The sequence below is a fragment of the Acidobacteriota bacterium genome (assembly GCA_029861955.1).
In the GTDB taxonomy this organism is placed as follows: Bacteria; Acidobacteriota; Polarisedimenticolia; order Polarisedimenticolales; family Polarisedimenticolaceae; genus JAOTYK01.
The window spans coordinates 1-115,343 of the sequence record JAOTYK010000011.1 but is presented as its reverse complement, the minus strand read 5'-3'; the positions used below and the strand labels follow the sequence as shown (position 1 = coordinate 115,343).

85 protein-coding genes, 1 tRNA gene, 1 pseudogene and 1 riboswitch (1 of these 88 running past the window's edge) are annotated in these 115,343 nt (G+C 63.1%); of the genes and pseudogenes, 48 read left to right on the top strand and 39 right to left on the bottom strand.

Features of this window, described 5'->3' with window-relative positions; genetic code table 11:
• A protein-coding gene (locus tag OES25_07385) for a sigma-54 dependent transcriptional regulator (GenBank protein ID MDH3627465.1) crosses the window boundary here: on the bottom strand, positions 1 to 189 show its start. 1,188 nt of this gene lie to the left of the window's left edge; only the first 189 of its 1,377 coding nucleotides appear in the window; it begins with the start codon at positions 187 to 189; its stop codon lies off the left edge, out of view.
• Positions 190 to 483: 294 nt separating this feature from the next.
• Here OES25_07385 and OES25_07380 point away from each other — a divergent pair, with 294 nt between their 5' ends.
• Together OES25_07380 and OES25_07375 are read left to right on the top strand one after the other, a co-directional pair.
• Positions 484 to 660 (top strand): hypothetical protein, encoded by a 177-nt coding sequence (locus OES25_07380; GenBank protein MDH3627464.1) that lies wholly within the window; start codon positions 484 to 486, stop codon positions 658 to 660.
• A gap of 61 nt (positions 661 to 721) precedes the next feature.
• Entirely contained in the window at positions 722 to 2,602 is a 1,881-nt protein-coding gene (locus OES25_07375; GenBank protein ID MDH3627463.1) for a TlpA family protein disulfide reductase, read from the top strand.
• Here the strand turns inward: OES25_07375 and OES25_07370 are convergent.
• A complete protein-coding gene (locus tag OES25_07370) occupies positions 2,599 to 3,300 on the bottom strand; it encodes an HAD family hydrolase (GenBank protein ID MDH3627462.1) in 702 nt (233 codons plus the stop codon). The two genes, OES25_07375 and OES25_07370, sit on opposite strands and share 4 nt — an antisense overlap.
• A gap of 38 nt (positions 3,301 to 3,338) precedes the next feature.
• Here OES25_07370 and OES25_07365 point away from each other — a divergent pair, with 38 nt between their 5' ends.
• Positions 3,339 to 4,436, top strand: coding sequence for a glycosyltransferase family 9 protein (locus OES25_07365; protein MDH3627461.1), 1,098 nt, complete (start codon positions 3,339 to 3,341; stop codon positions 4,434 to 4,436).
• Here the strand turns inward: OES25_07365 and OES25_07360 are convergent.
• Together OES25_07360 and OES25_07355 are read right to left on the bottom strand one after the other, a co-directional pair.
• Positions 4,433 to 5,050, bottom strand: a complete 618-nt coding sequence (locus OES25_07360) for a UbiX family flavin prenyltransferase (GenBank protein ID MDH3627460.1) — start codon at positions 5,048 to 5,050, stop codon at positions 4,433 to 4,435. The genes OES25_07365 and OES25_07360 overlap by 4 nt on opposite strands.
• 21 nt (positions 5,051 to 5,071) lie before the next feature.
• A complete protein-coding gene (locus tag OES25_07355; GenBank protein MDH3627459.1) occupies positions 5,072 to 6,295 on the bottom strand; it encodes an amidohydrolase family protein in 1,224 nt (407 codons plus the stop codon).
• Positions 6,296 to 6,373: 78 nt separating this feature from the next.
• Between OES25_07355 and OES25_07350 the strand changes: the two genes are divergently transcribed.
• The 9 genes from OES25_07350 to OES25_07310 all read left to right on the top strand — a co-directional run bounded on the left by OES25_07350 (position 6,374) and on the right by OES25_07310 (position 17,925).
• Positions 6,374 to 7,069, top strand: a complete 696-nt coding sequence (locus OES25_07350; GenBank protein ID MDH3627458.1) for a hypothetical protein — start codon at positions 6,374 to 6,376, stop codon at positions 7,067 to 7,069.
• Entirely contained in the window at positions 7,069 to 7,815 is a 747-nt protein-coding gene (locus tag OES25_07345) for an RNA methyltransferase (GenBank protein ID MDH3627457.1), read from the top strand. Before OES25_07350 ends, OES25_07345 begins: the two co-directional genes overlap by 1 nt.
• On the top strand, positions 7,808 to 8,851 hold the full coding sequence (queG, locus tag OES25_07340) for a tRNA epoxyqueuosine(34) reductase QueG (protein ID MDH3627456.1): 1,044 nt from the start codon (positions 7,808 to 7,810) through the stop codon (positions 8,849 to 8,851). The genes OES25_07345 and queG overlap by 8 nt, the downstream gene beginning before the upstream one ends.
• Positions 8,852 to 8,881: 30 nt before the next feature.
• Complete coding sequence (locus tag OES25_07335) at positions 8,882 to 9,211, top strand: PilZ domain-containing protein (GenBank protein MDH3627455.1); 330 nt, start codon at positions 8,882 to 8,884, stop codon at positions 9,209 to 9,211.
• A gap of 236 nt (positions 9,212 to 9,447) precedes the next feature.
• Complete coding sequence (locus tag OES25_07330) at positions 9,448 to 12,222, top strand: vitamin B12-dependent ribonucleotide reductase (protein ID MDH3627454.1); 2,775 nt, start codon at positions 9,448 to 9,450, stop codon at positions 12,220 to 12,222.
• A 20-nt stretch (positions 12,223 to 12,242) separates the two neighbouring features.
• Complete coding sequence (locus OES25_07325) at positions 12,243 to 13,271, top strand: putative zinc-binding metallopeptidase (protein ID MDH3627453.1); 1,029 nt, start codon at positions 12,243 to 12,245, stop codon at positions 13,269 to 13,271.
• Positions 13,268 to 14,308 (top strand): ATP-grasp domain-containing protein, encoded by a 1,041-nt coding sequence (locus OES25_07320; GenBank protein MDH3627452.1) that lies wholly within the window; start codon positions 13,268 to 13,270, stop codon positions 14,306 to 14,308. Before OES25_07325 ends, OES25_07320 begins: the two co-directional genes overlap by 4 nt.
• A gap of 147 nt (positions 14,309 to 14,455) precedes the next feature.
• Positions 14,456 to 17,185 (top strand): protein kinase, encoded by a 2,730-nt coding sequence (locus OES25_07315; GenBank protein ID MDH3627451.1) that lies wholly within the window; start codon positions 14,456 to 14,458, stop codon positions 17,183 to 17,185.
• Between the two features lie 101 nt (positions 17,186 to 17,286).
• On the top strand, positions 17,287 to 17,925 hold the full coding sequence (locus OES25_07310) for a hypothetical protein (GenBank protein ID MDH3627450.1): 639 nt from the start codon (positions 17,287 to 17,289) through the stop codon (positions 17,923 to 17,925).
• Positions 17,926 to 17,999: 74 nt separating this feature from the next.
• On the opposite strand, the gene OES25_07305 is transcribed toward OES25_07310, so the two are convergent.
• The 8 genes from OES25_07305 to OES25_07270 all read right to left on the bottom strand — a co-directional run bounded on the left by OES25_07305 (position 18,000) and on the right by OES25_07270 (position 26,742).
• A complete protein-coding gene (locus OES25_07305) occupies positions 18,000 to 19,379 on the bottom strand; it encodes a serine/threonine protein kinase (GenBank protein MDH3627449.1) in 1,380 nt (459 codons plus the stop codon).
• 80 nt (positions 19,380 to 19,459) lie between these two features.
• Positions 19,460 to 20,506, bottom strand: a complete 1,047-nt coding sequence (locus OES25_07300; protein MDH3627448.1) for a M28 family peptidase — start codon at positions 20,504 to 20,506, stop codon at positions 19,460 to 19,462.
• Positions 20,496 to 20,939 carry a hypothetical protein gene (locus OES25_07295; protein ID MDH3627447.1) on the bottom strand — a complete coding sequence of 148 codons (444 nt, stop codon included), beginning with the start codon at positions 20,937 to 20,939 and terminating at the stop codon, positions 20,496 to 20,498. Before OES25_07295 ends, OES25_07300 begins: the two co-directional genes overlap by 11 nt.
• Before the next feature lie 248 nt (positions 20,940 to 21,187).
• On the bottom strand, positions 21,188 to 22,216 hold the full coding sequence (locus tag OES25_07290) for a tRNA-dihydrouridine synthase family protein (GenBank protein ID MDH3627446.1): 1,029 nt from the start codon (positions 22,214 to 22,216) through the stop codon (positions 21,188 to 21,190).
• Positions 22,217 to 22,257: 41 nt separating this feature from the next.
• Entirely contained in the window at positions 22,258 to 22,500 is a 243-nt protein-coding gene (gene xseB, locus OES25_07285) for an exodeoxyribonuclease VII small subunit (GenBank protein ID MDH3627445.1), read from the bottom strand.
• Positions 22,501 to 22,505: 5 nt separating this feature from the next.
• Positions 22,506 to 24,185, bottom strand: a complete 1,680-nt coding sequence (xseA, locus tag OES25_07280; protein MDH3627444.1) for an exodeoxyribonuclease VII large subunit — start codon at positions 24,183 to 24,185, stop codon at positions 22,506 to 22,508.
• Positions 24,182 to 25,327 (bottom strand): cysteine desulfurase, encoded by a 1,146-nt coding sequence (locus OES25_07275; protein ID MDH3627443.1) that lies wholly within the window; start codon positions 25,325 to 25,327, stop codon positions 24,182 to 24,184. Before OES25_07275 ends, xseA begins: the two co-directional genes overlap by 4 nt.
• Before the next feature lie 956 nt (positions 25,328 to 26,283).
• Positions 26,284 to 26,742 (bottom strand): hypothetical protein, encoded by a 459-nt coding sequence (locus OES25_07270; GenBank protein MDH3627442.1) that lies wholly within the window; start codon positions 26,740 to 26,742, stop codon positions 26,284 to 26,286.
• A 353-nt stretch (positions 26,743 to 27,095) separates the two neighbouring features.
• Between OES25_07270 and thiC the strand changes: the two genes are divergently transcribed.
• Positions 27,096 to 28,814 (top strand): phosphomethylpyrimidine synthase ThiC, encoded by a 1,719-nt coding sequence (gene thiC / locus OES25_07265; GenBank protein MDH3627441.1) that lies wholly within the window; start codon positions 27,096 to 27,098, stop codon positions 28,812 to 28,814.
• A 9-nt stretch (positions 28,815 to 28,823) separates the two neighbouring features.
• Here the strand turns inward: thiC and OES25_07260 are convergent, their stop codons facing one another.
• Genes OES25_07260 through OES25_07240 form a run of 5 tightly spaced genes read right to left on the bottom strand, consistent with a single transcriptional unit; the run spans position 28,824 to position 34,999 of the window.
• Positions 28,824 to 30,203, bottom strand: coding sequence for a PQQ-like beta-propeller repeat protein (locus OES25_07260; protein MDH3627440.1), 1,380 nt, complete (start codon positions 30,201 to 30,203; stop codon positions 28,824 to 28,826).
• A 34-nt stretch (positions 30,204 to 30,237) separates the two neighbouring features.
• Positions 30,238 to 31,206: a DUF4340 domain-containing protein gene (locus OES25_07255; protein ID MDH3627439.1), complete on the bottom strand. Its 969-nt coding sequence runs from the start codon at positions 31,204 to 31,206 to the stop codon at positions 30,238 to 30,240.
• Complete coding sequence (locus OES25_07250; GenBank protein ID MDH3627438.1) at positions 31,203 to 33,323, bottom strand: GldG family protein; 2,121 nt, start codon at positions 33,321 to 33,323, stop codon at positions 31,203 to 31,205. Before OES25_07250 ends, OES25_07255 begins: the two co-directional genes overlap by 4 nt.
• Before the next feature lie 9 nt (positions 33,324 to 33,332).
• Positions 33,333 to 34,061 carry an ABC transporter permease gene (locus tag OES25_07245; GenBank protein MDH3627437.1) on the bottom strand — a complete coding sequence of 243 codons (729 nt, stop codon included), beginning with the start codon at positions 34,059 to 34,061 and terminating at the stop codon, positions 33,333 to 33,335.
• A complete protein-coding gene (locus tag OES25_07240) occupies positions 34,058 to 34,999 on the bottom strand; it encodes an ATP-binding cassette domain-containing protein (protein MDH3627436.1) in 942 nt (313 codons plus the stop codon). Before OES25_07240 ends, OES25_07245 begins: the two co-directional genes overlap by 4 nt.
• A 204-nt stretch (positions 35,000 to 35,203) precedes the next feature.
• On the opposite strand from OES25_07240, the gene OES25_07235 reads away from it, so the two are divergent.
• The 3 genes from OES25_07235 to OES25_07225 are packed head-to-tail and all read left to right on the top strand — an operon-like array spanning position 35,204 to position 40,191.
• On the top strand, positions 35,204 to 36,646 hold the full coding sequence (locus OES25_07235) for an NAD-binding protein (GenBank protein ID MDH3627435.1): 1,443 nt from the start codon (positions 35,204 to 35,206) through the stop codon (positions 36,644 to 36,646).
• A 3-nt stretch (positions 36,647 to 36,649) separates the two neighbouring features.
• Positions 36,650 to 37,804, top strand: coding sequence for a cation:proton antiporter (locus OES25_07230; GenBank protein ID MDH3627434.1), 1,155 nt, complete (start codon positions 36,650 to 36,652; stop codon positions 37,802 to 37,804).
• A complete protein-coding gene (locus tag OES25_07225; protein ID MDH3627433.1) occupies positions 37,792 to 40,191 on the top strand; it encodes a prolyl oligopeptidase family serine peptidase in 2,400 nt (799 codons plus the stop codon). Before OES25_07230 ends, OES25_07225 begins: the two co-directional genes overlap by 13 nt.
• Here OES25_07225 and OES25_07220 read toward each other — a convergent pair.
• Entirely contained in the window at positions 40,188 to 41,003 is an 816-nt protein-coding gene (locus OES25_07220) for an FKBP-type peptidyl-prolyl cis-trans isomerase (GenBank protein MDH3627432.1), read from the bottom strand. The two genes, OES25_07225 and OES25_07220, sit on opposite strands and share 4 nt — an antisense overlap.
• Positions 41,004 to 41,100: 97 nt before the next feature.
• Positions 41,101 to 41,247, bottom strand: coding sequence for a hypothetical protein (locus OES25_07215; GenBank protein ID MDH3627431.1), 147 nt, complete (start codon positions 41,245 to 41,247; stop codon positions 41,101 to 41,103).
• Positions 41,248 to 41,404: 157 nt separating this feature from the next.
• On the opposite strand from OES25_07215, the gene OES25_07210 reads away from it, so the two are divergent.
• The 7 genes from OES25_07210 to OES25_07180 all read left to right on the top strand — a co-directional run bounded on the left by OES25_07210 (position 41,405) and on the right by OES25_07180 (position 49,344).
• Positions 41,405 to 41,743 (top strand): DUF1820 family protein, encoded by a 339-nt coding sequence (locus tag OES25_07210; protein ID MDH3627430.1) that lies wholly within the window; start codon positions 41,405 to 41,407, stop codon positions 41,741 to 41,743.
• Between the two features lie 10 nt (positions 41,744 to 41,753).
• Positions 41,754 to 42,185, top strand: coding sequence for a GNAT family N-acetyltransferase (locus OES25_07205; GenBank protein ID MDH3627429.1), 432 nt, complete (start codon positions 41,754 to 41,756; stop codon positions 42,183 to 42,185).
• Positions 42,186 to 42,287: 102 nt separating this feature from the next.
• On the top strand, positions 42,288 to 42,917 hold the full coding sequence (gene lexA, locus OES25_07200; GenBank protein MDH3627428.1) for a transcriptional repressor LexA: 630 nt from the start codon (positions 42,288 to 42,290) through the stop codon (positions 42,915 to 42,917).
• Positions 42,907 to 43,551, top strand: a complete 645-nt coding sequence (locus tag OES25_07195) for a recombinase A (protein MDH3627427.1) — start codon at positions 42,907 to 42,909, stop codon at positions 43,549 to 43,551. The genes lexA and OES25_07195 overlap by 11 nt, the downstream gene beginning before the upstream one ends.
• Positions 43,529 to 45,052 (top strand): DNA polymerase Y family protein, encoded by a 1,524-nt coding sequence (locus tag OES25_07190; protein ID MDH3627426.1) that lies wholly within the window; start codon positions 43,529 to 43,531, stop codon positions 45,050 to 45,052. The genes OES25_07195 and OES25_07190 overlap by 23 nt, the downstream gene beginning before the upstream one ends.
• Complete coding sequence (locus tag OES25_07185) at positions 45,053 to 48,139, top strand: error-prone DNA polymerase (GenBank protein ID MDH3627425.1); 3,087 nt, start codon at positions 45,053 to 45,055, stop codon at positions 48,137 to 48,139.
• A 29-nt stretch (positions 48,140 to 48,168) separates the two neighbouring features.
• The gene (locus OES25_07180) at positions 48,169 to 49,344 is read left to right on the top strand and encodes an AI-2E family transporter (GenBank protein MDH3627424.1); all 1,176 of its coding nucleotides are present in this window, start codon (positions 48,169 to 48,171) and stop codon (positions 49,342 to 49,344) included.
• Here the strand turns inward: OES25_07180 and dxs are convergent.
• Positions 49,341 to 51,284, bottom strand: a complete 1,944-nt coding sequence (gene dxs / locus OES25_07175) for a 1-deoxy-D-xylulose-5-phosphate synthase (protein ID MDH3627423.1) — start codon at positions 51,282 to 51,284, stop codon at positions 49,341 to 49,343. The genes OES25_07180 and dxs overlap by 4 nt on opposite strands.
• A gap of 8 nt (positions 51,285 to 51,292) precedes the next feature.
• A complete protein-coding gene (locus tag OES25_07170; GenBank protein MDH3627422.1) occupies positions 51,293 to 52,264 on the bottom strand; it encodes a squalene/phytoene synthase family protein in 972 nt (323 codons plus the stop codon).
• Positions 52,265 to 52,359: 95 nt separating this feature from the next.
• On the opposite strand from OES25_07170, the gene OES25_07165 reads away from it, so the two are divergent.
• The 3 genes and pseudogenes from OES25_07165 to selD all read left to right on the top strand — a co-directional run bounded on the left by OES25_07165 (position 52,360) and on the right by selD (position 54,862).
• Positions 52,360 to 52,944 carry a TetR/AcrR family transcriptional regulator gene (locus OES25_07165; GenBank protein ID MDH3627421.1) on the top strand — a complete coding sequence of 195 codons (585 nt, stop codon included), beginning with the start codon at positions 52,360 to 52,362 and terminating at the stop codon, positions 52,942 to 52,944.
• Positions 52,945 to 52,947: 3 nt separating this feature from the next.
• On the top strand, positions 52,948 to 53,781 hold the full coding sequence (locus OES25_07160) for a tetratricopeptide repeat protein (GenBank protein ID MDH3627420.1): 834 nt from the start codon (positions 52,948 to 52,950) through the stop codon (positions 53,779 to 53,781).
• Between the two features lie 103 nt (positions 53,782 to 53,884).
• Positions 53,885 to 54,862 (top strand): annotated as a pseudogene (gene selD, locus OES25_07155) (selenide, water dikinase SelD).
• A gap of 3 nt (positions 54,863 to 54,865) precedes the next feature.
• On the opposite strand, the gene OES25_07150 reads toward selD, so the two are convergent.
• From OES25_07150 to OES25_07140, 3 genes are all read right to left on the bottom strand, one after another.
• Positions 54,866 to 55,924, bottom strand: a complete 1,059-nt coding sequence (locus OES25_07150; protein ID MDH3627419.1) for a PA0069 family radical SAM protein — start codon at positions 55,922 to 55,924, stop codon at positions 54,866 to 54,868.
• On the bottom strand, positions 55,812 to 56,171 hold the full coding sequence (locus tag OES25_07145) for a hypothetical protein (protein ID MDH3627418.1): 360 nt from the start codon (positions 56,169 to 56,171) through the stop codon (positions 55,812 to 55,814). The genes OES25_07150 and OES25_07145 overlap by 113 nt, the downstream gene beginning before the upstream one ends.
• Positions 56,172 to 56,219: 48 nt before the next feature.
• A riboswitch (SAM-I-IV-variant riboswitch) is annotated at positions 56,220 to 56,363 on the bottom strand.
• 69 nt (positions 56,364 to 56,432) lie between these two features.
• A complete protein-coding gene (locus OES25_07140; GenBank protein MDH3627417.1) occupies positions 56,433 to 57,572 on the bottom strand; it encodes a fatty acid desaturase in 1,140 nt (379 codons plus the stop codon).
• A 135-nt stretch (positions 57,573 to 57,707) separates the two neighbouring features.
• Between OES25_07140 and OES25_07135 the strand changes: the two genes are divergently transcribed.
• The 3 genes from OES25_07135 to OES25_07125 all read left to right on the top strand — a co-directional run bounded on the left by OES25_07135 (position 57,708) and on the right by OES25_07125 (position 64,904).
• Positions 57,708 to 58,646, top strand: coding sequence for a hypothetical protein (locus OES25_07135; protein ID MDH3627416.1), 939 nt, complete (start codon positions 57,708 to 57,710; stop codon positions 58,644 to 58,646).
• 228 nt (positions 58,647 to 58,874) lie between these two features.
• Positions 58,875 to 59,297, top strand: a complete 423-nt coding sequence (locus tag OES25_07130) for a hypothetical protein (protein ID MDH3627415.1) — start codon at positions 58,875 to 58,877, stop codon at positions 59,295 to 59,297.
• A gap of 132 nt (positions 59,298 to 59,429) precedes the next feature.
• On the top strand, positions 59,430 to 64,904 hold the full coding sequence (locus tag OES25_07125; GenBank protein MDH3627414.1) for a DUF6531 domain-containing protein: 5,475 nt from the start codon (positions 59,430 to 59,432) through the stop codon (positions 64,902 to 64,904).
• A gap of 62 nt (positions 64,905 to 64,966) precedes the next feature.
• Here OES25_07125 and ubiA read toward each other — a convergent pair whose 3' ends face one another.
• Together ubiA and OES25_07115 are read right to left on the bottom strand one after the other, a co-directional pair.
• Entirely contained in the window at positions 64,967 to 65,800 is an 834-nt protein-coding gene (gene ubiA, locus OES25_07120) for a putative 4-hydroxybenzoate polyprenyltransferase (protein MDH3627413.1), read from the bottom strand.
• A gap of 49 nt (positions 65,801 to 65,849) precedes the next feature.
• On the bottom strand, positions 65,850 to 66,200 hold the full coding sequence (locus OES25_07115; protein ID MDH3627412.1) for a hypothetical protein: 351 nt from the start codon (positions 66,198 to 66,200) through the stop codon (positions 65,850 to 65,852).
• Between the two features lie 81 nt (positions 66,201 to 66,281).
• Between OES25_07115 and OES25_07110 the strand changes: the two genes are divergently transcribed.
• Complete coding sequence (locus OES25_07110; protein ID MDH3627411.1) at positions 66,282 to 67,127, top strand: tetratricopeptide repeat protein; 846 nt, start codon at positions 66,282 to 66,284, stop codon at positions 67,125 to 67,127.
• A gap of 75 nt (positions 67,128 to 67,202) precedes the next feature.
• Positions 67,203 to 68,357: an aminotransferase class I/II-fold pyridoxal phosphate-dependent enzyme gene (locus OES25_07105; GenBank protein ID MDH3627410.1), complete on the top strand. Its 1,155-nt coding sequence runs from the start codon at positions 67,203 to 67,205 to the stop codon at positions 68,355 to 68,357.
• Positions 68,358 to 68,363: 6 nt separating this feature from the next.
• On the opposite strand, the gene OES25_07100 is transcribed toward OES25_07105, so the two are convergent.
• On the bottom strand, positions 68,364 to 69,188 hold the full coding sequence (locus OES25_07100; GenBank protein ID MDH3627409.1) for a hypothetical protein: 825 nt from the start codon (positions 69,186 to 69,188) through the stop codon (positions 68,364 to 68,366).
• 95 nt (positions 69,189 to 69,283) lie between these two features.
• Between OES25_07100 and OES25_07095 the strand changes: the two genes are divergently transcribed.
• The 6 genes from OES25_07095 to OES25_07070 are packed head-to-tail and all read left to right on the top strand — an operon-like array spanning position 69,284 to position 74,454.
• Entirely contained in the window at positions 69,284 to 70,297 is a 1,014-nt protein-coding gene (locus tag OES25_07095; GenBank protein ID MDH3627408.1) for an amidohydrolase, read from the top strand.
• A complete protein-coding gene (locus OES25_07090; protein ID MDH3627407.1) occupies positions 70,294 to 70,494 on the top strand; it encodes a hypothetical protein in 201 nt (66 codons plus the stop codon). Before OES25_07095 ends, OES25_07090 begins: the two co-directional genes overlap by 4 nt.
• A gap of 32 nt (positions 70,495 to 70,526) precedes the next feature.
• On the top strand, positions 70,527 to 71,432 hold the full coding sequence (locus OES25_07085) for a PhzF family phenazine biosynthesis protein (GenBank protein ID MDH3627406.1): 906 nt from the start codon (positions 70,527 to 70,529) through the stop codon (positions 71,430 to 71,432).
• Positions 71,432 to 71,917 carry a hypothetical protein gene (locus OES25_07080; protein MDH3627405.1) on the top strand — a complete coding sequence of 162 codons (486 nt, stop codon included), beginning with the start codon at positions 71,432 to 71,434 and terminating at the stop codon, positions 71,915 to 71,917. The genes OES25_07085 and OES25_07080 overlap by 1 nt, the downstream gene beginning before the upstream one ends.
• A 41-nt stretch (positions 71,918 to 71,958) precedes the next feature.
• Positions 71,959 to 72,243, top strand: coding sequence for a hypothetical protein (locus OES25_07075; protein MDH3627404.1), 285 nt, complete (start codon positions 71,959 to 71,961; stop codon positions 72,241 to 72,243).
• A gap of 60 nt (positions 72,244 to 72,303) precedes the next feature.
• Positions 72,304 to 74,454, top strand: a complete 2,151-nt coding sequence (locus OES25_07070; GenBank protein MDH3627403.1) for a TonB-dependent receptor — start codon at positions 72,304 to 72,306, stop codon at positions 74,452 to 74,454.
• Between the two features lie 16 nt (positions 74,455 to 74,470).
• Here OES25_07070 and argF read toward each other — a convergent pair whose 3' ends face one another.
• Entirely contained in the window at positions 74,471 to 75,469 is a 999-nt protein-coding gene (gene argF / locus OES25_07065; protein MDH3627402.1) for an ornithine carbamoyltransferase, read from the bottom strand.
• Between the two features lie 152 nt (positions 75,470 to 75,621).
• On the opposite strand from argF, the gene OES25_07060 reads away from it, so the two are divergent.
• From OES25_07060 to OES25_07050, 3 genes are all read left to right on the top strand, one after another.
• A complete protein-coding gene (locus tag OES25_07060) occupies positions 75,622 to 76,017 on the top strand; it encodes a hypothetical protein (protein MDH3627401.1) in 396 nt (131 codons plus the stop codon).
• Positions 76,018 to 76,120: 103 nt separating this feature from the next.
• The gene (locus OES25_07055) at positions 76,121 to 77,692 is read left to right on the top strand and encodes an efflux RND transporter periplasmic adaptor subunit (GenBank protein ID MDH3627400.1); all 1,572 of its coding nucleotides are present in this window, start codon (positions 76,121 to 76,123) and stop codon (positions 77,690 to 77,692) included.
• Between the two features lie 23 nt (positions 77,693 to 77,715).
• On the top strand, positions 77,716 to 80,781 hold the full coding sequence (locus OES25_07050) for a CusA/CzcA family heavy metal efflux RND transporter (protein MDH3627399.1): 3,066 nt from the start codon (positions 77,716 to 77,718) through the stop codon (positions 80,779 to 80,781).
• Here OES25_07050 and OES25_07045 read toward each other — a convergent pair.
• The gene (locus OES25_07045; GenBank protein ID MDH3627398.1) at positions 80,778 to 81,611 is read right to left on the bottom strand and encodes a MurR/RpiR family transcriptional regulator; all 834 of its coding nucleotides are present in this window, start codon (positions 81,609 to 81,611) and stop codon (positions 80,778 to 80,780) included. The genes OES25_07050 and OES25_07045 overlap by 4 nt on opposite strands.
• Positions 81,612 to 81,691: 80 nt before the next feature.
• Between OES25_07045 and OES25_07040 the strand changes: the two genes are divergently transcribed.
• From OES25_07040 to OES25_07015, 6 genes are all read left to right on the top strand, one after another.
• Entirely contained in the window at positions 81,692 to 83,113 is a 1,422-nt protein-coding gene (locus OES25_07040) for a hypothetical protein (protein ID MDH3627397.1), read from the top strand.
• Between the two features lie 3 nt (positions 83,114 to 83,116).
• The gene (locus OES25_07035) at positions 83,117 to 83,827 is read left to right on the top strand and encodes a 3-oxoacid CoA-transferase subunit A (GenBank protein MDH3627396.1); all 711 of its coding nucleotides are present in this window, start codon (positions 83,117 to 83,119) and stop codon (positions 83,825 to 83,827) included.
• On the top strand, positions 83,824 to 84,504 hold the full coding sequence (locus tag OES25_07030) for a 3-oxoacid CoA-transferase subunit B (GenBank protein MDH3627395.1): 681 nt from the start codon (positions 83,824 to 83,826) through the stop codon (positions 84,502 to 84,504). Before OES25_07035 ends, OES25_07030 begins: the two co-directional genes overlap by 4 nt.
• On the top strand, positions 84,504 to 85,829 hold the full coding sequence (locus tag OES25_07025; GenBank protein ID MDH3627394.1) for an aspartate aminotransferase family protein: 1,326 nt from the start codon (positions 84,504 to 84,506) through the stop codon (positions 85,827 to 85,829). Before OES25_07030 ends, OES25_07025 begins: the two co-directional genes overlap by 1 nt.
• A 154-nt stretch (positions 85,830 to 85,983) precedes the next feature.
• Positions 85,984 to 87,180, top strand: a complete 1,197-nt coding sequence (locus OES25_07020; GenBank protein ID MDH3627393.1) for a peptidoglycan-binding protein — start codon at positions 85,984 to 85,986, stop codon at positions 87,178 to 87,180.
• A 108-nt stretch (positions 87,181 to 87,288) separates the two neighbouring features.
• Complete coding sequence (locus OES25_07015) at positions 87,289 to 87,492, top strand: hypothetical protein (protein ID MDH3627392.1); 204 nt, start codon at positions 87,289 to 87,291, stop codon at positions 87,490 to 87,492.
• 8 nt (positions 87,493 to 87,500) lie between these two features.
• On the opposite strand, the gene OES25_07010 is transcribed toward OES25_07015, so the two are convergent.
• The 8 genes from OES25_07010 to OES25_06975 form a co-directional block, all read right to left on the bottom strand.
• Positions 87,501 to 88,859 (bottom strand): FAD-binding oxidoreductase, encoded by a 1,359-nt coding sequence (locus OES25_07010; protein ID MDH3627391.1) that lies wholly within the window; start codon positions 88,857 to 88,859, stop codon positions 87,501 to 87,503.
• A gap of 97 nt (positions 88,860 to 88,956) precedes the next feature.
• Entirely contained in the window at positions 88,957 to 90,585 is a 1,629-nt protein-coding gene (locus tag OES25_07005) for an FAD-dependent oxidoreductase (GenBank protein MDH3627390.1), read from the bottom strand.
• 4 nt (positions 90,586 to 90,589) lie between these two features.
• Positions 90,590 to 90,961 (bottom strand): cyclic nucleotide-binding domain-containing protein, encoded by a 372-nt coding sequence (locus tag OES25_07000; protein MDH3627389.1) that lies wholly within the window; start codon positions 90,959 to 90,961, stop codon positions 90,590 to 90,592.
• Complete coding sequence (locus OES25_06995; protein ID MDH3627388.1) at positions 90,939 to 92,378, bottom strand: hypothetical protein; 1,440 nt, start codon at positions 92,376 to 92,378, stop codon at positions 90,939 to 90,941. The genes OES25_07000 and OES25_06995 overlap by 23 nt, the downstream gene beginning before the upstream one ends.
• Before the next feature lie 160 nt (positions 92,379 to 92,538).
• On the bottom strand, positions 92,539 to 93,195 hold the full coding sequence (locus tag OES25_06990) for a CDGSH iron-sulfur domain-containing protein (protein ID MDH3627387.1): 657 nt from the start codon (positions 93,193 to 93,195) through the stop codon (positions 92,539 to 92,541).
• Positions 93,196 to 93,274: 79 nt separating this feature from the next.
• The gene (locus OES25_06985) at positions 93,275 to 97,255 is read right to left on the bottom strand and encodes a hypothetical protein (protein ID MDH3627386.1); all 3,981 of its coding nucleotides are present in this window, start codon (positions 97,253 to 97,255) and stop codon (positions 93,275 to 93,277) included.
• 113 nt (positions 97,256 to 97,368) lie between these two features.
• Positions 97,369 to 101,205, bottom strand: a complete 3,837-nt coding sequence (locus OES25_06980) for a S8 family serine peptidase (GenBank protein ID MDH3627385.1) — start codon at positions 101,203 to 101,205, stop codon at positions 97,369 to 97,371.
• 3 nt (positions 101,206 to 101,208) lie between these two features.
• A complete protein-coding gene (locus OES25_06975; GenBank protein MDH3627384.1) occupies positions 101,209 to 105,909 on the bottom strand; it encodes a hypothetical protein in 4,701 nt (1,566 codons plus the stop codon).
• A gap of 213 nt (positions 105,910 to 106,122) precedes the next feature.
• On the opposite strand from OES25_06975, the gene OES25_06970 reads away from it, so the two are divergent.
• The gene (locus OES25_06970; GenBank protein MDH3627383.1) at positions 106,123 to 112,623 is read left to right on the top strand and encodes a hypothetical protein; all 6,501 of its coding nucleotides are present in this window, start codon (positions 106,123 to 106,125) and stop codon (positions 112,621 to 112,623) included.
• Here the strand turns inward: OES25_06970 and OES25_06965 are convergent.
• Positions 112,564 to 113,523, bottom strand: coding sequence for a hypothetical protein (locus tag OES25_06965; protein MDH3627382.1), 960 nt, complete (start codon positions 113,521 to 113,523; stop codon positions 112,564 to 112,566). The two genes, OES25_06970 and OES25_06965, sit on opposite strands and share 60 nt — an antisense overlap.
• Before the next feature lie 109 nt (positions 113,524 to 113,632).
• Between OES25_06965 and OES25_06960 the strand changes: the two genes are divergently transcribed.
• A tRNA-Leu gene (locus OES25_06960) sits at positions 113,633 to 113,719 on the top strand.
• 66 nt (positions 113,720 to 113,785) lie between these two features.
• On the opposite strand, the gene OES25_06955 is transcribed toward OES25_06960, so the two are convergent.
• Positions 113,786 to 114,793 (bottom strand): hypothetical protein, encoded by a 1,008-nt coding sequence (locus OES25_06955; protein ID MDH3627381.1) that lies wholly within the window; start codon positions 114,791 to 114,793, stop codon positions 113,786 to 113,788.
• Positions 114,794 to 115,343 lie beyond the last annotated feature (550 nt).

Here is a 115,343-nt window from a genome sequence, read left to right as displayed (position 1 = left end):
CAGTTTCAGCGAACGCATCCGGTCCGCGCCGCGCGCGCTTTGCAGGTCGGTATGGAACAGGACCGCATCGTAGCGGTGTTCGGCGGCCAGTCGGACGGCCGCGGCAGGGTCGGACTCGGTTCGCACGGTGTACCCCGCATCTTCGAGCATCTGCCGACTCTGGGCCCGGGCGGTCCCCGGAGAAGCCACCAGGAGTAACGACGGTTGGGGTGGGGAAGTTGCCACGGGTTCGTCTGCCCTTCGCGTTATGAAAAGTGCCGGCCATTATGACCGCCCTTCTCGTTAAATCTGTCAGAGTGACGGAGTCAATGCAAGGAAGGATCTGGAATTCCACGGATAGTTTATCTTTTTTATCAATAATACTTTGAATAACAGAATATGAATGGCGGTAATTTTAGCCTTAAACTCCTATTGTGAAGTTGGTACGCAAATTGGAAGGGTAAGAAGATGGTGTCTGCGGTGTCTCGTCAGGAGGGTGCGTTGATGGCAAGAAGGAAGCTCCAGAAGCCGGGTCTGATCGTTAACTACGATTTCAAGGATCGGACCTACCAGATCGACCCCGACCTGAAAAAGGTCTATCGTCGATTTGTTGAGATCGAGACTTCAAAAGCTTCCGAGATCCTTGCGAGTTGGCGGGCAACCGCCGTCGTCACCGCGTAGCCGACAACTTTTCAGGTCGTCTACCGGCACGGACCCGCATCGTGGGGGCACGAGACGGACCATGCCGCGTTTCCTGCAGATTGCTGCACTCTTCTTGATCCTGCCGGCGCCGGTATTCGGCGCGGAATCCTGCCTCGAAGGTCCTCCTCGAAGTTGGCAGGCTTGCTTCCAGCGGAACGCGACCCCCGTCGGCGACATCCTCACTGCCATCGGTCAGCGACCGGACCTACCCCACCAGCCGGTGATCGAACTCCTCGTCTCTCTTGAGAAGAAGACCGCCGACACACCGACCTACGACATTGCCAGGATCGACGCACTGGCCGGCCGTCAGCTGGAGCTCGGGGATCCCCGTGCCACGGCAGCGACCCTCCGCGAGGGGCTGGCCGCTCGCCCGGTCAGGACTCAGCCCATCTTGAAGCGAGGCGCGTCCGCCTGGAAGCCGAGCCAGGCGACCGGAGGCGACAGTGCCCGAGCCGTGCGTTGGGCTCGATGGCTGGCGTCGGCCGGCCAGCGGGAGATCGCCGTCGATCTTCTTCAATTCGCCACCGATCTCGGCGAGAACCAGTGGCAGACGGAAGACTGGGCCGCCGACTATCGCGGAACGGTCAAGTCGAACGCTCACCCTCTGCTGGCCGATCGTTGGTACCTGCCTCCGGCAAACGCGACGCTGAACGTGTTGGGTCAGCCGGACCCCATCGAACTGGCAGATCTCCGCGGCAGCGTCGTGATCCTCGACTTCTGGGCAACCTGGTGTCCTCCTTGCGTCGAGGGGCTTCCGAAGTTGGACACGATTCAGGACCGCTACCGGGACGAGAACGTTCGGGTGTTCGCGGTCAACTCCGGCGAGCCTCCTCACGTGGCGGTGGCCTTCGTCGAGGATCATGATTTGAGCCTCCCGGTCGTGACCTACGACGAGACGCTCGAACGCGAATTCTCCGTCTCAAGCTTGCCGACGTTGATCATCCTCGATCGGACGGGTCGTGTCCGCCGACGATGGGACAGCTACCTCGAAGGATCCCAGGAACTCCTGCCGAAGATCATCGACAATCTTCGGAAACCGGATGTGCCGGTCGAGATCGGGACCGTGCTGACCGATCGAGTAGGCCTGAGGGTGCGGTGGATGCGAGATTTCCCCTCGCGGGTCTCCGCTCTCGCGTTCGCTCGGCGCGGCGGGCACGATTTCTGGCTTGCCAGCGTCGGCACTCGGCTGGCGACGATCGATCGCACGGGAAAGATCATCCATCAGTGGAAGGACCACCCGTCGTTCCGTCGATTGGTCCCACTGACGGCGTCCGACGGCCCCGACTCCCGGGTGCTCGGGTTCCGACCGGGGGCCCGACAGATCGCGATCATCGATCTCAAGGGGCCTGAACTCCGCGAGATGACCCTCGATGCCGCCGTCTTCGATGCCGCGGGCAGCGGCGACGGGAATCTGTGGGTCGCGACGCAGACGGGTCTGCACCGACAGGAGTTGCAGCCCGAGGGCGGGTTCGGGGACCGAACCGCGGTGGGGCCGGCGGGTCTCGCGACCGCCGTCGATCAGGATCCCGGTCAGAGCCTGTTGGCCTTGGTCCGGACCGATGATGGCGCGAAGCTGGTCGAGGTGGATGGATCTCGTAACGTAGTCGACCTCGACACGCCACCGGGACGGCAGCCATGGGCCGTCGAGAGAATCGGTTCGTCCATCGCGATCCTGCCGGCCGACGTCCTTGCACAGTCGACGGCTCGGTTCGATCCCGACGGAAACGAGAAGCTGGTGCTGGCCCTCAAGTCGAATCACCTGGTCGTGATCGACGTGGAGAGCCGCGAGGTCGATGTCCGCATGAAGGTGGACGACATTCAGGCCCTGGCCGTGGCCGATACCGACGGTGACGGACGGGACGAGATCGCGGTCTCTGCCGGTCGTCGACTGTTCATCCTGGAGCGGACGGCAAGCCGCTAGCGGACGCCTAACGCCGTCAGGGCGCGAGGGAGGTCCGAGAGATCGTCGAAGACATGATCGGCAGCGGCCTGGTCGATCTCGCCTGCCGCCGCCCATCCCGTTCGAACCGCGACGGCGCGGAACCCGTTCTCTCTGGCGCAGTGGACATCCATCGCGGTGTCTCCGACGACCGTCACCTCCCGAGGAGAGAAGACGGTGTCGTGCTGACGGGAAGCACGCTCGTAGGAGATCTGAGCGATTCGGGCCCGTTGTCGGTCGTCGGAACCAAATCCGCCGGTCGGGAAGTAGTCGTTGATTCCAAACGGCGTCAGTTTCAACCGAGCGCTCTGTTCGAAGTTGCCGGTGACCAGACCCAGGGCGACCGCCTCCGACTGCAGACGTTCCAACAGCGGCAGGACGCCGTCGTAGAGTCGACGCCTGGAGTTGGACCGCTGCATCTCGACGGAGAGTCGCCGAAAGTACTCCAGCCGAAACTCGGCGTCGTGAGATCGCAGCGTCTCCGGGGCGACACCCGACGCGATCGCCAAATCCTCCACGATGTCGGGGTCGGTGCGACCGCCGAATCTGACGTGTCGGGTCTTGTCCGCGAACTGCGTCACGCCGAAAAGAGTCTCGAATGCCTGCTGCAGCGCGATCCGACCCGCACGGTCGGTGTCCACCAGAGTGCCGTCGATATCGAATAGGACCAGCAGTGCCATGCCCCATCTTTCCACAACGGCGTTAGACTCGCGGTTCCATGACGTCGATCCGTCTCCAGCAGGTCCATCGCCGTACCGCGGTCCTACCCGGTGCGGGTCCGCGTCTGCCGGGCGTTCGACGACTGCTGGCGATCCGCCACGATCGCCTGGGCGATCTCGTCCTCACCCTACCGGCGCTGGCGAGTCTCCGGTCCGCGTACCCCGACTGTCAGCTGGCCTGCATGGTGGCACCCGAGTGGATCCCGATCGCCCAACAGTTCGACCCCGTGGATGCGGTCTTGCCCTTCCGTCCGTCGTCCCGCGAGAACATCCGCACGATCCGTGAGTTCCGGCCGGATCTTGCGATCTGTATGACCCGCAGCGCCGGAAGCGCGTGGCAGACGCTCCGCGGCGGGGTCCCGCAAAGGGTCGGCACATCCCATCGGCTCTACAGCCCGTTGTTCCATCATCGTGTCGACCGACGACGTCGCCACGGTGGCCTGCATGAGGTGGACTACGCACGGGACTTCGCCATGCAGGTCGGCGGCGAGCCCGACGCCCCGCGATTCCCGTGGACGTTGCCGGAATCTCAGCGTGAGCGTGGGGCGCTTCTCGGCCGGGATCTCCGGGCCGGTCTAGGTTTGACGGACGAGGCGCCGTTGGTCGTCCTTCACGCCGGTAGCGGCGGTTCGTGTCCAACCTGGCCCGTGGCCCATCACCGCTTGTTGGGGCAACGGCTGACGAAGCTCGGGTTCGCCGTGGTTCATTCGATGGGGCCCGCGGAAGCAACGTGGGAGGCCGAGGGTCTCTTCGGCGACGATTCGGGCGCGATCTTTCGCGGAGGGCTTCAGGAACTTTGTGGACTCGTGCTCCACGCGGATGCGGTGGTCGGCTCCAGCACGGGTCCTATCCACGTCGCGGCTGCGTTGGGGAGACCCGTCCTGGCCATTCATGGTCCGTGGCCGACGTGCGGGGCGACGCGTTGGGGTCCCTACTCTGTGGGCGGTTGGGCGGTCATCGTCGGCGACGAGCGAGACGGGGACTGGAGCCGTCGTCGTCGACGACGGGATGGCCAGAGACTCCTGGGGTCCTTGACGCCGGAGGACGTGGTTCCGATGGTAGAGGCGTTGATCGCCGGGAGGCCGCTGGCGGGCTAGCCGTCCCAGGCCCGCGTCAGTTCGTGTGGGATGCCGAGGAGTGCCAGGAGGCGGCCGGCGATGAAGTCGGCCAGATCCTCGAAGGTGGTCGGGCCGTAGTAGAACGCGGGCATGGCCGGAACCACTGTGGCACCGACGCGACCGACGTCGGCGAGATTCTCCAGATGGATCTGATTGAGCGGAGACTCACGAGGAACCAGCAGGAGTGGACGACGTTCCTTGAGGGTGACATCCGCCGCCCGCTCGATCAGGTTTGTCGACGAGCCGTGACGGATTCCCGACAGGGTCTTCATCGAGCAGGGGACGACCACCATCGCATCCCATTTCCGGGACCCCGACGCCAGTGGGGCACCCAGGTCATGCACCGAGTACTCGGTCAACGTGCCCGTTCGCTCGGCAGGCCCGTAACGACGATCCAACCAGTCGACCAGCGGTTCGGTCTTGAGGTTGAGCTCACACTCCTCGATGAGGAGACGCTTTCCATAGTCGCTGACGACGCAGTCCACGTCGAGGCCGTGCTCCAGCGCGGCCTTGACGAACCGCACCGCGTAGATGGCACCGCTGGCACCGGTGATCGCGACGACCACCCGCATCCGATCCGATTTGCCTGTCATCTCGACCCTCGTTGGATCCAACTAGCCGATCCATTTCCGTGCCGAGGGATTGTTGCACACCGCGTCGTGGGGATCCTGATTGGATCCATCGAGGTCGATCGCCAGCACCCTGTCTCGCTTCCCCGGTGCCAGGCTACCGAGCCGATCGGCGAGCCCGAGGGCCCGCGCACCATTCAGGGTGGCGATCCTCACTGCGTCGATCGTCGAGAGTCCAGGGGCGGCTTCGCACAACGCGGCAAGTTCTACGAACGGGTCCAGATCCTCGACCGACGCCAACGAATCCGTCCCCAACGCGACCGGGATGCCGGCGGCGACGAATTCCGTGACCGGTGCCGTGCCCACGCCGAGCCAGCGATTGCTCCGCGGGCAGGTGACCACCGTGACGCCGCGCGATCGGAGTAATGGGAAGCAGTGCCGAGACAGCTGGACGCCGTGGACCAACAACGTCCCGGAGTAGAGAAGGCCACAGCGTTCCGCGTACTCGACGGGGCCTTGCGCCGGTGGGACGTAGTTCTCCGTGGTGAACCCGTATCGGTCGAAGAGAGGTCGGAGACTCCCGCGACCGGTGGTCAAGAGCTCGACCTCGGCAGGACTCTCCGCCAGGTGGATGCTCAACGGGGCCGCATCCCGTCGCCCCTGCTCCGCCAACGCCTGAAGCAACGGCTGCGAGACACTGTGCGACGCGTGGGGCGTCGGGCGCACCGTCCAACGATCGTTGGGCCAATCGGGTCGTTGCCCGATGGTCCTTACCTGCCGGTGCCCGTGCTCGAGCGTCGTCGCAGCGTTCTCGGGGTTCATACCCAGGAGCTCATGAAACAGAACCCCGTCGACCTCCGGCCGTGCACTCACGACCTCGGCGACCCAGGTGTCGTTGCAGATATCGCCGAACGCCGCGGTGCCGTGGTCGATGGCGAACGCCAGCGCATCGGCGGCGGCGTTCTTTGCGGACGAGAGGTCGATCCGGGTCCGTGTCTCGAGCAGTCTCTCCAGCCAGAGAGCGTAGTCGCCCCGTGGCAACGGCTCGGCCCCCATCCACGAGAGCTCCAGATGGGTGTGGGCGTTGATCAGTCCGGGCAGAAGGACGCGGTCGCCGTGATCGGTGGCGGAAGCGTCGGGGTAATGCCGTTTGAGTTCCGACGCCACGCCCACGGCGACGATCCGATGGTCGTCCACAACGATCCCGCCCCACTCGATGGGCGGGGTGTCGATCGGCAAGAGCCAGCGAGCCTGATGCAACGCCACCACGGCCGGATGCTACCAGAGCGCCTTTGCATCCCACCGGCAGTCAGCCTAAGATCGCCGTGTTAGCTGAGAGGAGAGACCATGCGTGTTTCGATCCCGAGAGTCCTGTCTGTCGCGTTGCTGCTGTTGCCGGTAATCGTCCTGGCGGGGCCGAAGAAGTCCGAAGCCGGCGTCGGCGCGTACGAGGCGCTCGGGATCAAGACCGGAAAGGTCCTGACGGGAACGGTGCTCCGCGCCCGTGTGGTCCCCAATGCGACGGACAAGCAGGTCGTCTCGATCGTGACCTATCTCACCGGCCGCAATTCAAAATCTGACGCGGTCAACGTCCGCTTTGGAGTCTTCCAGGCGGCGGGTGAACGCCTGGTAGCGATTCATACCGCCGACCTCGGCGAAATCGCCGGTGGCCACGTCGGTGCCGGCGACCTGCAGCTGTTGGATCTCGACCAGGACGGCACCAACGAGGTCATCGTGTTCTACGACGACTTCAGCGACGAATTGATCACGCAGCGACAGGCCGTCGTCTATTTCCACGAGGACGGCGCGTTCGTCCCCAGATGGCAAGGACCGGTAGAGTACGACGCGACGCGCAAGGTCCGGGACCTGGCCGACGAGCGGCGGGATCGTTTCGTCCGCGAGATCGACCTCGCCAATACCATGCGAACGCGGGGAGTCACGCTGTTCTTCGACAAGCGGGTAACCGCCATCGCCGGAGAGACCCTGGCGCAGCCGAAGACGGTGCAAGAGACCTTCCCGCTTCGACCCAAGCCGCAGCGCTAGTGGCGTCGGCCTCTGTCGAACAGGTTCGTTTCGTCCTGGCCCGACCACAGACGGCGGGCAATATCGGCTCCGTCGCCCGTGTCCTGAAGAATTTCGGATTCGGGAATCTGGTGATCGCCGACCCCGGATGTGATCCGCACGGTGGCGACGCCTATCGGATGGCGGTCGACGCGGCCGATCTGCTGCGGGGCGCCACCGTTCATGACACCCTCGACGACGCCCTGGAGGGCGCACAGACCGTCGTGGGTGCGACGGCGCGGACCGGTAAGTATCGTCATCCCCACTGGCGTCTGGACCAACTGGCCGTCGGTCTCGCGCCCCATCGGGATCAGTCGATGGCGTTGATGTTCGGTCGCGAGGACCACGGACTGTCGGACGTCGAACTCGATCGTTGCACCCATCTGGTCTATCTGCCTTCGGTCCCGGCCTACCCGTCACTCAACCTCAGTCAGGCGTTGGGCCTGGTGGCGTACGAGCTTCGTCTCTCGACCCTCGACGGCCCGCGGACGCCTCTCGCAGAATCGGTCCCGGCATCCCACGAGCAACGGGAGGCCTTCTACCGTCAGTTCGAGGAGGGGCTGCTTGGAATTGGCTTCATCGACGAGCGAACCTCGGCGACGATTCTCCGTCGGTTTCGCCGGTTGATCGGTCGGGCGGGTGCCACCGACGACGAGGTTCAGATGCTTCGTGGGCTGGCCCGGCAGATCTCGTGGGCCGCAGGGCAAATACGGGGCGACGATGGCTGACACGCTGACCGATGCGTTGAAGCGGCGGGCCGTCGACGAGGGGTTCGATGACATCGCCATCGCGGATGCTGCGCCGTTGCCGCGTGACGGTGCCGCGCTGGCGGCCTGGCTGGGCCACGGATTCCACGGGACCATGGCGTGGATGGACCGCCACCCTGAACGCCGGAAAGACCCGAGCGCCGTCGTGCCGGACTGTCGCAGCGTCGTGACGGTGACGATGAACTACTGGAGGGAGACACCGAAGCCTCCGCCGGATCGATTCGGTCGTGTCGCCCGCTACGCTCAGAGCCGCGACTATCACAAGGTGATGGGGAAACGACTGAAACATCTGGCGCAGTGGCTCGAGGACGAGAGTGGGCAGGCGACGAGAGCGTTCGTGGATACCGCACCGATCCTCGAACGGGGCTGGGCTCAGCAGTCGGGGATCGGGTGGATCGGGAAGAACGCCAACCTGCTGACCCAGGGTCGAGGATCGTGGCTGCTGCTAGGAGAGCTCCTGACCTGCGCGTCGTTGCAGGCGGACGCCGATGGCCCTCACGCCGATCATTGTGGGACCTGCACGGCCTGTCTCGATGCGTGTCCCACCGACGCCATCGTCGCCGATGGGGTCGTTGATGCGACTCGCTGCATCTCGTACTGGACGATCGAGCATCGAGGGTCGATCCCGGAGTCGATTCGATCGGGTCTTGACGGCTGGGTCTTCGGTTGCGACGTCTGTCAGGACGTCTGCCCATGGAACGAGCGGTTCGCCGAGGAGGCAGACCCCGCGTCCATCGAATCGCGAGACGATCTCCGAGGACTCGATCCGGCGGACTTGTTGGATCTTGACGAGGTGACGTTTCGGGTGCGGTATTCGGGCACGCCGCTGATGCGCGCGCGCTGGGATGGCATGCGTCGCAACGCGGCCATTGTCCTCGGCAATCAAGGCGATCGGCGGCATCTGGAGCTTTTGCGGAAGCATCGAGAGGATCCGCAACCCCACATTCGTGAGAGCGTGACCTGGGCGATCGCACAGATCGAAGGCCGTTCTCGGTGATAGGATGAGGGCCGCGGGGGGATCATCGCGATGGCGCTAGGCGAGAAACGCGATACGGATCGAGCCAGGAAGCGTGTGCGTGTGCGCTACGGCGTGGACGCACTGAACCGTACCGGCTTTACCCGCAATGTCTCACCCACCGGACTCTACATCGGGACCAATTCGGTCTTCGCCCCCGGCACCACGCTGCAGGTCGAGCTGAAGATTGACGAGCAGACGTTTACGATGTGGGCGCGGGTCGTCTGGGCCAAGAAAGTGCCGCCGCAGCTGGCCCATGTCCTGGATTGCGGGATGGGGGTCTGCTTCATCGATCCGGACCCCGATTGGCTCAGTTTTTTCGAGTCGACGGACGGCCCCTAGATCCTCAATCTGAGGAGTCGAAATCCCTCGCCCGATGATGTAAAATGTCGCAACCAGACTGGGGTTGCGCCGGATCGGTCGTCTCGGGTAGAACCACTACATCTTGGGGTCGAGCCCGTCGTCGGTGACAAATATTGTGGCCGTTCCTCGGTTTTTGCTTGACGCGTTTTAGAGGTGACTGCTACATTCCAGCTCGTTTCGTCTGACGCCTGAACATCCCCCCTGGAGGACCGTAAATGCTCCGTTCCGACCGCGAAACTTCCAAGAAAAACCCTAGCCCCCAGGTCGTCGGCGAGCATGCTGCGGAACGCACCGACGGGAGCCATGATCCGCGTCGTGGCCTCCGGGTCCCGCGTCGATTCACCCAGGCCGGCGTCCATCCCTACGATGCGCTGGAATGGGAGCTGAGGGACGCGGTCATCACCAACGAGAAGGGCGAGATCGCGTTCGAGCAGCGGAACGTCGAGGTCCCGAAGTTCTGGTCCCAGCTGGCGACCAACGTGGTCGCCCAGAAGTACTTTCGCGGGCTCATGGGAACCCCGGAGCGGGAGACCAGCGTTCGGCAACTGATCGATCGGGTGGCCAAGACGGCGGCCAGCTGGGGTCGAGACGGCGACTACTTTGCCAGCCCAGAAGACGCGGAGAGTTTCGAGCACGAGTTGACCCACCTCCTGGTCAATCAGATGGTCTCGTTCAACTCGCCGGTCTGGTTCAACTGTGGGGTCGAGGAGCATCCGCAGGTCTCGGCCTGTTTCATCAACGCGGTGGAAGACACGATGGGTTCGATCCTCGATCTGGCCAAGACCGAGGGGATGCTGTTCAAATTCGGTTCCGGCACCGGTTCGAATCTCTCCACGATCCGCTCCAGCAAGGAGACGCTTGGCGGGGGCGGAACGGCCTCCGGTCCGGTCTCGTTCATGAAGGGCTACGACGCGTTCGCCGGTGTCATCAAGTCCGGTGGCAAGACTCGTCGCGCCGCCAAGATGGTCATCCTCGACGCGGAGCATCCGGATATCGAGGAGTTCATCACCTCCAAGGCCAACGAAGAGAAGAAGGCCTGGACGCTCATCGACGCCGGCTACTCCGGCGAGTTCAACGTCGTCGGTGGAGCCTACGATTCGGTCTTCTTCCAGAACGCCAATCACTCGGTTCGTGTCAATGACGACTTCATGCGGGCCGTCCTCAACGATGGCGAGTTCTCGACGCGTGCCGTCACCGACAAACGCCCGATCGAGACCTACCGCGCCCGCAAGCTGATGCGTGAAATGGCCGACGCCGCCTGGATCTGCGGCGATCCCGGCATCCAGTACGACACGACGATCAACGCGTGGCACACCTGTCCCAACACCGATCGCATCAACGCCTCCAATCCGTGCAGCGAGTACATGTTCCTCGACAACTCGGCCTGCAATCTGGCCTCGTTGAATCTCATGCGATTCCGTCGCCCCGACGGCGAGTTCGACATCGCGTCGTTCAAGCATGCCGTCGAGGTCACGATCTCCGCGATGGAGATCTGGGTCGATAACGCGTCGTACCCGACACCGCCGATCGGCGAGAACTCCCACAAGTTCCGTCCGCTGGGTCTTGGCTATGCCAACCTGGGCGCGTTGTTGATGTCTCGGGGCAACGCCTATAACTCCGACGAGGGGCGCGCCTACGCCGCCGCCATCACCGCACTGATGTGTGGTCACGCCTACACGACCTCCGCCAACATCGCCGCCCACAACGGCGCGTTCGACGGCTACGAGCGGAATCGCGAGCCGTTCATCAAGGTGATGCGGAAGCATCAGTCTCACGCCGACGGGATCGACGACACGTCCGTGCCGTCGGACCTCCTCGCCGCTGCTCGTGGAGCCTGGGCCGATGCCGTCACGACGGGCACGGAGCACGGCTATCGCAATTCCCAGACCACCGTCCTGGCACCGACCGGCACCATCGCCTTCATGATGGATTGCGACACCACCGGGATCGAGCCGGATCTGGCACTGGTCAAGTACAAGAAGCTTGTCGGTGGCGGCCTGTTCAAGATCATCAACAACAGCGTGCCGCTCTCGCTCAAGAAGCTGGGCTACGAGATGGCCGACATCCAGAAGATCGTCGACTACATCGACGAGAACGACACCATCGAGGATTGCCCCCAGCTGAAGGACGAGCATCTGCCGATCTTCGACTGTGCCTTCAAGCCTGCCAACGGCAGTCGTTCGATCGAGCCGATGGGTCACATCAAGATGATGGCCGCCGTTCAGCCGTACCTGTCGGGCGCCATCTCGAAGACCGTCAACATGCCGTCAACGGTCACCATCGAGGACATCGAAGAGGCCTACATCGAAGCCTGGCGTCTGGGCCTCAAGTCGATCGCGATCTATCGTGACGGCTGCAAGCGTACCCAGCCGCTCTCCACCGGCAAGAGTAAGACGGACGCGATCGCCGTCGACGCCGCGCCGCTTCCCCCCGGTGCAGCTCGCCGCAAGCTGACTGACACCCGCGACTCGAAGACCCACAAATTCAGCGTGGGCGGTTTCGAGGGTTACATGACCGTCGGCCTGTACGCCGACGGCATGCCCGGTGAGATCTTCATTACGCTGGGTAAGGCCGGTTCGACGTTGGCCGGATTCGCAGACTCCTTCGCCACCGCTATCTCGTTCTCGCTCCAACATGGTGTCGAGTTGCGATTCCTGGTGGACAAGTTCACCCACGTTCGCTTCGAGCCGTCGGGCTTCACCGGAAACCCGGATATCCCGATCGCCAAGTCGATCGTCGACTACGTCTTCCGTTGGTTGGCCCAGGAGTTCCTGCCGACGGAGAACCAGCCGGAGATCTCTATCGACGAAGGCAGTGGGGACGCTCAGGAGACCGCCGACGGCAACGGCGAGACTCGATCCGCCCGCGAGCGAGAGGTGTTCGTGGCCCAGGCCGACGCGCCGCCGTGTCACGAGTGTGGGGCGATCATGATCCGTAACGCCGCCTGCTACGCCTGCGTCAACTGCGGGGCCACCAGCGGTTGTTCCTGATCCCCGGCGAGTGAGGCGACGTGGCGCGACGTAGACGGGACTGGACCCACTACGACGACGAGTCGCTCCTCGACGAGCGGCTCTGTGACCTGGACCTGACCCTCGAGGGAACGCCCCTCGAGCGTCGGGTGCAGCGACTCTACGCTGAGTTGGATCGTCGTGGCATCGGCTTCCGTCCTCATGCGTGGCTCTCCAGCGAGTGGTTCTCACCCGACGGCGTCCCCGGCGTGGCGATCCCGTTCTTCCTGGCTCACCCACGGCTGATGAAGCTGGAACTCCGGCAGATGCTGGAGGTGGAAGGGGGCAGCTCGACGGCCTGCATGCGTCTGCTCCGTCACGAGACCGGGCATGCCATCGACACGGCCTATCGTCTGCACCGACGCAAACGCTGGCGCGACGTGTTCGGCCTTTACTCCCAGCCCTATCCACGGATCTATCGTCCTCGTCCATCGAGCCGCGCGTTTGTTCTGCACCTGGACGCCTGGTACGCCCAGGCCCACCCGGCGGAAGACTTTGCCGAGACGTTTGCGGTCTGGCTGACCCCACGACTGAACTGGCGCAAGCAGTACGCCGACTGGCCCAAGGCGCTGGCCAAGCTGCAGTTCGTCGATGAATTGATGAAGGAGGAGGTCCTCGGGAAACCGGCGCCGGTGCGCTCGAAGGCCCATCTCGAACCGGTGTCGAAGTTGCGGATGACGCTGAAGAATTACTACCGCAGCAAACGCAGTCGCTATGGGTTGGCGTGGCCCGATGTCTACGACCGCGACCTCAAGCGGTTGTTCTCCGACGACCCACGACACGCCAGACGGCCACCGGCATCGACCTTTCTCCGTCGTCTTCGTCCAAAGATCCGCGGCATCATCGCCGAGTACACCAACTCCAACGTCTACACCGTGGACCAGGTGCTGCAGGACATGATCGAGAGGTGTCGCGTGTTGAAACTGCGGCTGACCATGGTGCCGTCTCGGACCGAGACTCAGGCGATCGTGCTGGTGACGGTCCACACGATGAGTTGTCTTCACGCCCGTCGGTTCGAGATCCCGGTATGAAAAAGAAACCGCGCAAGCTCAGGGTCATGCAGTTGATGCACGCGGATCTCGTACCTCCGGACTCGATCGAAGGGCTGGACGAGAAGCAGATGCAGCCGTTCAAGACGGAGTTCGACGTCCTCGAGACGTTGCGTGCCGAGCTGGGGCACGAGGTGCTGCCGTTAGGGGTGGACAGCGATCTCGGTGTCCTGCGACGGGCGATCATGGACTTCAAGCCCCACGTCACCTTCAATCTGTTGGAGGAGTTTCACGGCGTCGCGGTCTACGACCAGCATGTGGTCAGCTATCTTGAGTTGATGAGGAGCCGTTACACCGGATGCAATCCGCGTGGGTTGATGCTGGCCCATGACAAGGCACTTTCGAAAAAGGTGTTGGCCTTTCATCGGGTGCCGGTGCCGGATTTTGCGGTCTACCCGCTTGGGCAGGGGATCCGGCCATCGAAAAAACTGCGTTACCCGATGCTGGTCAAGTCGTTGACCGAGGAGGCGTCGCTGGGTATCGCCCAGGCGTCGCTGGTTCAAGACGCGGCGCAGTTGAAGGAGCGAGCCGAGTTCATCCATCGCCAGCTGGGGACCGACGCCATCGCCGAACGTTTCATCGACGGCCGCGAGTTCTACGTTGGGGTGCTGGGGAACTACCGGTTGAAGGTCTTGCCGGTCTGGGAGCTGGTCTTCAAGAACGTGTCGGACGAGACCCCGTTGATCGCCACCGCCAAGGTGAAATGGGATCCCAAATATCAAGAGAAGCTTGGCGTCGATTACCGTCAGGCGACGGGAATCGATAAGGAGTTGGAGCGGCGAATCCATCACATCTGCAAGCGAACCTATCGGTTGCTCAATCTGTCCGGCTATGCACGGATCGACTTGCGGATGGAAGAGGATGGGAAGCTGTACGTCCTGGAGGCCAACCCGAATCCGGAGCTGCAGTACGGCGGCGAGTTTGCGGATAGTGCCGAGGTCAGCGGGACGCCGTATAGCGTCCTGTTACAAAAGATCCTACAACTGGGGCTGAGTTATCGCGCCCAGTGGCAGGAGTGAGGGCAAAAAGGGGACAGATTTATTTTTCTGATCGTCGATCAGAAAAATAAATCTGTCCCCTTTTCTCATAGTCAATAGCCTCATCTCTCGACTGAGGTAGACTCCGCACTGAGAAGCGCGCGGTAATCTTCTCCGAAGGATCTACCCATGCTGCGATGCCCGACTTGCGCCAGCGAAGTTCCGGACGGAAGTCGTTTCTGCAGCCACTGCGCCACCGAGATCTCTTCCGTCTCCTCGGCCCCGACGGCGACCAGTTTCGGCGACACGCCGTCGCGACACGCTAGCCATCCCTCCCTCGACGGGTCGCGCTTCGTCCCCGGCACGATGGTGGCCGAGCGCTACCGCATCGTCGGAATGATCGGCAAGGGTGGCATGGGTGAGGTCTACCGGGCCGACGACCTCGTGCTGGGCCAACCGGTGGCGTTGAAGTTCTTGCCGGAAAAGTTGGAGCACGACCAGGCGCGACTCCATCGGTTTCTCGGGGAGATCCGCATCGCGCGTCAGGTGGCTCACTCGAACGTCTGTCGCGTGTACGACGTCGGCGAGATCGAAGGCCGTCACTTTCTCTCCATGGAATTCGTCGACGGCGACGACCTGTCCACATTGCTGCGCCGGGTCGGACGACTTCCGGAGGAGCGGGGAACGGAGATCGCCCGGCAACTCTGCGCCGGACTTGCAGCCGCCCACGACCAGGGCATCCTGCATCGCGACCTCAAGCCGGCCAACGTGATGATCGATGGACGGGGACGGGTCAAGATCACGGACTTCGGCCTGGCCGGTTACGCCGACACCATCGAGGGAACAGAAATTCGCGCCGGCACGCCGACCTACATGGCTCCCGAGCAGCTGTCGGGGAAGCAGGTCTCGGTCCGTAGCGACCTCTACTCTCTGGGTCTCGTGCTCTACGAAGTCTTCACCGGTCGGAAGGCGTTCGAGGGCAAGAGCCCTGCGGAGATCCTCAAACTACAGGAAGAAACGACGCCGACCGCGCCGTCCTCGCTGGTCGACCACATGAACCCTGTGGTGGAGCAGGTGGTCCAGCGTTGCCTGGAACGCGACCCGACCCGACGGCCTGCGTCGGCGCTCTCGGTAGCGGCGGCGCTTCCCGGTGGGGATCCATTGGCCGCCGCGCTGGCCGCCGGTGAGACGCCGTCGCCGGACATGGTCGCCGCCGCCGGACCCGCCGGTGGCCTTCGGTCGGGAATCGCTGTGGGGCTCCTGGCCGCGACCTTCGTTGGCGTCGTGATCGCGGCGGTCCTGGCCGGGCGCCAGGCCATCTACTCCCGCGTGACGATGGAGAAGTCCATGGAGGCGCTGAAAGAGAACGCGCGCGCGCGGGTCGTCTCGTTCGGCTACGACGATCCTCCGGTGGACTCGGCGACCTGGCTCAACCTCGACCAGGGCAAGATCATCCGGGTGGCACGGGAGAAGGGAGTCGAGGCCGCCTGGGATGAACTGTCGCTCGCCGGCCAGCAGGTCCTGTCCGTGGTCTATCGCCAGGACGATGGAACCCTGATGCCCACCAGTCCACGGGGTGTCGTCAACTGGAACGATCCGCTTCCCAGCTTTGGTGCCGTCACTGTTCAACTCGATCTGCGTGGGAAGCTCGTCTACTTCAAGGCCGTACCGTCGTACTACGGCGACGAGACAGAACCGGCACCAAGTCCGGACTGGACCTCGCTGTTTGACGCCGCCGGACTCGACATCACGCAGTTCGATTCGACGACGCCGACGGTGCGACCGAAGCTCTTCTCCGACGCCAGAATGGCCTGGTCCGGCGTGCTTCCGGATCAACAGGACCTCCCCGTCCGCATCGAGGCGGCCGCCGTTCGTGGCAGGCCCGTCTACTTCAACATGGTCACACCGGACGAATGGGCGTGGACGGGAGAGACACAGACGGCACAACAGGCGTCGAACAAGGCGCAGCTTGTCTTGTGGATCACCGTAATCTCAATCCTCGCCACACTGGCGATCGGTGCGGTCTTTCTGGCGGTGCGAAATATCCGTCTTGGGCGTGGCGACCGAAGGGGCGCCTTCCGGCTCGCCGGGGCGATCCTGGGTTTACGTATTCTGTCGTGGGTATTTGGCGGGCACCACGTCGCCGACCTCGGTGAGGTGAATATCTTCGCCATCGTGCTGGGCGGAGGGCTCTCGCTGGCGTTGATCAGCTGGGTCGCCTACATGGCGCTCGAGCCCTATGTGCGCAAGCTGTGGCCTCAGGTGGTCGTCGGATGGAGCCGGTTACTGGTCGGGGGTTTCCGCGATCCGCTGGTCGGGAGAGATCTGCTGATCGGCTCCGCCGCCGGAGTCGGCATGACGGTCTATTTCGGGCTGGTCGGGTGGATCGGCGAGATCCTTGCGCTGATCCCCCCGTTGCCGGACAACAATTTCTTGCTCGCGTTGCAGGGGGGCCGTCACGCTCTCGGCACGCTGTTCACGATTGGTCTGGTCTCGCTGGCGGTTCCGATGTTCCACCTCGTCCTGCTGTTGCTGGCGCGGATCGTCCTGCGTCGGCAGTGGATCGCTTTCGTTGCCTACATGCTGGTCAACGGGTTTCTCGTGGCCGCCCAGTTCGCTGCATTCGCCCCCTCCAGGGCCGGATGGCTCATCGGCGCGCTGCTCGGTTGCATCAACGCGGCGATCTTCTTGTTCGTGCTTCAACGATTCGGGCTGCTGGCGCTGGTCGCGGCTCTTTTCGTCGCAAATCTGGTGGTTGTTTACCCGTTGACGACGGACTTCTCGGCGCCCTATTTCCCGGCGGCACTGTTCGGCGTGCTGCTCGCCCTGGCCGTCACCGTGTACGGATTCCGCACCGCGACCGCCGGCCAGCAGCTGATCAAGGACTCGATCCTCGAGGAGCCCCCGTCCCGGGCGTAGGCCGACAGCGGCGAAACCAGAATCTTGCGATGGCCCTGCAACCATGCTCGGCGTTCAGGCATTTAGGTGGGGGAACGGCCTAGTTACCCCAGGAGATCGCCATGAAACTTCGCTACCTCGCCCTTTTCGCCCTCCTCCTCTTCTTCCTGACCCTGCCCGTCGTGGCAGGCGACATCAACTCCTCCGTCCGTGTCGGTGCCGGCGAGACCGTCACCGACGACCTCTCCACGCTCAACGGCGGCATCCGCATCGGTGACGGCGCCACCGTCGATGGCGATGCCGAGTCGGTCAACGGCGGTGTCGAGATCGGCCGCAACGCGCGTGTCAAAACGGTCAGCAGTGTCAACGGCGGCATCGAGATCGGCGACGGCACGATGATCGATGGCGACGTCGAAAGCGTCAACGGTTCGATCTCGATGGGCATGCGTTCCAGCGCCGATTCGGTGGGTACGGTGAACGGCTCGTTGGATTTGACCGGTGTCGAAGTCGCCCATGACGTCAGCACCTACAACGGCGACGTGACGCTGAGCGACGGCACCAGCGTCGGCGGCGACCTCATCATCAAGGACACCAACTCCCGCAGCTCCGATCGTCGCCGCGCCGTGCGAATCTATGTCGAGAGCGGATCCACCGTCATGGGCGACGTGATCGTCGAGGACAAGGATCGCGAAGTCGAGGTCTACCTTCGCGGTGGCACCATCGCCGGCGAGATCCTCGGCGCCAAGGTCGTCGAGAAGTAAAAGGGGACAGATTTATTTTTCTTCCGACGCGGAACTCCGAAGGGGGTTCCGCGCTTTTCTTGGACCGGCGGCGATCAGTGGGTCGCTTCCGTAGCTTCGTGAACCAGCAGAAGCCCCCCGGAACGCCGAGGCCCGCGCTCTCGTTGGCAACCCCGATAGAGATTCTCCAGCACCGACCGCGAGTACGCGTCGTCGAATCCTACCTGAACGTACCAGGCAACCGGAACGACGCCGGCCGATGTGAGGATGGCCTTCGCCACGGACGACGGAGAGGATCGATCGGCAGATCCCATCCGATCCACGATCCAACGGCTGCCCACACGCATCAGCGGTAGTGAATCGGATTTCCTGGACTGTGCCCGCCGCGCTCGTTGGTTCAGTTCGAGCTCGTCGCGAAGCTGGGCCACACCCTCCAGCCACGCTTCTGCGGGCGATCGTTCGGACGCATTCATCTCGACAAACGGCACCCCGAACCCGGGGCACCAGCGCCGCAGTCGTCTCTGGATGGTGTCTCTGACGTCCGGAAGAACCCGGATGGCGTGTCTTCGCCCGAGTCGGGTGCGGTCCAGATGAAGACGTAGGTTCATGATCGAGGGACGAATCCTCGAACGCTCCTCAATCGACGCCTGATCGTTCAACATCCTCAGCGCCGAGTCGGCGTCCACCGGACGTCTGGCCTTATCCAGCGACACCAGCCGTGTGACCACCGTCGCCAGCGTTTCGTCTCCGAGGTGTCGAATCGCGTCAATCACCCCCGGAAACGGTCGCCCGGTGATGTAGTGCGCCAGGGTCTGCTCCGGCGAGGGCTCCTGCCAGCGACGCCCCGCCGCCAGACGACACAACAGCACGCCCAGCGCGTAAAGATCGGTGCGACCGTCGAGGGTGCGGCCCAGGACACACTCCGGTGCCGCGTAGGGGAAGGATCCACTCAGCTCGCCGGGAACGTCCTTATGACCACACGGCGTCGCAAGACCGAAGTCCGTCAAGCGAGCCCGTTCAATTCCCCGAGTCGACTGCAACACGTTCGCCGGTTTGACATCCCGATGCACCCAGCCACGCCGATGGATATGCGCCAGCGCAGAGAGCATTTCAACGGCCAGCCGACGCAGCGTCTTCCCATCCCAGCCCGCCACCGGACGCGTGCGGTCCAGGTTGTCGCCGACGACCTCTTCCAGCACCAGGTACGGCATGCCCGCGGGCAACGGCCCATCCGCCGCCACCCGCAACTCATGCGCGCGAACGATCCCGGGATGATCCAGGTCACTCCACGCCTCAAACTCCTGAACGACTGGATGATCCGGTCGCCACGGACCGGCCTCCTCGATGGCCTTCAGCACAACCCGCCGCTGCTGACGACAGTCGTAGGCCCGAAACGCCGACGCCATCCCCCCGCGTCCGAGCCTGCAGAGGATCGCGAATCGTCCGTCGACAAGTTGGGTTCGGGTGTTGCCCATCGAGGCGCATTCTCGGGGGCGCGCACCGAAGCGCACAACATCCTGGACCGTGACGCGTTGCCGAAAAGCAACGAACGGGTCTACTCGTTGCGAACCCGAATGTCGGGATGAAGAACGCCGTGGAGACCGGTCACCACCTGAGTCATCCGGCGATAGTCCAACTTGTCCGGTGTGTCGGTGGCGCTGTGATAGTCGCCGTGTCGTGCGAACAGCGTGTCGGTGAGAAGCACGCCGGGCATGCCGTACTCCCAGAACGACGCGTGGTCCGACCAGTCGACACCGTCGACGGCGGCGGGTCCACGGAAGGAGTTGACCGGAATCGAACGGGTCGACATGATCCCCGACTTGACGCGCCGGATTGAGGTGCCGGAGTTCAAGTTGCCGACCACCGCCACGAAGTTCCCTGCGCTCGGGTAGAGGAACCCAATACCGGGTACGGGAAAGTTCTGGCTGTTCTTCTCGTCGGAGAAACGACCGACGCCGTCCAGGGCGATCATCAGATCGACCTTGACGTCACGTTCGCGAAGGCTGTGGGCGTAGTGGGCGCTCCCCATGTGGTCGGTGCCGAAGTAGGGCGGCTCCTCGGTGCTGAACGCGACGAAGTGCCAATCCCTGCGGGGGGTCGCATCGGGCAGCGTCCGGACAAGTTCCAGGAGAACGGCCACGCCGCTGGCATTGTCGTCGGCGCCGGGGTGCTCCATGAACGCGTCATAGTGCGCGCCGATGACAAGGGCCCCCCGCGACGGATCGTTCCCCGACACCGTCCCGATGACGTTGTGGAAGACACGCCCCTCGACGGCATAGGTTTGCATCACAGTTCTCAGTTCGGCGTCGTGGAATTCGGAGAAGATCCACGAGGCCGTCTTGCTCAGGTTCTCGGGGTGCTGGTAGTCACGGGGTGACAGCGGTCCGCAAAGGTGAGCGACGTCGGATCGCAAACGCTCGACCGACGGTTCGGCCTCGATCTTGACGGACGGCACGCGGACGACCACCGGTCCGCTTATGAAAAGGCCCAGCAGCGAGGTCGCGAACACCAGGATGACGACCGTTGCGAATGTGATTCGCAAGATCGAGACCCGTCGGGACGGTGCCTCCGGTGTCGGTGTCGGTGCCGACTTAGTCGCCAAAGCGACCGCTCTCGAGCATGGCGATGAACGCGTCTCGCTGGGCGCGGACCGTGGTCTCGGGGCCGGTGAACTTGAAGAACCACGGGGCATCCGGCCCCTCGATGATGCCGCCAAGCAGCATGGCTTTCTCGATGGGTTCGGCCGGGGCGACACCCGTCGTCATGCTACCGGTGTACCTGCCGGTCAGTTCCACCAGATGGGTTCTTGGGGTGCTTTCGCGGATCGTCGTGAGTTGCATGACCTCTTGCGAATCGCGACCGTCCGGTTGGGTGAACATTCCCGCCCAGCGGCGGGCGTTGGCCAGGGGGTCACCGCCCTGACCCGGGCCGAAGTAGAAGACGACACACTCCGCGTCCGACACCTCGTACTGGGCGAAACGCATGTTGTTAGCCGGTGGGACCACCGTCCAGTCGGCAGGCACGTCCCAGGTCACGGGGCCGAAATCTGATGGAGACGGAGGAGGAACTTGGTTGTCGCCGACGCCGGGGATCGGCAGTGTCTGAGCCGGGCGGCTGTCTCCGCCCACGTCAGTCGACGTGGATGCCGGCGGATCCGCGGGAGGGGGCGACGAGCAATGCACCGACGCGAATACGACTATCAAAAGCAGGGGAACCCACGTCTGCAACTTCATCTTCATCCTCCGAGTATCGGTCTACGTCCGCCATTCTAGCGGATGATCGGCTATCCGTAGGCCGGTGTCTTGACTGCCCGCCGGGAGTCCTGATCCAGGGGTGGGGGAGTGCGCTCCTCGCCGTCCACGAGCCAGTCGCAGAGCGCCTCGACCCCGGGGAGATCCACCCGACAGAGCCACTCCTCGAGCGGGTCCGCCGGGGCGTCGCCCCAGTTTCGCTGGTCGTCGGCGTTGACGGCGTCGGCACTCGCGTTACGACGATAGCGTGCGAAGAAATCCTGGTGAAAGCCCAGGAAGCGTCGTGTTTGTCGTCGTCCCTTCTCGTCGTCCCGAAACAATTCGCGGCAGAGGTCGACGTATCGACGCAGGACTGCCAGGCGCTCCTCGGGGTAGAACTCGATCTCGCGCTGTTCTTGTAGTTCGCGGAAAATCCACGGTCGCGCCAGCCCCCAGCGACCGATCATGACCGACGCACATCCCGTCTGTTCGATCCGGCGCGAGACGTCGGTCCAATGGAAGATGTCGCCGTTGCCGATGACCGGTACCGATACGCTGGCGGCCAACTCACCCACCGCGTCCCAGTCAGCGGCTCGTCGATAACGCTGCGCGCGGCTACGCCCATGGAGCGCGATGGCGTCCACGCCGGCGTCTTCCGCCGCCTTCGCGATCTTCAGGAAGGTCGGCTTCTCGGCGGACCAGCCGAGACGCATCTTGATACTGATCGGGATCGAGACGGCGGCCTTCATCGCCGCGACGATCTCCGCCACGCGCTTCTGCCGTTTCATCAGCGCGGCGCCGAAACCGCGTCGTGTTGCGTCATCGATGGGACAGCCGAGGTTGACGTCCACGAAGTCGGCGCCCTGTTCCTCGGCGATGATCGCCGCCTCCGCCATGACGTGCGGGAGCTTGCCGGCGAGTTGGGCGCCGAACACCTTTTCGTCGGGATGACGTCGCAACAGCACCCGTTCCGAGCTGCCGTTGCGGGCGACCTTGTGGGCGTAGGCCATCTCGCCGAGGGAGACGGTGGCGCCGTACTCGGTCAGCAGTCGACGAAACGGTAGGTCGGTGCCACGGCTCATGGGCGCCATGATCAAGGGCTGACGAAAGATCGAGTCGGCGCTCAAGCGTCGTCCCCGTCTTCGGCGTCGCGTTCCAGTTGCTCGGTGATCGAGGCGACCTTGACCTCGGCGGCCTGGATCTTCTTGCGGCAGAGCGCGACCAGCTGGGCCGCCTCCTCCACGAGCCCCGACAGTTCGTCGATATCGACGTCGCCGTCCTCGATCAAGGTCAGGATCTCATCCAGCCGACTCGACGCGGCGGAATAACCCGGCTCGGTCGTCTTCTTCGTCGTCCTCTTGGCCATCGTCCCTACTCCTCCGGATCCTGTTCCGCCGCTCCCTCGCTGCGGAGCCTCATCGTGCCATCCTTCAGCTCTGCCGTCATCCGTGTGCCCCGTGGGGCGGCTGCGACCCGACTAACGACGTTGCCGTTCCCGGCCCGGAGGATCGCAAAACCCCGTTCCACGACCCGACGGGGGTCGATGGTGTGTAGGCGTCGCGCGCCGGCGTCCAGGGTCTCGGTCGAACGGGCCAGCAGGCGCCGGCCGAGGGGGCCCAGGCTGGATTCCCGCTCCCTCAGGGCCTGGCCTGCGTCGCGCATCTGCCGGTTCGATTCCCGTGCGATTCGACGGCTGCGGTCCACCACCGTCAGCGACTGTTGACGAAGCCGCAGGCCGACGGCGCCCGGGATACGAGTGGCGTAATGACGAAGGTTCTGTTGCCCGCGACGTAACTGGACCCGTCCACTCGTACGGAGGCGTTGTCGGATCGACCGCAGACGTTCGCGGTCGCCCTCGATCCGGGTCCGCGCCAACTCCAGGATTCGTGTGGACGATTGCTCGATCCCGGCCAGTGTGTCGGCGACCCGCTCGACCAACCAGGCGGCGGTCGCCGTCGGCGTCTTGAAGCTGCGGGCCACGGAATCCAGCACCGAGCGATCTTGCTCGTGACCGATTCCGATCAGCACCGGTCGCGGGAACGTCGCGACGGCCTCGCCCAGCCCCTCGCTATCGAACCAGACCAGATCGGTTCGCGAGCCGCCGCCACGGCAGATCAGGACCGTATCGAACGCGTCGATCCGTTCACGAAACCAGTCCAGTGCGTTCAGCACGCTCGGCTCCGTCGCCCGTCCCTGGACCCGGGCGCCATGGACCGTCACCTCGAATGCGAACCCCGACTCCCGGAGCGTTCGCAGGACGTCGTTGTAGGCGTCGGAACCAATGCTGGTGATCAGGCCGACGCGAAGCGGCAGGCGATCGATCGGGAGTCGATCGTTCAGTTCCAGCAGACCCCGTTCGCCGAGACGACGGATCGTCTCCTCGCGCCGCCGAGCCGCCTCTCCCAGGGTGTACTGGACATCCAGCCCCTCGACGGTGACACGGTACTGACCCCAGGGGACGTAGAGCTCCAACCGAATCTGCACGCGGACGACGATCTCATCTTCCAGGACAAATGGATTGCCGGCGGCTTTCAGCGCCCGTTCGATCTCCTTGCGACTCCGCTCGAAGAGCGTCGCCTGAACCTTCGAGCGGATCTCGCCGTCGTCGGAACGTTCGACCAGTTCGAAGCCGACGTGTCGCCTGTGACGGCTCTTGTTGAAGCCCGAGATCTCACCCACGAGCCAGACCGATGTAGGGAACGCGTTCTTCAGCGCACCACGAACGGCCTCGTTGAGGCCGCTGACCGTCCAGCCATCGGAGACGACGGCCTCCTCACCCGGCGGCTCGGCATCGAACAGACCGGGAAGTCGTGTGGCGGCAGGCAGGCTGTCGTCGCCCAGTAGGGACCGGGTGGCTTCGTCGTAGGAGAAGCCCGCGCCGTCGAGACACTCGGCGAGCAACGCGGCATCGCTCTCAGGCACCAGCCAGATCCGCGCGGCCCCATCCCAGCGACGGTTCGGGAGGGTCTTGATCCGATCGACCAGCTGACGGTCGAAGTCGAACCGGATGTGGAGCTGGCCGTCGCCGCCGTGACGTATTTCGCGGCTCATCCGCGGGTGATCGCCTGGGCATGCCGGGTGAGTTCGTCCACGACGGATCGAATCTGATCGGCCGTCGTGCCACAGCCGACGGTCAGTCGCATCGTCGCCATCGCCAGCTCGTCCGTCACCCCCATGCCGCGAAGCGTCCGCGAGACGTGGGGTTTGCCGGCGTGGCAGGCCGCGCCGGCAGAACCTGCGACACCGTTCGCAAGCGACAGCAGCGCGTTGGCGTCGCAGCCGGGGATCGCCAGGGAACTGGTATTCGGCAGGCGTGGAACACGACCGCCGTGGACCACGACCTGGGGCAGGGATTCTCGGAGACCGTTTTCCAGCCGATCACGCATGTCGGTCAGATGGGCGGTGCGGTTCGGCAACTCCATGCGCGCCAGCCGGCACGCCACACCAAGACCGACGATCGCCGCGGTGTTCTCCGTGCCGGCTCGTTGACCCGACTCGTGACCGGCACCGCGAAGGAACGGTTCGAAGGGCGTGCCGGCCCTCAGGTACAGCGCGCCGACACCCTTGGGTCCGTAAAACTTGTGCCCGGCGATGGTCAGGAGGTCCGCGTGAAAGGCCTCGACATGGACGGGGAGCTTGCCCACGGACTGAGCCGCGTCGGTGTGAAACGGGATACCACGCTCTCTGGCAAGGCCACCGATCTCCGCCACCGGTTGCAAGACACCGGTCTCGTTGTTGGCGTGCATGACGGAGACCAGCGTCGTGTCGTCACGCAGGGCATCCCGGGCATCCGCGACCGAAACCCTACCGTCGGAATCGACGCCGAGCCGCGTGATCTCCCAGCCACGTCCTTCAAGGTAGGCGCAAGGTTCCTCGACGGCGGCGTGTTCGATCCGGGTGGTCACGATATGTTTGCCACGATCCCTGAGCGCCTCCGCGACGCCGATTACGGCGGCATTATCCGACTCGGTCCCACCGCTGGTGAAGAGGATTTCCGACGGGTCGGCACCCAGGAGCGCGGCGACCTCTCGACGGGCCGTCTCCACGTGCTCACGCGCCCCGAACCCGTAGGCATGTTGTGAGGAGGGGTTACCCCAGTCCTCTCGGAGGACAGGCAACATCGCGTCGTAGACCTCGGTGGCCATCGGTGTGGTTGAGTTGTGATCCAGATAGACTGGCCCGGAGTTCGACATCCCGCTCTCCCGTGACAATCCTGTGAGTGTCTCACAGGGGACGTTTCCCAGATGCGGGTTTCGGGGACAGCCGTGAGAATACCCTTCGCCCTACGGTTTCCGCTTCCTCGATTGAAGCTGCCGCCCGAGGCGAGTTTCGAGCGTCGCAATGAAATCATCACTTCCCGTAGGTCGCCCTGTCGAAGTGTTTGATCTCAGTCGTTTGGCAGTCTGATCCTCCAGCCCGGTCCGGAGCCACGCCGCCCAGTCACCGATGGGTCCTGGAAACGGGCGCTCAGGGTCCAGCAACGGATCTAATCGCGACCCAGCATGGGCTCGAGCACTCGACCATCGATAGTCCGTCGCCGTTTCGACGAGCCGAGCGCGCACGGGATTCAACTCAACGTATCGCACCGCTGCCCACAGGTGCGGCTGATCTAGCGGTGTCGAAAAGAAGCGATTGGCCCACTGATGACCGGTGACGTCGGATCTCTGGTTGGCCCTTCGGGAGTAGGATCGATGGGCGTTCCCCAGAGCCTTCGAAACGGAATCTCGTCGCGTCCCCACTGCAATCAGGTGGACGTGATTGTCCATAAGACAGTAGGCCCAAATCGACATGTCGAATTGTCGGGAGTAACGACTGAGCAATTCGAGATAAACGTGACGATCTTCGTCCGATCGAAAGACGATCTTTCGATGGTTTCCACGGTGAGTGATGTGAAACGGCCAGCCCTCGAGCATGACCCTTGCGATTCGCGCCATCTTGGTCGTTTGCCGGTGGAGGCAACGGGATTCTCTACAACTGTAGACGATCACGACCGAGGGCGGGCCGCACGCCAGTTACCACGTTGTGCCGCGGCAATCGGAGCCAATGCGTCCCCGAAACTCCGTGATGGAAAACGTCCCCCCAAAAAAAAGGAGCGCCGTCCAGGGGAAGACGACGCTCGAGAGGGGGGAGGGGGGAGGAGACTAGGGGGTCAGCGGGACGCCATCACGATCGGCGTGTCGCTCTTCTGCGGGCCCGGCGGCAGCCACTCGCCACCTGCGGCGGCAAAGCGGAACTTGTAGATCGCCTGTCGTGACTCGCCGCGGAATTGGAATCCGACCAGGACCACGTGGCCGTCGGCCTGTCGATCGAAGAGGAACCGGTCTCGGGCACCGAGCTCTCCGTCCTGGCTCTTACTCAGCAGGTAGCCGACACACGTGTTGTCGACCCAGAGTTCGTTCATCTCGGTTCCGGGGGTGTAGCTGGAGATCGTCTGAATGGAGAGGCGTCCGGTATCGAACAGCTGCCCGTTAATCACGAACGGCTGATCCATGTCGGCGACGACGCGTCGACCGGCTGCCTGGGCCTCGGGAGCCGTCACTCCTACGACGACGGCGAGGGAGAGGGCGGCGACGGTCAGCGCCATCCATTGGGTCTGTTTTTGCCTCATGACGACCTCCTGGTCTCGTTGCGCCTGCCCCCAATAGAGGCAATTGCCGTGCCAGTTCGTGAAATTCGCCACTCCCGGGAGGCTTCGCCGGCGCCCCTGGACGAAACAGGGAACTTCTCGGGGATCGTCGGGATCGCTGTCGGCAGGCTCGGGATAAGCTGGATCGTTCCCCTCGTTTCACGAGAAGGATGCGGGTCCGGAAAGCCCAGACAGGTCCCGACGGAGCGTCGACACCCACTGTCAATCCCAGGGACCAGGAATGACAATCTCGGTCGCCTCGTTTACGATCAAAGGTGTCTCCGTCGTCATTCCGCCGACCGAGCGAAGGAGTGCTCCCCGTGAAGAACGTGCGCATGAGCCGTCCCGCCGGACGACGTATCTACCTACCCCACGCCGATGGCTCGGAGCAGCGACGGGTTCCCATGCGAGAAATCGCTCTGGAGTCGCCTCACGAACCGGTCCGTCTCTACGACACCAGCGGTCCGTATGGTGATCCGGACTACGAAGTCGATGTCAATCGAGGGCTCCCACGACGCCGCGAGGCCTGGATCGAGACCCGCAGCGACGTCGAATCCATGGACGGCCCGACGTCGGACTACCGGCGTCAGCGCGAGGCCGATCCGTCGCTGGCGGATCTCCGCTTCCCGGATCGGGCGGCCCCCAGGCGCGCGCGACCGGGATCCCGGCCGACCCAGATGCACTACGCCCGTCGTGGCGAGATCACGACGGAGATGGAGTTCGTCGCCCGGCGCGAGTCGTTGGAGCCCGAATTCGTCCGCGACGAGGTGGCCCGGGGTCGTGCCATCATCCCCGCCAACATCAACCACCCCGAGTCGGAGCCGATGGCCATCGGTCGTCGTTTCCTGGTCAAGATCAACGCCAACATCGGCAACTCCGCCGTGGGTTCGTCGATCGAGGACGAGGTCGAGAAGATGGTGTGGGCGGTTCACTGGGGCGCCGATACCGTCATGGACCTCTCCACCGGCAAGAACATCCACGAGACTCGCGAGTGGATCCTTCGCAATTCACCGGTGCCCATCGGCACCGTTCCGCTCTACCAGGCGCTCGAGAAGGTCGGAGGTGCCGCCGAAGACCTGACCTGGGACCTGTTCCGCGACACCCTGATCGAACAGGCCGAGCAGGGCGTGGACTACTTCACGATCCACGCAGGTGTGAGGCTACGTTACGTGCCTCTCACCGCCAAGCGACTCACGGGGATCGTCTCCCGCGGTGGGTCGATCATGGCGAAGTGGTGTCTTGCCCATCACCAGGAGAGTTTCCTGTACACCCACTTCCAGGAGATCTGCGAGATCATGGCGGCCTACGACGTCAGCTTCTCTCTGGGGGACGGCCTTCGACCGGGCTCCATCGCCGACGCCAACGATGACGCGCAGTTCGGTGAACTGGAGACCCTCGGAGAATTGACCAAGGTCGCCTGGCAGAACGACTGCCAGGTGATGGTCGAGGGTCCCGGTCATGTTCCGATGCACCAGATCAAGGAGAACATGGATCGGCAACTGGAGGTCTGTCAGGAGGCACCGTTCTACACGCTGGGGCCCCTGACGACGGACATCGCGCCGGGCTACGACCACATCACGTCGGCGATCGGTGCGGCGATGATCGGTTGGTTCGGCACCGCGATGCTCTGCTACGTCACTCCCAAGGAACATCTGGGTCTTCCCGACAAGCAGGACGTCAAGGAGGGGCTGATCGCCTACAAGATCGCGGCCCACGCGGCCGATCTTGCCAAGGGGCATCCCGGAGCCCAGACCTGGGACGACGCCCTCAGTCGGGCACGATTCGATTTTCGTTGGCAGGATCAGTTCAACCTATCGCTGGATCCGGTGACGGCTCGGGAGTACCACGACGAGACGCTTCCGGCCGACGGCGCGAAGACGGCGCACTTCTGTTCGATGTGTGGCCCCAAGTTCTGCTCGATGGAGATCACCCAGCAGATCCGCGAGTACGCCGCCGCGAAAGAGTTGGACGAGACGGCCGCCAGAGAGACCGGAATGCAGGAGAAAGCGGAAGAGTTTCGGAAGGCCGGTGGCGACGTCTACGTTCGCCCATGAGTCGCGTCTCTAGTTCAGGCCCAGAGCCAGAAGGTAGCGCTCTCCCCGGATGTACAGTACGCCTTCCGAGATGGCGGGAGTGGCCATCAGCAGGTCGTCGACCGGGAGGGTCGCCACCAACTCGAAGGCCTCGCCCGGACGCACGATGAAGACGTCGCCGTCCTCGCCCGGAAGATAGAGCAGTCCGCCACCGAGTACCGGTGAGGCGCTGAAACCACCACCGACGTGGGGAATCCTCTCTCGGTAGATCTCTTCACCGGTGGCCATACGGTAGGCGTCGAGGACACCGTTGTTGTTCAGGGAGTAGAGGATGCCGTCGTACGCGATCGGAGTCGGCATGTACGGACCCCGTGCGTAGAGGCTCCAGGCCAGATGTTCGCTTCGCCCGTCTTCCGCCGGCGTGATGTCCCCGCGCGACCCCGCTCGGATCGCAAAGATCGGAGCTTCCGGGCGACGACCACTCGCCACAACGATCAGGCCGTCGGCCTCAAACGGAGTCGGCGCGGTGATGTTCGAGCTTCCGCCGAGACGCCAGAGTTCCGTCCCGTCCTCGGGATTGTATCCGATCACGCTGGGTGAGCCGTTGGTGACCAGTTCCTGCCCGGCCTCGGTTTCGACGATGGTGGGCGTGCCCCACGACGGCAGCGCGTCCCGTTCTGTCCGCCACAGGAGCCGGCCGTCGGTCGTCGAGTAGGCCGCGATGAAGCTCGTTCCCTGGGTGTCACACTGAACGATGACCCGATCGCCGTCGATGATCGGGGAGCTGGCGGAGCCCCACTCGTAGTCCGGAGCATCGTAGGCGCCGACATCCAGCCGACCGAGGTCCGCTTGCCACAGTCGGTTCCCATCGATGTCGTAGGCGAATAGACCCTCGGAGCCGAATAGCGCGACGACGATCTTGCCGTCGGTCACCGGTGTCGAGTTCGCATAGGTCGCCTTGATATGTCGCTTGTCGGTCGGTGTTCCTCGGTGGACCTCCGCATCCCAGAGCGTCGAGCCATCACGCTTGTTCAGGGCGATGAGGTGCCACGCGTGTTCCCAGCGATCCTCGGCGGCATCGCCCGAACCGTAGAGACCGTGTTTGAATCCCACGTCGTCCTTCTCGCTGACCGCCGTAGCGATGAAGATCCTGTCTTCCCAGACGACAGGGCTTGCGTGGGCCAGTCCTGGAATCGGGACACGGAACAGCACATTCGTCCCGGAGGCAAGATCCCAGGACTCCGGGAGCGGCACATCGCCGCCATCGCCGCGCGCGTCGATTCCGCGAAACGAGGGCCAGTCGACACCCAGTCGGGGGGCGGTCACCGCGCTGTCGGGGGCCGGACAACCGGTCAGGATCAGCGATGCGAGAGCGCAGAGGACAACGGAGATCGAGAGCCATCGGTGCATGAAGCGGACTCCAGCTTCACCTACAGCCGGATAGTCAGCTGGGCGGGCTAGCCCCCATCATGGCACGAAGATCCAGGTCGAGGATGCTCTGCAGCGACGATTCCAGGGCGATCCCGGCGAAGCCCTCTCCGTCGCGTCCCACGAAACGTCGGTCGTTCCCGTCGCCGACCGCCAATCCGATTTCCAGCAGCGTGAATCGGTGGTCGGTGGAATCGCGCCGTCGTACGTCCACCTGGACGCCGACGGTTGCGAACCCGTGGAGGGTCTCGTCGCGACGACCGGCAACATCGGAGATGCGCAGACCGCTGATATCCGATAGCAGGCCGGCGAGTTGGTCGTCGCCGAGTGGTTGCCCCGCGAATTCCGCCGGTTCCTCGACGGCCCAGCCCTCGTCGCCTCGAACCACCGTGAAACTGCCCGAGACATTGCGGACGGTCAGCCCGTCGATGTCGGACGAATCGATCTTCAGCCAGTCCTTGTCGATCCAGTTACCGGCGGGTCCGGAGACATCGTAGGCCGCGAGATCGCGGACCTCGTAGACGGCGTCCTCATCGGCCTGCCGCAGATGGATCGATCCGAAATTGGGCGGGTTGCCGAACAACAGATCGACCGCGGGATCGTCGTTGCCATCGCCCCAGATCCGCAGTCTCGCTTCCGCATCCTGTTCTCGTACGCCGAAGGACTCGTGGTATCGAGCGCTGCGGACCAGCGGGCGACGTACCTCGAGAGCGCCGATCTTGGTCAGGAGCGACTCGAGCTTCGCGCCGTCGGCCGGGAAACCGTCCAGTGCCTCGACCTGCCACCCGTCGCCGGCTCGCAGCAGCTGGACAGCGTCGTCGTCGCCCCCGAACATCACCCGCGTCGGGACCAGCTCGTCCCACCCGGCGATGAGGGGTGTGGGTCCGGCGGAAACGCCGCGCTCGCCCATCGGCATGCGTACAACGACGATCAAGAGAATCTGAACCGCCAACACGACCAGCAGGATCCGTTGGTTCCGTGTCATCGCTTCCCTCCGAGACGACGCCACGTCGCAAGTCCGACGAGGGCCAGCAACGGGAGGAGGTAGTTGATCGCCTCCAGGGTCTTTCGCCGCCCGTCGTCGATGGGTTCCAGTCGCCGACTGACCGAACCCTTTGCGCGGATGTCGATCATGTCGTTGTCCAGCGTGGCCCAATCGATGATGTTCTTGGTGAACCGGAGGTTCTCCGCGAAGAACCCGCCGTCGACCTGCCCAAGAACACCGGCCACGAAATCGCTGAGGAACTCCGAGTTGCCGACCACGACCAGCCGCGTCTCGGGAGACTGTTTCAGTGGGATCTCCGGCGGTGCAGGCAGGCTTCCGTCGTCTCCAGGGGTAGGAAGGTCGATCTCTTCCGTTATCGCCGGTTCGTCGTCACCTTCGCGGACGGGCCGCTCGGCGAAATAGCTGGTGAATCGACCGTTGAGTGCGACAGAGAGGAGGTGTGGTTGGGTTCCTTCCTCCGGCACCGTGTATTCCAACAGCGCAACCTTCGTCAGGTCATCGTCGATCCACGACGCATCCGACGACTGAAGGATCGGCAGGACGTCAACGTCCTCACGATCCAGATCCACCTCGATCGGACTTCCCCAGTAGATGCCGACCGAATCCAGGGTCGCGGTGATGTCACGGTTCAGGAAGCCGTCTTCACGCACCTGAACCAGATAGGGGTAGGGGGCCAGTCCCCAGGTCCGGATGGCACCCAGCGACGTGTACTGCACCTCGGGAATTGGGAGCGACTGGTTGCGGTCATCCAGCACCAGGGTCGGCGTCAGAGTCACGCCGTGATGCTGAAGCCAGTCCTCTAGACCGGTCTCAACGGGTTGGACTCGCAGTCCGCTCTGGTCGAAATCCGCCTCGTAGGTTCCGGCGCAGAGCACCACGCGCCCACCCCGCATCAAATACTGATCGAGATTGTAGAGCGCCCCGCGGGTCAGCCCGTTCGGCTTCAGGACGAGCAGCAGATCCACGTTCCTCGGTACCGGGTCGGCCAGTGCGACCTCGGCGACTTCGTAGTCCTGACCGAGGTATCGCGTGACCTGTTCGAACTCCGGCGGTGGCTGCTGCATCTGCATCTGCATCTGAAGTTGCGGAGGGATGTCCAGGGGCTTTGGCGCGACGACGCCGACGGTCGTGAGGAAGCCCGGGAGACTTCGTTGGATCGCCTCTTCGATCTGTTCGCGTACGGTGGCTACCGTCAAATCGGGTTCCGTCAACATCAATTGCTCGATTCGACCGTCGATTTCGAGCAGACCGTAGAGGTAAAAACTGCCTTCGCTGAACAGTCCCATCGACATGGGCGCCATGCCATAACGATCGGCCAACTCTTGTCCCAGCGCCGGGTCTTGCGAGGGGTCCAGCTCTTCATAGACGAACATCTGGCCGGCCCGCGGCGCGATCTCCGCAACGGCGGCACGGACCGTCTCCGGAGTCTCCGCCAGAACCTCGGGGAGATCGCTCGGGGTCATCACGGCCGTGAAGCGCACGGGCTGGTCTAACCGATCGAACAGGTCGGCCGTCGCGTGAAAGCCATAGACGACCTTCTTGATCGCGCGTGTCACGTCGTATTCGAGGTTGCGAAGGGAGATGTCGATGTCTCCGTCGGCCGTTGGCTCGACGGTGATCAGATCCTGGAAGCCATACCGCTCGTACTGGTCGCCGTACTGAATGACGATGGCGAAGTACGCGTTGACGATTCCGGTCTCGTACTTGGAGGCCAGTTGAAACGGCGTCGATCGAACCCCGAACCGATCGGCCGCCATCGCCTCGACGTCGGAGTCGCCGCTGGGGTCGACGACCTCGAGAGTCAGTCGACCATCCGCCATCGCGCGGTACTCCTCAAGGAGATCCACGATCTGTGGCACGAGGGGGGCAAGTTTCGGATGTGTGCGTTCGGAGAAGTAGCCGTAGATCGTGAGGTCTTCTTCCAGCGAGCCCAGCACGTTGCGTGTCGCGCCGGAGATCGAGAACAGCCGATCCTGGGTCAGGTCGAGTCGTGCCGCCGACCACCCGGAGATCAGGTAGTTGAACGCCACGAGGTTGACGACGGTCAGCAGGACCGTGAGTCCCAGGGAGGCCATGCGCTTCTTGCGAGTCTTCACCGGTGCCTCCTAGGCCCAACGTTTGGCGCGGAGCGCGCAGACGTTGAGGAGCAGGAAGGTCGCCGTCAGCGACGCGTAGTAGACCAGGTCACGCAAGTCGATCACTCCGCGGGCAATGCTCGAGAATCGACTGCCGGTCCCGAGAGCACGAAGGAGGCCTGCCGTCTGATCGGAGAACAGACGTGTGAACGGGTCCGTGCCGAGGCCGAACAGCGCGAGGCAGACGACGAAGGCAAGGATGAACGCGAGGATCTGGTTCTCGGTTAGCGCGGAGATGAACTGTCCCAACGACAGGTAGGCACCGCCGAGCAACAGCGCACCGAGATAGCCGCCGAGGATCGGTCCCCAATCGAAGTTGCCGACACCCGCCACGGAGAGAGAAAGCGGAAGCATCATCGTCAGCGCGAGGCCGGCCGCCAGCAATCCGAGTCCCGCGAGGAACTTCCCGGCCACCAGTTCATGATCCCGCGCCGGGAGGGTCAGCAGCACTTCGAGCGTTCCCTGTTTCTGTTCTTCTGCCCAGAGACGCATGGTCAGCGCCGGTACCAGCAGCAGCGTGAGAAACGGAATCGCTTCGAAAAGCCCACGCATGTCTGCCCGACCACGGGCGAAGAACGCCTCTATGTTGAAGAACGTGAACAGAGCCGCACCGGCGAAGACCAGCAAAAACACGTAGGCGATCGGCGAATTGAAGTACGCCGAGAGTTCCTTCCGCGCGACGGTTCGCATGCGGCTCATGCCGAAACCTCCCCTCGACTGGCGGAGGTCAACTCGCGGAAGACATCCTCGAGGGTCTTGTCGTCCCGACTCAGCTCTCGCAGACGCCACTCATGACGCCGTGCGAGGTCGAAGATGGCCTCGCCCGGGCCGTCAGATCCGTCGAGTATCAGTCGGTACCGCTGGAAGCCGTCGCCGAGCGAGTCGCAGGTGACCCCGCGGACACCGTGAAGCGCAGACAGCGCCGAGCGCGTCCCGTCAGGATCCTGACTCTTCAACTCGACCGACTGGGTGCGTGTTCGCGTCAGGTCGGCCAGCTTGCCGTCGGCGCGGATGGTGCCGTCGATCAGGATGACCGCCCGATCGCAGGAGGCCTCCACCTCCGGGAGAATATGGGTCGAGAGGATGACGGTCTTGGTCTCTCCCATTCGGCGGATCAGGTCGCGGATCTCGACAATCTGATTGGGGTCGAGCCCCGAGGTGGGCTCGTCGAGGATCAGCAGATCCGGGTCGTGGAGCATGGCCCCCGCGAGGCCAACCCTCTGGCGGAAGCCCTTTGACAGATGACCGATGTGCCGCTTCAGGACCTGTTCAATGCCACAGTCGTCTGCAACGTGGGCGATGCGCCTGCGCAATGTTTCCCGATCCAATTCCCGCATCTGTCCCATGAACTGCAGGAAGTCATGGACCTGCATGTCCACGTAGAGTGGCGCATTCTCGGGCAGGTAGCCGATCCGTTTCTGTACTTCCAGCGGCTGCTCGACGACATCGTATCCGTCGATCCGCGCGGTGCCGGAATTTGGTAGCAGGTAACCGACGAGGATCTTCATCGTCGTCGTCTTGCCGGCGCCGTTGGGTCCCAGAAGACCCACGATCTCTCCACGCTCGATGGTGGTGGAGACACCCCGCAGGGCCTCCAGCGAACCGTAGCTCTTTCCGAGCTTTTCTATCTCTATCACGCCGGACCCTCCCGCCCGACGGCCCCGGGGACCGTGACGGAATCCATCAGTCACTCGCGGTTGTATTTGCGGCGAAGCCTGTCGCGCGATCCCATTATCCGGGGCTTCCGGGGATTGTCAAATCGGCGAGAATCCCGAAGATCCGCCCGCCAACGACGGAAAGATTCCTGTTAGCATGGCCGCGTTGGCTTGTTTGGGGGATCGATGAAAGCGATCGTCGTCGGAGGCGGTGGCGTAGCTCGCCAGCTGCTACGCCGACTGGGTGAGCGCTGGGTCGTGACGGTCGTGGACGAGTCATCGTCCAGGCTCGTGGCCTGTGGCAAGATCCGCGAGGTGCGGACCATCGAGGGCGACGGTTCCAGTCGCGTGGTCCTGAAGCGCGCCGGGCTGGAACAGGCCGACGCAGTCGTCGCCGCAAGCACCGACGACGACCTCAATCTTGAGGTCTGCCGACTGGCCGCCGACGCCTCGATCCGTCGTGTCGCGGCCATCGTCAACGAGGTCGAACACGAGGATCGATTCCGCGATCTCGGCGTGCATTTCGTTACGCCCGAGGCCCTCGCCGCTCGCCGACTGGAGCTGGGGCTCGAGACACGACGGTTGTCTTCGACCGCGTTTGCGGATGGTCGAGCCGAGGCGATCGAATTTCGCATCGCGGCGGACTCGCCGGTGCGTGGACGACAGTTGAAGGATCTCCGCGCCGCCAGTTGGATCGTCGGTGCGATCCTACGTCACGATCAGTTGATCATCCCCCACGGCGAAACGGTGATGGAGGCGGGGGACTCGGTCACCGTCGTCGGTGCCGGCTCAGACTTCGCCGAGATCGTCCGCACATTCTCCGCGGGGCGTAGTCGCTTCCCCCTCGATTTCGGCAAGCGAATCGCCGTGGCCGTCGACCGGGAAGACGATCTCAACGGCGCATTCGCCGAGGCCGTGCAGTTTGTTCGATCGACACGGGCATCATCCCTCTTGATGGTCCACCAGGACGCGATGGCTGTTCGCGAGGAACAGCGAGCGGCCGAGATCCGTCGGATCGTCGATCGAGCACCCCGGGTCGCGGAGGGTGTCGAGTTGCGGACACGGGTCGTGCACGGCGTCGCATCGTCGTCCCTGGCCTCGATCCCCGGCGGCGAGAGTGTAGGCGTGCTGGTCATTCCAGACGCCACCCAATCCATCACGGGCCGGATGCTGCAGGTTCGTCACGCTCTGCAGTTGATTCGACGCACGGGAAAACCGGTGCTCATCTCCCGTGGCACGCAGCCGTATCGAAAATTGCTGGTGCCTGCCCGCCGTACCGAGGCCGGTCGGGCGGCCATGCGTGTCGCCATCGACATCGCGCGGTTCTCAAAGGCCGAGCTGCACGGTCTGGTCGCCGTCGATCCGGTCTTTATCGCCGGTCCCGCGGCTCCGCGAGAGGCACGGGCGGCGGTCGGTTGGATGGAAGAAGAGGCCGGCGTCCACGGAATCGGAGCGCAACACACCATTCGCCGCGGCAATCCGGTGAAGCTTCTGGCGGCGGCCGCCGATGAGTCCGACCTGGTGGTTCTCGGGATCCGAAGCCGACGTCGCCTGTTCGTCCTCCCCGTGGGGATCGGTGGCTGGGTCGCCGGTCGGACCCGGACATCCGCACTCCTTGTTCCGGCCTGATTGATGGACGGCGCGCTTTCGATCAGCGTCGTCGCTCTGGCGGGATTCGTCCTCCCGTTATTGGCCAGCCGTCTTCGGCTGCCGGCGGTGGTTCTGGAGATCCTGTTCGGCATCGCCATCGGGCCGTCGATCCTGGGTTGGATCCACGCAACACCGGAGATGGCGTTTCTCGCGGAGCTTGGGTTCCTGTTGCTGATGTTCCTATCGGGATTCGAGATCGACTTCAACGAACTCCGGCGGCAGGGTGGCTCACAGATCGGCATCGGCCTGCTGGTCTTCGTCTTGACACTCTTCTTTGCCTACAAGGGTGCCCGTCTCCTCGGGCACGGGCCCTTCGTGACGTTACTCCTGGCGACCACGTCCGTTGGGCTGGTCGTACCCACGCTGCGCGAGGGGCGACATACCGCCACGGCACTGGGTCAGACGATCCTGATCGCCGCGATCCTCAGCGATTTCCTGACCCTCATCGGGACCACGCTGCTTGCGATGGTTCACGAGAACGGACTCGGATGGAATCTCCTTCGATTCCCCGCGTTGTTCGCGACGATGGCGGTGTTGCTGTTGTCCCTGCGGCGTCTGGCGTGGTGGTTCCCGGATCGGTTCGAACGGTTGTTCTCCGAGGAGGACAATTCGGAGATCGGCATCCGCGCCAGCCTGGCCTTGATGTTCGTCTTCGTGGGTCTCTCGCACATGCTGGGTGTGGAGTCGATTCTCGGAGCGTTCCTGGCCGGCACCGCGTTCGCGATGATCTTCCGACATCGCGGCGCGCTCGATCGGAAGCTGTCCGGTTTCTCCTACGGCTTCTTTATTCCGATCTTCTTCATCCACGTCGGTCTCGAGTTCGATCTGCAAGCGCTGATGACACCGGGGGTCTTCCGTGGGGCTCTGTCGCTGATCGGGGTCGCCATCGCGGTAAAGCTACTGGCATCGTGCGCGCTGTTCCTGAAGGGACTATCCCCGAGAGAGGTGCTCGCCGCCGGGATTCTCCTGTCCGCCCGTCTCAGTCTTGTGATCGCCGTGGCCAAGCTTGGCTCCCGGCTGAACCTTCTGGATCCGGCACTGGAAACACAGGTCGTCCTGTTGGCGGTCGTGACCGCGACCCTGACACCGACGCTCTTCGGGCTCATCGCCCCACGAAAGGCTTCATGCGAATCGTAATCTGCAGTCTTGTTCTTGCGTTGGGTTGGGGTGCGGTTTCCGCCGACGGGTATCGATTGCCACCGGACGAGGTCGTCAGGGTCGTGGACGCGGCTCCGTCGCCGACGCAGAAGATCAGCCCCGACGGCAAGACGATGCTACTGATCCATCGCGACGCGTTGCCTTCCGTTGCCGAGTTGGCTCGCCCGATGTTGCGACTGGCGGGGACGAGGATCGATCCGATGGTCGGCGGAGCGTATCGGAGTCGGTTCGATCGTGCGATCGAGGTTGTCTCATTGCCGGCGGGTGAGGGGTGGGACGTGTCGCTGCCATCCAACCCGCGCATCGGCTCGGTCGTCTGGGCTCCCGACTCCCGGCACTTCGCATTCACGCAGGTGACGGAATCGGGAACTGAGTTGTGGATCTCGAGATCCAGCCGCGGAGCGACGCCGTTCCGTCTGAGCGATCGTCTGAACACGGTCTTCTTCGATTTCGCCTGGGCCCCCGATAGCCGTTCGCTGTGGTGTGTCTTGATTCCGACCGAACGTGGGGCCACACCCGTGGCGGGCAAGGGCCTTACGGGTCCGGTGATACAGGAGAGTCGTGGGGAATCGTCACCCCTCCGGACCTATCAGGATCTGCTGACGGGTCCCGACGATGTCGCACTCTTCGAGCATCACGCCCGTGGTGTGAGTGCGCGGTTGCGATTCTCCTCGGACGAACGGACCGCCGAGGTCGATCTCTACGGCGAGCCGGCGATTCATGTCGATCTCGACCCCTCGCCCGACGGTCGCTGGTTGATGCTCAACACGTTGAAGGCCCCTTACTCGTATCTGATGCCCTGGTGGAAGTTCGCGAGAGACGTGAAGGCGCTTCGGGTCGAGGATCGGAAGCTCGCGACGATCGAATCGCTCCCGCTCCAGGAGAGCGTGCCGATTGGCGGCGTCCATACCGGGCGACGAAATGTCCGCTGGCTCCCCGCCGCACCGGCAACCCTCCTCTGGGCACAGGCACTCGACGGCGGGGATCCGAAGGCCGAGAGCGATTTCCGCGATGCCTGGTATCGACTGGACGCGCCCTTCGAGGGGGAACCCCGTGCGCTGTTCCGATTGCCTCAGCGGGCGACGCGGCTGGATTTTTTCGTCACGGCCGATCGGGTGGTCGCGACCGAATACGACCGAGATCGTCGCTGGACTCGTGTCACCGTCCGTCACCTCGACGATCCCGACGCCTCGCCGGTGGTCATCGAGGATCGTAGCGTTCGCGATCGCTACGGAGATCCCGGGCGGTTGATGAAGATGCATGGGCCGGGTGGCAAGCGGGTCATTCGGGAGCGTGCCGGATGGATCTATCGCTCCGGTGCCGGGGCATCATCTTCGGGTGACCGACCGTTTCTCGACCGGCAACATCTTCAGACGCTCAAGAGTGAACGGTTGTGGCAGAGCGCCGAGGATAGCTACGAGGCGGTGATCGAGATCGTCGGCGACGGGAAGCGGCCACGCTTCATCACTCGGCACGAAGATCCGAAGTCGCCCCCGAACTTCCGAATGCGCACCGTTCGGGGAAAACGCTGGAACGCGTTGACCGCGATTCCACATCCCGCACCGGAGCTTCTCGGCGTCCGAAAACAGCTGGTGACGTACGAACGTGCGGACGGGGTGCCCCTGTCGGCGACGCTCTATCTGCCCGCCGGTTACAAGGATGGCACTCGACTGCCGCTTCTGGTGTGGGCCTATCCGCGAGAGTTTAACGATGCCCGCACCGCGGGGCAGGTGACCGGTAGTCCATCCCGCTTTACGCGTATCGAAGGCTCCTCGCATCTCCATCTCCTCAGCCAGGGGTACGCGATCATGGACGGCGCGACGATGCCGATCATTGGCAATGCCGAGACCATGAACGACACGTTCATCGAGCAGTTGGTCCAGGCCGCCGAGGCTGCCATCGAGACCGCCGTCGCCATGGGTGTGGCCGATCGTGAGCGGGTGGCGGTTGCCGGCCACAGCTACGGTGCATTCATGACGGCAAACCTGCTGGCCCACTCCGATCTTTTCGCCGCGGGGATCGCGCGGAGCGGGGCCTACAACCGGACGCTGACGCCGTTCGGGTTTCAGTCCGAGCGTCGGACACTCTGGGAGGCACCCGAGACGTACTTCGCCGTCTCGCCATTCATGCACGCCGACAAGATCGACGCACCGCTATTGCTGATTCACGGCGAGGCCGACAACAACGCCGGGACCTATCCCATGCAGTCCCGACGTCTATTCCAGGCGATCAAGGGACACGGCGGATCGGCGAGGCTGGTGATGCTCCCCCACGAGAGTCACGGCTATCGTGGGCGGGAGTCCATCCTGCATGTTCTTGCGGAGATGATCGACTGGTTGGACGAGCACGCGAAGAAGCGAGACTAGCGTGGGCCCTGGCCGGGAGTGGTCCGTTTCGCCGGCGTGCGGAACGTGACCAGCTCGACATCGAACACCATCGGGCCCCTCGGCTTTCCGCTGTAACTGAAGTAGGCGAGTCCTGCGGGTAGCCAGAGTCGGCGTTGTTCCCCCGGACTCATGTCCGGAACGATCTCTTGCAAGCCGAGATAGGCGCTGCCGAGGACGCGACGATAGGGCTTGCCGACGAAGTAGGTACTCTCGACCAGCTTGCCGCTGGTCGTCCAGCTGGTGAGTTGCAGGGTGACGACCGACTCCCGGCCGGGTCCCTCCTCGCCGGTGCCGTCCCGCAGGCGAAGCCAGCTGAGACCGCTTGGCGTCGTCGTCGCCTCCGGCGGCGCGCGATGAGGTGAGGGTGGGGGATTGGAGATCACATGAAGCAACTCGATGTCGTAGATCACGGTCCCGGTGGGTTTCCCCGTCAGTCCGGCAAAGGCCAACTCCTGGGGGATCCAGAGCCGTCGCGTCTCGCCCTCTTGCATCTGCGCGACCCCTTCCTGCCAGCCGACGAGGCCGCTGGTCAGGGGCAACCCGAGAGGTCGGTCCCAGCCGGCCTCCTCGAACATCACGCCCTTCTCGGTCCAGGCGCGATAGCGGATGACGACGATGTCGGTGGGCTGTTCGGGGCTCGCGCCGTCTCCGGGGCTCAGGGTCTGGCTGACCAGCCCGCTTTCAAGTCGGGCGGCGTCGGCGGGTGGCGAGCCGGGAGGGGCGTCGGCGATGGCCAGGGAACTGGCCAGCAAGAGCAGCAGCGCTTGGATCGTCTGGGTCGTCTTGGTCATCGAACCAAACTACGCCGGACCTGCAGAACCCGCAAGCGATTGGACCCGTCAGACTGAATTGGATTAGATTTGGAGGTCGAGGCGCGGACGAGAGACTCTAGCGAGTCATCTTCCCTTCACGGAGGCCAGGGCTCTGGAGATCGATGTCGATCACCTGCATGTAACCCTGTGCCGGGCCCATGATTTCCAGAACCTGACTGCTGGTCAGGGTGCGGATCGACGGTGTCTCATAACTCTTGATCATCACGACTCCCTTAGCGATAGACCTAATATATCGTCTAATCGGGATCGCGCCAAACTTTTTTAGCAGGAAACGAAGATATTTAAACCGACGGACCGGAAGAGTTAAAGAACCTCTGTCTGGGTTTTCCGGGTTTCGGCCGGTGGTATCCTGAGAGTCTATGAGCGAGCCGATTTACCGGGCCATTTTCCACAACCGTGGGGAGACCTACGAGGTGTTCGCCGAGAGTGTTCACCAGGGCGATCTGTTCGGGTTCGTCTGCATCGAGGGGCTGATCTTCGGCGAGCGGACCCAGGTGGTGGTCGATCCGGCGGAAGAACGACTCAAGACCGAGTTCGAGGGAGTGCAGCGGTTCTTCGTGCCGATGCACGCCATCGTTCGTATTGACCAGGTCCCCAAACGGGGGACGGCTCGCATCTCAAAGAAGGAGACGGGCGACGACAACGTGACCTCCTTCCCTTCGTCCCTTTACACCCCCCAGGACCCCACCAAGAGCTGAGGATTAATCGATGAAACTTCAGTGGATTCATGAAGAGCCGGCCCAGTGGGACGCGGACAAGCAGCGACTGATCGGCGACGCCGCCGAGGGTATCTTCGCCATGGCACCCCAGAGTCCCGGCGAGTTGGTGGCCGGCGAGTGGTGGCGTGTCGAGGCCGACGGCAAGACGGTCGGTTTCGGCTGGCTCGACACGGTCTGGGGAGATGCGGAGGTCCTGCTGGCCGTGGATCCGGAGAGCCGTCGGGGGGGAGTCGGTTCGTTCATCATGGAACAGCTGGCCCTGGAGGCCCACGGTCGGCAGTTGAACTATCTCTATAACGTGGTTCGCCCGACCCATCCGGATCGCGAATCTCTGAGGAACTGGTTGATCCAACGAGGCTTCAAGCCTTCCTCGGAGGACGATCAGACCCTGCGCCGGCTCGTCGCCCACAGCGACCGGTAGCCCACGAAAGAGTGCGACATTTTGGGCTCTTGACTTGTCTTGCGTCTTACCATACATTTGTATGGTATCGGGTCGAAACAAGATCACAGGAGCGACGCCGTCATGGGACGTACTCCAGCAGGGCAGACGCGGGAGCGGATCTACCGTTTTCTGCAAGAGCGGCTGCTGACCGGACAGCCACCGACGATCCGTGAGGTGCAACAGGCTTTCAAGTTCCGTTCGGTACAGACGGCGCGGGAACATCTTGAGGGGCTGGTGGCAGACGGTCGGTTGACCAAGCAAGCCGGCAAGTCCCGTGGTTATCGACTCCCTGCCGACCGGGAACCGTCGCCTTTGCAGTGGGTACCGCTACTGGGTCGTGTACAGGCCGGTGCACTGACCGAGGCCATCGAAGATCCCGATGGGTTTGTGCCGCTCTCTTCGTCTTACACCAAGACCTACACCACGCCCCTCTCTGGAGAGGACTACTTCGCGTTGCGTGTGGAAGGAGAAAGCATGATCGACGCCGGCATCCTTCCCGACGATATCGCCATCGTGCGTCGCCAGTCGACGGCTCGGTCCGGCGAGATCGTCGTCGCCATGGTGGGGGAAGAGGCGACGGTCAAGCGTCTTCGGTTGCGGGGACGACGTGTCGAGCTTCATCCGGAGAATCCAAGATTCAAGCCGATCGTTCCCGGCCCAGAGCCGGTGGTCGTGCTGGGCAAGGTGATGGAGATCCGACGTGAGTATTAGCCCCTCCGTCTTGGCGTCCACCTTGCCGTCTACCGTCCACCGAGGTCTGGAAGCGATCCAGGTTCCTGCCGAGTGGAAGCTGGCGGCCCTGACCGGTCGTTTTGCGGAGATCTCCGGTGGGCAGGCGACGGCGTCGCTGACCCTTGTCTTCCAACTGGTGTTGGAGGCCCAGCGGCAGGCAGAGCCGGTGGTCTGGATCGGTCATCGGCAGAGCGTCTTCTTTCCGCCGGACGCGGCACGCGCCGGTGTCGATCTTGAAGGGCTGCCTGTGGTCTGGGCGCCGGACGATCGTGCGGCAGCCCGGGCGACGGACTACGTCCTGCGTAGCGGGGCCTTCGGGCTGGTGCTTCTGGATCTGGGCGCTCGTCCCCGTCTACCGATTTCCGTGCAGACCCGTCTGGCGGGTCTGGCCAAACATCACGGGACGGCGCTGTTGTGCATCACGGAGAAGGAGGATCGCCAGCCCTCGGTCGGTTCCCTGATCTCGTTACGTGCCCATAGCGTTCGATCCCGTCGTCCCAGGCCGGAAGCTGCCGATCGTTTCCTGTGTGAACTACAAGTGCTAAAGGACAAGCGCCGAGGTCCGGGGTGGCATCACGAGGAGGTCTGCCGTGGACCGGAAGGCCTACTCTAGGATCGCCTGCGTCGACGTTCCGGAACTGCCATTGCAATGGCTGTTGCTGCAAAACCCCGACTGGCGTCAGCGACCGGTCGCCGTCGTCGATAGTGACCGTCCTCAGGGCGAGATCCTGTGGGTCAACGAACGGGCGCGGACACGACGGATCTTGCCGGGCATGCGTTACGCCGCGGCCCTCTCCCTGGCCGGTGATCTCCATGCATCGGTGGTGCCGGAACAAGAGATCCACACTACGATCCGTCGTCTGTCCGACAGGCTGCGCCGTTTTACGCCAAACGTAGAGCCGGCCGATCTTACCGAGTCTGCTGCCGCCGGCCTGTTCTGGTTGGATGCGTCGGGGTTGGAACGTCTCTACGACTCCCTGCATCGCTGGGGGAGCGAGGTGGAAGAGGCGTTGAAGGAAGAGGGGTATCAGGCTGCGGTGGTGGTCGGTTGGACCCGTTTCGGGAGCTATGCCCTGGCTCGTGTCCGACGGGATGTCAGCGTGTTGAAGGATGCGGAAGAAGAACGAGAGGCGGCCTGCCAGGTTCCCCTAGAACGGCTGTCGCTTCCGCCGGCATCGCGGGATGCGTTGGCTCGCCTGGGGATCACCACCGTCGGTGGCTTTCGTGACCTCCCGGGAGAGGGGGTCCAGAGTCGTTTCGACAAGACGACTCACCAGTTCCATCGGTTGGCCAGCGGCGATCTCCAGGTGCCGCTGCAGCCGGAACATCCTCGGCCACCGGCCGTCGAGAAGCTGATTCTGGAGCATCCCGAGAGTCACGTTGGACGTCTGATGGTTGGCATCCAACAGATGTTGCCATCGTTACTGGCCACGTTGGCCGGGCGGGCCCACGCGTTGACAGAGCTGCAGCTGGGGTTGCGTTTCGAACGACTGGGAGATCATCTGGAATCGATCCGCCCCGCGGCCCCGACCCTGGACGCACCCCAACTTCTGGAACTGATCCGCTTGCGGCTCCAGGCTCTGCGGAAACTCCCGGATGTCGTCGTGGAGCTGGTGTTACTGGCCGGGGAGACCGAGGCCGCTCCACGGCAGTTACGTTTGTTTGCGGAGAACCCGAAGCGCGGCCTCGATGCGGTCAATCGAGCTCTGGCTCGTGTCCGTGCCGACCTGGGTGACAGGTCCGTGGTCCATGCACAGTTGCGAGAGGGTCACCTGCCGGAAGGTAGTTTTGGTTGGCAGCCGATCCAGCAGTTGAAACCGGCGAAGCCGGCAACCGCTCGCGGTGTCGACCTCCAACAGCTGGTCCGCCGGATTCAGGCTCGCCCGCTTCCTTTGCCTCTGCGGCCTCGTCACGAACCGGACGGTTGGATGCTGAAGGGACTCCAGCAAGGACCGGTGACCAAGGTGTCGGGCCCCTATGTGGTGTCTGGGGGGTGGTGGCAACGTGCGGTGCATCGCGAATACCACTTCGCGGAGACCCTCAAGGGAGAGTTGTTGTGGGTCTTCTTCGATCGTTACCGACGACGTTGGTTCCTGCAGGGTCGTGTGGAGTAGATGCAGGATTACATCCCGCTGTGGTGCAAGAGTCACTTCTCGTTTCTCGAAGGTGCCAGTCGTCCCGAAGAACTCGTCGATAGTTGTGGATCGCTGGGGTTGGAGGCGATGGCGCTGACCGACCGGGATGGTGTCTACGGCATCGTCGAGGCCCATATCAAGGCTCGAGAGCTGGGTGTCAAGTTGATCATCGGCTCGGAGGTCACCCTTGACGATGGCTCGACCCTGGTCTTGCTTGCGATGGACCGCGACGGGTACGCCAACCTTTGCAAGCTGATCACCGTCGGGCGACGTCGATGCGAGAAGGGACGAAGCGAGGTCGGCTGGCGAGAGGTCTGTTCCCATGCGGCGGGTTTAATCGCGTTGTGGGGTGGATCCCGCAGCCTGCTGGTCGGCCGTGCCGATCCGTTCTTCGTGATTCATGACCTGGTCGAGGCATTCGGGGATCGACTCTACGCCATGCTCGCCCGTCATCGTGACGCGCAGGAGGTAACCCACGAGGCACGACTCCGACAGCGTGCCGACAAGTTCAACATTCAGACCGTTGCGACTCATGAGGTGCTCTACCACAAGACCGCCCGACGGGATCTTCAGGATGTGATGACCTGTATCCGTCATGGGGTCAAGTTGACCGAGGCCGGCCGCCGAATCCAACCCAATGCGGAACATGCGCTCAAGTCGCCCCACAGTTTTTCCCGTCTGTTTCGTGACGTACCCGGTGCAGTGTTGCGTGCGCGGGAGGTGGCTCAGCGATGTCGGTTTTCTTTAGAGCGATTGCGTTATCGCTACCCATCCGAGCGACTCCCCGATGGTCAGACCTCCTCACAGTGGTTTCACACGTTGACCTGGCAGGGGGCACGGGAACGCTATGGTCAGGACCCCTCCTCCCGGGTGCGAGAGCAGGTTCAAAAGGAACTGGACCTGATCGACGAGCTGGACTACTGCGGTTACTTCCTGACGATGTGGGAGATCGTACGGTTTTGTCGTGAGCAGGGGATCCTCTGTCAGGGGCGAGGCTCGGCGGCCAACTCGGCGGTCTGCTATTGCCTGCGGATCACCGCCGTCGACCCGGTGCGGATGGGGCTGTTATTCGAGCGGTTCCTCTCTCGGGAAAGAGCCGAGCCACCGGATATCGACCTGGATATCGAGCATGAGCGGCGTGAAGAGGTGATCCAGCATGTCTACGAGAAGTACGGTCGTAGCCACGCAGCCATGGTGGCCAACTTCATCCGTTATCGGCCACGCTCCGCCGTCCGCGATGTGGGAAAGGTCCTGGGGGTCGCCGAGACGGCCCTGGATCGACTCTCGAAACTGCTACCCCACCATGGGGACGTTCCTCCGGAGACGTTGACCGAGGCCGGCCTGGATCCGGAGCTGCCACGTCATCGGCATCTGTTACGCCTGGCCACGGAGATCCAGGACTTTCCGCGCCATCTATCGATCCATCCCGGTGGTTTCTTGCTGGGTCACGAGCCGGTCTGCCACATCGTGCCGATCGAGAACGCCAGCATGGAGGACCGCACGGTTATCCAGTGGGACAAGGAGTGTCTTGAAGAGCTTGGGCTGTTCAAGGTCGACCTGCTGGGGCTCGGCGCCTTGCATCAGCTTCATCTTGGTTTCGATCTTCTGCGGCAGCATCACGATGAACATTACGAGATGGCGACGATCCCCGCCGACGACACACCGACCTTCGACATGATCTGTCGTGGCGAGACCGTCGGTGTGTTTCAGATCGAGAGTCGTGCGCAGATGGCGATGTTGCCACGCCTGAAACCACGGACCTACTACGACCTGGTCATCGAGGTCAGCATCGTACGTCCCGGCCCGATCACCGGCGGCATGGTCCATCCCTATCTGCGTCGTCGTTCGGGAGAAGAACCGGTGATCTATCCCCACGCATGCCTCGAACCGGTCCTGAAGAAAACATTGGGAGTGCCGTTGTTTCAGGAGCAGGTGATCCGACTGGCGATGGTCGCCGCCGACTACACCCCCGGCGAGGCCGATCAGTTGCGTCGTGACATGGCGGCGTGGAGAAAGTCCGGTCGTATCGAGCGACACAGAGAACGTCTCGTGCAGCGGATGACGTCCCGGGGGATCGAGCGAGAGTTCGCCGAGCGGGTCTTCGAGCAGATCCGTGGCTTCGGCGAGTACGGATTCCCGGAGAGCCATGCCGCCAGCTTCGCATTGATCGCCTATGCGACTGCCTGGATGCGTTGTCACTATCCGGATGCCTTTGCCTGCTCGTTGTTGAACGCCCAGCCGATGGGCTTCTACTCGCCTTCCACGATCCTCGAGGATGCGCGTCGCCAGGGAGTCGAGCTGCGCCCCATCGACGTGCTGCACAGCGATTGGGATTGCACGCTGGAATGGGTGCGGAAGGGACGGTTCGCCGTGCGTGTCGGATTGCGGTACGTCAAGGGACTGGCCCGCCCACAGGGAGAACGGATCCTACAGGCCCGTCATCGTCGACGCTGGTCGTCGGTGGCCATGTTTGTCGAGGACACCCGATTAGATCGTGGCACGCTGGGGCGATTGGCGGAATCCGGTGCGTTGCAACGACTGGAGGACAATCGACGCACGGTGTTGTGGGAGGTCCAGCGAACTCGAGACCCGGCTCGTGCGACGTCACTGCATCTACGTGAGCGGGCACCGGAACTTATCGAGCTGGATGCGTTGGAGACGATCCGTTGGGACTACCGCACCAGTCGTCATAGCACCCGCGGGCATCCACTGGAGCCTCTGCGGCCACGTTTTGAAGAGCAGGGACTTCCCGATGCGGGCACGGTCTCCTCGATGCCCGACGGACGACGGGTGCGCTATGCCGGGTTGGTGATCTGCCGTCAGCGACCGGGGACGGCATCCGGAGTCCTGTTCATGACCCTCGAGGACGAGACCGGTTTCGTCAATCTCGTGGTCTGGAGCAAGGTCTACGAGACGTTCCGTCTCCAGATCCGGACCGCAAGTTTCATCGGTGTCACCGGAAAACTGCAGGTGAAGGACGGTGTCACCCACCTGATCGCCGATACGTTCTGGACTCCGAAGATCGGCGCGGCACCGGCAGTGGTCGGCAGTCACGATTTTCACTGACGAGCGTCGCTTGCGGTAGACTTGCCGCCATGACCGAACCAACCGAGAAACGTCCCGAAGGGATGCGACCGATCGCCGGGCTCCATCTGGGTACCCGGCAGCGGGCGGCCCTCGCCGCGGCGATCACCATCGTCAGCGGCATCGTGATCCTCGGTGCACTGTTTGCAATCGGCTGGGTCCTCACCCAGTTCCTGCACCGCTTCTCAAACGTCTTCCTGCCGCTGGCGGTGGCCGGTGTGATCGCGATGTTACTGGCGCCTTACTACCACTGGCTGCGTCGCCGACTGAAGTTCCCGGCGGCTCTTGCGGTCGCGACGGTATTTCTGTCGATCTCGTTGCCCATCGCCGGGTTCGGCTGGTTCTTTGGCGCGGTGATGGTCGAGCAGATCTCCGACATGGTGATCCGTTTCCCCGCATGGCGTGAATCGATGGCCGAAGACCTCCAGGCACGCTGGCCGCAGATGAAACATTTCCTGGACGAGAACCCGTGGGGTCAACGGGCGCGAGAGGTATTAGAGGCGCAGCAGGAGACCGTCATCAACGGCCTGAGAGAGCTGAGCACCCGCGCGCTGACCGCTGGTATGGGGGTCTTCGGGTTCCTGGGTACGTTGGCGGCGTGGGCCGTCATGCCGGTCTACCTGGCGTACTTCCTCATCGCCGGAGCGCGGGTTCCGCGGGATCTCGAGAAGCTCTTTCCGTTCCTGAAGCCAACGACACGAAAGGACCTCGTCTACCTGATCAACGAATTCGTCGCGATCCTTGTCGCCTTCTTCCGGGGGCAATTCGTTATCGCGTTTCTGCAAGGGTTGCTCTACGCGATCGGATTCAGCGTCGTGGGGCTGCGGTACGGATTCATCCTCGGCATGATGCTGGGGCTCCTGAATATCATCCCTTATCTCGGCAACATCGTTGGACTGGCGATCTGTCTCCCGTTGGCCTACTTCCAGGCGGACGGTGGCGTGCTGCTGCTTGGACTGATCGCGATCATCTTCGTGATCGTTCAGTTGATCGAGGGCTATGTCTTGACGCCCAGGATCATGGGAAGCCAGACGGGGCTTCACCCGGTGGCGATCATCGTGGCGTTGTTCTTCTGGGGGACCGCTCTTCAGGGAATCCTGGGGATGATCCTGGCGATCCCGTTGACGGCATTTCTCGTGGTGTTCTGGCGGCTGGCCCGAAGACGCTACATCAAAGAGTTGATCTAGCGGGCTCCGAAACCAAGCGAGCGCTTGAGGCCGGCAAACGAACCGGAGGTCTGCTCCTTCTGACGACCGTCCAGGAGTCGTCGGACCCCGATTGCGATGCCGTCGGCGTCGATGCCGGCTTCGGCCAGCTGCTCGGACCGTGAACCCTGATAGATGAACTCATCGGGGAGTCCGCATCGATGGATGCGGTCCGCCGACAATCCGTGGCGGTTACATTCCTCGAGAACCGCAGCACCGAAGCCACCGGTCACGGCATGATCCTCCACCGTGAGGATGGGCGTTTCCGATTCGACCAGGGCGCGGATCAGCGCGACGTCGAGGGGTTTGGCAAAGCGTGCGTCATAGACCGCCGCAGAGATCCCTTCTCGCGCCAGCGTCTCGCGGGCTGCGAGAGCATCGTTGGCGGGGAATCCATAGGCCAGGATCGCGACGTCGTCGCCGGCCTCCAGAAGTTGGGCCTTCCCCAGCTCGAACGGAGAGACCGAGGCCTGGTGGGGCGACGAAGCCACGTTGTCGCGGGGGTAGCGCAGTGCCGACGGGCCACTATCGTGTCCCCGCAGAAACTCCATGGCAGCCGTCAATGTCGGTTCGTCCATCGCAGCGGTCAGAACCATATTCGGGAAGCTGCGAAGGAACGCCACGTCCAGGAATCCGTGATGGACGGCACCATCGCCGCCGACCAGCCCCGCGCGATCCATGCAGAGCCGAACCGGCAAGCCCTGGAGGGCCACCTCCTGAAAGACCTGGTCGAAGCCGCGCTGCATGAAGGTCGAATAGATCGTGACGAACGGCTTCAGGCCGGTCTTGGCCATCCCCGCGCACATGTCGATGGCGTGTTCCTCGGAGATGCCGACGTCCCAGGCTCGGTCGGGGAAGCGGGGGATGACGTGATTCAGTCCCGTTCCGTCGGGCATCCCGGACGTGACGGCGACCACCTTCTCGTCGCGTTCCATCAGTTCGATCAGTCTGTCGGCGTAGGCCGTTGTGAACGAACGACCGCTGGACTTCAGCTCTACGCGGCATCCACTGCGGGTGAACGGTTTCGGCGAGTGGAACGTGGTCGGATCCTCGGAGCTGAAATCGAAGCCTTTGCCCTTGACCGTCTTGACGTGAAGTAAGACGGGTCGGTCGATCTCCTTGACCTCACGGAGCATGTCGATCATCCCCGACAGGTCGTGGCCATCGATGGGTCCGACGCAAACCAATCCAAAGTGATCGAAGATGTGCGTGTGATCGAGGGCGGCCTTGGTGACCTCGCCCAGCCGATGGTAGATCTCCTCGACACTGTGACCGGCCGGCAGCTTCTTCAGCACCTGACGGGCCCGCTCCTTGAGGGTCGTGAATCGATGATCGACACGGATTCGATCGAAGTGGCTGGCAAGTGCACCCTGTGGTTTGCCGATTGACATGCCGTTGTCGTTGAGGACCACCAGGAACTGTCGCTTCAGGGTCCCGGCGTTGTTCAGTCCCTCCATCGCAACGCCATTGACGATGGAGGAATCTCCGACGAGGACCACACTCTTCCGATCGACCTCGCCGTTGATCTGATCGCCGCGGGCCATACCGAGCGCGGTCGAGACACCGGTTCCCGCATGGCCGACGCTGAAGAGATCGAAATCGCTCTCGCGGGGTTCGGGGAAACCCGCCATCCCATCTCTCTGTCGCAATCGATCCAGAAGCTCGACGCGCCCGGTCACAAGCTTGTGGGCGTAGCACTGATGGCCGACGTCGAACAGAAGTCGGTCATGGGAGAAATCGAAGACGTAGTGCAGGGCCAGGGTCAGTTCGACGACCCCCAGGTTGGGCGCCAGGTGGCCGCCACTCCGGGAGACCTGATTGCAGATGGCGTCCCGAATCTCCTGGGCTAGTTCGGTGAGTTGCTCGAGGGAGAGCCCCTTGAGCATCTCGGGCGTCAACTCTGGGGAAAGATGGTGGCTCATGGTTATCCTTATGTACGCTTAGCGTACAACATCCGTTCCAGCAAAGCAGGAATCGTTCCAAGACCCCGGGCCACCTGCAGGCGACCCACGAGGGCCATCACGGCCGCCCGTCCAATTTTCGATCCCGGGCCCTGTTCCTGGACACGTTTCAGTGTCGCGTGGGCAAGCAGGACCGGTAGGGCGTTGAATGCGAGTACCCCGGGCGCGGCACCCGCGTCGGACAGGACCTTCACGTAACGCGCGGCAGTCACGAGGTCGTCATGGGCCCGAGAAAAAATCTCGTCCCGCGGGATGCCGGCGGGGAGGTAGCGCCGCCCCTCGGCCGCGTCGCCATCGCTGTCCTTCAAGATGTTGACCAGTTGAAGCGCCTCGCCGAAGGTCGCCGCATCATCTCGCAGTTCTCCGGCCGCCGCGGCAAGCCCGGGGTTGCCGAGAATGAACAGTTCCGTGAGGAGCTCTCCGACGATTCCCGCAACGGCGTAACAGTAATCCTTGAGGTCCTGAAGCGATGTCAACTCCAGGTCGCCGTCCCGCTCGCGTTCCACGAACGACTGCATGCCCTTGATGGTTCGCTGGGTGTGGTCGATCACCGCCGACCGGGAGTTCTTGCGGAGCCCGACCAGCGTCTCGATCACCTCCGGGAGTCTCTCGAGAAGTTCCTGGTACCCCGCGTGGGGGTGAGGGGAGTCGTCATGCCAGCGGGTCGCCAGTTGAGCGGCACCGTCGGTGGTCGGGGCGTCGAGAAAGTCGGAAAACCGCGTCAGCTCGTCGAGTTTCTGCGGGCGGTCCCAGCGGTTCGAGTCCTCGAGGGTGTCGGCCACCCGGAACAGCAGATAGGCGACCGTGACCTCGCAGCGTGTGGGCTCGGGAAGCAACGGGATCGTGAGGGCGAAGGTTCGACTGCTGGCCGTCAGGAGGTGGTCGAGGGAGGGCGGCGTGGTCGGCCCGGTAGCAAAGTCTTCATCGGACACGAGATGCATCGTTCCTTTGTAGCATTGATCGTGAATAAATAGCCATTTCACACGAAAAACGTCGGCGATTAAAGTAAGCTAACCACACCCCGACAGCCCAACCGATGAACGAACTCAAGGAACGAATCGCCGCCGCCGCTCACGAGCTCTTTACCGAGCACGGACCGGAAGGTGTGTCGATGCGCAAAATCGCCCAGCAGGTCGGGGTGACCGCGCCTGCGATCTACCGTCACTACAAGGACAAGGGCGAGCTCCTCGACGGGATCATCAACGATGGCCTCGAGAAGCTGCAGTCTCGTCTGGCGCCGGCGCTGGAGGCGGCGACGCCGCTCGAACGGCTCCGTCGCATGGGCGACGCCTACCTCGATTTCGCGATTGAGCAGCCGACCTTCTTCGATTACGCATTCATGACTCCGAAACGGAGCAGTGGCTCGATCTCGGAAGAACTCCAACGCCACGATCGGCGGATCTTCCGACACGCCATCGAGCAGGTAACCCACTGCATCCATGACGGCACGTTCGGCCCCTCCGATCCCATCGAGGTCGCGATCCGGGTATGGTCGACCGTGCATGGTCTGATTACGCTGTTCCGCACGGGGCGTCTTGGTCTAGGCGATGACCAATTTCGCGAGACCTACCGCCGGACGGTCGATCAGATGCTTGCGGATCTTCGACCCCGCAACGATTGAGGGATGAGCGGATACACGGCAAGGGACGCGGCGCGTCTACTCGGTCTGGCTGAGCGCGAGGTTCGTTCGTACATCCGTGCCGGACTGCTCGATGCCGCGTCGGGAACTCAGCAGGACGATCGGCTGTCGTTCCAGGATCTCGTCTTGCTGCGAACCGCCAGGGATCTCCGTCTTCAATGCGTCTCGGCGGCGGTCGTCCGTCGTGCCCTTCGGCGATTGCGTGAGACCCTCCCGGCCGAGAAACCGCTGACCGCCCTACCGATGAGCGTGCGGGGGAAGCGAGTGGTCGTCAGGGACGGTGGGCATGCCTGGGACGCCGAGACCGGCCAGACCGTATTCGACTTCGACCTACCGACCGTAGACAAACCCGTAGAACCATCGACGACGCCGTTCCACGTCCCGCTGCCGGAGGAGTTGACCGCCGAAGACTGGTACGAGATCGGTTGCGAACTGGAAGATCAGGCCGTGGACGAGGCGCAGCAGGCCTATCTTCGCGCCATCGAGCTCGAGCCTGACCACTTCGACTCCCGGATCAATCTCGGCCGCCTCTTCGTCATCGGCGCGAGACTGGAAGAGGCGGAGCAGCAGTTCCGGGCCGCCCTGAGTCGTGGGCCTCACGCCATCGCGTTCTTCAATCTCGGCGTCATTCTCGAGGAGCGGGGCCTCGGCGAGGAGGCCTGCGACGCCTACCGCAAGGCGATCTCGACCGACCCCCACTGTGCAGAGGCCTACATCAATCTTGCCCGCATTCTCCGGATCGTCGCGGAAGCGGAGAAGGTGATGCAAAACGCCCGCGAGCGGTCCTCGCCGCGGGATCCGTCCCCCGACGATCGCTGATCCCTCGCCACGGGGTAAGATGCCATCCATGGGTTGGTTTCGAAGAACTGGCATCCGCCTGACCGAGTGCGCCGCCTCCGGCGGCTGAGCGGCCAAGACCGGTCCGGGGGACCTGGCGGAGATTGTGGGCACGCTAAAAGCCGTGCTCGGTGACGATCGTCGCGTCATCGTCGGTCCGGAGACCGGCGACGATGCAGGAGTGTTTCTGCACGACGGCCAGTCGTGGGTGGCGACCACCGATTTCATCACCCCGGTCTGCGATGACCCCCGACGGTTCGGACGTGTCGCGGCCGCCAACTCGATCTCGGATATCTACGCCATGGGTGGACGCCCGCTGTTCGCCCTGAATATCTGCTGTTTCCCCTCGCGGGTCCCGACCGAGATGCTTGGCGAGATCATCGCGGGTGGGGCGGAGACGGTTCGCGACGAAGGCGCCGCGATTATCGGGGGCCACACGGTGGCCGATGACGACCTCAAGTACGGGTTGGCCGTGACCGGCGTCATCGACAAGGGTCGAGTCCTGACGTTGGCCGATGCGAAACCCGGGGACTCTCTGCTCTTGACGAAGCCGTTGGGAACCGGGGTTCTGATCAACGCCTACCGCAAGCAGCGGATCGACGACGATGCGCTGGAGCCGGCGTTGCATCTGATGGAGCAGACCAACCGAGTCGCATCGCGACTGGCGCTGGCGAACGAAGGTCGTGCGTGCACGGATGTCACCGGCTTCGGTCTTGCGCGCCACCTGTTGGGGATCTGTCGCAGTTCCGGTGTGGGTGCCAGGCTTAACCTGGGGTCGTTGCCACTCCACGATGGATTCCTGCAACTGGTGGCGGATGGCGTCACCACGGCGTCGACCGAACCCAACGAGGAGAGTGTCGGCGACTCGCTGACGATCGACGCGTCGATCGACGCGGCCCGTCGTGCGGCACTGTTCGACCCCCAGACCTCCGGTGGTCTGTTGATCAGCCTGCCCGAGAAGAACGTGCCGGTCTTCATCGCTGCGATCGAGGCGGAAGGTGGCTCCGCGGCCCGCATCGGCGAATGCGTCGCCGGCCCGCCGCGTATCGACGTGACGCCGTAGCAGTCAGAGTTCGAAGAGACGTCCGGAATCGCCCGGTCGTCTAAACGACGCGGTCGAGAGTTTGAGCGCAGATTTGTCCAGCCCGTGTCGACGGCGCGCAATATCGAATAGACGTCGGATCTGATCGGCCACGACACCGGTTCCCCGCATCCGATGCCCGAAGCGGCTGTCCTGCAGCTTGCCGCCACGCATCGAGGCGAGTCGATGTAACACCTTGCTCTCCTGCGTGGGAACATGCTGACGTAGCCATTCCGTGAAGAGCCCCTCGACGGCCCCCGGCAAACGCAGAAGGATGTAACCGGCCGTGTCGGCACCCGCTTCGGCGGCGGCCTGCAGGATCTTCGGGATCTCGTGGTCGTTGAGACCGGGGATGACCGGCGCGACCATCACGCCACACGGGACTCCCGCGGCGGTCAACTCGCGAATCGCCTGCAGCCGTCGCTGCGGGCGCGAGCAGCGTGGTTCCAACTTGCCGGCCAGTTCGTCGTCGAGGGTTGTGATGGAGAGGAACACGCGGGCGGCGTCGAATCCCGCCAGTGTCCGCAGATGATCCGTATCGCGCGTGACCATTTCGTTCTTGGTGATGATGCCGACGGGGTTCCGGAAACGAACCAACACCTCCAGGCAGCGACGTGTGATCTCCAATTTTCGTTCGATCGGCTGATACGGGTCGGTGACACCGCTCAGGGCCAGAAGCTGGGGCTGCCAGCTGCTTCCCCCGAGCTTCTGCTCCAGGAGTTCCGCAGCTCGACTCTTGACGAAGATCTTCGTCTCGAAGTCGAGCCCGGCGGACATCTCCAGGAACTCGTGGGTCGGCCGTGCATAACAATAGGCGCAACCGTGTTCGCATCCTCGATAGGGGTTCAGCGACGCACAGAACGGGAGGTCCGGGCTGTCGTTGAACGACACGATGGACCGCGACGCATCCTCCAGGAAGGTGGTCTTGACCCTATCCGGCGACTCGTCGAGACGAATCTCCTGCGTCGTAAACCGATTCGCGGGGTTGTCGCCGCTGCCCCGTCCCCGGATCGGAAGTCTTGGATCCCCGCCGTCTTCGATCATTCGAGAAGTGTACACGGCCGTCGTCGGTCGCCGGTGCGACGAATCGCAGCGACAGCTCGCAGTCGGTGCACTCGGCGATCCGTGCCAACACACGGTCCCGTCGGCGGCGGGCTTCCTCGACCTCGGCCGTGCCCAGGGAGCAGCGAATCCGTTCCTTGGTCCAGTTCTGCCTATGAATCGTGAACGCGATCCACCACAGACGGCCGTTCCGCCAGAGATGGTGATTGGGGTGGTTGGGGGTACTCATATGTCTTCTCCTCCATGGAAGAAGACACCCGGTTGCCGCGCTCCCGCGCGTTGGACAGTTTGTTGCCTCGACCCACGAGAGGTCCAGGCCACATCTCCCGAATCGATCCCCATGATCGACCGGGAAGGCACCTCGGGTTGTCCGTCCCAGGTTGCCGGGTCCGCTATTCGCAGACCACTCCGGATGTCACGGAGAGTCTACGACGGATTTGCCCGTTGGCAACGTCGGACTGTGTCATAGCCTGTCGAGTCGGGAGGCGGATCAGGCAGGCGCGTCGGCCAGGACCGAGTCGCAGAGCCGATACCAGTCCTTCCAATCCCGCCGCATACTCTGCTTGAGTTCGCGGAGCTGGGCCTGTATTTGCCGCCGCCGGTCCTGGTAGGCCTTCTTCCGATCCAACGATTCCAGCTGTTTCATCAGCTGAGCCAGCTGGGCCAGCTTCTCGTGGATTCGGGCGGCCAGTTCATCGGCGCGCTGCCCGAGCTCTTCGCGGGTCCGTTGGGCCGAGGCCTTCAGCTGCTCGATGACCCGTCGATGATCCTCGTCCAGCAGTCGGTTCTTGATCCGATGCTCGTCGTAGCGCTTGAGTCCAGAGGCCAGCCCGACCTTCGAGAGAAGGAAGATCGTCCATTTAGTGGGGTCGAAGTGGAACCACTTCACACCGTTGCGATAGTCCGAGGGGAAGGTGTGATGGTAGTTGTGGTAGCCCTCGCCGACGGTGAGCATGGCGACGACGAAATTATCGACGGCCGTGTGCTCCCGCGAGTAGGTCTTGCTGCCCCAGGTATGCGCCAGGGAGTTGATGAACCACGTCAGATGATGGGAGAGCGCCAATCGGGTCCACCAGAGGAGGACGAAGGCACCGAGGAAGTCGTTGAACAGCCAGCCGAAGAGGAGCCACAGCCCGGCGTTGCTGCCGATGCTGAGGGCGTTCGCATGGCGATGCTGAAAGCGCACCAACGGGTTCTTCATCAGATCCTGAACGATCCGTTCGTCAATCGGCTTGCTCTTCTCGAACAGCCAGCCCATGTGAGCGAAGAAGAAGCCCTTATTGATCGAGTACGGATCCAGGTCCGTATCGACGTGGGCGTGATGATTCCGATGGTCGCAGGACCAGCGAAGCACGCTGCCCTGGGTCGCGACGGTCCCGAGAAAGAGTAGGGCCGCCTCGGCGACGCGGTTCAGCTTGAAGCAGCGATGGGAATAGAAACGGTGGTACGCCGCGCCGATGCCGATCTCGGAAAGGATGAGAATGACGATCGAAGAGACGACGACACCGAGCGCGGGTCGATGACTGGCGAAATAGAGTGGTAGCCCGATGGCCAGTCCGACGTGGTATCCGATGATGAAGAGGCCGGGTCCCCAGTTAAACCCTTCCCGCGCCCACTTGTTGCTTGCCACGATTCTACCCCCACGGAGGTTCACAAGTCGGCACGCCCATTGCGGCGACTCGCATACGTATCAACAACAATAGGGTATCCTGACGGGGCCGCAACCTGGGCAAAAAAGACCGGAATTCCTGGCTGGAGGCAACCGATGGCCGAGCGATCACCGTGGGCGAAATTCTTCATGTGGGGCTGCGGAGGCTGTGCCGGGCTGCTCCTGATCGCCGCCATCGTCGCCGTCGTGTTGGTCATGGTCGGCAAGAGCCAGGCCGGCAACGAACAGTCGGTTAGCGAGACGTTCGGGGAGCGGCCCCCGGCGCCATCTGCACCGGCAACGCCGGAGACCCGTTCCGATGCCGTGGCCGTTCCGGCCGGAGCCCCGGCACGGGTCATCGTCGAATTTCAGAGCGGGGAATTTCATCTGTCACCGGGTCGCGCCGGAGAACCCATCGGTGTCGATGCCGAGTACGACAGCCGACGCTATACCCTCGAGCAAACCGCGACGACCGATGAGGACGGCGTCTGGACCTATCGGATCGCCCTCAGTCCCGGCGGTACGGCCGGCGGGCCATCGATCCTCGCACGTCTATTCGGTGCCAGTTCGCCGAGCTTGCGAGTGACTCTTCCGCCGGACGTGTTGATCCAACTCGATACCAGCCTGACCGCCTGTGGTGGCGAAGTGGATGTGGGCGGGTTGTGGTTACGGGATAGCCGCTTTGCCTTCAACAAGGCGGGCGTCTCTTTAAGAGTGAGTGAGCCCTTGAAGGAGCCGATTGGCTCGCTGGACCTCGATCTCTCCATGGCCGGTGGCGAGTTCAGTCGGATCGGCAACGCCAGCCCGTCCCGGCTGAATTTTAACATTCGGATGGCCGGCGGAGTCCTCGACCTCCGTGGTGACTGGAAACAGGACTCCGACATCGTGATCAGTGCGCCGATGGCCGGCGCCGAGGTGATCCTCCCTGCCGACGTGCTGGTGGAAGGGATCGATTCCCAGCCTCTCATTGCGCCGTCGACCGATGGGGGACAGCCGCTGACCCTGCGGATCCAGTCCGACGCCAGCAGCGACGATGTCCGGTTCCGGCGGATGTAATCTGCGGGGCAGGTGGGTGCCATCTATCTGGCAGGGCAAACCTGCCCTCGATGATTATGCGGCATCGCGACACGGAGTCTCACGGCGGGCCCAACGTCGCCGGGGACGTCATGGAGAGGGTCCGGCGACCTTCGCCGCCTGGACCGTTCTGAGCGGGCCGGGCTCCCATCGCTGCGGAGAGTTCGAACGGAGCAACGGCAGAATGCCAACGATGACCGTTGGTATTCGGTGGACAACGTCGAGTTCCGTTCCGACGTCCTCAATCCCTGCTCCACCAGCAGTGGGCCCGCGCCGGCCGCCGATGGCGCCGGAGGGACCGCCGCGTTGCTTGGCGAGCGTGAGACCGTCGGCGGTGATCAGATCGGCATCAGTTGGGATGCCGGCTGTGGTGCCACCCAGTACAACCTGATCTACGGAGATCTGGCCAACCTGACGACGTTGGCACTCTCCGGAAACCAGTGCGACATCGGCAACGGCAGCTACACCTGGAACGGTGTGCCCTCCGGCAACCTGTTCTATCTGGTCATCGGGAGCGACGGCTCCGGCACGGAGAGTCCGTGGGGTCTGGCCACCGCCGGGGAGCGGAATGGGATCGACCCGTCGGGAGCCTGTGGCGCCACGACGAAGGACCTCAGCGGCAGCTGCCCCTGAGCCGGTTTAGAGAAAAACGACGGATGGGGTGGGCGATCCAGCCCACCCCTTTTTTTTGCCCGCAGGCCGTGAAACGACCTCCCGGCCGGGTCTAGACCCGGTGGAGCCCCGAGAACGGGCGAGGAGGAACGAATGTCACGACGTATCTATTTGCCGGCTCTTCTGGTCGGTCTGCTTCTATTCGCGGGTGCCACCGTGGCCCAGACGCCCCAGCTCCAGGAGCCGGGTTGCAAGCCCTGTGAGGATCCGGTCGCTGGCTCACCAGAGACCGACGACCTGACCTGCGGCTCTCAGCCACCGACCTGTGGCGGGGGAGTCTCCGGGGGTGGCTCGACCTACCTGTTCTCCGGAGAGTTCCATCACTCCGAAACCGATCTGACGATCGAGGGTCGAGGCCTGGACTTCACCTGGGCGCGCAAGTACCGCTCGCGCATCGGACCCGATAGCCCCAACGGCATCAACTGGGACCACTCGTACAACATCTATATCGAGGCGCCGAACGTCGGTCCGTCCGAAGTGCTGGACCTGATGTTCGACGACCCCGACACCATGCACTGGCAGCAGCCGACCAATCCCGGTGGCGCGATTCCGGATCTTCGTTACTGCACGTTGCGAGCGCCTCTCAGCAGCGACTTCGTGACTGGAACCGTCTTCGCCGAGGTCGACAGCATCGACCAGATGACGATCGACGGTGTCGTTCCTGCGGTCGGCGATTTCAACGCCTACCTGATCTCTGCCAAGAACCTCAATCGCGAGGGCACCCTGGGAATCAACACCGCCGGCATGACGCGCGACGGCATCCAGTGCGGAATTCCCGGATTCGATCTCGTGCTCCATGACGGCAACACGCGGGTCGACACCTACACTCCGACCGGTGGCGGCACGTGGGAGACCCGCGAGTACTTCCGCACCTTCGTGGAGAACAACGACGGCACGTACACGCTGACGTTTCCGGACCTCGGTACCTGGAACTTCAACGCGTTCGACAATAGCCCCGAGCAGGGCAAGATCGACACGATCGTCGATCGCAATGGCAATTCGCTGGCCTTCGTGTACGACGGGCTGGGTCGGTTGGACACGATCACCGACACGCTCGGTCGCAATATTTTCATTGCCTACAACATCAACGGCTTCATCGACTCCGTGACGGATTTCGCCGGCCGTCAGGTGGTCTACGATTACTACGACGGTTTGACGCCCGAGGGGTCCTTCGGCGACCTGAAATCGGTGACGACCCCGAAGGTGCTCGGCACGCCAAATGGCAACGACTTTCCTGCCGGAAAGACCACGACCTACACGTACTCCAAGGGCCTACCCGATCCCCAGTTGAATCACAATCTACTGACGATCACCGACCCCAAGGGGCAGATATTCATCGAGAACACCTATGCACCCACGGTCAACCCCCTCGACGTCGAGTTCGATCACGTCGTTAGCCAGCGTCTCGGCAATCCGGGTGAGCGTTTCGAGTACTTCTACCTACCCGTGGTTCCGAATCCGGCGAATAACTTCGCCGTCCTGCGGACGATTGAGAACGACCGCAACGGAAACGTCATCGAGTCGTTCTTCGACGTGCAGAGTCGGATGGTGATGTTGCACGAGTACACCGGGCAGGCGATCCCCTTCGCGCAGACCACCGATATTCTGAACCGACCGGGTCCCCAGATTCGCCCCGCGGACCCGCCCATCTTCGAGACACGCTGGGACTACGACAACGAATCGCAGGTGGTCAAGGTCACCTACCCGAATCAGAACGACGTGCAGTATCTCTACGACGCCGCCAACCCCGATCGTCGCTCACAGGGCAACCTGTTGAATCGAATCGAGAACCCGGGGCCGCTCGGTGGCGCGCAGCCGCTGATCAGCGAGAACTGGCTGTATGACGATTTCGCCGGTGGCGGCAACGGAACGGACTTCGTCACGGAGCACATGGATGGTCGCGGTAACGTCATGACCCATGGGTACGATCCCAACGGCAATCGTCTCTTCACCCAGGACCGCATTCTGTCCGTCCAGCACAGCTTCAGCTATAACGGCTTCGGGCAGAGGACCGGGCACCTGTGGCCGGACAACGGGAGCGGATTCACCCGTCAGGATGTGTTCACCTACTACCCCGTCGGCCCGCAAGAGGGCTATCGGGAAAGTGAGATCATCGACGACGGTGGTTTCAACCTGACCACGACCTACGAATACGACATCCTGGGTCGAATGATCCGCAAGATCGATCCCCGTGGGAACGATTCGCTCTATGTCTACAACGAGCTGGATCAGCAGGTTCTCGAACAGTCCCGCGAACCGCAGCCGGCGGGGACCCGCTACGACACCTTCACGTACTACGACCCCAACGACAACGTCGTCCGTATCGACCGACTGAACGTCGACGAGACGGGGGCGGTTCGCCCCAACGCGTTCGACACCACGGTCTACGAGTACGACATCCTCAACTACATGACCCGTACGTGCGACGAGTACTTCTTCAACGCACCAATCCCCGGTCTGCCGCATCAGCCGTTCTGTCCTGCGCCGGCGCCGGGCAACGGCTTCGTGACCGAGGACTATCAGTACGACGGGAATCGCAATGTCGTGATGCGTCTCTCCGGTGAGGCAACCACCGGCAACCAGCCGGGCAACGTGACCCAGGATCTCTACGACGAACGGGATCTTCTATTCCACGAGGTCCGATCGCCGGGTCTGCCGGACCAGTCGACGACCGAGTTCAACTATGACCCCAATCGAAACCTCACCGAGCGTGTCCAGGGTCTCGAAGGCGTGAACCCACGGGTCACCCGGATGACGTACGACGGCTACGACCGGCTGACGCAGGAAAGCGATCCGATGAACAACATCACGTTCCGGATCTATGATCCTAACGACAATCTGGATCGAATCGTCGTCGAGGGAGAAGAGTTCGATATCCCGGGCGATATCGGAAACGTCCGGCTCTCGGATGTGACTTACGTCTACGACAACATGGATCGACGCACGCTGACAATCACGGAGTGGTTCGATACGCCGACGCAGCTGCCGATCGGGCCCGGACAGGCGATCGAGGAGACGATCTATTCGGATACGTCTCAGGTCACCCAGGTCATCAACGGCAACGGCAACAGTCGCTACGTGACCTATGACAGCGCCAATCGGATGTTGACGCAATCCGACGACAAGTCCAACGAATCGGTCTTCATCTACGACGCCAACTCAAACGTCATCCGGATCGACGAGACGGCGAAGAGTGACCTCCTGGCTCCGGACGAGACCTTCTTGACGGAGTACGTCTATGACGGCATGGACCGTCGCACGGTCACGATCGATAGCAGCGGCAACCTGGCGTCGAATGAGTTCGATTCACGTGACAACAACACGCTGTCATTTGACACGCTGGGCAACGAGCTTCGACGAACCTACGACGGTCACAGTCGCCTGCTGACCGAGGATCGTGTGTTGACCGATACCGGTGACGGTAGCGGCCTGGTGATCGGTGGCATCCTCACCGAGACCGAGTATGACGACAACTCGCGGCCGGTTCGGCTGATCGACGGTAACGGCAACACCACCCGTTACACCTATGACAACCTCGATCGCCGGGTTCTGAAACAGTTCGACGATGGAACGATCCATCAGTACGAGTTTGACCCCCACCACAACTGGGTCTTCCTGTTCGACGCCAACGGCACCGATCTGGAATTCCAGTATGACCTCAACGATCGTCGCGACCAGATGCAGGTCCTGGCCCTCGGCGTGGGTGTCTCCGGTGCGACATCCTTCGAACAGACACAGTATGACGGTCTTGGTCGCCTCGTGACCGGGCAGGACGACGACTCATTCGTCGGTCGCACCTACGACTCGCTCTCTCGCGTGCTCCAGGACGACCAAAACGGTCAGGTCACCGCTAGAGAAGTCGATGCGGTCGGAAACAGCACCCAGACGATCTACCCCAATGGGCGGACGATCGATCGGATCTATGACTCCCTCGATCGGGTCACCGAGATCCTCGACGGTGCTGTGACGATTGCCAAGTACAACTACGTTGGCCCCGACCGGGTCACGGAGAAGAGCTACGGAAACGGCATGACGACCCGCTTCGAGTACGACGGTATCCAGGGTGTGGCCAACCCCGTTGGCGACTTTGGGACCAAGCGGATCACGCGCGTCGATCACTTCGATGGGGGTGGCACAACCGTCGACAACCGTGAGTACCGCTGGGATCCGATGTACAACAAGAAACAGGCGACGGACCTCAGTGGAGCCGGACCGCAGCTGACCATCGACTACGAGTACGACTCGGTCTACCGCATGCGTCGGGAAGTTCGCACCGACGCGGGTGCCGTCATCGTCGGCGATGTGGGATACACGTACGACGATGTCGGCAACCGCACCAACGTCATCGGCGGACTGTTCCCGGGTCTCTACCTGATGAACGCCGTGGATGCGCCGGTCAACCAGTACACGCAGACGTCCTTCGATGTGCGACTCTACGATCCCAACGGAAACCTGCGGGATACCGACGGTCTCGGGCCGATCCTGCACCAGTACGACGTCCGCAACCAGTTCGTGCAGGGCCAGGTCTCGGCCGTGGGTGTCGTGACCGCCAGCTACGACATCCTCGGACGCCGGATCCGGACGGTCGATAGCGCCGGCACGGCAACTCGCTACTTCTACGACGGCTGGAACGTGATCGAGGAGCAGGACGGCATCGGCGTCACTCAGGCGACCTACGTGTTCGGTGGTGCACCCGACGAGATCGTGGAGATGGATCGGGGCGCCCAGTTCTTCTTCCACTCCGACGACCTGGGTAGTGTCCGGGCCATCACCGACAATCTCGCCAACGTCATCGAACGCTACGAGTACACCGACTTTGGTGAACCGACGTTCTTCGATCCGTTCTACAACCTGATGGGCGGATCGACGATCGCCAATCCCTATCTCTTCAACGGCCGTCGCTGGGACGAGGAGACGGGCTGGAACTACTACCGCTCGCGCTACATGGATCCCCGAGCCGGTCGATTCACGACCCGTGACCCGATCGGGATCTGGGGCGATCGTGCGGAGATGGGCAACGGATTCACGTATGTCGGCAACAACCCCGGCACCTACGTCGACCCGTGGGGCCTCTTCAAGTGTGTCGCCAAGAAGGTGAAGGACAGCACCGACACCGAGAGGATCCACTGGGGCAGCACCTGGCGGAAATACCTCTACGCCTGGGGCGGTGTGAACGCCAGCGACAGCGGCTTCAGCATGACCGTCAGTGGTAGCGCAGGTGTCTACTGGGGTTGGTACAGCGCCGACAACGACAAGATCAAACCCAAGGCCTGTGTCACCTGCGAGTGCGTCGATCCCGGCAAGTGCCGGATCACCGTTTCCGCCAAGTCTGGGTCGGTCTGGAATCGTGAGAAGGGCGTGATCTCATTGGCCGCCGGCGCCAGCGTGACCTATCGCGGCGATGGCGACGAGGTCGATGTCGACTTCACGGCCGGTGCGGCGAATCAGGGTGGCGATGCCGTCGGTGCAGGGGTGGGTCCCGTCAGCGCCGGTATCTCGTTCCCCAGCTCTTCGATGTCCGGCAAGGTCTCCCTTGGCAGCGCCAAGTGGAGATGCGTCAAGCAGTAACGAGCCCCGTCCAGGGGGGGAGGAAGGGGCGTGCCCAACTATGGTGGGTGCGCCCCTTCTGTTTACGCCAGCAGGCGTGGGACGACGAGGGCGACGAGTAGCGTGACGAAATACAACACGCTGACCAGTCCGTTGAGATTGAAGAACGCCAACCCCAACTTCGAGAGATCATCGGGTTTCAGGAGTCGATGTTCGTAGAACAGAAGCCCGGCGATCCCGGCACACCCGACCCAGTAGAGTGGATTCAACGCACCGAGGACGCCGACTCCCACCATGGCCAGGATCGTCGCAACGTGAAACCCCCGGGAGATGATCAACGCCCGCGCCGTTCCAAAACGTGCGGGGATGGAATGTAGCCCGCTCTCCCGGTCGAACTCCCGATCCTGACACGCGTAGATCACATCGAATCCGGCGACCCAGGTCAGCACCGCCAGAGCCAGCGCGACGATCATCCAATCGAAGCGTCCACCCAGTGCCATCCACCCGCCGACCGGTGCGATGGCCAGGGCCAGGCCGAGCACCCCGTGGCAGGCCCAGGTGAAACGCTTCGTGTAGGAGTAGCCGAAAACGATCAGGCTGGCGGGCACGACGAACGGAAGCAGTCCGAGCTGCCACGTCGCAAGAATGAAAAGCCCCGTCAGCAGCAACGTGAACGACCAGACCGCGCCTGTCGAGAGACGTCCGCTGGGAAGTTCCCGTTGAGCCGTGCGCGGGTTCCGGGCGTCGATCCGACGATCGGCCAGACGATTGAACCCCATGGCAGCATTCCGTGCTCCGACCATCGCCAGCAGAACCCAGCCGACCCGAGGCCAGGCCAGGCCGAAACGATCGGCGGCCAGCGCCGCGCCCGACAGGGCGAAGGGCAGCGCAAAGAGCGTATGGGAAAACTTGACCATGCCGGCCCAGCGACCGATGGCACCTGTCAGGGAAATGGCTGGCCTCCTGTCAGGTCTCCAGCTTTTCCACCAGCAAACGGAGCAACCCGTCGCCACGTCCGCGGAAGCTGTGGAGATCGATCTCCTCGCGCATCCACTCGCCCACGGGATCGTCTTCGCCTTCCTTGCACTGATTCACGAACCCCGAATAGGCGCCGGAGAGTTCCACGACCCGTTCGAGGACCGGCGTGGCAACCGGATCCGTCGCCGGATAGCTGGACCGTAGGAAGGTGACGATTCCGTAGAGCAGTAACGGATCCAGATCCTCGGCGGCGGTGGCCAGCTCCGAAACCGGGTGGCCTCCGTTCTCGAGACCATTAAGTAGCTGTACGGCGACGTGTAAATCGGTTGATTGGCCCATGGGGGATTCCTTCCAAATCAGTGAAGATCCACGCATGGTAGCTCACCGGGTCGGAATCCGTGTATCGATTACAATCGACCGATGCGAATGATCCTCGGATTGCTTCTATTGGCCGTGGCGTGTGGGAGTCCCGTCGAGCCGCCGGCAAGTTGGCCCGAGGCCGAGCTAGCCGCCGATCGGCTGGCATGGGACGACGATGCCAGCGAGATGAACGGCATCTGGGTCGGTCGTCGACTGGGTTATCTGGGGCGTTACGACGAGGCCATCGACTGGTACCGGCAACGCCTCGAGGAGTTTCCGAAAAGCTATCGGTTGCGTCGCCACCTGGGGCATCGACTGATCACCGTTCGCAAGTTCGACGAGGCCATCGACGTGCTTGAGCAAGCCCGGGCTCTTGCCGCGTCGCATCGCAACTACCTGGAGTCCGACGGCGCCCCCAACCCGACCGGGGAGCCGAGGAGCACGACCCACGGGAACATCGATTACCACCTGGGGCTGGCCTACTACCTGGTGGGGGAGTTTGATCGCGCGGCCGAGAGCTGGAGTCGCTGTGTGCAGCAGTGGGCGAAGAACGACGACGGTCGGGTCTCCGCCGGTCACTGGTGGTACACGTCGCTGGTACGAGCGGGTCGGTTCGATGAAGCTGCGGCCGTATTGGAGCTTCTGCCGTCGGATCCGGATGTGATCGAGAATCATGCGTACCGGAATCTGATTGATCTGTATGCCGGACGGCGTGGATCCGACGAGCCGGACGCAGACGGTGAGACGCCGACCGGGGCGGCATGGCAGTACGGCCTGGCCCGCTGGCAGATTGCAGACGGCGACGTGGAGAGCGGAACGGCGATCCTCGAGGCACTGGCCACTTCCGACAATCGCGCATCGTTTGGCGTTATCGCTGCGGAGGCGGACTTGAACGCGGATCCGTAGTCGACCTTCACCGCGATCTCCTTTTACACTGCACCCATCGTAAAATGTGGTCTCGGTCCAACTCAGGGGAGAACAGTGAAGCTAAAGAAGACTGGCCTCGGCACAAGCGCCGTACACGCCGGCGAAGTGCGTCCCGGAATCGGCGGTGCCGTGTCAATGCCGATTTTCCAATCATCCACCTTCGAAAACGACGGCGACGCCGGCTATCACGATGTCCGCTACATCCGTCTGAACAACACCCCAAACCACGATGTTCTCCACGCCAAACTGGCGGTTCTTGAGGGCGCCGAGGCAGCCCTCGTCGCCGGCAGCGGAATGGCCGCCATCTCCACCACGTTGATGACGTTCCTGTCTTCGGGCGACCATGTGATGCACCAGCATGCGCTCTACGGTGGGACCCACTCGTTCATCCAACACGACCTGAAGGACTTTGGCATCGACCACGGCGACGTCGATCCCACACGACAGGAGACCTGGGAGGCGATAAGAACCGATCGGACCCGAGTGTTCTACGTCGAGACGCTTTCCAACCCGTTGATGACGGTGCCGGACCTGCAGGCCGTCGTGGACTTCTGTAGGCAGCACGGCATCGTCTCGGTCATCGACAACACGTTTGCGAGTCCGGTGAATTTCCTGCCGATTCCCTTCGGCTTCGATCTGGTCCTACACTCCTGTACCAAATACATGAATGGGCATACCGATATCGTTGCGGGTTCGATAGCGGGCAGTGCCGAGAAGATCGCCGCGATCAAGCACAAGCTCGATCATCTGGGTGGGACCCTCGACCCCCACGCGTGTTTCCTCTTGCATCGCGGGATGAAGACGCTCCCGTTGCGCATGCGTCATCAGAACAAGAGCGCCCTCGAGATGGCCCGGTTTCTCGCCGAACAAGAGCGGGTCATCCGGGTCAACCACCCCGGTTTGCCTGGGTCACCGGACCATGAACGGGCCAAGACCTATCTCCACGGTACCGGCGGCATGTTGTCCTTCGAGGTTGAGGGTGGTGCGGCTGCGGCGGATCGGATGTTCTCCCGACTGCAGCTTCCCATCGTGGCGCCCAGTCTGGGCGGGGTCGAAACCCTGGTCACCCGTCCGGTGACCACGTCCCATGCCGGGCTTTCTGCCGCGGAGCTGGAGCGCGCCAACATCTCCGAGGGATTGGTGCGGGTGTCGGTCGGCATCGAGGATACCGAGGACCTGATCGCGGACTTTCGGCGCGCACTTTCGTAGGAACGGTCAACGCCCACGGATCTCGTAGTCGAACTCCGCAACCGTATGGGTTGCCGCCCGGCCGCGGATCTCAGCGTGGGTCGGGAATACGTCCGCCAGTTTCGACTTGTCCGCACCCACACTGAGATTGCGGCCGCGTTCGAAGACCAGAAGTAATCCGTGTTCGTCGCCAAGGGCGCGAAACACGTTACTCCCGGTCCGATACTGGGCGAGATCAAACGTCTCCTGAAGTTTCGAGGCCATCGCCGAAACATCGTCGACCACGAAAGCGATCTCGCTTGCGTGGAGAATGTCTCGTGACGTGAAGGGTCCATCGGCGTCGTTCTTGAGGTCGTGACGGGCGATGTACTCGACCACGTTCTCAGCCGGGTCGAGAAAGAACACCGAGTGGGCGTTCCAGTTACTGAAATGAACGACGTCGTTCGGAAACTGCTTGTCACGCAGGCGTGGGAAGACCGACAGAATTTCGGACCGCTCCCGCTGCCACTCCCGTGCTTGGCGAATCTTGTTTTGCGGGATGTTGAAGGCGAAGTGGTAGAACGGCGCACCCTGCTTCGCATCCGACTTTACGAATGTGATGGGTGTCGCGCCGCCTCCGATCGTTAGTTCTGTGGAACTCTCTTCCAGCACGTCAAGACCGAGCGTATCGCTGTAGAAAGCCCTCATCTCTTCGAGAGGTGCTGCGGTTTGCAGCCGCAGACTCAAGATTCGAGCGGTTGCGTGGGATTCATTCAAGATTGGAACCGCCCAGGTGAGGGGTCGATGGATTGCCGTCACCAGCGCCGCGGCCGATGCCGCGGATAGGAATTTCCGGCGGTTAAGTACTGACATTTGCGCCAATTATACGCTGAATTCAGACAATCGGGGTGAGGAGTCACTCGATCCGATTTGACGTTAGACTTCCCACGTCAATGAGAGGGGGACTGATGAAACTGATTTCGGCGGCGATCGCTTGCATTCTCGGGTCTGTATGCGCCTGGGCGGATCCGCCGCCCCCTGTGATCGATATGCATCTGCACGCGCTAGACGCGGCAGCTCAGGGTCCGCCGCCGCTAGCAATGTGTACTCCGATGACGATGCCGTCCTGGGATCCGAAAGAACCGTACTCGGACGCGTATTTCCGCCTTTTCAAGAAACCCGATTGCGACGATCCGATCTGGTCTCCGGAAACGAACGAGGCACTCTTGCAGCGAACGCTTGCGGTCATGGAAGCGCGTAACGTATACGGAGTGTTGAGCGGTACTCCGGCCCTCGTGGGACAGTGGACGGAGGAGGCACCGGATCGTTTCTTGCGTGGACTGGGCTTCCAATTGGATGGGGATTCGCCGTCGCCGGACGAACTAGTTTCCATGCATCGGGACGGTTCGCTGGATGTGCTGGCCGAGATCACGACCCAGTATCAAGGAATCACCCCCGACGATCCGCGCCTGGAACCCTACTGGAGCGCTCTCGAGAGGAACGACATCCCGGCCGGCATCCACATCGGCACCGGCCCTCCCGGGGTGATTTATCTGGGGGCCGAAAACTACCGGGCGAGGATGCACAGTGCTCTGACCCTCGAGGAAGTCGTCGTCCGCCATCCGAAACTGCGCATTTACATCATGCACGCCGGATATCCGTTGCTCGATGACCTGTTGGCGTTCCTCTACGCACACCCACAGGTCTACGTCGAAGTCGGTGTCATCGTTTTCACGCAACCAAAAGCCGCCTTCTACCGTTATCTGAAGGGAGTCTTTGACGCCGGATTCGGCAAGCGAGTGATGTTCGGTTCCGACCAGATGGTCTGGCCGGAGACCATCGATCGTGGAATTCAGGTGATCACCGAGGCGCCCTTCCTAACGGAAGATCAGAAACGGGACCTGCTGTTCTGGAACGCGACGCGCTTCTTGCGGTTGCCCGAGGAGCAGATCAAGAGAATGCACGGAGAGGAGAGTCCATGAAGAGCGTCGGTAAGATCCGGAACACCACGGACCATCTTCTCGGGTCGATTTCGGTGAAAATCTACCTCTCAAACGGCGTCGAGCTTCATCCGACCAAACCCCGGGGTCTTCCGGCAGGCGGATGGATGGAAGTCCGCATTCAGACCGGCAAGGACGGGTTCGAACGGTGGTCGGCCCACGCGGAGGTAGGCAATTAAAGGATGCGCTATCTTGAAGCCGGAGGTATTCCGTGCTTTACGATTTTGCGACCCTCGACGTCTTTACCGACCAGTCCTTCGGCGGCAACCCGCTGGCCGTCCTACCCGACGCTAGCGGTTTGACCCCTCAGCAGATGCAGTCCATCGCTCGCGAGTTCAACTACTCCGAGACGACGTTCGTGCTGCCGGCTGAGAACGAGAACCATACCCGCAAGGTGCGCATCTTCACGCCGGTCGTCGAGATTCCGTTCGCCGGCCACCCCAACGTCGGAACCGCCGTCGCGCTGGCGCGCCTGGAGCTGTTTGGCGCCGCCGTTCCGGGTCAGCGAGTCCTGTTCGAGGAAGGCGCCGGCGTCGTCTCGGTGACGTTGCGCGGCAAGGGAACCAATATCGATGCCGCAGAGTTCATTGCGCCGGTGATCAATCGATTTGAAGAGGAGTTGGCCGTTGACGAGGTGGCGAAGGCGCTTGGGGTTGCTAGCGACAAGGTCGTGACGAAGCACCACGGCCCACGGGTCATGGGCGTCGGGCTACGCTTCCTGTACGTCGAATTGTCGGATCTCGATGCGCTGGCGGCATCGGAAGCCGCACCGGGACCGGTGACCCGGATCTCCGCCACCCGTGGTCTCGACGGTGTCTTCGCGTACGTGCGTATTGCCAACGGCAGCCCCGGAATCCAGTCGAGGATGTATGCACCGCTTCATGGTGTCATCGAGGATCCTGCCACGGGATCTGCCAACGCGGGGTTGGCGAACCTTCTGGCCTCCCTGCACGATGAGAAGGACGCGACCCTCAAATGGGACGTCGCCCAGGGTGTCGAGATGGGTCGCCCCAGTCGTCTTCACCTGACGGCGGAGCGACGGGACGGCGAGGTCGCCGAGGTGCGGGTGGCCGGCAACGCCGTCATCGTCTGCCGTGGTCAAATCGACGTGCCCTGATGGGACTCGACCTCGACGGCATCGACCGCGCCATTGCGGGGTTCATGCGTCGTTGGGGTCTCCTCGCACTTCGGGTCTCGTTGGGTGTCGTCTTTATCTGGTTCGGTGCCTTGAAGCCGCTGGGGATCTCGCCCGCGGAACCCCTGGTGAAGGCGACCGTCAACTGGCTTCCGCTCTTGGCCCCCGAGACGTGGCTGCACGTCATAGGCTGGTGGGAAGTCGCCATCGGTGTCACGTTTCTCTTTCGCAAGACGGCACGGGTGGCGATTGGTCTGTTGTTCCTACAGATGTTCGGCACCTTCATGCCTCTCGTCGTCCTGCCCGAGATCACGTTTCAGTCCGGTAAGGTCCCGTACGGGTTGACGATGGAAGGGCAGTACATCGTCAAGAACCTGCTCATTATTTCTGCGGCCCTGGTGATCGGGGGGACAGCGCGGAAACGTGGCGGAGACGGAATTCTTAGCGGCAGCGCCTCGTTTGGATAAAATGGAACGTGTGATGCCCGTTGATCTCTTGCGGAGAGTTCATGACCGGTCCTGATTGTCGCCTGGCCATTCTGGGGCTGCTCGCGCTGGCTTTGGCGGCCGGTGCGTCCGATCGCCACGTACAGCACGGCGAACAGGATTCATCTGAGGCCTACGACTGCGTGGCGTGCGTCATGGCCCAGACTCCATCCGCGCTGACATTGGATCCGACTCCGGCTCCCGGGGTGGAGGAAGTCGCAGACGTCATCGTCGAGACGCAATGTGCTGCGATCGTCTCTTCGATCTTTCGGTCCGACACGACCCGAGGCCCACCCCAATTGAGTTGACTCTCGTTGCCGTCGTTTTGTCGACGGTGTCCTGAAACTCTAACTGGAAGTGTGGCAACCATGACCCCATCGATTTTTGCGCTTGTTCTTTTCGCGTTCGCCGGCGGTGCCAGTCTCGAGGGACGCATCGTTACCCCCGGCGGTGAGCCTGCGCCCCAGGTCCGTGTCCTACTGGTAGAACTCCATCGCACGGTGTTTACCGACGACGACGGTCGCTACGCGTTCGTCGATCTCGAGCCGGCGGACTACCACGTCCAGGCCGTCAGTCCAGGACTGGGCAGTGGTGTGGCCGAGATCTCGGTCGTCGCGGGCATCAATCGGCTGAATCTCGAGCTAAGTATCTCTCCGCACCAGGAGCAAATCGTCGTCTCCGCAACGCGATCCGGTAGGGGGAGCTCTGAACTTGTTCAACCGGTCACCGTCCTGGACAAGGTCGAGTTGGCAGGGAAGATGCAATCGACGATCGGCGAGACCCTGGCACAGGAGCCGGGAATGAGTCAGACCTTCTTCGGTTCCGGGGCAAGTCGGCCGGTCATCCGCGGCCAGAGTTCGAGTCGTGTCCGTGTCCTCGAAGGCGGGTTGGGGGTAGGCGATGCTTCGGCCACCAGTCCGGACCATGCAGTCGCGAGCGACGCTCTGGTCGCAGATCAGATCGAGATTCTTCGGGGGCCGTCGACGCTGCTCTACGGGAGCACGGCCGTCGGTGGCGTGGTCAACGTGATAGACAGCCGGATTCCCGATCACGCCCCCAACCGTCCCCTGGGCGGGAGTATGCACGTGAGTCAAGGAACCGTGGCGGACGAAACGGCGGCGGCGGTCGCACTCGACGGCGGCTTCAATCAATTTGCCTGGCATATCGACACCCTCAATCGAGATGCAGGGGACTACTCCAGCGGCGACGGCCGCTTGCCCAACAGCGCCCGAGAGGCCACCGGCGCGACGCTGGGCATGTCGTGGGTCGGCGACGGGTCCTATGTCGGCGTGTCGGCTCGACGCTTCAATACGCTCTACGGGATTCCGGTCGAGCTGGAACCCGGAAGCCCGATTGAGATCGACCTCGAACAGACACGCTATGACCTTCGCGGCGATTTCCATGTCGATTGGGGGTTCATCGAGGAAGTACAGTTCACCGCAGGTAGTAACGACTACGAGCACAAGGAACTGGAGGGGAGCGAGATCGGGACCCGATTCCTGGTCGACAGCTCCGAGGGGCGGTTGGAGTTCCATCACCGCGAGACGGATGCGCTGACCGGGATCATCGGGGTACAGCTTTCCGACAAGGACCAGGTCGCCATCGGCGAAGAGGCGTTCCTCCCGCCATCCGAGACAAGTCAACGAGCGATCTTCGCTCTGGAACGACTCGACGGAGGCGCGGTTGATCTGGAGTTCGGTCTGCGCTTCGAGAACACCGAACTGAAAGCCACAGCCAACCCGGACCGTCGCTTCGACGGCCTCTCCGCATCCTTTGGTCTGCTCTGGCCGCCTAACGACGGCTTCGCGTTGGGGTTTTCGATCGCGCGCGCGGAGCGGGCGCCGACGGCCGAGGAGCTCTATTCCGACGGCGCCCACCTGGCGACGTTCTCTTACGAGGTTGGCGATCCGACCCTGGAACTAGAGACAAGCCTGGGGATCGATCTCAGCCTACGCAAACGCACCGGAAGGCTCACCGGGGAGTTGACGCTCTTCGCCAATCGTTACGACGGCTACGTCTTCGAGTCGCCGACGGGGCAGGTGATCGACACGTTGCCGGTCTTTCAGTTCAGCCAGGCCGACGCCGAATTCTACGGACTAGAGTTGGATCTGTTGATCGAATTGATGGAGGCCCGATCGAAACACGATCTGGACCTGCGTCTGTTTGGCGACATGGTGCGGGCCGAGTTGACCGACACGGGAATACCCCTTCCGTTCATCCCGGCATCCCGGGTCGGCCTTGGGCTGCAGTACACCGATGGTTCGTGGGATGGGGAATTTCAGATTCTCAGAACCTCCGATCAAGATCGAGTCCCGGGTTTCATCACGACGACCGACGGCTTTACGAGTATCGATGTCAGCGTCGGCCGTCGGATCATCCACGACGGCCTCGTTCACAAGCTCACGCTACGTGGCTCCAACCTCACCGACGAGCTGGCACGGGCGGCGACGTCCCGGGTAAAGGACCTCGTGCCGCTGCCCGGACGAGACGTACGGCTGACGTACACGTTGTTCTTCTAGGGCAGGGGGCAACCGATCAGACCAGCGTCGCCACCATGACCGCCTTGATGGTGTGCATCCGGTTCTCGGCCTGGTCGAAGGAGATGTTGTAGTCCGATTCGAAGACGTCGTCGTTGACCTCCAGGGCGGAGAGGCCGTGTTCGGCCTCGATCTCTCGACCGACCTGGGTCTCGGTGTTGTGGAACGCCGGCAGGCAGTGCATGAACTTCACGTCCTTGTTGCCGGTCTTCGCGATCACGTCCAGGTTGATCTGGTAGGGCGTCATCAGCTTAAGCCGTTTGGTCCAGGCCTCCTTGGCCTCACCCATCGAGACCCAGACATCGGTGTAGAGGAAGTCGGCGCCCTTGACCCCGGCTTCCACATCCTCGGTCAGGGTGATCCTGGCGCCGGTCTCCTTCGCAATCGCCTGACAGGTCTCAACCAGCGCGTCTTCGGGCCAGAACTGCTTCGGCGCCACCAGCCTTATGTCCATGCCCATCTTGGCTCCGCCGACCAGCAGCGAGTTGCCCATGTTGTTGCGGGCATCGCCCAGGTAGGCGTACTTGATTTTCTGGAGTTCCTTGCCGCCGCCGTGCTCGTGCATCGTCAGGAAGTCGGCGAGGATCTGTGTGGGGTGGAACTCGTCGGTCAGTCCGTTCCAGACCGGGACGCCGGAGTAGCGGGCTAGATCCTCCACGTCGGTCTGTCGGAAGCCGCGGAACTCGATCCCGTCGTACATCCGACCGAGGACCCGGGCGGTATCCTTGACCGACTCCTTGTGTCCCATCTGCGAGCCGCCGCCCATGTAGGTGACCTGGGCGCCCTGGTCGAAGGCCGCGACCTCGAAGGCGCATCGTGTGCGGGTCGAGGTCTTCTCGAAGATCAGGACGACGTTCTTGCCCCGCAGCGCTTGCTGCTCCGAGCCGGCGTACTTGCTCTTCTTCAAATCGCGGGAGAGATCGAGCAGGTACTGGATCTCTTGCGGGGTGAAATCGAGGAGTTTGGTGAACGAGCGTTGGGTCAGGTTGATGGCCATGGTCGCTTCTCTATTTACATGAAGGTTGGTCACTGGTCGGCGCAATATTGCTGAAATGTGGCGGGTCCGCAACCTCCGGCGCGGGACGGGTCCCCGTCCGAGTTCGAGACCGCTTTTGACGTAGAGCCGGTATGGCGTATATTCCCTCACACATGCGCAACCCACTCGCAACAAAGATCCTGTCAGCCGTCGCCGTGGGCGTCGTACTGCTGGGTCTCCTGTCTCCCATCGCTGCCGGACAGCTGGTGTGCATCGGGGATGAACGCGACCCTGATTGTTGTGACGAGCGCGACAGCTCGGATGAGTCTCGTCTCGAAGAGACGACCCAGCTCCTGGACAGTTCCGATTGTGGCTGTTGCATTCCGGTCGTCTCGGCGCCGGCGACCGCGGGCGCCGGCCCTCACAAGGCGCCGCTCGGCGCCGTCTCCGAAGCGGCACTCGTTCGGGATGTCGCCGTCCCCACGGGGACGCGCTTTGGCGGAGTCCCAACCGGGGACAACAGTGAGGCTAGTCTCTCCTCTCGACGCACGGTCGTTCTGCTGATCTGATCCTCCACGTCGGATCGTCAGCGGCCCCCAAAAGCTCCCCGCACCACACCGACAACGGTGAGGTGCTGCGGCGCTCCCCCACGAACCAGAATCGAGGAGACGAATGCGAATCAAGAAAACGGCAGGTCTGAAACGACATCGACTATCGCTGGCGTGCGCCGTGATGACGGTTCTCCTGCTCGCGGCCTGCTCTCCGGCCGATGAGCAGGCCGCTCGTAACGCCGACCCCTGCGAATCGGCAGGCCAGACCGAGGTCGACGGCGCGACGTGCGTAGCCCATGGTTCGCCCGTGGAATTGTGCTTCATCTGCGATGCCGACTTGCGCGACAAGGGACGACTCTGGTGTGGCGAGCACGACCGCTACGAAGACCGCTGCTGGTTGTGCCATCCCGAACTGGAGGAAGAAGACCGGCTCTGGTGTGGGGAGCACTCTCTCTACGAAGACGAGTGTTTTCTTTGTCACCCGGAGTTGCTCGAGGAGCCCTCCGAGGCGGATACCAGCGAGGCCGTCGGGTCGGGTCTGATGTGCAACGAGCACGGCGTGCCCGAGCAGGAGTGCGGTATCTGTCACCCCGAATTGCTGACGTCGAATCCGTCAGGACCGAACCTGAAAGTACGCCTCTCCTCGTCTGAGTCTGCAGCGAAGGCGGGTGTTGTCGTGGAGACGCCGGGGATCCAGTCGATGGCGGATGGCGTGAGCTGTCTCGCCGAGTTCGCGTTCAATCAGAACAAGCTGATGCGGATCACGTCGCTGGCGCGTGGTGTCGTCAAGAGCGTCGATGTGGATCTGGGAAGCCGGGTCCGAAAGGGCGATCTCCTGGCGACGGTGAGCTCCGCGACCATCGGCGAAGCGCAGGGCGCCTACCTTCGAGCGATGGCCGAACGTGACCTCCGGGAGGCCGCGCTCGAGCGTCAACGTAGCCTGCTGGCCGAACAGATCGCATCCGAGGAGGACTATCAGGAGGCGGCGGCGGCACACCACGTATCGATGTCGGACGTGCGGCAGGCGCACCAGTGGCTAGTGACGCTCGCGTTCGACGAGCTCCAGATTCAAGCACTGGCCAGTCAGCGGAGCACGCCCGGAGTTCTCGAGCTTCGGGCACCCTTCGACGGAGAGGTCGTCGCGCGCAGCGCGGTCCAGGGGGCCGTGGTGGAAGAGGCAGACGTTTTATTCACACTAACGGACACGTCTGTGCTCTGGGCCACGGTGAACATCCCCGAATCACAGGTGTCGCGCGTTAGCGTGGGGCAGTCGGTGGAACTCACCGTCGAGTCGCTACCGGGTCGCAGCTTCACTGGAACGCTCACGTGGATCTCGCCGCAAGTGGACGATCGGACACGAATGGTACAGGGGCGGGTCGAAGTCCCCAATGCCGGCGGACACCTCAAGTCGCAGATGTTCGCGCGCGCACGAATCGCGACCGAACACGCGGACAACGTGGTCGTCGTACCGCTGTCGGCCGTGCAAAACGTGACCGGAACCCAGGTCATCTTCGTGAAGTTTCTCGATGATCTCTTCGAAGCCCGGCCGGTGACGCTCGGGGTCAAGCACGACGGCCAGGTCGAGATTATCGCCGGCCTGAGAGCGAACGAACCCGTGGTCGTTGCCGGAGGCTTCGCCCTGAAGTCCCAGCTCCTTGCCTCGCGACTGGGTGCGGGCTGTGTTGACGACTAGGCGTCGGAGGTCGTTGGACAATCATGCTTGACTGGATCATCCGCTTCTCGCTGAGCAATCGTCTGTTGGTCTGTCTGCTCTCGATCGTGCTCATCGGCTTCGGCGTTGTGGCGTTGAACCGTCTCCCGGTCGATGCGTTCCCCGACACGACTCCGGTGCAGGTGCAGATCAACACCGTGGCGCCGTCCCTGAATCCACTGGAGATCGAGCAGCAGATCACGCAGTTTGTGGAGCTGTCCATCGGTGGCCTACCGGGCTTGCAGAACGTCCGCTCGGTGTCCAAGTTCGGATTCAGCCAGGTCGTCGCGACGTTCGACGATTCGGTCAGCATCTATCTGGCGCGTCAGTTGATCAGTGAGCGACTGGCGGGTGTGGAGTTACCCGAGGGCATCCGGCGGCCGCAACTGGGGCCGATCGCGACGGGTCTCGGCGAGGTATTCCACTACCTCGTCACTACGGATAACCCCGAACGCACTCTGATCGAGCTGCGAGAATTGCATGACTGGGTCGTGAAGCCGGAGCTGCGCAAAGTCCGGGGTGTGGCCGAAGTGAATTCCTGGGGGGGATTCGAGAAGCAGTTTCAGGTGGTCGTCGAGCCGGAACGACTGATCAAGTACGGGTTGACCTTTCATAGCGTGTTCGCGGCTCTGGAGGCCAACAACCGAAACGTCGGTGGGGGACAGGTCGTCATGAGCGGCGAGGCGTTGCTCGTGCATGGCCTGGGTCTTGCCACCACGCTCGAGCAGATCGGCAACATCGTCGTGGTATCTCACGACGGCACGCCCATTCGAGTGCGCGACATCGGCAGCGTCCAGATCGGCCACGAAACCCGGCGTGGCGCCGTGTCGGCGGACGGGGAGGGCGAAACAGTACTGGGGCTCGGTTTCATGCTGATGGGCGAGAACAGCCACGTCGTGACACGCGAGCTGAAGAAGCAGTTGGCCGAGGCGCAGAAGGCCTTACCGGACGACGTCAGGCTGGAGGTCGTTTACGAACGCACCGACCTGATCGGCAAGGTGATCCGCACTGTAAAACACAACCTGTTGGCCGGCGCGCTGCTAGTGATCGCCGTTTTGTTCGTCTTTCTCGGGAATCTCCGAGCGGGTCTGATCGTGGCCGTCGCGATCCCGCTCTCGATGCTGTTTGCCGGAACCCTGATGGTTCAGACGGGAATCGCCGCCAGCCTGCTGAGCCTGGGTGCCATCGATTTCGGTCTCATCGTCGATAGCTCCGTCATCATGGTGGAGAACTGTGCGCGTCGGGCGGCGCGGCGCAAGAACACGTCGTGGATGGACACGATTCGCGAAGCCGCCATCGAAGTTCGCAAGCCGACCCTGTTTGGCGAATTGATCATCATGATCGTGTTCTTGCCGATCCTGGCGCTCGAGGGAGTGGAGGGTAAGCTGTTCAGGCCGATGGCGCTGACGATGATCTTCGCCCTCCTTGGTTCGCTGGTGCTGTCCCTCTCATTGATGCCGGTGCTGGCGAGTCTATTCCTGTCTCGTAGGATCAAGGAACAAGAGCCCTGGTCGATACGTGTGGCACAGCGCGTTTACTCGCCGATCCTGGATCTTGCATTGCGTTGGCGCAAGATCACTTTGGCCGGCGCAACGGTGCTTGTCGTCCTTGCGGTCGGCATCGCCTCGCGCACCGGGGGTGAGTTTCTGCCGAAACTCGGTGAAGGCACCCTGGTCGTGAACGTCATTCGACTCGCCGGTGTCCACGTGGACGAGGCTGCTGCGTCCAATACTTTGCTAGAGCGGTTGATTCTCGAGGAGTTCCCCGACGAGGTTGAACGAGCGTGGAGCCGTCTCGGAACCGCCGAAATCGCGACCGATCCGATGGGAATCGAACTCACGGACATCTTTCTGACTCTCAAGCCGCGGCGGGAATGGAAGCGCGCCCGCACCCAGCAGGGACTGGCTTCAGAGCTCGAGATCGCGATGAGGGACTTCCCGGGCATCAACGCCGTGATCACCCAGCCGATTGAGATGCGCATGAACGAGATGATCGCCGGAATCCGCTCCGATATCGGCATCAAGATCTACGGCGACGACTTTGAAACGCTGCGACGACTGTCGGATGAGGTCCAGCAAGTCCTGCTGGACATCCCGGGCGCGGCCGAAATTTCCGGGGAACAGATCACGGGGCAGCCCATCCTGCAGGTCACCGTGGACCAGGATGCCATCGCTCGCTACGGCATCCCCACGCGGGACGTGTTGACGATGGTGGAGGCGGTCGGAAACCGGAGAGCGGGGGAGATTCGAGAGGGCCAGCGCCGCTTCCCGTTGGCCGTGCGTTTGCCGGATGCGCAGCGCACCGATCCCGCTGCGCTCGCCGCGACGCTGGTACCCACGGTAGCCGGGCCGGTGCTGCGCATGGATCAAGTCGCACGCCTCGAACAGACGGAGGGGCCGTCGACGATCCAACGGGAGTGGGGCCGGCGTCGAATCACCGTGCAATGCAACGTGCGCGATCGGGATGTGGCCGGCTTCGTGGCGGAAGCCAGGGACCGGATCGCCGACCGGGTGAAGTTGCCCGAAGAGTACACCATCGAATGGGGCGGCCAGTTCGAGAACATGGAGCGTGCCAATCGTCGCCTCCAGATCATCGTGCCGATGGCGCTGGGTCTGATCTTCATCATGCTCTACCTCAGCCTGGGCTCGGTCCGCGACATGTTGATCGTCGCGACGGGCATCCCGCTCGGCGCGGTGGGGGGAGTCGGTGCTCTCGCCTTGCGAGGTCTGCCGTTTACCGTGAGTGCCGCAATCGGATTCATCGCCCTGAGCGGCGTCGCGATCCTCAACGGGTTGGTGCTGGTGACGTTCATCCAACAACGGCTCGCGGCGAAGGTGCCGCTGGAACAGGCGGTACGAGAGGGTTGTCGCGTCCGCCTACGGCCCGTGCTGATGACCGCCCTGGTTGCCGCCGTAGGATTCATCCCGATGGCCATCAACACCGGGGTTGGCGCCGAGGTTCAGCGGCCGCTGGCGACGGTCGTGATCGGTGGGATCGTCAGCAATACACTGCTCACGCTGGTGGTCCTACCGACGCTCTACACAAGTTTAAGGAGGGATCCGCGAGCCTAGGGGCAAAACGTCCCCGTGGTATCCCACAGCGCTTCGGTACGATCGATTCGATCGCGTGCGTCCTTCTTAAGGTCGCGCGAAACCTGCGCGACCAGAAGCTCGGCGGCGGCGACGGCCGGCACCGAACTATCGAAGGGACCGACCGCTGGCACCGTCAGTGCGCACCAGTGTTCGGTCAGTGCGGCAAGCGGCGAGAGCGGCCCGTCGGTGATCGCAAGGAGTGTCGTGCCAATTGTGGCTAGCGCCTCCGCGGCGGTGAGCGTCGATCGACGGTAACGGAAGAAGTCGAACAGCACCGCGACATCGCCGGAACCGGCGTCGGCCAGGTCGCGAGCGACGTTGTGTCCGCGCACCAGGTGGACGCCGGGGCGGATCATCGCCAACCCACTCTGCAGGGCATAACCGCCGGCACGGGAGCTCTCGCCCGTCACCACCCAGACGCGCCTTGCCCCGACGATCTGTTTGGAAAACGACTTGAAGTGTCCATGGTCAACGGCTTCAAAGACCGAATCGATGCCTGCCAGGAGGGCGGTCCGCTCCCGACTCGTCCCACCATCCTCGCTCCGGATGCGGTCGATCGGTCGCGAAAGCTGGTCGGACAGCCCGCGGCGCACGTGGTTCTGGAGGCCCGTGTAGCCCTCGAAACCCAGCTTCGTCGCGAATCGCACGATCGACGGGCGGCTGGTCGCGACACGCGCCGCCAGGTCCGACACCGTCCCGAACGCAAGCAGCGTCGGCTCGTCGAGGACGGCCTGGGCGATGCGACGTTCGGTCCGGGTCAGGCGGTCGCTGACGGCCGCGATCAGCTGGCTTGTCGGGCTAGATGGCATGATGTTCGTTATGTTACAATCTGACCGTCAAGAATACCAGTTTGTTACATGCGCGGTCACAAACACCGTAGGGATGGGATATGCCAGCCAACCACTCGCCTTCTAAAAAGGAACGGGCGTTCCTCGAAAGTATCGAAAGCCCCAAGTACGACCGCCAGTGGATCAACGGTCTGCGGCCGTTCTTCACGGAGAGCGCTCCCGAGGAGATGCGGGACTTCTACACGAAGTCCGAGCTTGCCGATCTCAAGGTGCTGAGTGGCACCGAGCGGGACGTCGAGGCACGCATGCCGGTGAAGTTGACGCGTCACTTCTTCGAGATGGCGAAGAACAGTCCCCAACTGCAACGCCTGGTCAAGGCCAGTCCGGACGAAACGCTCGACCTCCAGGGCTCGGAAGATCCCGGCAACCAGATGGACTACAGCCCGGTCGAAGGGTTGTTGCACAAGTACGAGATGGGTCTGATGTACGTGATCTCGACCTGCTCGGCCCATTGTCGTTTCTGTTATCGGGAGGAGTTGATCGCACAGAAGGATATCGAGCGGCAGGACGGAACCGTTGCACGAAAGGGCATGGCCCAGATCGGCGAGGTCACCGACTACATCAAGGCGCACAACAAGCTCGTGGACGACAACGGTGGGCGGCACCCGGAGACCGGTCGCGAGAAGCTGCGGGAGATCCTACTCTCGGGCGGGGATCCGATGGTGCTGCCGAACGCCAAGATCGGCGCATGGTTCGCCGCGCTCGCAGAGACCGGCATCGAATCGATCCGTCTGGGGACGAAGGAGATGGCGTTCTACCCCGAACGCTTCGACGATGGTTTTCTGGCGATGCTCGACCGGTTTCACGAGACGTGGCCCGACGTCAGCTTCCGGCTGATGATCCACTTCAACCACCCGGACGAGTTCCTACTCAAGGGCGCGGACGGGCAGTACGTCCAGGATTCCAGCGGATCGTTGGCGTGGAATCCGGTCACGCAGAAGGCGATGGAGGGCGTCGTTTCGCGGGGCTGGGTCAACGTCGAGAATCAGACGCCCATTATCAAGGGCGTCAACGACGATGCCGACGCGCTCCGCATCATGCAGCGAGCGCTCTACGGTGCCGGCGTCGGCAATCACTACTTCTTCTGCGGACGGGACATCGTCGCGTACCACGCGTTCAACGTTCCGATCGAGACGGCGTGGCAGATCCTCAACGAGTCGCAGAAGGGTCTGTCCGGTGTCGAAGCGCACGCGCGCCTGTCCATCACGCACTACAAGGGCAAGACCGAGGTTTGCGCGGTTACCAACGAAGCGATCCCGGGTCTCAAGGGATCGGAGAACGGCGTGCTGATCTTCAAGATCCTGCGCAACGCGGCCGATGCTCCCGACCGGGGCAAGGTCTGCATCGTCGGTCGCAATCCCGAGGCGATCTGGTTCGATGACTACGAGGATCGCGTCCTCTACGACGAGGCGGGCCTCTTCGACTATGCCCGCGTGGACAAGACACCGGCTGGAGCAAGTTGAGCCATGATCGACAAGACGGTCGACAGTCCCGCCGCCGCGCTGGTCGACATCCAGGACGGCGCCACCGTGATGATCGGGGGGTTCGGCGAGGCCGGTAGCCCGATCGAGTTGATCCACGCGTTGATTGACCAGGGCGCCAGGAACCTGACCGTCGTCAACAACAACACCGGCAGTGGCGAGGTCGGTCTGGCTGCGCTGATCAAGAACGGGCAGGTCGCCAAGATGATCTGCTCGTACCCCCGAACGACGAACTCCAGGGTCTTCCCGGAGCTCTATCGCAGTGGTCGTGTGAAGCTCGAACTCGTTCCGCAGGGGACGCTTGCCGAGCGCATCCGCGCCGGTGGTGCAGGGATCCCCGCTTTCTACACGGCCACCTCGGTCGGGACCCCCCTGGAAGAGGGGAAGGAGAAGCGCAACTTCGACGGAACGGACTACGTGATGGAGCGGGGCTTGGTCGCCGATTTTAGCCTGATCAAATGTCGCACCGCGGATATCCACGGGAACCTCGTCTACAACAAGACCGCACGAAACTTCGCTCCGCTGATGGCGACGGCGGGGAAGGTGACGATCGTGCAGGCGGACAAGCTCGTTCCCCTGGGCGAGATCGATCCCGAGTGCGTGGTCACCGCCGGAATTTTCGTCAACCGGATCGTCGAGGTGCGCGAACCGCTCCAGGAATCCGAGCTGGTAGCGCAGGGGGTCTCCTACCCATGAGTGACATTACGCGTCCGAGTGGATTGACACGCGACCAGATGGCCGAGCGAGCTGCCCGGGACATCCCCGACGGCAGCTACGTGAATCTCGGGATCGGAATTCCCGAGCTTGTGGCCTCTCACGTTCCGAAAGGGCGGGAGTTCATCTATCACACCGAGAACGGGTTACTGGGTATGGGACCGTCTCCCGCTCCGGGTGAGGGCGAGCCGGAATTGATCAACGCGGGAAAGAAACGTGTCACGGCCCTGCCCGGTGCGGCGTACTTCCATCATGCGGACAGTTTCACCATGATCCGCGGTGGACACCTCGACCTCTGTGTCCTCGGCGCCCTGCAGGTGTCCGAGCGCGGCGATCTTGCTAACTGGTCGACCGGCGCGAAGGACGCTATCCCGGCCGTCGGCGGCGCGATGGATCTGGTCGCGGGGGTCAAGACGATCTTCGTCATCACCCAGCACGTTACCCGTGACGGCAAACCAAAACTGGTCGCGGAGTGTACGTACCCTCTGACCAGTCGTCGCGTCGTTGACCGAATTTATACGGACCTGGCGGTGATTGACGTGACGGACGACGGGTTTCAGTTGGTCGAGCTGTCCCCCGGTGTTTCTTACGAGGACGTGGCCGAGTACACGGGCGCGCCTCTGCGACGGATCGAAGACGACCCGCGCGGGAGGTCCTGATGAGCGACCAGGCGAAGACCGAGAGTTCGCGCAGCGCGGAGCTCTACCGCCGCGCGGTCAAGATCCTGCCGGGCGGGGTCAGCCGCAACACCGTGCTTCGCAAGCCTCACCCGGCCTACGCCGACCACGGGCATGGAGCCCGGGTCGTCGATATCGAGGGGGTCGAGCGGATTGACTTTGCCAACAATATGGCATCGCTGATCCACGGGCACGCCGACCCCGACATCATTGCGGCCGTGACCGAACAGATGCACAAGGGGACGGCCTTTACGCTGGCGACCGAAATCGAGATCGAGTTCGCCGAGCATCTCTGCAGCCGTAGTGAGAGTCTCGAGCAGCTTCGCTTCGTCAACTCCGGCACCGAAGCGGTCATGGGCATGCTCAAGGCGGCGCGGGCCTTCACCGGGCGGTCGAAGATCGCCAAGGTCGAGGGGGCGTACCACGGCCTCTACGATTTCGCCGAGGTCAGCCAGACCTCGAACCCGACGAACTGGGGCGATTTCGACTCGCCAACCAGTGTGGCCGTGGCCCACGGCACACCGGCCAGCGTGTTGGAGAGCGTCGTCGTCATTCCGTTCAACGATCCCGAACGGGCCATCGCGCGTCTGAACAAGAACAAGGACGAGATCGCCTGCGTGATCGTCGATCCGATGCCGCATCGCGTAGGACTGGTCCCTGCCGACTCGGAATTCGTCCACGTTCTGCGGGATTGGACGCAAGACAACGGTGCATTGTTTGTTTTCGACGAGGTGATCACCTTTCGCACCGAGGTCGGTGGGTTCCAGGAGCGCTACCATGTCTCTCCCGACCTGACCGCACTGGGCAAGATCATCGGTGGCGGTTTTCCGGTGGGTGCCATCGCCGGTCGGTCCGACGTGATGGACGTGATGAACCCGCTGTCGCCGAACAAGCGCTTCCCGCACTCGGGGACGTTTTCGGCCAACCCCGTCACGATGGCGGCAGGGCTGACCGCGATGCGCAAATTCGACCGCGACGCAGTCGCGCGGCTGAACCATCTTGCGCTACGCGCCGTCGAGGGCATTCGCGAAGCACTTCGCGCAACCGGCGTCCAGGGCTGCGTCACCGGAAGCGGGTCGTGTTTCCGCCTGCACTTCAAGTCGGAGCCGCCGAAGAACCGCCGAGCGGCGTACCGGACGACGGAGGAAGACAAGTTCCTGGCGGTGATGCTCGATCACCTGTTCGACTCGGGATTTCTGATGATCAACACCGGTGCCGCGGCGCTGTCGACCGCGATGGGTGAGGAAGAGATCGACGCCCTGGTCGCTGCGATGGCGATCGGCTTCGAAAAACTCAAGGCTTTGTGAGCAAAAAAGCGAGGATGTCGCAAGTATTCATGGGCGCGGCGAGCAGGGTGGTCAAAGCGTGGAACTCCCGTGTATTCAGGTATACAATCGCGTCGAACAGTATCCTCCCTGAAGTTCCAGGGCGGCGTTCAATTGATGAATTCCGGAGGGGCAGATGAGTAAGAGCAAGTATTTAGTCCGAGCCTTAGTTCCCATACTAGGCTTTGCGGTTCTCGCCACTGGTTGTGCGACCCGTAGCGCAAAAACAGACATGACGGATCTCGAGCGTAGCGTCGAAGAGAAGAGCAGCGCGATCACGGATCTCGAAAGCTCTGTCAGTGATCTGGAGCGTCGGCTAGCCGCCGAGAGCAAACAAGCTGAGGAAGCTCGAAAAGCAAAAGCGGTCGCCGAGCAGGCTGCTAAAGACGCCGAAGCTCGAGCACGGGAAGCTCAAGGCACCGGATCCACGTCAGGCACTGTCGCTCGCACCACGGCGGGCGATGGCGAACTCTTTCCGCCGAACGCCAAGGCTGGCGAGTGTTATGCGCGGGTCTTTGTTCCGCCGACCTACACGACCGATACCGAACGTGTGCTCAAGCGCCAGGCGTCCGAGCGTGTCGAGGTAATTCCCGCGACGTACGAGTGGGGCGAAGAGAGCGTTCTGGCGAAAGGTGAGTCCGAGCGCGCAGAGATCGTTCCGGCCGTCTACGAGAACGTCGAAGAGCGTGTGCTCGTCAAACAAGCCAGCAGCACAATGGTACCGGTTGCGGCCGAGTACAAATGGGAAGAAGAGAAGGTTCTCGTCAAGGAGGCTCACACCGTTTGGAAAAAGGGACGTGGCCCTGTCGAGAAAGTCGACAACGCGACCGGTGAGATTCTCTGTCTTGTTGAGGTCCCTGCTCAGTACAAGACGGTTCGCACGAAGGTCCTCGCGAAACCAGCGACCACACGTAAGGTCGATATTCCCGCCGAATACAAGACCGTCAAGCGCCGGGTGATGACAAAGCCGCCGTCAATCAAGACGGTGACGATCCCGGCCGAGTACACGACGATCAAGGTGAAGAAGGAAAGTTCACCGCCTCAAGAACGACGTATTGAGATCCCCGCTGAGTACGATACGGTGACTCGAACCAAGCAAGCCACCGACGGTTACATGGAATGGCGCGAGATCCTTTGCGAAACGAACATGACGCACGGAACGATCCGCAAACTACAACAGGCGCTCAAGAGCGCCGGCCATAACCCGGGACCCATCGATGGTGTCTACGGGAGTCAGACGCGGGCGGCGGTGCGCTCGTACCAGACGTCCAAGAAATTGCCGACTGGTGGACTTACCATGGGTACGCTGAAGAGCCTCGGAATGAGCATCTAGGGTTTTTAGTGGGGGGTGCCTCTGCCCCCGAAGCATGAAGTGATGCCCCCCGGTCGCGTCCGTCCTGAGGACGGCGGATCGGGGGGAGTCACACAGAGGAGAGTATCGTTGTCTGCAGCGAGAGCTAACTCTCTTCTCGTGCGTTCGGTGCTGTTGGGCCCCCGCGAGAATTTCTACCTCCCCGATCTTCCCCCTGTGTCGCCGACTTATGAGGGCCGGCGGTATTTCGTGGAGTTGCTGGCGGCGGACGGTGCCATGCCGGGGGTCGTGACGGGCACCATCGATGTGATGACGACGGATCAGACTCCGTAGCTTTCCGGTCAGCCCGTGGGCGCGATGTTCTGGTTGAGTCTGAAAAGGTTGTCCGGGTCGTACTTCTTCTTCAGATCCACCAGCCGCGCATAGTGCGATGCACGATAGGCGTCACCGATCCGCCCGGATTCATCGTTGTCCATGTAATTGACATAGACACCGCCGGTCGAGAACGGCTGGGCTGCCGTCCAGAAACTTCTGGCCCAGTCCCGGATGGCGTCGTCCAGACCTGGATCGTCGTTCGTCCCGAGGATCAGCAGGTTGTACTCGGCATCGCGACTGCCGAAAGCGTTTTCATCTTCAGCGACGCGGGAAACCGCTCCGCCGATCATGTGCTCGATCCCCACCACACAAAGCGGGGACGGTGCGCGATTCGCATGATCGACGAGTGTGTCCACGCACGTATCGTCGATCGTCGATAGATAGCAGGATTTCCAGTAGTTGCGGTTGCCAGCGGGGAACCCCGGATCGAAGGCTTGTTGAACTTCGGTGTACGGCTTGAGCCCGATGTCATCATGTACGGGTGAGCCAAACGCACGTAGCGGCGCCAGAACTCGCTCGCCTTCCTCCGCGGTGCCTTTGTAAACCCAGAACGCACCGACGACGGGAACGCCGTCCGGTGTACTGAGGAACGCCGCCATCGAGGACAGTTCGTCAGGTGCAGCGGCGGTCAGTGTGGCCCACATACGCATGAACGCTGGCCCATCGCTGCGGGGGTAAAGAGTGAGCCCGGAGTACAGTTCGCCGATCGGCTGCAATTGAAAATCAAGACGAGTCACAACACCGAAGTTACCCCCGCCTCCACGAATGCCCCAGAAGAGGTCGGCATTCTCATCGGCGTTGGCGGTCAGAACCTCGCCAGCGGCGGTCACGACCTCTGCGGAGAGGACGTTGTCGCAGGCCAGGCCGTACGATCGCGAAAGCCAGCCGAAGCCGCCGCCAAGCGTCAGCCCGGCAATCCCGGTGGAGGAGATGGCGCCACCCGGGGAGGCGAGTCCGTGTCGCTGGGTTGCCTGATCGTACTCGCCCCAGGTGACGCCGCCTTCGGCGCTGGCGAAACGGCGAGCCGAATCGACGCTCACATTCTTCATGGGTCTCAGGTCGATGGCGATACCGTCGTCGCAGATCGCGTTGCCGGAGACGTTGTGTCCTCCACCACGGACCGCCACGGCGAGATCCCTCTCGCGGGCAAAGTTGACCGCCGCCACGACGTCGGCCGTGCCCGCGCATTGCGCAATCAACCCCGGTCGCTTGTCAATCATCCCGTTCCAGATCTTGCGAGCTTCGTCGTAGTCAGGATCGTCGGGGCTGATGAGCCGGCCCTGAAACTTTCCGCCGAGATCGTCTGCCAGATTCGCGTCGCTCATACCCCACTCCTTGCTGTCGTCGGTGTTACCGCGAGGCTTCGAGGAAGCGTGGAGTATACCGAAGATCCTCGTGATCGATAAGCGAGGGTGCTTCGGCTCAGGTGGACGGCGGCTCTATAGCGTTGTCCGCACTCTCAGGACCGAACGTCAAGAACCCGCACGGACAGACATCGACACACTTTCCACAGTTGTGGCACTGGTCGATCGTCAGCTCAAAGTAGCCCCGCGGGCGCGTCTCACCCACCGGGGAGAAGCAGTCGTGCGCACAGAACATCCAGCAGTGCTCGCAACCAAAGCACTGGCCGCAGGACATACAGCGGTTGACCTCGTTCAACGCCTGCGACTCGGTCAGTCCCTGATGGACTTCGGCCTCACCTTCTTCGAGTCGCAGCGCGGCCGGAAGTGATGTTGTCTCAGCAGGCGGATTCGCCGGGTAGTACTCCGGTTTGACGGTCGTGACGCCGGGCAAGTCCGCGACGGATTCCGGTCTGATCCGGTGTCCACGCAATCTGGCATGGAGGTTCTGGGCCGCGAGCCTGGCGCGGCCGATCGCGGACCCGGCTGCGCCGAGGCCCGTGACGTCACCCGCTGCCAGCAGGCCGTCGTCGGCTTCTACAAAGTCGCCGGCGGGCCTGCATGCGCCGAGGTCTTCCCAGTCGGGTGTCTGGGAAACCGCGACGATCACGGCGTCCGTCCCAACCTCACGGATCGCCCCGGCGATCGGGTGCGGGCTGCACCGACCAGACTCGTCCGGATCTCCGAGTCGCATTGCTTGAGCGACGAGTGCCCGCAATCGATCGCCTTCCCGCTCGAATCTCAACACGCCGGTCAATTCCTCGATCTGCACACCCTCTACGATCGCTTCCTGCACCTCTTCTTTGCCGGCAGGCATCTCGGTGCGGGTTCTTCGATAGAGCAGCGTGACGGAAGCACCGGAGCGTCGCGCCACCCGCGCCGAGTCGATCGCCGTGTTACCGCCGCCGATCACGGCGACCCGGTGGCCAAGGTCGATCCGCTCGCCAAGGTTCGCGCGTCGTAGATACTCGGTGGCGACCCAGATTCCGGGACCGCGTTCGCCGGGCACGCCGAGTCGCAGGCCGCGTTGGGCACCGATCCCGAGGAAAACGACGTCGTGTGTCGATTCGATGCCCTCGAGCGAGCGGTCATGTCCGACGCGGGTCCCCAGTTGCAGCTCGACACCGAGATCGAGGATGCGCGCGATCTCCGCATCGAGCACCGTTCGGGGCAATCGGTACGCCGGCACGCCGTGGCGTAACATGCCGCCCGGAGACTCCGCGCCTTCATAAACGGTTACGTGGTAGCCGCGCCGCGCCATCTGGTAGGCGAAGGATAGGCCGGCGGGACCGGAACCCACGACCCCGATCGACTCCGGTTGGGATCTCGATTGGAGCCGCTCCAGTGGCAACTGTTGTTCGATGCCCCAGTCCCCGATGAAGCGCTCGAGTTTGTTGATCTGGACAGAGCCGTCCTTGTCCGAGCGGCTACATCCTGCCTCGCAGGGGTGCGGGCAGATTCGACCCAGCACGGCGGGGAACGGGTTGACGTCGACAACGGTCTGCCAGGCTTTCGTGTAGGCCTCCTCGACGGTCAGGCCATACCGCTCATGCTGCGCGATCATGGTGACCCACCCGCGGGGGTCCGCGCCCGCGATGCATCCGGCCTGACAGGGCGCTCGTTTGGGTTGCTGGGTTGGAGTTGTCGGCATCCGATTAGCCTCTTCGTTTGCCATGTTTCAATTCGGCATCGAGTAGGCGGATGCGGTGGGACAAGGTCTTCAGTAAGTTGAACGCCAGCGTCGGATCGCTCTGGATACGCTGCATCAAAGTCCTGCGATCGATCGTCAGGACCCTCGCCTCGCCATGAGCCCGGACCGTCGCCGATCGAACCTCGTGCTCGAAGATAGCCATTTCACCGAAGAAGTCTCCGGTCTTGAGTTGGGCCAGTCGCAGTTCCTGTCCTCCGCTCTCGTCAATCACGTCGACGCTGCCCGACTGGATGACGTACATGCAGGAGCCTTTCTCGCCCTGACTCACGATGGCCTCGCCGGCGGCGTAGACCCTACCCAGCGTGTTGGTGACCATCGTTTCTTCCTCGGACCGGTGAAGTGTCGTCGCGGGTGAAGAGGCTGCGTGCCAGATTCCACGACAACCCGGCGATGAACCGTGGATGGGACATGGTCATGAGGACCTCACGGTAGGATGCGCTACCGGTGAAGAGATCCCACAACGCTCGACTCATGAAACGCCTGGAACCGGGGTTCGCCTGTTCACCGGCAACCATGCTTCGGATCGCCCTGCGACAGAAGCGTCGCTTGCGCAGATGGGCGTTGACCCCGAAGACCAGTTGACCAACCCGATTGTCACGCGTAATCCCACGACACAACGGTCGGAAGTGCTTGTCGAAATCCGTGGCGGAGACACCCTGAAAGACCGCCGTTGCGGCCGCGGCCTTAGCCGTCCGGTAGGCCGCGCCAATGCCGTCCTTGTACAGTCGGGTCACGCCGGAATCACCGACGAAGACAACGCGATCGGCGTACGGGCGGTCGACGCCGCGAACGTTGATCATCGGCGAACAGTGACAGACGCGTATCGGTAGATCTGCCGCGGGAGGAAAACAGTTTCTTACCTCCGGCGTGCGGAGGAAACCATCGATGAGTTCGGCATCGATATCGTCGCCCAGCATGCAGAGAGTTACGATGTTGCCCTTGGGTATCAGTGCCGCGAACTCGATCCGCGGCGTGTCGAGAAGAAAGACGTGCATCGACGTTCCCAGGTATCGTTCCACCGTCGGGTGGTCGAGTTGGAACTCACAGATATACGTGGCCGCCGTGACGGGTCGACGGTAACCGATCGGTGCCTTCTGCAAGACTTTCAGCAGGCTGCTATTGACCCCGGTTGCAATGACGACGAGGTCGTAGTCGTCTCCCGTCCGGCCCGCGTGTTTCAATCGAGGCCTTGGACCGCTCCAGTCGATGTCGGTGACCAGGCGTCGGTCGACCCGGGCGCCGCGTTTGCGGGCCATGTCGAGGAGAAAACGATCGAAACTCTCGAGGTCCGGGTGCTCGGCATTGCGTGGCCCGTTTCCCCTGAAGACCGCCGCAATGCGTTGCTCGTTTAGCGGCGTCTCGATCCGCACCGAGCCGACGTCGGTATGAAGCATGTAGGAATCGATGCCGCGTTGGATCACGCCCTCGGGCAGGTTGATTCCCTCGGTCGCGAGTAGCTGGACCAGCGACTCCGAGACGATTCCGCCGCAGTGGTTGCATCCCTCGGGACCGCAATGCTCGAAGCTGCGTGGTTCGAAGATGTCAACGGCAAGCTTCAGGCCTACCAACTCGGCCATCTTGAGCGCGAAGTGAGTGAAGAGGCTCCCACTCGGGCCGCCTCCAATGACCGCCACTCGCGATCCGTCGTTCAGTTCCAGCCTGTGACGTTGATCTCCCGCTCGAGGATCGAGGCTCGCCGCAAAGTCGTAACTGTTGCTGCTGCCGACCCCCATCCAGTCTCCTTGGAGGCTTATCGGTAGAGTCTGCGCTATTCGAGTCTGTCGCGCGATTACCATCCAGTTTACGAAGCTGGCGGCGTCCTGAGAACCTGGGGATTACCCTTATATGCAGGAAAGTGCCAATTCACGCACTAATCTCGGCCGGTACGGCGTCCTAGTCGGCCTGGAAGCCTGCGGGTTTGTGGGCGCCGTCGCAGAACGGTTTGTTCTTTGACGCGCCACAACGGCAAAGGGCTGCCTTGGTACCGCGCCAACCCACCCGGCCGCTCGCGTTGCGAAGGACGAAGTTGCCGGTGACCAGTAGGGGTCCATTCGGAGCCCGTTTGATCTCCAGCGGCCCACCTGTGGATTCCAGCGTGGCGTCCCCGCTGTCGCCCAGGGCGCCGCGATCACGGAAGCCCGCGTCCTCGTGGGTGTTGTCGCAGAACGGCTTGTTCTTCGAATCTCCGCAGCGACAGAGCGCCGCGCGGGTGTTAACGCCGGGCATGTCGTCAGCGGCTCCGTCGATCTTCAGGTCGCCCTCGATGTAGAGCGGCCCGTTGTTGGCAAGGGTCACGGAGTTCTCAGGAGGGGTATTCTCCTCCGCGCCGCCGTCCTTGCGTTCGTAGGTCAAGGCCCCGGTCGGGCAGCGTCTCGTGACTTCCGCGACGTAGTCGGGCTCGCCCAGATCGGGCTGCCCCCAGGGGTCGCGTCCGCTGGCGAACAACTCGCCCTTGGCCCGTGTGCACTCACCGACGTGGATACACAGGCGTCCGTCCCAGGAGACGTCCAGCTTCTCGCCCTCGAACTTATAGACTTTCTTATCCGACATCGCGCCTCCAGACGGGTAATTACGCCCGAAGGGCGATTGTCGCACACCCACTGTCTTGCTCGACTGAAATAAGGTCGCCCTAGTTACAGGCGTTTGGGTTTGTGACGCGGTAGTACCAGGTTTGGCCGTCATTCAGCGCCCCCGGATCATCGAACGTGAGAGTTGAAGGCGAGCCGACGACCACGAACCCGGCGGCGGCAGAGGCGGAGCGTTCCACGACATAGCCCGTTGCGCCCGGGACGGCAGCCCAACTCAAACCCACGTCCGCCTCCGCTGGATCGACGCTCAGCGTGTCGCCGACGTTGCCCGAGCCCGCGCCACCTGTCGCGTCCATCGTTGCGACCTCGACCGCGTTGCCATCGATCGCGCCGCCGTTGGCCGGGCCGGTCGAGCAGGTCTCGTCGTTCTCGGCGCGGACGACGTAGTAGACCGGCGTGTCCGCCGGTGCACCGGTGTCGGTCCATGTGGTTCCCGCGACGCCTGAAGCGACGAGGTTGGCGCCGGAAGGGGTGAACCCCTGTGTCAGTCCGCGATAGACGGCATACGTTCCGGTCCCACCGGTGCCCCACGCAGGAGCGGCGGACCAGGTGAGGTCGATCCCGCTGTCGCAGGGGTCGCTATCCAGGGCCGAGACGAGGCCGGCAAACGTCGGTGTCCCCGCGCAACCGCCGCAGGCACCGAACTGTGAAACGCTGGTGTCGCGCAGGACGAGCCGATCAACGTTCCAACCGGATGCGGTGGCGAAGCGCGCGTTTTGCAGGAACCGGATCTGCAGCGTGGGATTGCCCGCGGCCCATGCCGAGATGTCGTAACTGGCCTCCGTCCACGCGACGTCGCTGTGGCCGTTGGTGTCGGACCAGACGGTGAACCAGCTTCCGCCCGAGTCCTTGACGTACAGATAAGCCCAGCTGACCGAGGCCGAGTTGAGCCAGCGGTCGAATCGCAGTTCGACATCGGTCCAGGCCGAGGCGTCGATGACCGGGCTGGTTGCTGAGCGGGTCGTGTTGAACTCGTAGTCGCCCGAGTTGGCCCCCTGGCCGCTGAGGTCTTGACCGAGGACCTGCATGCCCTCGACCGCGACCGTGGGATCTCCCGGTGAGCCCAGTCCCTGGGGAGGGCCGATCTCCCAGTCTCCCTCAAGCGTCCAGCCAAGATCCGTCTCGAAGCCGTCCTCATACAACGCGCCCTGAATCGTGGCGCCGTTGAATTCGAACGGCGAGCCGGAGGCATCGGCGACGCTGGCGTTGCCGACGACGTCCGTGGAACTGATGCGGAAATAGACGCGACCGCACTCCGCGAAGGGCCCGATCGATACGCTGTGAGTCGTCTGCACGAACGGGGATGAAGCCACGTTCCCCAGCGCAGGCGAAAGCCCCCACTCGACGTGACCGCTGGAATCCTCGAAGGCCGTCCACTCGATCGTCGCCGTGGATTCCGTGATGTCCTTCACCTGCACGGACAGAAACTGCGGGCCGGCACAGTCCCCGAAGGCCGTAGCCTGCTGCGTCACGTTGACGCCGCCCACGCCGTCGTCGAGATCGACGTACTCGGCGGTGATGGTGTCCGCGTGGACGATCGACATCAGCCCGTCCGCAGCAGGTGCCGCGGTAGTGACGGGGATCGAGCCGACATAGCTGGCCGAAGCCGGCGGTGTCTCCGTCAGCACGACGTTTTCGGGGGTCGACTCAGTACCCGAACTCACCGCGACGGAGATGGTCGAGGACGGGTGATTGATGTCGGTGACCTCGAGTCCGATGGATCCATCGCAGGCGTAACCGGCTTGATCGAAACGCACCTTGCCGGCGAGTTGCTGCGGGGCCGCCTGCAGGCAGTTGGATACCGGGCTCTCGCAGACGGGGTTCGATCCGATCGCCTGCACGCGATAGTACGCGGTCAGACCGTTGGCCAGACCCTGGTCGAGGTACGAGGTGCCCGACACCTCGGCCAGTGGAAGCTGTGCGCGATTGCAACCGATCTCGTTGCGATAGACACGATAGTTCGCCGCGTTCGTGACGGCGCCCCACTGAACGTCCAGCTCGTTGGTGCCCGCAGTAAATGTCGCAACCGGTGCTGCGAGGGATGGGCACGACGACGTGTTCTGGTTCTCGGGATCCCCGGAGGCTCCGCAGGCGATGTCGTGACGGTCGAAGGCGGCGAAGATCGCCGCAGCGTGGGGCGTGCCGTTGGTCAGGTTGCCGTCGTCGTCGTCGAACAAACGCATCTGGTGATACCAGGTGCCCGCCGAGCAGCTGTCCGAGTTTGGCATCGTGCAGTTGTACGCATCCCCCCCGGAGCCGACCCGCGACTGATACCAGAGCCGTTCGGTCAGTTGCCAGGCGGTGTCCACGTCGATACCCATCGCAGGCAGGTCCCGCGTCGCCAGGTCATAGATCGCCTCGGAAGAGACGTGACTCTCGCAGTGGGTTTCCTTCCCGCAGGGGCCGCCGCCATTGGGGCAGAACGTCGTCAGAAATCCCGTCGGCGTCGCCGGCGTGTGGCTGGCGCGGGCATCCCAGTCCATTTCGCGAAGCCCCGTACAGGTCAGGCAGGTGTCGCCATAGCCTGTGCAGTTGTCGAAGCGATTGAACCCCCGGGCGATACACGACTGGCGTCCCTCGATGATGGCGACGATATCAGCGTAGCCCTCGCCGGGGTTGTCCGAACCACCCCCGTCGTTGTGATCCATCCCGTGGCCCCACTCGTGGGTGATGAGGCCTTGCTGCTGTCCGGTGTTGCCGCAGGTCGGCCCGGCACCATTCAGCGTGATCGAACCGCTCCAACTTGCGTTGCAGCTTCCACCGGCGTTAGTGCGGACCAGCACGTTGCTGTCGTCCAGCCACGTGTTCGGGCCAAGCCAGAAGCGCGCCTTCCGGTTGATCATGTTGAGGTGGTAGTAGGACGTCCGCGCGGCGTCGCTATTCCCCGCCGACGCTCCCGGAGCCACTGCGCAGTTCTCGCCCACATCGACACCAAGATCCAGTTCCGTGCCGCAGGTGGCGGTCTCGGAGATCGGTCCGCACTGGTCGTCGATCGTGAAGTACTTACCGGCAAGCGTGGTTTCGATCGTTCCGGGCCCCACACACTCATAGAGTCCGTGTTGGTTGGCGTATTCGGCAACGCCACCGTCCTGGCTGAAGTCGACATAGGGCATCGGGAAATCGGGCTCGGGACAGCCCTGATCCATGCACAGCCCATCGTCGGTGAAGGGGTTCACGTGACCCTTGATGCGGTCGTAATGGGTGGCATCCCAGAACGCCACGATCTCGCCGGTATGCGCGTCGACCTCTCCGGTCCAGGTCGCGACGCCGAACAGATCGGTGAACGCGAAGCGCCAGACCAGCCGGTGGTCGATCCCATGCCCACGCTCGCCGCTCCAGGGTTTGCCCTTGGCAGAGGGGTCCGCGTCGACCGGGATCAACACGAGCTGGGGATCTGCTACGTCCCGAACGCCGTCCTCTTCATGGGGCCGTACGTACGCATCTAGTTTGACGCGCGCCTCGTCCACATTTAGCGAGGGCTTCGCCGAGATGCGCACGGGAGACCAAAGCCGAGAACCAAGAGCGACAAGCCGCCCCTGCGAGATATGGAGTTCGAAACGCGCGCCGTCGACGGAGACTCCATCGACGCGTTGCTCGAACCGCAATTGGATCGTGTTCGGGCCACGGTGTCCCGACGTGGCGGGGTCGAGGAAGACATGCTCCTGTCCGGGCCCGTCGGCGAACGCGCCTTCTGCAAGCAATTCCCTGGCGCGCAGTTCGTGGTCATCGAGGCTCGTCGAATTCGGCCAGACCCGATCGCGCGCCAGCGCCAGGGTGGGGAGCGAGGTCCGCTCGTCGATCCAGGCGCTCCACGGCCGACCGTCTTTCTTGACCAGAGACCAGGACTCCCGCAGCGGATCTGCGGCCGGTAGCTCGTCCAGACCGATCGGCTGGATGGCGATCCTTCCGCCCGATCGCTGTCGTTCCAGGTGATCGTAGAGGCCAGGACTCTGCTCACGGACGGCGGCACTCGTGGCCAGAGCCGAGACGAGTAGCAGGGCGACGAAGAGACGTGGATACATCGTGCCTGTCTTGTATGGGAAATCGCGTGCCAGCGGTATCAGGAAATCCCTTACATCGGCAGGTTTACCGGCTTCAGTCAGCGTGAATCGGCGAAAGCGAGGACTCGTTGGCCTCACTCGGCGCTTTCATTTCCGCAAGCGTCAGCGGCGACCACGTGGTAGTAGGCGATGCCGTTGCCGAGTAGCGCTCCGCTGTCCTCGTACAAGGGTGCCGGGGGTGAGCCGATCGTCGTCGAGCCGGAGTTGGGTGTCGTCGATCGGTAGACGCGATAGCTCGCAGCGCCTGCCGCCGCGGCCCACTCGAGCCGCACGTGAACGTCGTTCAGCGAATCGAGATGCAACGTATTGCCGACATTCGCCGACGAGGGCTGCGACGTCTCGTTGATCGCCGAGACCTCGATCGAGTTCCCGTCGACGAGCCCGCCGTTATCGGGTCCTGAGCCACAGCTTTCATCGTTCTCGGCACGTACCACGTAGTAGAGCGGCACGTCCGGCGGCGGACTCGGGTCGGTCCACGACGAGCCGGCGATGCCGGCGGCGACGAGGTTGGCTGGGCCGGGCGTGAACCCGGACGACACATCGCGGTAGATCGCATAGCTTCCATCCAGGCCCGTTCCCCAAGCGGGTGCTTCGGACCAGGTCACGGTCATGCCGGAATCTGCGCAGGGATCGTCGTCGATGGCCCCCACCGCTCCCGCAAACGTGGGCGCACCGGAGCAGGCGACACAGCTGTCCCACGTCGGGAGCGACCCGTCACGCACGAATAACCGGTCGACGTTCCAACCCGCGGCGCTGCGGAAGCGCGAGAACTGCAGGAATCGTACCTGGAATGCGGCGTTGCCTGCCGCATGCGTACTGATGTCGAATACCTGTTCCGACCAGGAGGTGTCGGAGGCGGAGGTTGTACTCCAGACGGTCTGCCACGAGCCGCCGCCATCACGCACGTCGACACTGCTCGTCGCGGTGTTCTCGACATTGAGCCAGCGATCGAAACGCAACTCGATTGCACTGAGTGAGGAGAGGTCCAGAACAGGACTGATCGCGGACCGCGTGCGAATGAGTTCGTAATCGCCGGGTGCCGCACCCTGGCCCGACAGGTCGTGTCCAAGTACCTGTGTGCCCTCGAGGGCGGTAGCCGGGTCGCCCGGTGCGGTGCCGAGCCCCTGGGGGGCACCGATCTCCCACTCGCCTTCGAGTGTCCAGCCGAGATCGCTCTCGAATCCGTCGGCGTGCACGATGCCATTCAGCGTGAAGGCATCGAACGCGAACGGTTGCCCGCCGGCATCGACGACCGACGAATTGCCCGCGGCGTCGGTTGTGTGAACACGGAAGAAGACGCGGCCACACGCCGGGAACGTTCCGATCGAGACGGCATGGATCGTGGCCGGAGCGCCGGCGGCGGCGATGTTGCCGAGTGCCGGCGAAGGTCCCCACTCGATGTGACCGGTCGTTTCAGTCGCGGACGTCCACTCGATGACCGCGTCCTTGTCGGTGATGTCCCGCACCTCGACCTGGATCCCTTGCGGTCCGACGCAGTCGGCGACGGACGTGTCGAAGGCTGTCACCGGTCTGCCGGTGCCGTCGTCGTCGTCCCGATAGGCCACGGTCAGTAGATCGCCGTCTTTGACCTGCAAGACACCGTCCGCAGATACGGCGGGTGCCGGGGCCGTGGGCATCGAGGCGCTGAAGATCGAGCTGTTCGGTGCGGTCTCGGTCAGCACGATGCTCTCCGGATTCGGTTCCGAGGTCGACGTCAACGACACGACCACCGTGTCGATAGCCGCGATGTCCAGGTTGAGGTCCTGGTCGCCGACGGTCACCGGCAGGCTTGCCGAGCAGCCGACTGTCGGGACATCGAACGAGACGCGGCCCTGGTGGCAGGGCTGCAATCCTGCGCCGAAGTCGCCCAGCGTTTCGAAGTGGAAGTACGCGCCGCCATTATCGTCCAGACCCTGGTTGCCTGCAGGGTCCGTGCTGCCGACCGAATAGTAGTAGACGGTGCACTGCGACAGCCCCTCGAGGTCGATGGAGTGATCCAGCACGTTGACGGCGTCGCCCTTAGTGGTGGCGGGAGGCGTCACCGGGTCGTAGGTCACGAGCGAGGTCGACGGCTGGTCGACGGTCCACGACACCGTCGCCTCATCTCCGGTGATGCCTTCGGCGCTCACACCAAATATCGTCGGCGGCACGCAGTCCATCATCGCCGTATGGGACTGCACCACATTCATGCCGCCCATCCCGTCATCGAGATCGACGTATTGCACCAGGATCGAATCGCCGTCAGTGACCTGCAACGTGCCGTCGGGGAGCGGGGCTTGTGTGGAGCTCGGAATCATCCCACGAAACAGACCCGAGCCGGGGTTGGATTCGATCAGCACGACGTTCTCGCCGCCGGGCTCGGTGTCGCTGGAGGCGGTCACGGACACGTTGCCTGTGCCGGCGAGGTCGATGTCGATCAGAACGATCTCGAGAGTAACGCCGCACGCTTGCTCGTCGGCGGCGAAGCGCACCACGCCGCTGGACGTCGTGGCCAGCGAGACCGCCTGGAAGGCATTGAGTCGCCCGTGTCCGGTCTTGATATCAAAGCCTGTTTCCTCGACGTCGTCGGCCGACTCGGTGAGGACCGTTCGCACATCGGTTGCGGTCAAGTTCGGGTTAAGCCCGCGAACCAGTGCGGCCACCGCCGCGACGTGGGGCGAGGAGAAGGACGTCCCGCTACCGGTCGAGTAGCTGTTGTTGAGTTGTGTCGAGCGAATGTTCTCGCCGGGGGCGGCGATTTCGATCTCCGGTCCGAAGTTCGAGAAGCCGCTCTTCTCATCGTCGTTGTCGGTAGAGGCGACGGCCATGACCAATGGATGACGGGCGGGATAGGTCACCACGGAGTTGTCGTTGCCCGCGGAACAGTCGATGAAGACGTCTTTCGTGTGATAGGCGTAGTCGAACGCGTCATTGATCGCCTGGGTTTCGGCCGTGGTCAGCGCGAACGTAATAACGTGCGCACCGTTGTCGGCGGCATACAGCACGGCCTCGTCGACGACGTCGCCGTTCTCGGCATCGTCCCCGACGCCAAGTGCCATACCAAGGACGCCGGGGTTGCCGCCGATGCCCCCTGCCAGCCCGGCGATGCCGATCCCGTTGTCGCCGACGGCGTTGATGATCCCGGTCACGTGAGTGCCATGGTAGAAGACCGGCCGGGGCTCGTTGTCCATGTTGTGGAAATCCCAGCCTTCCCAGTCGTCGATGTAGCCGTTCAGATCGTCGTCGATCCCGTTATCCGGAATTTCGTCGTCGTTGTGCCAGACATTGGCCGCAAGATCCTCGTGGTCGATATCAGTCCCCGAGTCGAGCACCGCGACCACGATCGACGGATCGCCTGCAGTCATGTCCCAGGCGAGTTCGGCATCGACATCGGCGCCAGGCGTGCCGTTGTTCAGGCCCGTGTTGTTCAGCGACCACTGATCCGGGTACTGCGGGTCGTTGGGGACGGCATGAAACGTACCGTAGGTGCCGACCTCGGCGTAGCGGACCAGCCGGGTTCGTTCGATCAGCTCACACAACTCCGGCTGATCGACGCCCGCGGGCAAGGCAAGGCGCAACACGCCAAGACGGTTTGGCGGGGACGGACGGAGGCGTGTGAGAACCTGGAATTCAGCGGGGGAGTCCGCCATCGCGCGATCGACGACCTGTTGCCACGACTCGATGCCGTCGGCCAACCGCACCGTGACGCGCTCGGGAATCACGGCGAAGTACTTTCCCCCATCCTCCTGATAGAGATCACCGTCGATACGTACCAGTGTTTGCGGCGAGTTCGGATTCCAGGCGCGCACATCCTCGGCGCGGTGCCGATTGGTCTCGACGGGAAGAATCTTCGCTTGTTGGGCGTAGGCCACGACCGTGAAGGCGCAAACGACGGCCATCAGACCGGGGATGCGGGCTAGAACCTCTCTCATCGGCTAAGGGCCCTCGTTCCCGCAGGCATCCGCCGCCACAACCAGGTAGTACCAGTCGGAGCTGTCCGGAAGCGTCCAGCTGTCTTCGTACTCTGCTCCCGGGACCGATGCGACCTGGCGGAAATCGTCGCCGGGTGCGTTCGATCGATAGACGTGGTGCACCGCGGCATTCGGCCCGGCTTGCCAGGAGAGCAACGCATGGATTCGGTTGCCGGTGTCCAGGCGAAGGCTGTCTCCGACCGGACCCGCGAGGGTCTGACCGGTCTCGTTTGTCCCGACGACGCGTACCAGGTTGTCATCCAGCGTGCCGCCGTTGTTCGGTCCCGCCGAACAGGTCTCGTCGCTTTCCGCCCGCACGATGTAATGGAGCGGGACGTCGGCCGACGGCGCGGGATCGGTCCAACTCGTCCCCGGTATCCCAGAGGCGATCAGATTGCCCGGACCCGGAGTAAAGTCGTCCACCGTGCTGCGGTAGACCGCGTAGGTTCCCGAACTGCCCGTTCCCCACGCCGGAGCCGGCCGCCATGACAGCGTGATCCCCGAGTCCGCACAGCGATCGTCGTCCGTCGCCCCTTCAACACCCCCGAACGCCGGGGCGCCACCGCAGTCCACGCAACCCTCGAACGGCAACTGTGTCGAGTCCCGCAGGATCATCTGGTCGATGTTCCAGCCGGCGGCGAACGACGAGGCGATGACCGCCTGATTGCGGAGCCGCACCTGAAAGTCCGGGTTCCCGGCGGCGAGTGTCGTGACATCCAGCGACTGGAAGTTCCAGTCGGACTCGGTCAGCCCACCGGTGGTCGGGCAGGTCCAGACGTTGACCCACGAGCCGCCGTTCCACGCCTGGACTTGACACAACGTCCCGGTGAGGATGTTGAGCCAGCGGTGGAACTGCAGTTCGACGCTGCTCACGGCCGACAGGTCGTAGACCGGGCTGGTTGCCGTGGTCGTGGCCTGCGGCTCGTAGTCGCCGGGATGTGCGCCCAGCCCGCTGAGGTCATGGCCGAGGACCCCGCTACCCGCGAAGGCGACCGACGGATCGCCCGGTGCGCTTCCCAGCCCCTGCGGTGCGCCGATTTCCCATTCCGATCCCAGCGACCATCCGGCATCGGACTCGAAGTTGTCCCGGTAGACGACCCCACCGACCGTGCCCGCGTTGAACGCAAACGGCACGCCGTCGAGATCGATCGTGCTCATGTAACCCAGCTCGTCGGTGGATGCAATGCGAAAGTAGATTCTGCCGCACTCTGCGAATGTTCCGATCGTCTGCGCGTGATCGGTCCGGAGGCTGGGGCTCGGCATGATGTTGCCGAGCGCGGGGGTTGGGCCCCACTCAACGACACCGGTCGTGGGCTCGGAAGTGGTCCAGACGATCGTTGCTTCCTTATCGGTGATCCCGGTCACCATCACGGTCGGATGCTCGGGTCCGTTGCAGTCGACGGATACGAAGTCGACCGCGAGGTTCGAAAGACCGCCCCCCGCGTCCATATCGGTGTAAGTCGCCGTGATCGTGCCGCCATGCATGACCTGCACGAGTCCGTCGCTGCTGACGGCCATTCCCTCCTGTGTCGCCACGGAGCCCTCGAACCGCCCGGTGTCCGGTCCCGTTTCGGTCAAGATCACCGGCTCGGCGATTGATTCGGTGGACGAACTGACGCCGACGATCACCGTCTCGGCCGTGGCCGGATCGCCGTTCAATCCCGGGTCGGCGACGATCAGCGGGATCGCCACACCGCAGGCGGCCTCCGGGACGTCAATCGTCACCCGGCCTTCGTTGCAGGGTTCAGCTCCCGAGCCGGTGTCGATCAACGTCTCGAAAGAGAAGTAGGTTCCGTTGCGGTCGTCGACGATCGTGTTACCGGCCGGGTCGGTGCTCTCGACTTCGTAGAAATAGGTCGTACAGGACTCGAGCCCGGTGACCCAGACCGAGGAATCCTGCGAGATCCCGGCGCCCTGCACCATTGTGGTGGGCGGCACGCTCGTACCGAATCGCACCTTCGAGACCGCCGGCTTGTCGGTGGTCCACTCGATGCGCGCGTCGAAGTCGGACACATCATCCTCGTGCACCTGTGAGATCAGCGGCCCAACGCAGTCGGCCGTCGCGGCGACCTGTTGCATGACGTTCACTCCGCCCTCGCCGTCATCCAGATCGACGTAATTCGCCACGATCGAATCGTCGTGGTTGACGGACAGCAGCCCATCGGCGCCGACAGGAGCGAGCGTGGTCGGAATCGTCCCGATGTAACGCGCTGATCCAACGGAGGTTTCGGACAGAACGACGGTTTCCGGGCTGCCCTCGGTGTCGGATTGGACGGACACGCTGAGGGTCGCTGATGGATGATTGAGGTCGGTGACCTCGAGTGTGACCAGGTGGTTGCAAGCATAGGTCGATCGGTCAAGCGATAGCCGGCCCGCGAGCCGTTGCGCCTCCGCTTCGATGCAATCGGACACGGGTCCCTCGCAGGCGGGGTTCGATCCGACAGCCTGGACGCGGTAGAAGACAGGGAAGCCATTGGCCGGCTCGGTGTCGAGATAGCTCGTGGAGCCCGAACCCACCTCGGCGATCGGGTACTGGCCACGATGGCAGCCATTCTCGTTGCGATACACGCGGTAGAAATCCGCGCTACCGACGGCGTTCCAGTCGAGCTGGATGGCGTTGGTTTGTGCCGTGAAGGTCAGATCGGGGTCACCGATCGACGGGCAGGAAGTCGTGTTCTGATTCTCGGCGTCCCCGGCCAGACCGCAGGCGATATCGTGACGATCGAACGCGGCGAAGATCGCGGCGGCATGCGGCGTCCCGTTGGTCAGGTCGCCGTCGTCGTCGTCCTGGACGCGCAATTGGTGATACCAGCTGCCGACGCCACAACTGTCCGAAGACGGTAGCGCGCAGTTGAAGATGTCGCCGCTCGATCCCGGACGGGATTGGTACCAGAGCCGCTCTGCCAACTGCCAGGCGGTTTCGGGATCGATTCCCATCGCCGGAAGGTCGCGGGTCGCCAGGTCGAATACCGACTCTGCCGGCACGAAGCTCTCGCAGTGCGTCTGCCCCCCGCAGGGACCGCCTCCACTCGGGCAAAGGGCGCCCACAAACCCCGAGGGGGTCGCCGGCGTGTGCAGGACCCGTGCATCCCAATCCTGATCGCGGACGCCCGTGCACGTCAGACAGGTGTCGCCGAAGTTCGGGCAGGTCTCGGTCTGACGGAATCCCGGCCCGATGCAAGAGTCCCTGGACTCGAACATCGCGACGACATCGGCGTAGGCCTCGCTGGAGTTGTCGAAGTCGCCGCCGTCGTTCTCATCGAATCCGTGGCCCCACTCGTGCGCCACGACCGCCTGAATCTGGGCCGTGTTTCCACAGCCACCCGCGGCGTTGAACATGCTGATCGAGTTGTTGGCCCAGCCCGCGTTGCAGGAGCCGCCGGTGTTGGTCTTGCACTCCACCTGGGTCGAGTCCAGCCAGGAGTTGCCGTTGACCCAGAAGCGTCCCTTGCGATTGACCAGGTTCAGCGCGTAGTAAGCCGATCGCGCCCCGTCGGTATTCCCCGGCGACGCACCCGTCGCGACGGCACAGTTGGTGTCGTCGGCGACACCCAGGTCGAGCTCATCGTCGCATGTCGTCGTGGCCGAAACGACGCCGCAGGAATCGACGATCTTGAAGTGGGGACCATCGAGGGTCGTTTCAATGATCGACCCGGGTGTCGTACAACTGTAGTGGCCGAAATAGTCCGCGTACTGAACCGCGCCGCCGTTCTCGCTGTAATCCGCGTACGGCATCGGGTAGTCCGGCTCGGGGCAGCCCTGATCGATGCAGATCCCGTTGTCGCTGTTCGGGTTGATATGACCCTTGATGCGCTCGTATCGGGTGTCGTCATAGAAAGCGACGATCTCACCGGTGTGGGCATCCACTTCCCCGGTCCAGGTCGCAATGCCGATGGAGTCATTGAAGCGCAGGCGCCAGACCAGCCGGTGCGCCAGGCCTGCTCCACGGGCGCCTTTCCAGCGAGCGGCGTCCTCGGGGTCTGCGTCAATCGGCAGGATCAGGAGTTCAGGCGTAGCGGTCTCGACGATACCGTCGTCGGCCGACGGGCGGACGTACCGGATCAGTCGCGTTCGCGCCCGGTCCGCGTCGAGAAGCGGTCGCGCGTCGATATGAACCGTGGCCCAGCGTTCGGCGCCGAACGCGACGAGTTGCCCGCGGGCGACGTGAAAATCGATCCTGGCGCCCTCAACCGGAACGCCATCCACGATCTGAGCGAAACGAATCAGCGAAACATCGCCGGCGAGCGATCCGGATCCCACTCGATCGAAAACCGCCTGTTCACCCCAGTCGCCGAGGATCGCGCTGTTCTTCTCCATAAATGATGCGCCGAGGACGACGAGGCGATCCAGGTCGGCTCTCTCGTGCGCAGGGTGCCACTGCAGATCGGATACCAGGGCCAGCGTGGGCATCGATGTCCGTTCGTCGATCCAGACTCGCCACGCTCCGCCATGCTCTTCGGCCGCGCGTCCCCACTCCAGACGCAACGGGTCCTGGGCTTCCAGCGACGCAAGCCGCTTGCCTTCCGTGGCGACGACCCCGCCCTCGCGAGTCTTGGTCAGATGGCCGAACCGGCTAAGGTCCACGTCGTCGTAGTCGACAGCGATCAGCACCGGCGTAAGGAGCAGCGCCGCGGCGACGATTCCGATGGTTCGATGAGGCGTCACGTCCGTCGTAGTTCTACCCTGATGCGCTTCGGGGCGCAGTCGGGATTTTCCTTACAGAGGGTTCTTTTCCCCCGGAGTTGGCAGTTGTAGGGTTTCTTTCCTCTCCGGGTAGGGTCTCGCCGGATGGTGCGTCCGGCGGCTCCGTCGTAAAAAAAGAGGGTCTCTCAACCTGGGTGTGTTCAGGCCGCCACCGGTCTGCGTGGAAGGCAACCGATGACACAGAAGCGCCTTTGCTGGCTGATCGCGTTCTCCTTGCTGCTGGGACAGCCGTTGCTGGCGAGCGAAGCCGGAGGCACGGTTTCCTCGTGCGCCGCCGCGCCCGCTAGGGAATCCCGGACGTCCTACCCTCCGCTGGAAAGGATCGCCCTCGACGACCCACTGGAGAGCATTCTGGCCGATCCCGGTCGGGTCGCCACGATGGGGAACGAACCGTCGAGCGACGTCCGACAAGAGGGGGACGTCGATTCGACCGGCCGCTGGTTGCCGGGCTATCGCCCCAACACGATCCAGGCGTGGCGCGAGTTCGAAGCATGGAAGGCCGAACAGCGGCGGATTCATGCCGAACGTGGGTCGATGGTTCCCGCGGCGCTCCCGGGAGCGACCGGAGGTGTCGGCACGGCTCCGACTAGCGGACGGGTTCCCGAAGACGACGACGCCCCGACGGCGGTCCGTCGTGCACGACGCTCCGACGTCACAAGTGTGGATCTACGAGGCCTACCGAGTGCCGCCGGCCATCCGGACGTCAGGCACACCGACGAGCGTGTCAAGTCCGCAGACCCGCGGACCGGGCTACCGTGGGACGTCTACATCCGCCTCAAGGAGGACGCAGCGATCGCTCCCGAGACCGCGGGCGTCCAGGCCGCCGACAGCGCGGCCAGTCGCGCGCCGGGTTTCCTTCAGAATTCGTTCGAGGCCATCCCCGGTGCCGGGTCGGTGCCTCCGGACCCGATCATGACTGCCGGTGCGAGTCACCTGGTGGCGCTTGTGAACCAACGCTACCGGGTGTGGGACAAGAACGGGACCCCGCTGATCAACGAGATCGCGCTTGCCGATTTCTTCGCCCGCGTGCCTGACTGCGACGCTCCGTTCGACGTATTCGTCGATTACGACGAGGAAAACGACCGCTACGTGATGGGTGGCATGAACATCGTCGGTGCAGCGACATACCTGTGTGTGGCTGCCACGGCGTCGCACGACCCCGCGACGATCTGGAATGCCTATTCCTTCCGTGCCGACGAGATGTTGCCGGGTACCGGTATCGACTACCCGCACATGGCCATCGGGCTGGATGCCGTCTACATCGGCGGAAACATGTTCGACGACGGCACGGGCGCGTTCGACAGTTCCCGTGTGTTCGCGGTGGACAAGACCGCGATGTATGACGGGGACCCGATCCAGATCGCGGAGTTCGGTGTGGGGGCCTATCGCACGCCGCAGCCGGCCCGGATTCGCGGGTTTCATACGGGCCAGTGGCCCGCAGCGGGGACACCGCATCCGATCCTCGCCGCGCAGGACGGATCCGGCTCGGTGCGCGTTTACCGTTGGACCGACCCCTTCGTGAGTAACCCGGTCGTGTACGGCGACGTCAACACCACGTATCTCGGCATGCCGCCGAATGCGCCGGAGTCCGGCGATACCCTCGCAAGTACCAACTTCAACGACACATCAGGCGGCCAGTTGCTGGATGCCGAGTATCGGGACGGTTCGCTGTGGTCCACCCGCGCCGTGATGTGCAACGTTGGTGGCGGCGACGCCGAGTCGTGTGTCGACTGGCTCCAGATCGACGTCAGCGGTCCCGCACCGGTTCTGCTGGACCAGCAGGCGGGCGGCGGTTTCGGTTCGGCGGATGAATTCCGCTACTACCCCGATCTGGCCGTCGACCGAAACGGGAACATGGCCATCGCCTACACCAAATCCGGATTCTCCTCGTTCACCGAGATCTGGGCCACGGGTCGCGAAGCCGGGGATCCGGCGGGAACGCTGCAGAGCGAGGTGCTTCAGGTCGCTGGATCCGGCAACTATACCGACGGAGTCGGATGCGCGGGGACCTGCGATCGCTGGGGCGATTACACCGGGATGGCCACGGACCCGGACGGTTGCCGGTTCTGGTACATCGGCGAGTACTCCGACGGTGGAGCCGCCGCATGGAAGACGCACATCGGAAGCTACAAGTTCGATAGCTGCAGTATCGATTCGGCGATTCAGAGCGGGAAGGGCACGTATGCCTGCCGCGACACGATGGAGGTCGTTGTCCGCGACGGAATCCCGATCGACGCGGCGACGGCTGCGGCCCAGACGATCATCACCAGCTCGACCGATTCCGAGACGATCCCGGCCGAGAGTTGGATCGGCAGCGAATGCACGGTCGGGATGTGCGTGACGTGGACCGCCTCCCTGGCACTGGACACGCTCCCCGGATCGGTGGGGGACGGGACGCTCCAGGTCGCCAACGCGGAGACCGTCACGATCGACTACACCGACCCCCACGGTGGCCATGCCGACCAGAGCCGCGAGGTCACGACGACCTGTCAGACCGGATTCGAGGGCGGAGGCTACGTTATCCTCGGTGGCTGCGAAGGTGGCGAGGGTGGCGAGGCCTACCGTGACTACATCGACGCCGGAGAGTACGTGCAGTACGTGTACGGCGTCTTCAACCCACACTCGGCGCCGGACTACACCGACGTCGAGGCGACGCTGACGATCAGCGGTCCGCTGTCCGGACACATCACGATCGGGAACCCCACCGTTAACCTCGGTGCGCTGGCACCAGGGCAGTTGGCGGGCGCGGTGTTCGACATCTACGTGGACCCCGCCGCCGTTTCGTTCGGCCTGTCGCAGAACGACTTCATCTTGACGCTCTCCTCGGTCGCCGATGGATTTGACGTCCCGCAGGTCCTGACGCAGACGCAGGTGCTGCAGGCCGACGACAACGTCGTGGCCGAGAGTATCTGTTTCAACGGGGAATCCGACGAGGGGTTCCAGAGCAGTACCTACGTCGAGAGCTATATCTGCACGAGTCCTCCATGCGGAGCCGGTGGGGTCACCGTCAATTCCGTCGCAGCTCCCTGGGCGCGGGGCGAGGGATGTGGCAGCGAGACCCGGGACGATTACCCGGAGATGACCTGCGACGTTAACGGCACGTTTGCTTACACGTTAAACGACTCCAGCGTCTCCTGCGGCCAATTCGCGCAGGACTTCACCTCGTTCACCAGCGACGTCCTGTACTCGCCGATCATGACCCCCGCGAACACCGGCAATGCGCCCAACGGGCATCCCTGGTTCTATTCCTGGCAGTTCGCGGAGTGGTTCTTCCGCGCCGACGTCTCGTTCACCGGCGATCCGACACAGCCGGGGATCGCCGCGACGCACCTGTGGACCGATGACTATCTGGGCACCTCTACCCCGAGTACCAACGACATCAACGGGTTCCCGTACTGGCAGGGCAATTTCTGGTCCCCGCCGAATCAGGACTGGGACAGCGCAACGCCCTGGGATCCCCAGAATGTTCCGGCCAACTGGTTTGGTCACGGTCTCCTGGGGGTGATCGGCGAGGCGACCCCCGGGCGCCAGTGGCGTTGGGCCATCTGGCAGCGGGACTGGGATGCGTTCCTGCAACGCGCGCCGATCGTCGCGGAGGCGACGGCGGGCATGTCCTACGACGATCTCAACTTTGTCTACGAGCAGTTTCATGCCGAGGCGCAGACAACCGTGTGCGGTACGGGTGACGTTGCCGGAAGGGTGTCGTTCGATCGATTGAGTTACACCGAATGCGGTGGAGGTGACCTCGAGGTCAGCGTTCTCGACGGGAACGCGGCGGGGCCGGTCACGGTCACCGTCAGTTCCCTCGGGACCGGAGATACCGAAACACTGTCATTGACGGGTGCCGGACCGCGCTGGGTTACCCAACTGACCTACTCCCTGGACGGGGGAGCGTCGCCCGACGATGGCGTCTTGTTCGTGACACCGAACGACTCGATCGAGGCCGTCTACGCCGACGACGTCCCTGTCGACACGGTGTCCGCGGTTGCAACGCTTCTCTGCTCGGAGGAGTCGTTGGTTGTCACGGGTGTCGCAGCGATTGACGATTCGGGCAACTCCGGGGATTCCGACGGTATTCCGGATACGAATGAGCTCGTTGATTTCACTCTCACGATCCGCAATGACGGCGACCTGAGCCTGAGCAACGTCGTGGCGACCATCTGGACCGATGATCCCGATGTCGATTGTGTGACCAAGAGTTCGGCCTCTTTCGGGACGCTCACAGCGGGTGGCGGGAGTGGGACCAACCACCTGGGGTCCGATCCGTTTACGTTCAAGGTCGCCGACAGCGCCGAATGCGTGAACCCGTCGACCCCACCCACCGTCCAATTCCACGTCTTCATCACCGGAGACGGCGTCGATGGTGCGGCGCAACCGCAGACGTTCAGTTTTGAGCTCGATTTAAACGATCTCGGTAGCACGCTCGAACTCAGCGAGAACTTCGATGGCTCACAGCCGGCAGGCTGGACTCACGCCGTCGGGCCCGGCGACGATGACGGCGTGGTCGGCACCGGTGCAGGCGGTCTGACCTGCGGACCGTACAACGACGACTGGTTCTGGAACGGCTCCGGTGGCAACGGCGGCGGCGGGTTCTTCTGCTGGCAGAACCCTGCGGATCCGTTCCCGTTGGGGACGTACTCGGATAATCTCGACGCCGTGCTCGACTCCGCGTCGGTAACACTTCCCGCGCAGGGAACCGGTGCAACCGTCAGGTTCGATCACGAATACAAACTCGCGGATGCGGATGCCTCCAACAACCAACGATTCGCTCTGGACGGGGCGATCGTGCAGTACAACGTAAACGGCGGTCCCTGGATGAAGGTCACGGAGCTCGCGTACGACTCCAACCTCTTCTTCAACACCTACTGCAACCCACTGTGTAACGGCGGTGACGACCTGTCGTTCGCGTCTCCTCCAAGCCAACAGGATTGTTTCCATGAGGACCCCGGCAATGGCGAGCGCGTGTTCAACCTACTCGGGGACCTGACCCAGAACTGGACGACCGTCAGCGGTAGCGTGAGCGGTCTGAGCGGCGGTGATCAGGTGCGATTCCGTTGGCGGGTCGGTTCGATGCACACCGCCGGGCTCGGATTGTCCACGGCGGGTGGCTACGGGCTGGACAACGTATCGATCGAGGCCAACCTGTTTGCCTGCGATACAACGGTCAGGCCGGACATCGGCTGTGGCGTGGTTTTCGACTCCGCCGGCAACCTCACCGAGGTCTGCGGCAACGGTAACGGCATCGTCGAGTCCGACGAGCAGTGGGACGTCGACGTGACCCTGAAGAAAGACGGCATCGGCGACGCCGTCGCCACGACTGCCGATCTGGAGGTCAGTGCAGGTTCGACGGTGCTCGCGACCGTTCAGGGCAACCCCAGTGCGTTCGGCACGATCGGGCAGCGGGGTGGCACCGCCACCGCGACCTATCGGTTCCAGGTCGAAAGCGCCCCGGTTTGTGCTCAGGACATCTCGTTCGATGTCACGAACATCACCGACAGCCTCGAGGCCTACACGGACCAGACGAATGCGTTCGCCGTCCAGGTCGGTGGGGTCGGGACGGGTGAGACGGGCCGGCAGCAGATCAACCCCGCCAGCGGGTCCAATAGTGTCGAGACCGCACCGCTTACGCCGGTGTTCGCTCAACCCGGCCCCGTCGATGCGGCGACCCTGGCCTACGAGTTCGAATGGAGCACCGTCGACGAGTCCGGGATGGCGACGCAGGTCGTCGATCCGCTGTCGGCCATCAACGGCGAGACCGTCAGTGCGCTGAGTCCGCCGTTTGTCGCATCGACCGCAAATGTCACCAGCGCCGTCGTCGACTGGAGCAGCCTGACCTCGCCGGGTGAGAGCGTGACAGACTGCCTCGCAGTATTTCTCCATGCGCCCAATGCGACACGCATCACGCTCAAGGCTCGGGGCGTTGCGGAGGCCAGGCCCTACGACGTTCTCGGTTTCTACCAGACCCACGGGCCGGGGACCTACAGCATCGTCGTTGACGAACGGTCCGGTGGTGGCTGCAACTCCGACGGAATTCTTGAGGGCGCGACGATGTCGGTCGAGGGTGCCATTCCGGGAGACTGGACAGGCAACGTGCGGGTGTCGCTGGTCAACGGTGGCAGCTCCACGATCCTCAAGGATTTCGCCCAGGCCGACGCAAACCCATACGATGTCAGCGCGGTCTACAACAGCTTTGGGCCCGGGACCTACGAGATCCGGGTCGAGGAGAACGCCGGCGGGTTGGCAGAGATCCACTCGACGTCAATGCTGGTGCAGACCAACGCCTGCAGTGGAAGTTGTAGCGGACTTCCCGCACCGCCTCCCGTGGCGGACGGTGTGCAGGGGAGCGCGATGACCGTCGGCAAGGGTGCCGGTGTGGACGAGTTGGACGTGGTCTTCGATAGCGGAACCTGCGCCTCGGACCACGCCGTCGCCGTCTACGGAAACCTGGACGACTTCAGCGGCTATCAGGGCGCTGTCGCATCCGGTTGCGACGTGGGTGCGGCGGGGAGTGCGACGTTCAGCCAGCCGGGGAGCTACTGGTTCATGCTCGTCTGGGTCAACGGCGACGGCACCGCCGGCTCGGCGGGGGAGGCATCGGCCGGTTCGAGGAGCTGGTCAGCAGCGGGTCTCTGTGGGGTCAGCGCCGACGATCACGCGGATCAGGTTTGCAACTGACGGGGGCGTGCTGAAAGTCGTCCCCGCACTGCGCCGCGGGCTCTGAGTTTCCCACCCCCAACAGGATTGGGGGGAGGACCGGGCTCCGACCAGGTCCTCTTGAGACGAGGCCCAGGAGATCATGGCGGTATAGGTAGCGTCCCTGGTGACTCGATCGGATAGGACCTGCTCGAGCGATCGTCCCTCGACATCCAGCAGAAACTCCACTAGCAACCCCGCTTCGTAGTGCACACGGTCCCAACCCGGGCGTCGCCCAGCCGGCGTTCTGGTCCAGCGCGTGTCGTCTTTCAAGATCTCGATTCGAGACACCAGGCTCAGTGACGGGTCGGCTCGGATGTCACCGATGTTGGCGATGTATTCCGGGAGGCCTTCCTGCTTCCAGTGAGGCAGCCTGCGCCAGCGGCCGGCCCCGATGCGGTCGGCGATGTACTGGTGACCGATCTCGTGAGCGGCGATATGGGCGACGTCTCCATCCCAGATTGAAAACCGGGGCTGCCCGCCGGTGGCATGACCCAGCTCAACCACGACGGCTTCGCAGACGTACGAGTTCCCGAGAGTCGGCAGGTTGAAACCGGAGGGTACGACCTTCGAGAACACCAGCTTTCGATAGAGTTCGTAGTTGTTCCGATCGCGGAAAACGAATACCCGGTCACGGCGCGTCGGGTCATGAAATCGACTCCCCTTGAGCCTTCTGTCGATCTCGGTGGTGAGGTGGAGCGCCCGCTCTTCGGTCAGACCGTCGTGATGCAGAACGACCGTGCCGATCTCTGTCTTGTCGGAGAACAGGATCTGGGGGAATGCCAGCAGCGTGATCTGACAACCGAAGAGCACCAACACGGCGAGGACCGACCACCCCAGCAACCTGGCGCCCCTGCGCAGGAAAGATCTCTTGGTGTTCATCCAATGTGAAGTCTACGCGAACCGATTCGCTCTCGCCGCAGAGACTCTCGAGAAGACTTCGGCATTTAGGCAGCGCCAAGTCACCGACTCGCGCTAGAATCCCGCTGTTGCCGGAGTGGCGGAACTGGTAGACGCAGGGGACTTAAAATCCCCCGAGCCAACGCTCATCCGAGTTCGAGTCTCGGCTCCGGCACCAATCGTCTCTACGGCTTACGTGGGTTAACCGTTTTGCGCAGACGCTCTTGGTCGAGAGGCCGAGGTTTCACTGAGGCGTATCCACCCGCGTGAATTGCTCCGCTGCGGATTGGGGCGGTTGCCACATGTATAGCGCGCTGTTCAGGCGCCGTTTCCCGTCTTCGCCTGTTGTTTCCGTGCTGTCTAGGAACCCGAGCGTGATGGATTCGTCACCGCCGCTGGCTCCACCGGCCCAGCAGAGACCTTCGATCTTGTCGCCCTTGTGCCACGCGCGGATGCCCCATTTGACGATGTGGAGTGTTTCGCCACCTGTCTCTTCGTCGTGAAACACATAGGCGAAGTGATCGTTAGTCTCATGAGTGGCGAATTGCGTGACGTTTTCCTTCGTGTACATCTTGCCGGGCACATAAGGACGCAAAGTTCGAGCTAAGCGAGCTGGGTTTATGGGAACCTGGTGCAACGTTCCCACCTTGCGTTCCTTTGTGGCTGGCTTCGTAGCCTCGTCTTTCGAGGGCCCTTCCTCGTCAGCCTTTGTCTCTGGTGACTGCAAGTAGAGCAAGTACGTAGAGGAGTAGGTCAAATCATAGGACAGGACGAAGTCGAACGTCCTTCGCGAACCATCCTGCAGGTCCAGCAAGACGAGTGTCTGGCCCGCACGTTTGTTCGTCTGCTTGGCAGTTTTTGAGTCCTCGATCAGCGGCTTCTGCAGAGCGCTCACCCAACGCGAGTCACGGCTGATGCGCGGGTTCTGCCCGCGTTCAATGGAGAACGTGAGGTCGCGTTCCGTCGACCACACGCGAACGTTCCCATCGCCCCGGTCCGGACGCTCCTCCACCGCCATCCAGGCTCCGTCGGCCGAGATGACCGGGTTGTGCAGGGCACGGAACTCCGAGACGTCCCGGGATGTCAGCGTCCGATTCTGGGCCGCTGTCTGCGCCGCGGTCGTGATCGTCGGGGAGGGAGGGGAGGAAACCGGCTCTTGATCGTCTGTCGCAGTGTTTGCCGACGCGATGACGGGAAATGCGAGCAGGGCAACCAGAAGTGTCCAGTGAAGTGCTGCTGATGCGTTTCTCATTGCTGTTGCTCCGTGCCGGCCAGGTCGGTCGGGTTGCGACCGCTGAACTCACAGTATTGCCTCTGGGCCGCGACGTAGGAGGTACTGCTCGATTGTGCCCGTCAAGAATACTCCGTCCCGCAGTATCGCCGGGTAACAGCCTTGTCACATGCTCTAGACGACGAGTCTGGAGTGTCTTCGTACCTGTCACGGTAGGCTCGCCGATTGCTCGAGCTCAGGTGTCCACCTGGGTGTCCATAACCCTCGGACTGTAGAGCACTCCTCGTAACTCTCGTAATGGGAACAGGGCGACGAATCAAATAAACGTTGATTCGCCGCCCTTTCGTTTCGTACTTAAAATCCTCTTCCCGCAAGGGAGTGCAGGTTCGAGCCCTGCCTCCGGCACCAAATGTAGGGGTCGTGCGTCCGAGGACGGTCACCGTCCGTTTGCGCTACCTGCGGCGAAGACGAGCCGTAGTGCACCGGCCGGCGGCGTCGGACTGCGCCCCGCGCCGCTCCGATCACGCGGCTGGATCCGGTTGCGCCTGTTGCCGCTTGCCACGGCGGCGTC

Excerpts from the sequence above, each read along its gene's own strand:
- OES25_07070 (MDH3627403.1), top strand. The coding sequence starts at position 72,304 with ATGACCCCATCGATTTTTGCGCTTGTTCTTTTCGCGTTCGCCGGCGGT.
- OES25_07185 (MDH3627425.1), top strand. The coding sequence starts at position 45,053 with ATGCAGGATTACATCCCGCTGTGGTGCAAGAGTCACTTCTCGTTTCTC.
- OES25_07095 (MDH3627408.1), top strand. The coding sequence starts at position 69,284 with ATGAAACTGATTTCGGCGGCGATCGCTTGCATTCTCGGGTCTGTATGC.
- OES25_07365 (MDH3627461.1), top strand. The coding sequence starts at position 3,339 with ATGACGTCGATCCGTCTCCAGCAGGTCCATCGCCGTACCGCGGTCCTA.
- OES25_07225 (MDH3627433.1), top strand. The coding sequence starts at position 37,792 with ATGCGAATCGTAATCTGCAGTCTTGTTCTTGCGTTGGGTTGGGGTGCG.
- OES25_07380 (MDH3627464.1), top strand. The coding sequence starts at position 484 with ATGGCAAGAAGGAAGCTCCAGAAGCCGGGTCTGATCGTTAACTACGAT.
- OES25_07370 (MDH3627462.1), bottom strand. The coding sequence starts at position 3,300 with ATGGCACTGCTGGTCCTATTCGATATCGACGGCACTCTGGTGGACACC.
- OES25_07100 (MDH3627409.1), bottom strand. The coding sequence starts at position 69,188 with ATGTCAGTACTTAACCGCCGGAAATTCCTATCCGCGGCATCGGCCGCG.
- OES25_07050 (MDH3627399.1), top strand. The coding sequence starts at position 77,716 with ATGCTTGACTGGATCATCCGCTTCTCGCTGAGCAATCGTCTGTTGGTC.
- OES25_07005 (MDH3627390.1), bottom strand. The coding sequence starts at position 90,585 with ATGCCGACAACTCCAACCCAGCAACCCAAACGAGCGCCCTGTCAGGCC.
- xseA (MDH3627444.1), bottom strand. The coding sequence starts at position 24,185 with ATGAGCCGCGAAATACGTCACGGCGGCGACGGCCAGCTCCACATCCGG.
- OES25_07220 (MDH3627432.1), bottom strand. The coding sequence starts at position 41,003 with ATGACCAAGACGACCCAGACGATCCAAGCGCTGCTGCTCTTGCTGGCC.
- thiC (MDH3627441.1), top strand. The coding sequence starts at position 27,096 with ATGAGCCGTCCCGCCGGACGACGTATCTACCTACCCCACGCCGATGGC.
- OES25_07000 (MDH3627389.1), bottom strand. The coding sequence starts at position 90,961 with ATGGTCACCAACACGCTGGGTAGGGTCTACGCCGCCGGCGAGGCCATC.
- OES25_07270 (MDH3627442.1), bottom strand. The coding sequence starts at position 26,742 with ATGAGGCAAAAACAGACCCAATGGATGGCGCTGACCGTCGCCGCCCTC.
- OES25_07115 (MDH3627412.1), bottom strand. The coding sequence starts at position 66,200 with ATGGGCCAATCAACCGATTTACACGTCGCCGTACAGCTACTTAATGGT.
- OES25_07045 (MDH3627398.1), bottom strand. The coding sequence starts at position 81,611 with ATGCCATCTAGCCCGACAAGCCAGCTGATCGCGGCCGTCAGCGACCGC.
- OES25_07040 (MDH3627397.1), top strand. The coding sequence starts at position 81,692 with ATGCCAGCCAACCACTCGCCTTCTAAAAAGGAACGGGCGTTCCTCGAA.
- OES25_07235 (MDH3627435.1), top strand. The coding sequence starts at position 35,204 with ATGAAAGCGATCGTCGTCGGAGGCGGTGGCGTAGCTCGCCAGCTGCTA.
- OES25_07245 (MDH3627437.1), bottom strand. The coding sequence starts at position 34,061 with ATGAGCCGCATGCGAACCGTCGCGCGGAAGGAACTCTCGGCGTACTTC.
- argF (MDH3627402.1), bottom strand. The coding sequence starts at position 75,469 with ATGGCCATCAACCTGACCCAACGCTCGTTCACCAAACTCCTCGATTTC.
- OES25_07210 (MDH3627430.1), top strand. The coding sequence starts at position 41,405 with ATGAGCGAGCCGATTTACCGGGCCATTTTCCACAACCGTGGGGAGACC.
- OES25_06985 (MDH3627386.1), bottom strand. The coding sequence starts at position 97,255 with ATGTATCCACGTCTCTTCGTCGCCCTGCTACTCGTCTCGGCTCTGGCC.
- OES25_07260 (MDH3627440.1), bottom strand. The coding sequence starts at position 30,203 with ATGCACCGATGGCTCTCGATCTCCGTTGTCCTCTGCGCTCTCGCATCG.
- OES25_07150 (MDH3627419.1), bottom strand. The coding sequence starts at position 55,924 with ATGATCGAAGACGGCGGGGATCCAAGACTTCCGATCCGGGGACGGGGC.
- ubiA (MDH3627413.1), bottom strand. The coding sequence starts at position 65,800 with ATGGTCAAGTTTTCCCATACGCTCTTTGCGCTGCCCTTCGCCCTGTCG.
- OES25_07060 (MDH3627401.1), top strand. The coding sequence starts at position 75,622 with ATGCGCAACCCACTCGCAACAAAGATCCTGTCAGCCGTCGCCGTGGGC.
- OES25_07330 (MDH3627454.1), top strand. The coding sequence starts at position 9,448 with ATGCTCCGTTCCGACCGCGAAACTTCCAAGAAAAACCCTAGCCCCCAG.
- OES25_06990 (MDH3627387.1), bottom strand. The coding sequence starts at position 93,195 with ATGTCGGATAAGAAAGTCTATAAGTTCGAGGGCGAGAAGCTGGACGTC.
- OES25_07275 (MDH3627443.1), bottom strand. The coding sequence starts at position 25,327 with ATGTCGAACTCCGGGCCAGTCTATCTGGATCACAACTCAACCACACCG.
- dxs (MDH3627423.1), bottom strand. The coding sequence starts at position 51,284 with ATGAGCCACCATCTTTCCCCAGAGTTGACGCCCGAGATGCTCAAGGGG.
- OES25_06955 (MDH3627381.1), bottom strand. The coding sequence starts at position 114,793 with ATGAGAAACGCATCAGCAGCACTTCACTGGACACTTCTGGTTGCCCTG.
- OES25_06980 (MDH3627385.1), bottom strand. The coding sequence starts at position 101,205 with ATGAGAGAGGTTCTAGCCCGCATCCCCGGTCTGATGGCCGTCGTTTGC.
- OES25_07305 (MDH3627449.1), bottom strand. The coding sequence starts at position 19,379 with ATGGGCAACACCCGAACCCAACTTGTCGACGGACGATTCGCGATCCTC.
- OES25_07290 (MDH3627446.1), bottom strand. The coding sequence starts at position 22,216 with ATGAGCCGTGGCACCGACCTACCGTTTCGTCGACTGCTGACCGAGTAC.
- OES25_06995 (MDH3627388.1), bottom strand. The coding sequence starts at position 92,378 with ATGGGGGTCGGCAGCAGCAACAGTTACGACTTTGCGGCGAGCCTCGAT.
- OES25_07360 (MDH3627460.1), bottom strand. The coding sequence starts at position 5,050 with ATGACAGGCAAATCGGATCGGATGCGGGTGGTCGTCGCGATCACCGGT.
- OES25_07375 (MDH3627463.1), top strand. The coding sequence starts at position 722 with ATGCCGCGTTTCCTGCAGATTGCTGCACTCTTCTTGATCCTGCCGGCG.
- OES25_07205 (MDH3627429.1), top strand. The coding sequence starts at position 41,754 with ATGAAACTTCAGTGGATTCATGAAGAGCCGGCCCAGTGGGACGCGGAC.
- OES25_07030 (MDH3627395.1), top strand. The coding sequence starts at position 83,824 with ATGAGTGACATTACGCGTCCGAGTGGATTGACACGCGACCAGATGGCC.
- OES25_07025 (MDH3627394.1), top strand. The coding sequence starts at position 84,504 with ATGAGCGACCAGGCGAAGACCGAGAGTTCGCGCAGCGCGGAGCTCTAC.
- OES25_07125 (MDH3627414.1), top strand. The coding sequence starts at position 59,430 with ATGTCACGACGTATCTATTTGCCGGCTCTTCTGGTCGGTCTGCTTCTA.
- OES25_07180 (MDH3627424.1), top strand. The coding sequence starts at position 48,169 with ATGACCGAACCAACCGAGAAACGTCCCGAAGGGATGCGACCGATCGCC.
- OES25_07020 (MDH3627393.1), top strand. The coding sequence starts at position 85,984 with ATGAGTAAGAGCAAGTATTTAGTCCGAGCCTTAGTTCCCATACTAGGC.
- OES25_07080 (MDH3627405.1), top strand. The coding sequence starts at position 71,432 with ATGGGACTCGACCTCGACGGCATCGACCGCGCCATTGCGGGGTTCATG.
- OES25_07160 (MDH3627420.1), top strand. The coding sequence starts at position 52,948 with ATGAGCGGATACACGGCAAGGGACGCGGCGCGTCTACTCGGTCTGGCT.
- OES25_07135 (MDH3627416.1), top strand. The coding sequence starts at position 57,708 with ATGGCCGAGCGATCACCGTGGGCGAAATTCTTCATGTGGGGCTGCGGA.
- OES25_07320 (MDH3627452.1), top strand. The coding sequence starts at position 13,268 with ATGAAAAAGAAACCGCGCAAGCTCAGGGTCATGCAGTTGATGCACGCG.
- OES25_07145 (MDH3627418.1), bottom strand. The coding sequence starts at position 56,171 with ATGAGTACCCCCAACCACCCCAATCACCATCTCTGGCGGAACGGCCGT.
- OES25_06970 (MDH3627383.1), top strand. The coding sequence starts at position 106,123 with ATGACACAGAAGCGCCTTTGCTGGCTGATCGCGTTCTCCTTGCTGCTG.
- OES25_07090 (MDH3627407.1), top strand. The coding sequence starts at position 70,294 with ATGAAGAGCGTCGGTAAGATCCGGAACACCACGGACCATCTTCTCGGG.
- OES25_07035 (MDH3627396.1), top strand. The coding sequence starts at position 83,117 with ATGATCGACAAGACGGTCGACAGTCCCGCCGCCGCGCTGGTCGACATC.
- OES25_07335 (MDH3627455.1), top strand. The coding sequence starts at position 8,882 with ATGGCGCTAGGCGAGAAACGCGATACGGATCGAGCCAGGAAGCGTGTG.
- OES25_07350 (MDH3627458.1), top strand. The coding sequence starts at position 6,374 with ATGCGTGTTTCGATCCCGAGAGTCCTGTCTGTCGCGTTGCTGCTGTTG.
- OES25_07110 (MDH3627411.1), top strand. The coding sequence starts at position 66,282 with ATGCGAATGATCCTCGGATTGCTTCTATTGGCCGTGGCGTGTGGGAGT.
- OES25_07170 (MDH3627422.1), bottom strand. The coding sequence starts at position 52,264 with ATGCATCTCGTGTCCGATGAAGACTTTGCTACCGGGCCGACCACGCCG.
- lexA (MDH3627428.1), top strand. The coding sequence starts at position 42,288 with ATGGGACGTACTCCAGCAGGGCAGACGCGGGAGCGGATCTACCGTTTT.
- OES25_07010 (MDH3627391.1), bottom strand. The coding sequence starts at position 88,859 with ATGAGCGACGCGAATCTGGCAGACGATCTCGGCGGAAAGTTTCAGGGC.
- queG (MDH3627456.1), top strand. The coding sequence starts at position 7,808 with ATGGCTGACACGCTGACCGATGCGTTGAAGCGGCGGGCCGTCGACGAG.
- OES25_07315 (MDH3627451.1), top strand. The coding sequence starts at position 14,456 with ATGCTGCGATGCCCGACTTGCGCCAGCGAAGTTCCGGACGGAAGTCGT.
- OES25_07215 (MDH3627431.1), bottom strand. The coding sequence starts at position 41,247 with ATGATCAAGAGTTATGAGACACCGTCGATCCGCACCCTGACCAGCAGT.
- OES25_07055 (MDH3627400.1), top strand. The coding sequence starts at position 76,121 with ATGCGAATCAAGAAAACGGCAGGTCTGAAACGACATCGACTATCGCTG.
- OES25_07165 (MDH3627421.1), top strand. The coding sequence starts at position 52,360 with ATGAACGAACTCAAGGAACGAATCGCCGCCGCCGCTCACGAGCTCTTT.
- OES25_07075 (MDH3627404.1), top strand. The coding sequence starts at position 71,959 with ATGACCGGTCCTGATTGTCGCCTGGCCATTCTGGGGCTGCTCGCGCTG.
- xseB (MDH3627445.1), bottom strand. The coding sequence starts at position 22,500 with ATGGCCAAGAGGACGACGAAGAAGACGACCGAGCCGGGTTATTCCGCC.
- OES25_07255 (MDH3627439.1), bottom strand. The coding sequence starts at position 31,206 with ATGACACGGAACCAACGGATCCTGCTGGTCGTGTTGGCGGTTCAGATT.
- OES25_06965 (MDH3627382.1), bottom strand. The coding sequence starts at position 113,523 with ATGAACACCAAGAGATCTTTCCTGCGCAGGGGCGCCAGGTTGCTGGGG.
- OES25_07230 (MDH3627434.1), top strand. The coding sequence starts at position 36,650 with ATGGACGGCGCGCTTTCGATCAGCGTCGTCGCTCTGGCGGGATTCGTC.
- OES25_07310 (MDH3627450.1), top strand. The coding sequence starts at position 17,287 with ATGAAACTTCGCTACCTCGCCCTTTTCGCCCTCCTCCTCTTCTTCCTG.